Here is a 115,343-nt window from a genome sequence, read left to right on the forward strand (position 1 = left end):
GCGTGCTGACGCTCGGCAAGGCGGAGGGGCTGTCCTTCATCGCCGAACGCGATGCGGCCGGTAATGAGCTTCAGCGGCAGTGCGACTACAGGATCGAAGGCAGTTTCCCCACCGCCCGGTTCTGGACGCTCTACGCAGCCGATCAGTCGCTCGGCGTGGTCAACACCGGCAAGCCGCGGCTGGCGGCGCTGCAATCCTACCAGGTGCTGCGTCAGCCCGACAATTCGGTGATCATTGCCGTCGGCAATCGCCCGGCGCCCGGCAACTGGCTTCTGACCGAAGGCTTTGGCCGGATGTATTTCGTTCTCACCTTCTACGACACGCCGATCGCCTCGAGCACCGGCCTTTCAGACGTGACGCTGCCCCGCATCGTCAAGGCTGGCTGCAATGCGTAGGCTGATGCACGCCATCCTGCTCGGCCTGCTCGGCGCCGGCATCGTCCACATCGTAGTGCTTTTGCTGGTGCCGGAGTTTACCGAGCGCGACGCCTGGTCACGGCTGGCGCTGGCGTCCGACCTCTACAAGATGACCAGGCTCGACGCCGAGGCCGGCGGTGCGCCAGTGGTCAAGTCGGTCGATCCGCTGTTTTACGCTGCCGCCTGCCGCTTCGACCTTGCCGAGGGGATAGTGCGCATCAAGGCGCCGGGCAGCGTGCCGTTCTGGTCGGTCTCGGTCTATGACCGCAACGGCTACAATTTCTATTCCTTCAACGACCACACGGCGACCGGCAACAAGCTCGACACCGTGGTGCTGACACCGGCGCAGATGATCGACGTGCGCCGGGAGCTGCCGGAAGACCTGCAAGGGGCTATCTTCGTCGAAGCACCGATCGAGGAAGGCATCTTCGTCATCCGTGCCTTCGTGCCCGACGACAGCTGGAAGCCGATTGTCGAACAGTTTCTGGAGCAGAGCTCCTGTGAACTGCAGGACTACTGACCTCCAGCTCGATGAGGCCGTTCAGTGGTGCGGAACAGGCGTCCGCGGTGTGTCTGGCTTGTCCGAACCGGCTGTCCGCGCTCCGCCCGCCACTGGCGGATGCTCATAGCGGACGCCGGGAAAAATGATCACCGCCGCCGGCGTACCGGTGTCCTGAACTGCTCGATTGACTGGTGCCCGTCGCGGCACAAAAGACAGTACCATGCCCATGGTTCGCGTATTCCTCTCGGTTGCCCCGGAGCACAACGCAACGCCTCCAAATGTGATTAAGGCAGGCAGAGGGTTAACGGAGCGCTAACGGATCGCGGCTAATTTGATGTTTGTTCCCGGCCTCACGCGAAACCGACACAGTTGCGGTTGAGCATGGTCCGGGTTGTGTCGAGTGTCGGGCGTATCTTCCTTGTCAGCTTCGGATTTCAGGCAAATCGCTATACGGACGGAGTCGGGAAAAGCCGAAAGGCTGTTTCGCGCCGCCGTGTCGGCGTTCTGCTCGCTGACCCGCCCGTCGCGCCGCGAGATCGCCCAGCTCGAGGATCTGACGCTGCCGCTGTTCGACAGCGTGTCGGTCGAATCGCGCCGCTATGTCGCCGCCGCCCTTTCCGAATGCGAATATGCCCCGGCCGCCCTGGTGCGGCGGCTTTGCGACGAGCCGGTCGATGTCTGCGCTCCTTTGCTCGTCCGTTCGCGGGCACTCAGCGATATCGACCTGATCGCTTTGATCGGCCGCCACGGCCTGCCGCATGCGCGCGCCATCGCTCGCCGCAAGGATCTGCACCCGACCATCGCGCAGCTGATCAAGGCGCTGGAGAAACCGACGCTGGTGCGGGTGCGACAGCCCGAGCCGATTGCCAAGGCGCCGGGCGACAGTGCCGAACCCGCTGCCGCCGCTCCCAGCCCACCCAAACTACCCGGCAGCGCTGCCGAAAGCGCCAGGCACAGGCTGCGCGCGATGATGCTCGCCGAGGGCGAGGCGACATCGGTCAATCCCTTCGTCGGCTCAGCGACCTACGGCAAGCTGCGCGAGACGGCGCTGACCGGCAACGCCGCCTTCTTCCAGACCGCGCTTGCCGACGCGCTCGACATCGAGTTTTCGAGGGCGCGCGCGCTGACCGAGCAGTCGAGCTACGTCTCGCTGCTCGCCGCCCTGCGGGCGCTCGACCTCAGCGAGGACAGGGCATTCCTGATCGCGGTCGCGGTCTACCCCCGGGAGTTCCCGCACCCGCAGGCGATCCGCATCTTCCTCGACCGCTACCGTCTGCTGCACCACGATGCGGCCCTCGAAAAGCTCCGCGGCTGGAAGGCCGAGACACTGTCACGAGCGGTGAGTGGCAACGCCCCCGTCGCCGCGAATGCCGACCAGGCGCAAGACGGCAAGAAGGCCAGCCTCAAGGCATCTTGATCGAGAGAAGCTCCTCGACGGGAACCGAGCCGGCCTCGATCTCGACCACCCAGATATCGGGATCGAATTTCTTTTCCCGCTCCAGCCTGGCGTCAAACGGGCCGGCATCGTCGCCGGTGCCGAGCAGCGTGAAAAACCGGTCATCCGGTTTGGCCGAATCGTAGCTGGTCTGCGGCGCCGGGCCGAACAGGGAGACCTCGCCCAGCCGGCCGCGCGACAGCACAAAGACAGCGCCGGCCTCGGTGGCGCCGCGCTTGGCGACGGCCGCAAAGCCGCCGGCGCCGAAAACACGGCGCAGCAGGGCCGACACCCAAAGATCGGTGGTTACGCGCATGGCAGGGTTCCGGACGACATGCGCAGCGTCTTAGCCGGATTTTCAGTCGCCCGCGAGCGGTCGCCTGGTCTGTTCAGTTGGTCAGGCCGATTTCGCGCATCTTGACGTAGACGACCTCGTCGGGCTCGCCGGTCTCGGGCAGGCCGAACAGTGACTGGAATTCCTTGATCGCAGCCTTGGTGCGGGCGCCGACGACGCCATCGAGCTGCATGTCGTCATTGCCGAATGCCTTCAACCCGGCCTGGATCTTGACGATGCGGGGATCCGGCGCCTGGGCGGATGTCAGCGCGGAGACCGGAATTGGCGCGGGTGCAGCCGCGGGCGCGGCAGCAGGAGCAGTGGCCATATCCACCGGCCGTGGTGCCGGATGCGGAATACCCGCCGTTGTCTGCTTGGCGCCGAGCTGGTCGAGCAGGACGGCGTCGATCTCGCCGGATGCCGGCAGGCCGACCTTCTGCTGGTAGGCCTGGATCGCCTTGTGGGTATTTGGCCCGGAAATGCCGTCGACTGTGCCTGTGTAGAAATCGAGATCTTTCAGGATGCCTTGCACCTGCTCGACCGTCGGGTCGCTCTTGGCCGGCGCCGCGCCGGGCCGCAGGATGTTGATGGTGGTTTCGGGTTCGTCTGTGCCGGGGCGCGGGAAACCCTCGATACTGCGGGTGGCGAAGAAGGCGCCGGCATGCGGAAACGGCTGGTACCACAGCGCGTTGGCGGAAACGTAGAACAGCGTCACCAGGAAGGCGGTCGAGCCACCGACCAGGACCGGATTGCGCGAGATCGCGCCGCCGAGCGCAATCGCGCCGGCCTCGAAAGCGCCGCTGCGGCGCTTGACCGCCTTAGGCTGTTTTGCGGAGCGAGCCATTCCTGTCCCCTTTCGCGTCGCCCTTCGTCCTGGTCACGGGCATCGGCAGCACGCCGTTCCTGTCGGTCGCGCGCTTCTTCGGCCCGTTCACCGGCAGGCTGATCGTGACCGTGGTCCCCTCGCCCGGCATGCTCTCGATCGACATCGTGCCGTCATGCAGGGCCACCAGGCCCTTGACCAGCGACAGGCCGAGCCCGGTGCCCTCGAAGCGGCGGGTATAGTCGTTCTGAATCTGCATGAACGGCTTGCCGAGATTGGCGAAATCCTCCTCGGCGATACCGATGCCGGTGTCCCTGACCCAGAAATGCAGCCGCGAGCCGATTCGCTTGGCGCCGACGACGACATCGCCGCCATCCGGTGTGAACTTGATCGCGTTGGAGACAAGGTTGATCAGGATCTGCTGCACGGCGCGGCGGTCGGCATTGATCTCGCCGGCGTCGGGCGCAATTTGCGCTTGGAGGTCGATGTTCTTGGCGTTGGCCTGCAGCTGCATCATCGACTGGCACATCTCGACCGCTTCGATGAAGCGGAACGGTTCTGGCTCGGTCGCGTAGGCGCCCGCCTCGATCCTCGACACGTCCAGGATCGAGGTGACGACGGCAAGCAGATGCTGGCCCGAATCCCGGACCAGGCCGACATATTCCTTCTGGCGCGGGTCCTTGAAGCCGCCGAACATTTCATGCAGCAGCATGTCGGAAAAACCGATGATGGCGTTGAGCGGCGTGCGAAGCTCGTGGCTGACCACCGCCAGGAAGCGGCCCTTCGCCATCTCGGCCGAGGCTGCCGCCTCACTGGCAGCGGCAAGCTCGTCGCGCAGTTCGGCGATCTCGTCGTTCTCGCGCAGCAGCAGGGTGAAGGTCTCCTGCTGCTCCTCGGCCCGAACCAGTTCGAGCTGGAATGGCCGATAATTGTCGGCCATCGGAGCATTGCCGTCCTGCGGCAGCCTTACCCGAAGATCGAGCCGCCGCGCCAGGGCGCCATCGCGCATGTCGGCAAGGGCGCTCAGATAGGCAACGCGATCGGACAGATGGATGCGGTCGAACAACCCGGCGCCGAAAAGCAGTTCCGGCGGCAGCTTCAGCATGGTGCGCGCCTTGGCCGATGCATCCAGGACTTCGCCGTGCCGGGCGACATGCAAGACAACGGCGTCGATCATGTCTTCGAGGCGATCGCTTGGAAGGCACGCATTCTGCGCGCGTGCGGCATCGCCAAGAACTGCAAGGCGAGGAACCAGCGTCAGCCCCCAGGCCAGCGGCAGCAGCCAGTGCCACACCGCGACGTGCACCGCGCCGAGCGGGACGACAGAGCCGACAAAGGACTGCAGCAGCACTGCGGCAAGGGCGGAAATGCCGCCCCAAAGTGCCGCGCGCTTTGAACCACCGATCCACAAGGCTTCGAATGGTAGCGCCAGGACCAGCAGCGCAACCGGCGACGCCAGGCCGCCCGCTGCCGCGATGGCGCCGGCAAGGGCAAGACCGCCGGCGGCAAGCGCGACCTGGGCGGCCAGCGCCATCTTGCCCGACGCCGCCACCAGCAAGGCGGCGAACCAGCAAAGACCGAAGGCGGCGAAGATTGTTGCGACGGTGACGGCGGCACCCATGCCCGAGGTGACCAGTGTCACCGCAGCACCCGCGGCAAAGAACGGAGCGGCAAGCATGATGCCGATGAACCGGCGCTGGCGCAGGCGGTCGTCCCGGCCGACGATGGCTGGATGGACCATGCGTTCGCAACCGGCCGCCAGCGCGCCAGGCAGTTCAATATATCTGGCCTTTATCAAACTCAACTCAACGCACTCGCACCCGGTCGTGACTGCCCCTGCTTTGCAGGTCGTTTTTTGTTTGTTTGAAACTCGCATCCAGCGTTTAAGGAATGAATAAGGCTGACCGGAACAACGACGCCCCTGCGGCAAAAATTGCGGTGCCGACGCCAGAATGCACCGTCATTTGCGGCCATAGTAAACGGAGCGTTATGGGCAAAAGGCGTGCCTGAGGAGCTAAAGTCCTGAGCCGGCATGCCGGCACTTCTGGATATATCCATGCATAACAATCGCTTAGATGGTTAGTGCAGGGTTAAGGGAATCGCCGGCAGTTGAAGCCAATGCATTGCAAAATGCTTCGTTTCGAATTTGCCTAAAATTTGAGGAAAATTTTCGCTGGGCAAGCAAGTCGTCCTTTGCGCCTCATGTGTCATTGTCGCTGAGATAAAAGAGGTCATGTCGCATTGACGCGTGATCCGGTCATGGACGAGAGGGCAATTCGATGGGCTTTCTGATTAGAATGGCGTTCTGGTTTTCGCTGGTGCTCCTGGCGCTGCCGCTGAGCGTCGGCTCCGACGAGGAGGGCCACGAGAGCGTCGGGCCGATCCAGGCACTGTTCGCGGCGCGCGAGGCGGTCGGCGACATCGCCGGCATTTGCGAGCGCAAGCCCGATGTCTGCGAGACCGGCAAGTCGGCGATGCACACGATCACCGCCCGGGCCAAGGAAACCGCCAAGATCGCGGCCGCCATGCTGGACGACAAGGGCACCGAGCCCACGACATTGCCCGATACTTCACTGGCCACCGGCAGCGTTGCCGAGGACATCGTGCTGCCGGCGACCGTCAACATACCTGCCAACCTGGTGGTGAAGAACTAAACACCGTTTCCGCTGTCTCTACAGCGACACCGCAGGCCGGTAGGACCTCTCGGCGCCTGCGGTGTTTTTCTTCTTTTTCCGTGACGCCGCGGCCGAGGATGACTATATCCCAAGCAATGGCCACGACGATCCAGACGATCCGCGACGACTTTTCCCTGCTCGACGAGTGGGAAGACCGCTATCGCTATGTGATCGAGCTCGGCGAAGCGCTGCCGCCATTTCCCGACGCCGAACGCAATGCCGTGAACAAGGTGCCTGGCTGCGTCAGCCAGGTCTGGTTGACCACGGAACAAGCGCAAGGCGCCGATCCCGTCATCACCTTCACCGGCGATTCGGACGCCCATATCGTGCGCGGCCTGGTCGCCATCATGCTGGCGTTGTTTTCGGGGCGGACCGCCCGCAAGATCCTGGAAACCGACGCCGAAGCGACGCTGAGGTCGCTCGGCCTCGACGAGCACCTGTCGCCGCAGCGCGCCAATGGTCTGCGTTCGATGGTCAAACGCATCAAGCGCGACGCCGAAATGGCGCTCAAGCAGACCGCTTAGTTCCGGAAACAAAAACGGCGCCTCGAAGGCGCCGTTGATCTTGTCGAACTGGAGCCGGCGTTACCGGCCCTTGCGCTTGCGGCCGAGGCCCATCTTCTTGGCCAGCTGCGAACGGGCAGCAGCATAGTTGGGAGCAACCATCGGATAGCTCGCGTCGAGATTCCACTTCTCGCGGTATTCATCGGGCGTCAGACCGTAGTGGGTCATCAAATGACGCTTCAGCGACTTGAACTTCTTGCCGTCTTCAAGGCAGACGATGTAGTCGTCATGGACAGAACGCTTCGGGTTTACCGCAGGCTTCTGCTTGTCGGCAGGAGGCTGTTCGCTTGCTCCGCCCACGCGCCCGAGAGCAGCATGGACGTCGGCGATAAGATTCGGCAGTTCGCCGACTGGCACGGGATTGTTGCTGACGTAGGCAGCGACCACATCGGCGGTCAGCTCGATCAGCGCATCGCTATTTCTGGAAGGTGTTTCGACGATATCCATGGTCTTCAGGCCCCAACGAAAGATGTTTCTGTTTGCGCCCTTTTTGAGAGATCGGGCATGGCGCGAATTTCACGCTGGAAGAGCTTCATGGATTCGCGTCCGGGCATCTTAATGAGCCTGCGGACCAAGTAAGTCAATTCGCATCTTGCGCTATATTCAACGATATTCATCGAATAGTCGCTCTTCAGCTTCAATCTTTCGTGCACTCTGTAACTTCGCGATATTTTCTGGTCGGACCAGGACTGGCATGACGCAAGGTCAGGCATCGCTAAATCAGCAAGGACTCATAAAGTGGACTGCGATGCTTAGCCTATGCTTTGTAGGCTCGAATGGCTGAATTATTTGATTCGTACAAAATCAGAAGTTGAAAGGTGTTTTCGAGACCCGTCAAAGGAAGACCTGCTTTAGACCTGATTCAATAGGGAACGAGATATTTTCCGTAGACCCAGCCAGCGACAAAACCGCCATTCTGCGCCGGGTCGTGCCAAACTTGACACCATTGGTAGCGGATTGCCTGTTTCTGTTTCCAATGCGGCTGGCCGGCGATCTCCAGAAGATTTACCCCGCCGGTGCATTTGCCGGTCATCTGCAGGACCGTCCCGTTGGGATAGGCGGCCTGCTTCTGGGATGCGTTGGACGGATATTTGCGAACGTTGAGCGTGTCGCCGAACGGCACCTCAGCCACTTGCCAAGCGGCGAATGCGGTTGCATGAGACTGGCCGGTAACGGCCAGAACGGTCGAAGCGACGGCGAGAGCCGCGGCGGTACTGGTGTAGAAATTCATCATCCTCTCCTTTCGGCTCATTGTCGCGAGCCGCCGCACCAATGCCTGCCTGCCCTTGAACCCGCGCTGATCGGCGTGTTCATTTGCCATTCAAGTAACTTCTTCAGTGAGACGCAATGACCAAGACCCCAGCCTTTCCGACCGCCAGCCCGCCGAGCCCCGAGAAACATCCCGTCTTCGACACGCATCACGGCTTTACCCGCATCGACGACTATGCCTGGCTGAGGGCTGATAACTGGCAGGCGATGTTCAGGGACCCTTCCCTGCTCGACGGTCGCATCCGCACCCATCTCGAAGCCGAAAACGCCTATCAGGCAACACTGATGGCCGACACGCTAGAGCTGCAGAAGCAGCTGTTCGGCGAGATGAAAGGCCGCATCAAGGAAGACGATTCGACGGTGCCGATGAAGGATGGTCCCTATGCCTATGGCTCATCCTTCAAGCTTGGCGGCGAACAGCCGCGCTATTTCCGCATGCCGCGCGATGGCGGCGACGAGCAGATCCTGCTCGACGGCGACGCGGAAGCCGAGGGCAAGCCCTATTTCCGTCTCGGCGGCGTCGACCATTCGGCCGATCACCGCAAGCTTTTGTGGGCGTTCGACGACAAAGGCTCCGAATTCTTCACGCTGCGCGTGCGCGACCTCACCAGCGGCGAGGAATTGCCCGACCAGATAGGCGCCACCAGCGGTGGCGGCACCTGGAATGCCGCCGATGACGGTTTCTTCTACACCAGGCTCGACGACAATCATCGCCCGTCCAAGGTGCTGTTCCATGCGCTCGGCGAGAGAACCGAGAATGACCGGCTGATCTATGAGGAAACCGACCCCGGCTTCTTCATGGATGTCGGCGGCACGCGCTCCAATGAATGGATCATGATAGGCATCAACGATCACGAAACCTCGGAATACCGCCTGATGCGCGCCGACGAGCCGTCCGCCGAGCCAAAGCTTGTGGCGGTGCGCGAGACCGGCCTGCAATATGACCTGGAAGAAGGCGGCGACATCTTCTTCATCCTTACCAATGCCGACGGTGCCAAGGACTTCAAGATCATGACGGCGCCGGCTGATGACCCGGTGCGCGCCAACTGGCAAGAGCTGGTGGCGCACGAGCCGGGTCGGCTGATCCTGTCGGTGGTCGGTTTCAAGGACCATATGGTCAGACTCGAGCGCAAGGAGGGCCTGCCGCGCATCGTCGTGCGCGACCGCCGCAACGGCGAGGAGCATCTGATCTCGTTCGACGAAGAGGCCTTCTCGCTCGGCCTTTCGGGATCCTATGAATACGATACCGAGATCATGCGCTTCACCTATTCGTCGATGACGACGCCGGCGCAGGTCTTCGACTACAATATGCGCAGCCGCGAGCGCGTGCTCCTGAAGACCCAGGAAGTGCCGTCCGGCCATGACCCCGACCACTATGTCACGCGCCGGCTGATGGCGCCTGCCGCCGATGGTGAACTTGTGCCGATCTCGCTCCTGCATCACCGCGACACGCCGCTCGATGGTTCCGCACCTTGCCTGCTTTACGGCTACGGCTCCTACGGCATCGCCATTCCAGCTGCCTTCAACACCAACTGGTTCTCGCTGGTCGACCGGTGCTTTGTCTTTGCCATCGCCCATGTCCGCGGCGGCAAGGACAAGGGCTATGGCTGGTACGACGACGGCAAGCGCCAGCACAAGATGAACACCTTCACCGATTTCATCGCCGTCGCGCAGCACCTCGTCGCCGAGCGTTACACACAACACGACCGCATCGTCGCGCAAGGCGGCTCGGCCGGCGGTATGCTGATGGGCGCGATCGCCAATATGGCGCCGCAAAGTTTCGGCGCCATCGTTGCCGAGGTCCCCTTTGTCGACGTGATGACCACCATGCTTGACGCAAGCTTGCCGCTGACCCCGCCGGAATGGCCGGAATGGGGCAATCCGATCGCATCAGCGGAGGACTATCGGATCATCGCCGCCTACTCGCCCTATGACAATGTCGCCGATCACGACTATCCGCCGATCCTTGCGCTGGCCGGCCTGACCGATCCGCGCGTCACCTATTGGGAACCGGCCAAATGGGTGGCGCGGCTGCGCGAACGCAAAAGCGGCGACAATCCGGTGCTGTTCAAGATCAACATGGATTCCGGCCATGCCGGCGCTTCCGGCCGGTTTTCCCGACTGGAGGAGATCGCCTACACCTATTCCTTTGCGCTGAAGGTGACAGGCAAGGCTGAGACTTCAACGGAGGCGTAGAAATGATCGATCTCCCCACTTTGACGACTTACATCGCGGTTGTGCTTGGCTTTGTGTTTATTCCGGGCCCAGCCACGCTTCTAACGGTGGCGCGAGCGACAAGTTCCGGAACGAGAGTTGGCATCGCGACGGGAGCCGGCGTCGCGGCTGGCGATGTGTTCCATACCGTCATGGCGATGGTCGGCATTTCAGCGATCATCGCCACCTCGGCAGCACTGTTCAGCATCGTGAAATACATCGGCGCGGCGTATCTTATTTACCTCGGCGTTCGCGCGATCATCGAGAGAACACCGGCCGATCCTGCTGCCGGCGCGGTCGCGATCTCCGCGGGCAAGGCGTTTCGACAGGCCGTCCTGACTGAAGTACTCAATCCAAAGACCGCGCTTTTCTTCCTCGCCTTCCTGCCGCAGTTCGTGCGACCTGAAAACGGATCGGTGATGCTCCAGCTGATGATGCTGGGTGTAATCTTTGTTCTGCTCGGCCTTTTCAGCACAGTTGTTTTTGCCGTAAGCGCGGGCCGGCTCGGCACTTTCCTGCGCCGCAATCCATCCGTGGTGAAATGGCAAGGCAAGGTGGTTGGCGGCATCTACTGCGCCTTGGGCATTCGCCCGGCTTTGCAGCAGCGCTGATGTCGGTGGCGAAAGGCGCGCCCGTCGAAGCGTGCTGATCATCACTTTTTGAATTTCTCGCTGCTCATTTTTACTCGCATTTGCGATGGCTGCGCGCTACCCAATGCGCGGCACCTTCCAGGTCATGACATACGCAAAGGGTCCGCTATGCTGCTCGTCGACACCTATCTCGAGAAATCGCCGATCCAGGGCATCGGTGTTTTCGCCAAGACCCACATTGCCAAGGGCACGCTGGTCTGGAGGCTCGACCCACGCTTTGACCGGATCATCGACGTCGAGACTTATGAGGGCGAGAGCGGGCCGGTGAAGAGCTATCTCGATCGCTATTCCTATCCCGACCGGCGCGATCCGAGCTACATCGTCTTCGAAGCCGACGACGCGCGCTACATGAACCATGACGACGAACCGAATTGCGATGTTTCCTCGCCCGAGGAGACCTATGCCTTGCGCGACATCGCACCCGGCGAGGAATTGACTTGCAATTACAACCACTTCTTCGACAGCGGCTTCGATTTCCTTGGCGACCGTCACCCGTAACAGGGATCACTTGGCCGGCTTGCGCGCCGGGTAGCCATTGGGATGCGGCGGTACCGCCTTAAGGTAGGCGGCGATAGCGGCGCGATCTTCCGGCGGAAGTTCGGCCATGTTGCGCTGCACGTCGACCATGGCGCCGCCGACGGAATCGAAATCGGGCGTGAAGCCGGTTTCGAGGTAATTGGCAATGTCGGCTTCCGACCAATCGCCGATGCCGCCCTCGCCCGATGTGATGTTCGGCACGATGCCGCTGCCTTCGGCGGCAGCCGCACCCGCCAGCCATTGGCCTTTCTTCGTGCCGCCGGTGAAGTCGCGCGGCGTGTGGCATTCGCCGCAGTGGCCGGGTCCTTCAACCAGATAGCGGCCGGCCAGCACCTGGTCGGGCGTGCCGTCGGCAAAGGCAACCACCGGTTCCTTGCCGAGATAGAGCCGCTTCCACAGGCCAAGACCACGACGGATGTTGAAGGGGAAACTGAGCGAGTTGTCCGGCGCCTTGCCGGCAACCGCCGGCAGCGTCTTCAGGAACGCATGGAGATCGGCAATGTCAGCCGGCTTCATGCGGGCATAGGACGCGTAGGGAAAGGCCGGATAAAAATGCACGCCCGAAGGCGACACGCCCTTCAGCATGGCATTGGCGAGGTCCTCGACCGTCCAGGCGCCGATGCCGTCCTTGGGATCTTGCGAGATGTTGGGCGGCACGAAGGTGCCGAACGGGGTCTTGAGTTCGAGGCCGCCGACCAGTTGCAGGCGGGCTTCGCCCTTGGACCCCGGCTTGGCGTGACAGGAGGTGCAGCCGCCAGCATTGAAGATGCGCTTGCCCCTGACGGCATCGCCGGGGCCGAGTTGCGCCAAGGTTTCGGGGTCGAGTTTCACTGGCGCCGACAACAACCAGCCGGCGCCGGCGACGCCCAGAACAAGGGCGGCGCCGAGGAGTTTTTTCAACAGGGCCATCGCCCGGGATCAGCCCTTCTTTACCCGGTAGGTCTGGTGGCAGGTGCCACAATCGCTGCCGAGGGTGCCGATCTGCGCCTTGAGCGCATCGACATCGGCAGGTGCCGCGGCGACCGCAGCCTTCACGTCGGCGACATATTTCTCGTTCGTCGTCTTGAAGCCGGCCATGTCTTCCCAGATTTTCGGCGAAGCGGTGGTGTCACCGGTTTCGCTGCCGGCCGGGAACAGAGTTTCGGCATCGAATTTCTCGGCGTTCGCCTGCAACGCCTGCAAGGCCGTCAGCACGGCGGCGGCATCGAAGTCCTGTTCGCCCTTGGCGATTTTCGACAGGCCGCCGACGATCTTTCCACGCTCCTTCATCAGTCCTTGCCGGTCGAGGATCGGGTCGGCAAAAGCGGCCGATACGGCGAGGTTGAGCATAGAGATGGCGATGACAAGCTTTCTCATTCAATTGGCTCCAGGGGTAATGAGGGTTCGCGACCTGACGTTAACGGATGGCGAGACGGGATTATTCCCTCTCGCCGCCACGTATTCTGCCGATTTGCTGTGTGCTTCCCGTTTCGAGCTGAAAAAGAAAAGCCCCGGGTACCGGGGCTTCTCAGGATCAATCAGGCTTTCGCTTTTTCGTAGAGTTCGAGGACATGATCCCAGTTGATCAGGCTGTCGACGAAAGCCTCGAGATATTTCGGCCGGGCGTTGCGGTAGTCGATGTAGTAGGAATGTTCCCAGACATCGACGCCGAGGATCGGCGAGGCGCCATGGACCAGCGGGTTCTCGCCATTCGGCGTCTTGGAGATTGCCAGCTTGCCGTCCTTGACCGAGACCCAGGCCCAGCCCGAACCGAACTGGGTGGTGCCGGCGGCGATGAAATCGGCCTTGAACTTGTCATAGCCGCCGAGGTCGGCGTCGACCGCCTTCTGCAGGGCGCCGGGAAGCTTGTTGCCGCCGCCGCCCTTTTTCATCCACTTCCAGAAATGAATGTGATTGTAGTGCTGGGCGGCGTTGTTGAAGAGGCCGGCATTCTTGCCGAACGATTGCTTGACCACCTCTTCGACCGACAGGTCGCCAAGGCCGGCTTCCGCGGCCAGCTTGTTGCCGTTGTCGACATAGGCCTTGTGGTGCTTGTCGTGATGATACTCCAGCGTCTCCTTCGACATGTAGGGCTGCAACGCCTCGTAATCATAGGGCAAAGCGGGCAATTCAAAAGCCATCGGTCATACTCCTCATGGAAAAACCCGGTGTGAATACCGGATTAAGATAGGGCTGGATTGATCTGGAACAACTCCGGAATGAAGTGCCGGCTCCTTTTCTAAGCGGGTTCCGGAAAAGTGTCACACGGTTTTGCCGACAGGATGCTGCGTCAAAAAAGAACGCCTAGCAAACGAAGTGCCGGCGGCTCAGCCGGCAGGCTTCGAATGCGCCCATTCCCAATAGAGCTCGCGCGCCTTCTTGGCCACCGGCCCGGGCTGGAGATCGCGGTCCTCGATGCGGGTGATCGGCACAACCTTGGAATGGTTTCCGGTCGAAAAGATCTCGTCGGCTTCGAGGAAGTCGCGTACCGACAGCATCTTTTCGGTGGTCTTGAAACCGTAATCGCCAAGCAGCGTCATGGTGCGCGCGCGGGTGATGCCGGACAGGAAGGTGCCGTTCGGCGCCGGCGTCAGCACATGGCTGTCCTTGACCAGGAAAATGTTGGAGGTTCCGGTCTCGGCGACATTGCCCAGCATGTCCAGCACCAGCGCATTGTCGAAGCCGCGCATCTTGGCCTCGAGAATGGCGCGGCCATTGTTGGGGTAGAGGCAGCCGGCCTTGGCATTGGTCGGCATGGTCTCGATCGTCGGCCGCCGGAACGGCGACACGGTGATCGAAAAGCCGGTCGGTGAGATCATCGGCGATTCATAGAGGCAGAGGCAGAAGCGGGTCGAGGCCGGATCGGCCGGCACGCCCATATAGCCGCCATGCTCGGCCCAGTACATCGGCCGGATATAGACCGCGGTCTTGCCGTCAAACTTCTTCAGTCCGTCCCAGGTCAGTCCGACGATCTCGTCAGCGCTCATCGACGGTTTCAGGCCGAGCGCGATCGCGGACGCATTCACCCTGGCGGCATGCAGCTCGAGGTCGGGGGCGACGCCTTCGAACCAGCGGGCGCCATCGAAGACGCTGGTGGCAAGCCACATGGCATGGCTGCGCGGCCCCAGTATGGCGACGTTGCCTTCGTACCAGTCGCCGTCGACGAAGGTCCATGTCGTCGAGAGCGCCGCAGTCGCCAGTGTCATTGTTCGGTTCCGCTTCAAAGGCTGCCTGTTGTTGAGCATTGGAAGATGCTTTGAGCGGCGCCGTCAACCGGCATGGAGCGAATTTTGTTGAGGCCAGCGAGCCCCAAGAAAACGCCCAGGTCTGCAATCGATGCTTGCACCTTGCCCCGCCTGCCCTCAAAACTGTTGCCATGCATTACGCGGCTTACGTTTTCGACGCCTACGGCACGTTGTTCGACGTGCATGCCGCCGTGCGCCGTCACGACGGCGAGATCGGGCCGGACGGTCAGCTTCTGTCGGAAATCTGGCGCGCCAAGCAGCTGGAATATTCCTGGGTGCGCACGCTGATGGGCGGTTATGCCGATTTCTGGCAGCTCACCGAACAGGCCCTCGATTTCGCCCTGCGCAAGGTTCCCTCAGCAGACAAGGGACTGAAGGCAAAGCTGCTCGAAGCCTATTGGCGGCTCGACTGCTATCCGGAAGTGCCGGCCGTGCTCAAGGCGCTCAAAGCGTCCGGCGCCAAGCTGGCGATCCTGTCCAACGGCTCGCCCGAGATGCTGGAAGCTGCTGTCAAGTCGGCGGCCCTCGATCAGGTACTGGACGACATCTTTTCCGTCGATGCCGTCAAGCGCTTCAAGACCGACCCGTCGACCTACGACATGGTGGCGACAGGCTGGCGCCTCTATCCAGGCGCGGTCTCCTTTCAGTCGTCCAACCGCTGGGATATTGCCGGGGCGACCAAATTCGGTTTTCGCACCGTGTGGATCAACCGCGCCAACCAGCCTGAGGAATACAGGGACTTTCCGCCGGCGCTTATCCTGCCGTCGCTGGAAGGGTTGTTGACAGGCGGCTAAGGGCTCTGTTGCCTTGGAGCAACAGTGGCAGGACGGTCACAGCTTCGCCTTTGTTTGTCCACCCTCAGGCCAGAATCGGAACCGCCTATCGCGCCAGGCATTGGGGGGTAGGGCCGACAGTGCGCCGCCTGAAGGCATTCACGCTTTCTTGCGATCTGAGACTTTAAAAAAGGCAACCATGTTGAAGACCGAAATCGACCCCTATCGCCTGAGCCGTCGCGGCTTCCTGAACGCCGCAGCCCTTGGCGCCGCCTCGATTGCGGTCTCCGCCTGCACCACCACCGGCTCGCCGCCGCCGGCCGAACCGCCGCCGCCGACCTATGAAGAGCCACCGCTCGGCGACTACGCGACGATGTACGGCCCAATGTCGGACAGCGGCTTCGAGCTGCCGGCCATCCCGATCAAGAAGATGGACCCGCAGTTCCTGCGCCAGATCGTTCCCGACCCGACCGGCCAGCGGCCGGGCACCATCATCGTCGATACGACCAACCATTTCCTCTATCTGGTGCGCGAGGGTGGCCAGGCGATCCGTTACGGTGTCGGCCTCGGCCGCGCCGGCTTCGAATGGTCTGGAGACGCCGTCGTCCAGTGGAAGCAGAAGTGGCCGAAATGGACGCCGCCGGATGAGATGGTCGCCCGCCAGCCTGAACTGGAACAGTACAGCGCCAAGAATGGCGGCATGCCTGGCGGGCTGAAGAACCCGCTCGGCGCGCGTGCGCTCTATCTCTTCCATGACAATGTCGACACGCTCTATCGCCTGCACGGTTCGCCGGAGTGGAACTCGATCGGCAAATCCGTCTCGTCGGGCTGCGTGCGTCTGATGAACCAGGACATCATCGATCTCTACGACCGCGTACCGTCGAAGAGCCCGGTGGTCGTAACGTCCGACATCGGCCAGCCGATGGTGGCGAGCGCAAACCGCCAAGCCATCCCGATCGACGGCGGCGTGCCCGACGGTTCGGTCCTGCTTGGCCCGGTAAACTGACCGGCGAAACGGGATTTTTTCTGAGTGAGCGTCGCGAACCGAAGCTGGGCGTGTGCCTATTGTCAGTTCGGCAAATAGGCACCGCTCCAGGAAATACTGGCGGCACCCGACTTCAGCATTCTGTCGATTTCAGCGTCGGTGTAGCCAACCGAAGCGAGTACGGCGCGCGTCGATGCGCCGTACTTCTCGGCTGATGCGGGAGCGTAGACCTTTCCCCGAGCCGGCCGGACGGCGAAAGGATCAAGCTGCGTCACCATATGACCGCTTGGGTGGCCCGGAAAAACCGAGAAAGAATAGCTGCCATATTCAATGCCGGGCTTCCCATCCGCCGTCCTTGCGCTGCGGCTTCGGATCGTCTCGATGTTCTCGCACAGCGATGCACCAATGTCGGCGTGGACCAGGCGCTGCTGCCAGGTTTCGGCTGGTTCGGTTAAAAACGCGCTGGCCAGATGGCCCTCCCGTTCGGGCTTCGGTATCGAAGCCAGTCCTCGCAGGCCTTCGACGGTGTCGAGGCGTGGCAGGTCGGCGTCGTCGGCGCAGAGCAGGATTGAGCCGCCGGACGCCGTTTCATAGAGCCTGGACAACACATCGAAGCCTTTTGTCTCGCGGCCAGCGGGTTCGTCGAACGGTTGGCGACCATCATAGTCGTAGCAGAACGGGATCTGCGCCAGACCCGTCAGCGCCGACAGCGACGTGCGTGGCCGGCCGACAATACCGGTCGTCGATTTCTGGTAAAGCGCTGCGGCCACGCCGAGAGCGGCGCCAAACCCGCACATGACATCGATGGTGCCGACATGGGCATGCTCTTCCGGCGTCTGCATCGATCCACCAAACCGAAGCATGATGCCGGTCGCCGCCTGAACCAGATCGTCGTAGCCGAGATAGTTGGTTCGAGGTCCGGCACGGACGCCGCTGAAGCAATCGAGCTGGCAGAAGATTGCCTGAGGATTGAGTGCTTTTAGCCCTTCGGGATCGAGGCCCATGATTTCGACCTGACGGTCGGTGGCATTCCAGATAACGACATCTACGGACTTGACCAGCCTTTCGAAGGCCCCACGCCCGTCCGCGCTGGCGATATCAAGCAGCGCCGATTTCTTGCCGCGCATGTGGGACATGCCAAAGATCACGGTGTTCCAGCAATCATAAAATGGCTTTGCCGGATCGATCTTGATCACCTCCGCGCCGAAGCGAGCGAGGTAAGCGGCTGAGTGCGGACCGGCAATGACGTTGCAGAGATCGAGGACTCTGATGCCGTCGAGCCAGCCAGCCGAGGCATCTGCGATAGGGTCGGGCAAGGGTGGGCGGGGTGTTTGTGCCAGCCTTGCCAGCGCCTCGGCCACGGTGACCCAGTTCCGCGGCGCCGGGCTCAGCATGGCTTCGCCGCTTTCCTGCAGCCACACCATCGGCCCCGGCTGGACCATGTGGCCCAGAATCGGATCCTCAACCTCGATCATCAGGCCAGCCGCCTTGGCATGATCGTCGGCGATCCATTCCTGCAGCCAGCGCTGCGGCGCACCGGGAAACAATCCCTCGCCGAAGATGCGCTCCCATTCCGCCGCCGGGCGCGTCAGGAAAACCTCCTTCATCCGCGCCGCAATCTTGTCGGCCCAGAATTTCGGCAAGGGATAGACGCCTAGCGACACGTCCGACGACCATTCTGAGACTGGAAGATAGGTGTCGTCTTCCTCGCGCAGCCCCTCGCCCACAAGCTCATCGTAAAGGCCGAGCGTCTGCAGGCAGCGTTTGGCGTGATTTTTGTGGCTCGGGCACACGACGTAGAACATGCGACCGTCGCTGCACATGTAGCTGCGATAGAAAGGGTCGAGAAACTCCTGCAGATCGTCGTAGGACATGTCCATCCGCAGGCCTTGCCCACGGCGCCTCTCAATCTCTTGTTCGCGCTGCGTCTGGTAGCGAAGCGGATAGTTTTCGATCCTGATGGAGTTGTAGGACAGGCCCTCCATCACCGCGCAGGCGAGCGGCACCTCGATATGGTCGCCATGCCCGGTCCGTTGCCGGCTTTGCAGAGCCAGAACCGTGGCAGAGGACGCAAGCATGGTGCCATAGGCGGAGGCGAGCGGAAGTGGCGAGAAGGATGGATTGATCCCCATCAGCACCCGGTTCAGGCCCATGTCGGTGAAGACGCCGGACGAAGCGGCGATAACGGTCTCGAAGGCGCGCCAGTCGCGGCGCAGTTGATCGTTCGAGGCAAAGCCGGGGATCGACACCGTGATCAGTTCAGGGCGGGCCTTTCGCAGTGCCGTGAAGTCGATGCCGAGCCGGGCCAGCACGCCGGGCCGAAAATTCTCGATGACGATGTCTGCCTCGGCAACAAGTGTACTGGCCTGTTCCAGGCCGGCTGTGGTTTTCAGATCGATGGTGACGATCAGTTTGTTGCGGTTGAGGATCGCATTGGCGGGATTGTCCCAAAGCGAACCGGACGGCGGATCGACATGCACCACAGTTGCACCGAGGTCGCCAAGGATCATCGCCACCGCGGGGCCGGCGATATACTGGCCAAAATCGACGACCCTGATACCCGATAGCGGCAGAGCCGAACGAGAGATCGATGTCATATTGTGATCCTCCGGCGCTTTTCTTCAGTGGGCGCGCTGTCGCGCGTCGTCGATGATCCAGCGTGCTGCCTTTTCGGCGATCATCATTGTCGGGGCGCTGGTGTTGCCGCTGGTGATCGTCGGCATCACGCTGGCATCGACGACGCGCAGACCTTCGATGCCGCGCACAAGCAGCCGGCTGTCGAGGACAGCCATTGCGTCGTCCTTGCCGCCCATCCTGGCGGTGCCGACCGGATGGAAAATGGTGTTTGCGATGTCGCCGGCGAGTTTGGCCAGATCTTCGTCGCTCTGAAACTCGATGCCGGGTTTCCATTCGACGGGATTGTATCTCGCAAGGGCCGGCTGGGCGACGACCGACCTGATCTGCCGGATGCTATCGGCGGCGATCTTGCGGTCTTCCTCGGTACTCAAATAATTGGGTGCGATGGCAGGTGCTTCGCCACGCCGTCCGGAGCGGACCCGCACATTGCCGCGACTGGTCGGATTGAGGTTGCAGACACTGGCGGTAAAGGCCGGGACGGAATGCAGCGGTTCGCCGAAAGCATCGAGGCTGAGCGGCTGAACGTGATATTCGAGATTGGGGTGCGTCTGGCCGGGATCGGAGCGCGTGAACGCGCCGAGCTGCGACGGCGACATGCTCATCGGGCCGCTGCGCTTGACGGCATATTCCAGCCCGATCATCGCCTTGCCAAAGAGGCTGTTGGCGAGCGTGTTGAGCGTCCTGGCATTGGTGACCTTGAAGACGGTGCGGATTTGCAGATGGTCCTGCAGGTTTTCTCCGACGCCGGGAAGATCGAGTTCGACGTCGATGCCGGCACCCTTCAGATGGGCCGCCGGGCCGATGCCGGAGAGTTGCAATATCTGCGGCGAGCCGATGGCGCCGGCGCACAGGATGACCTCGCCACTGGCCTCGACCGATAGCGGTTGGTTGCGTCTGTGGAGAGACAGCCCCGTGCATCGTTTGCGCCCATCCGGCGCGGTTTCGATGCGCAGCCTGTTTACTTCGGCTTCGGTCCAGACCGCCAGATTGCGGCGATGGCGGACCGGGCGCAGAAAGGCTTTCGAGGTGTTCCAGCGCCAGCCGGATTTCTGGTTGACCTCGAAGTAGCCGATACCTTCGTCATTGCTGCTGCTGAAGTCGGGAGAGCGAGGGATCCCCGCCTGCACCGCGGCATCGGTGAATGATTCCAGAATATCCCATTTCAGGCGCTGCCTTTCGATGCGCCACTCGCCGCCATGGCCATGCATGTCCGAGAAACGGCTGTTGTCGCCGGTCACCGGGTCGGCGCCGCCGTCGAGGCGATGGTGATCCTCATGCGCCTTGAAGTCCGGCAGCGCGTTTTCCCATGACCACTCATTGTCGGCCGTCATGGCCGCCCAATGATCGTAGTCGCGCGACTGGCCGCGCATGTAGATCATGCCGTTGATCGACGAGCAGCCACCGAGCGTCTTGCCTCGGGGATAGCGCAGTGAGCGGCCGTTGAGGCCCGCCTCGGTCTCGGTTTTGTAAAGCCAGTCGGTACGCGGGTTGCCTATGCAGTAGAGGTAGCCCACCGGTATGTGGATCCAGGGGTAATTGTCCTTGCGGCCAGCCTCGATCAACAGGACCCGCTTGGCGGGATCATTGCTGAGGCGGTTGGCTAGCAGGCAGCCTGCGGAGCCGGCGCCGACGACAACATAGTCGAAAACCGCGGCAACCGGACGGTTCGTCTGCGGGTTCATGGCTTGCGTTTCCCACGAAGAGCAATGAGCGGAGAGAAGTGACGGGTGGCGCGACCAGCGCGGCCAAAACCCCGCCATCTCTTATAATTCTGGCCAGCAATTACAGACATGAAAATCCTCCGATGCCTACATAGCGGCTATTCCTGTGGCAAATCCAATGATAAACGCGAGAAAGCATTATAAGGAATTTTTATATGCCTGATCACCTCGATCTGAGGCTGCTGAGAGCCTTCGTCACCGTGGCGCAGGAAGGCAACGTGACCCGGGCGGCCGAATTGCTGCATCTGACCCAGCCCGCCATCAGCCTTCAACTCAAGCGCCTTTCTCTGGACCTTGGCGTGACATTGTTCCAGCGAACGGCGAGCGGACTTGAACTGACCCGCGACGGCGCGCTGCTCGCCGCCAAGGGCCAGCAGGTGTTGGCGCTGGCGGGCGAGTTCAGGCAGACCGCGAGGCATCTCAACGCACAACTGCGCGGCAAACTTAGGATCGGCACGATTATCGACCCTGAGTTCACTCGCCTTGGCGCGTTTCTGCAAGCTCTTGGCGAAAGCGGCCCAGGCATCGACACCGAACTTCGACAAGGCATGAGCGGCGAAGTTGCCAGCCGGCTGAAGCGCAACGAGTTGGACGTCGGCTTTTTTCTCGGCGACCTCGATGATTTCGGCACCAGCACCACCACCATCGATGCCGAAGCCCAGTTCTTCATAAAGCCATTGTCGCGCTTGACCTATCGCGTCGTGGCCCCGCCTGCCTTCGCCGGCATGGTCGCAGGACGGGACTGGAAGGAGCTTGCCGAACTACCATGGATCGGCACGCCGCCGGCATCGGTCCACAACCGGCTGCTGGCAAGGCAACTGGGCAGCATCAGGCAAAACATCGTCGCTCTCGTCGATCAGGAATCCTCAATGCTGGCGATGGTTCGCACCGGCCTTGGGCTCAGCCTTTGCCGCGAATCCATCGCGCTTAACGAACGACAGGCAAACGGCATGGTCATCGCTGACAAAGTCAGACTGGAGACAAGTCTGGGTTTTGCCTGCCTGTTCCCAAGGCGATCCGATCCGAATGTTTCTCTCGCTTTCGATGTGATCGACCGCATCTGGCGCGGAGAAAATCACGGCGATTCCAGGAAAGTGCGTAGCGATTTTCCGTCCGAAATTTCGTAAAAACAAAGAGTTATAGCGTTTGGGTGATTCTTATACTGATTGCTAAAACGCTCTAGCTGCGGGATGGCGGCCCGCGGCTTCTGCCCGGGGCCGCAAGACACAGGTGTCATCGACGCCATCCTGGCCTACCACGCCACCGATCAGACGGCGGCGAGCACCAGCCCGGAGCCGTCTCCTGCGATAATCGGCCCCTACTCAGCTGCCATTGCAGCTGGCACGTCCGGTTCCTCCATCGAAACCTCATGGATCTCATCCGCGGTCGGCTTGATCCGGAACCAAGCGACATAGAGCGCGGGCAGGAACAGCAGGATCAGCGCCGTGCCCGCCGCCGTGCCGCCGATCAGTGTATAGGCCATCGATCCCCAGAAGACGGAGTGGGTAAGAGGGATGAAAGCAAGCACGGCGGCAAGTGCGGTCAGGATCACCGGCCTTGTGCGGTGCACCGTGGCCTCGATCACGGCGTGATAGTCGTCAAGGCCGGCGGCACGGTTCTCCTTGATCTGTTCGGTCAGGATCAGCGTGTTGCGCATCAGGATGCCCGCCAGTCCGATCAGACCCAGAATGGCGTTGAATCCGAAGGGCTGATTGAAGGCCAGCAACATCGGTACGACGCCAACGAGGCCGAGCGGTGCCGTCAACATGACCATCGCCATCGTCGAGAAGGATCGCACCTGCAGTATGATGACGATCAGCATGGCGGCGATCATGACTGGGAAGACCTTACCCAGCGCGGTGTTGGCCTTGGCCGCCTCCTCGATAGATCCACCCAATTCGATGCGATAGCCGGCCGGAAGGGATGCTATCAGCGGCTGAAGGGCCGTCATGATCTGCTTGGAAACCTCCGGCGGCTGGGTCGCCTCATTGATATCCGAACGGATCGTGATGACCGGTGTGCGATCACGCCGCTTCAGGATCGGCTCCTCCAGACGGATTTCCGAGTGGCCGATCTGGTCTAGCGGGATCTGGCGGCCGTCCCGGCTCATCAGGGAGAAATCCACCAGACGCGATGGATCCAGTCGCTCTGCGCCGGCGCTGCGTGCTACGATCGGGACATTGCGGATGTCCTCGCGGACCTGCGTGACCGGGATGCCGGTGAGGAGGAACTGGAGCTGCTGGGCCACCTCCGCCGGCGACAGGCCGATGAGGTTCAGTCGATCCTGATCCGGGATGAAGCGCAGTACTGGCGTGCGATTGGCCCAGTCGCGATTGGCCTGACGCACGTCCGGGACGCTCCGCATGACCTCGAGGGCTTTTTCAGAGATGTCGTACAATTGCGCGGGATCGGGCCCCATGACCCGGAACTCGACCGGGAACGGGGTGTAAGGTCCGAACACGAGTTGCGTGACGCGGATGCTCGCTTCGGGGGCAAGCCCTGTCGCAACCGCTTCACGCAGCCGGTGCTTCAAGGCCTCGCGCGCCTCCGCGTCCGGGGTCAGCACGACGATTTTAGCGAAGGCTGGATCCGGCAGTTCCGGCGCCATCGCGAAGAAAAAGCGGGGAGCGCCCTGGCCCACGTAGCTGGTCACGATCTTGGCCTCGGGTTGGTCGCCAAGCCAGCGTTCCAGCTTCTCGACCGTAGCGGTCGTCGTCTCGATGCCGGTGCCTTCCGGCAGCCGAACCTCGACCAGCACTTCAGGGCGATCGGATGTCGGGAAGAACTGCTGCTTGAGGCTGCCCATGCCGACAACCGAAAGTGCGAAGACGATGCCGACGGCAGCGCAGGTCACGAACTTGTGGCGCACGGCAAAGGTGATGAGCCGGCGAAGGCGCCGATAGTTCGGTGTGTCGTATATGGCGTGGACGCCGCCTTCGACCGGTTTGATCGCGGGCAGCATCTTTACGCCCATATAAGGGGTGAAGACCACAGCGACGATCCAGGAGACGATGAGGGCGAACCCCACGACCCAGAAGATGTTGCCGGCGTATTCCCCGGCCGTCGAGCGCGCGAAGCCCACCGGGAGGAACCCGGCGATCGTCACGAGCGTGCCTGAGAGCATCGGCGCCGCGGTGTGGCTCCACGCATAGGCCGCCGCCTTGATGCGGTCCATACCCTCTTCCATCTTCACCACCATCACCTCGATGGCGATGATGGCGTCGTCGACGAGAAGTCCAAGTGCCAGAATAAGGGCGCCGAGCGTGATGCGGTCGAAGAACCGGCCAGTTTCCAGCATGATGAGGAACACGACGGCGAGCGTCAGAGGAACGGCGGCCGCCACGACGATGCCGACGCGCCAACCCATGCTGATCAGGGCGATCAGCAGCACCACGCCGAGCGCCATCGCGAATTTGATCATGAACTCGTTGACCGACGAGCCGATGTTCACCGCCTGGTCGCTGACCTTGGCCAGCGTCATCCCGAGAGGCAGCGTTTGTGCAATCGCCGCCGATCTCTCCTCCAGCGCCTTGCCGAGTTCAAGACCATTCCAGCCCTCCTGCATCACCGCCGCGAGCATGATGGTCGGCTCGCCCTGGTGACGGATGACGTAGGTGGCAGGATCCTCATAGCCGCGCCGGACCTCGGCGATGTCGGAGAGCTTCAGCGTCCGTCCCGCGGCGACGATCGGCGTGTCGGCGATCGTTTGGATACTGTCATAGGCGCCGTTGACCCGTATGAAGACCTGCGGCCCCTCTGTGTCGATCGAGCCCGCCGGTGTGACGGTGTTCTGCCGCTGCAAGGCGGCAATGATGTCCTGTGCCGACACGCCGAGGGTTGCGAGCTTGGCATAGGAAAACTCGACAAATATCTGCTCGGGACGTTCGCCGAGGATGTTGATCTTCTTGACGCCAGGCACATGCAGAAGGTCCTGGCGAATGGTCTCGGCTTGCCGTGCGAGCTCCCGCATCGGCATGCCTTTAGCCTTGAGGGCATAAAGGGCGAAGCTGACATCGGAGTATTCGTCGTTGACGAAGGGACCGAACACGCCGGGGGGCAGGTTGCGGGCTTCATCCCCAAGCTTCTTACGGGCCTGGTAGAACTCCTCCTGCACGCTGGATGGCGGTGTGCTGTCCTTCAGCGTGACCGTCAGATACGCATAGCCCGGCCGTGTTGTCGTCTCCACACGATCGTACCAGGTCAGCTCCTGAAGCCGCTTCTCCAACGGTTCGGCGACAAGGTCCTGCATCTCACGCGCCGTCGCGCCCGGCCATACTGTCGTAACCGTCAGGGTCTTGATGGTGAAGTTGGGATCCTCCGCCCGTCCAAGCTTGAGGAAGGCGTAGGCGCCGGCGGCAACCAGCAGAATGATGAAGAAAAGGGTGACGGCTCGCTCGCGAACGGCGATCGCGGAGAAATTGAGGCTCATCAGTTGCTCCTGCTTTCAGAGGCAGTCCTGACGCGAGCGCCCTCCTGCAGGAGATGAGCGCCGAGCGACACAATCGAATCACCCGAGCTAAGCCCGGAGATCACGGCGGCTTCGCTGGTCAAACGAACAAGCTTGACGGGCTGAAAGTGTACGGTCGAGGTTGCGCCATCCAAGATCCAAACGCCGGTTTTCTGGCCATCATCCAGCACGGCCCCCAGCGGCACCTGCACTTCCGGTTGGATCGCCGGGCTTGCAAGCCGGATGGTTACCGTCGCGCCAAGCGGGGCTGCCGCGGCCTCACCATCGAGCACATAACGGGCCTCATAGGTACGAGTCTGGGGATCGGCGGCGTCCGACAACTGCCGGAGATGCGCCGTAAAATGCCGCCCATCGGCCCCATACATGCTCGCCTCGGCAACCGAGCCGATCGCCGGTCGGATCGTCTCGGGAAGCGCGACCACCGCTTCGCGGGGGCCGGCGTTCGCGATCCGAACCACTGTCTGTCCCGCGGCGACAACCTGTCCCGGCTCGCCAAGCGTTTCGACAACCGTTCCATCGGCGTTCGCGTCCAGGACGGAATAGGCCGCCTCGTTTTCCGCGACCTTCGCATCCGCTTCCGCAGCTGCAAGCTGTGCCGTGGCGGTATCAAGTGCTGCCTTCGCCTGCTCGTAGCGCTGCGGGGTTGCAGCCAATTCCTTCTTGACCAGAACGGCATAGCGCTTTTCGTCCGCACTGGTCTGAACCAGGACAGCGCGTGCCGCGGCGACAGCGTTGCGCTTGGCGGTGAGTGCAAGGGCCAGATCGGTGTCGTCGATCCGCAGCAGCGGTTGGCCCGCCTTGACCTGTTCACCGACATTCACAAGGCGCTCGATGATCTTGCCGGGGACGCGAAAGCCAAGATTGCTCTGTACCCGCGCGGCGATTGTGCCTGTGAAACCGCGGTCGGATCCGGGCACCGGCACCGCCGTCACCAGCCTGACCATCGGAGGTTCCTGCCTCGGATCGGCCGCGGCAGCGGCCGTCTGCGTGCGAAGCGTAATGAATGCGGCCATCCCGACCCCCACGACCAGGATGCTCCCCAACACAATAATGAGTCTCTTTTTCATGCCCGTTGCCTCCTGTTGAAATAGATTGCATTCGCACTCTATATCTGCTATTGATTACGAACGCAATCTAAAAAAGGAGACCGACCATGCGCGTTAGTCGCAGTCAGGCTGAGCAGAACCGCCAAATCGTGATCGATGTGGCAAGCCGCCTATTTCGAGAGCACGGCTTTGACGGTATCGGGCTGAAGGATCTGATGAAGGGTGCCGGGCTGACCCAAGGCGCCTTTTACAAGCAGTTCGAGTCCAAGGAGGATCTGGCAGCGCAGGCATCGAGGCGAGCGATGGAACACGCGACCCGCAGATGGTCGGCTGCCGTCGCGGCGAAACCGGAGGATCCGCTTGGCGCGGTGATCGACCTCTATCTCAGTAAGGGGCATCGCGAAGATAGGATGGATGGCTGCCCGGTCGCGGCGCTCGGTTCGGATGCCGCCAGACAGGGCAACGAGGTGAAAGCGTCATTCGAAGCGGGAATCGGGGAATACCTCGGGATGCTGGGCCCCTGGATTGGCGAGGCGGACGGCGAAGCGCCCAGCGGCAAGGCCATGGCCGTTCTCTCGACAATGGTCGGTGCGGTCGTCCTCTCGCGCGCCGTCAATGATCCCGACCTCGCGAAGGCTTTTCTGGATGCAGCGACCGATCAAGTTCGCGAAGCCGTCGCGGCTTGAAAGCCGTGCGCAGCGCTGGCGACGCACCCAAGCGATAGGAGAATAGATGCGACGGATCGTTGTTACGGGTATGGGAGCGGTCACGCCCCTTGCCGCAGATGTTGAGACGTCCTGGTCGCGTCTGCTGGCCGGTCGCTCGGGCATCCGCAGGCTTCCCGACGATGTGGTCGGAGACCTGCCGGCGAAGATCGGCGGCACGGTTCCTTCCCTGGAAGAGGATCCCGAAGCGGGCTTCGATCCGAACACTGTCCTGGCGCCTAAGGATCAGCGCAAGGTCGATCGCTTCATTCTCTTCGCACTGGCGGCGGCGGAAGAGGCGATTGCCCAGGCGAACTGGAAGCCTGTCTCGGAAAATGACAGGACCCGCACCGCGACGATCATCGCTTCGGGGATTGGGGGGTTCCCCGCAATAACCGAAGCGGTGCGAACGGTCGATCAACGCGGTGTCCGGCGCCTTTCACCGTTCACGGTGCCATCCTTCCTGGTGAACCTCGCGGCAGGACAGATTTCGATCCGTCACGGCTTCAAGGGTCCGCTGGGCGCGCCGGTGACGGCGTGCGCGGCCGGCATTCAAGCGATCGGCGATGCGGCTCGTCTCATCCGCGCCGATGAAGCCGACATTGCGGTGTGCGGCGGGACGGAAGCCTGCATAAACACGGTCAGTCTTGGTGGGTTTGCCGCGGCACGCTCACTTTCGACCTCGTTCAATCACCGTCCCGACGAGGCCTCTCGCCCGTTCGACATGTCGCGTGACGGTTTCGTCATGGGCGAAGGCGCCGGCATCCTGGTCATCGAGGAATTGAGCCACGCGCTTGCGCGCGGCGCCGAACCGCTCGCCGAGCTCGTCGGCTACGGCACGACGGCGGATGCCCACCACGTCACGTCCGGTCCGGAGGACGGCGACGGTGCGCGCCGGGCCATGGAGATCGCGATTGCCCAGGCCGGCATTTCGGCGCGTGAGGTGGGCCACCTCAACGCGCACGCGACCTCAACGCCGGTCGGCGACCTCGGGGAAATCGCGGCGATAAGAAGCGTCTTCGGGACGGATTTCGGCATAGCCGTCAGCGGAACAAAGTCGGCGACCGGACACCTGCTTGGAGCCGCCGGCGGGCTTGGAGCCATCTTCACGATCCTGGCGCTCAGGGATCAGGTCGCACCGCCGACGCTCAATCTGGGCGCCCCCGACCCAGCCGCCGAGGGGATCGACTTCGTCGCAAACCGCGCCCGGCCAATGGAGATGGACTACGCGATCTCCAATGGCTTCGGCTTTGGCGGCGTCAACGCCAGCGTGTTGTTCCGACGCTGGACCGACAATGCTGACCGGCAGGATTTGGGCTACCCCGCCCGCGACTGAGGAGGAGCGCTCTCCTCATGAAAAGAACCAGTGAGCACCGGAATTATCAGCGCCGCAAACTTCGGCGCGAGCGTTGGTCAGCTGCAAAGACAAGGAAAAATAGAATGCCAGCCTCGTCTGAACTCCAACCGAGCCTTCTGCAAATATCGGATGCGCTGAGCCTGCGTTACGAAAAGACCGGTGATGGGCCACCGTTGGTCCTTATGCATACGATCCGCACCCAGCTCGAATATTTTCGCAGCTTGGCGCCCATTCTCGCCAAGTCTTATACGGTCTACGCGATCGATCTGCCCGGCCACGGTCATTCGCCGATCGATCCGCTCGCAGCCTTCGATGAGCCGTATTTCCGACAAGGCGTCATCGGCTTCATCGAGAAGCTCGACCTTACCCATGTCACGCTTGTTGGCGAATCGATCGGCGGCGCATTGGCACTCACGGTTGCGGCCGCAATTCCGGGACGGATCGAGCGCGTCTTCGCGGTGAACCCTTACGACTACGACACCCGCTATGGAGATGGCCTGCGACGTGGCAACTGGTTCGCGAACCTTATCATCGGAAGTTTGCAGATCCCTGGCCTAGGCGCGTTCAATGCCGCGATAGAAAACAAGATGGTGCTCGGCAAGATCATGGGCGGCGGATATCACGATCCGCGCAAACTTCCGTCCGACCTTCTTGCCGAGTTCGGTCGGGTGGCGAAGCGCCGCGGATACAAGCGCATCGCCCGCAAGGTACTGGCGGGTTGGCGCTCCTGGGGCAAAGCCCGGGACCAGTACCGGCTCGTCTCGGCGCCCGTGACGCTGATCTACGGCGATAGCGATTGGTCGCGTCCCAACGAACGGAAGCGGACCCAGGCACTGCTCCCCGACGCACACATGTTCACACTCAAAAATACCGGACACTTTTCAGCGGTCGAAAATCCGTCGGAACTGGCGGGCATCATACTGGGGGGCTAGCTGCGGAGCCTCGAAATGCGCAGCGCCGAGCCGGTCATCCAGCGGGCGGCGGGCGAGACCAGGGCAGCCATCAGTTCGGCGATTTCCTCCGGCTCGCCATAGCGGGCGATGCCGGCTTTTTTGGGAAGCGGGCCGTTGCCTCCTTCCACTTTCCCTTGCCGCCAGCGCCACCACTGCGGCTTCTGCCTCCGCAAGCCGGTTGAGATCCAGCCGATGAACGTCGCCGCTTGTCTCAGCGGCCAGTTCCGAGGCAATCCCTTGGTCCGTCCTCTGCATCGGCGGTCGAGCATCGGTACGCGCGCGCCGGCTCGCGTCGGCGTCACCGCCTAGGTCCGGCCGGCCTAAGGCCGCCGGTCAGAAGCACGGCTCGATCGACGAGGACCTTCATTGCCACCTCTTACAGAACGCCGTGGGCTTCATCGATCGAGGTGTTCCGCGACACGGCATGGTGGCAGGCAGCAGGCGTTGACGTCCGCTGCCTCAAATCAGCCTGGCCGGCTAATGCTGTTTTTACCGCCCTCGCGACAGGCTGCCCAGAATCCCGCGCACGATGGCGCGGCCGACCGATGAGCCGACCGAACGCACCACCGCCTTGATCGCGGCCTCGGCGACCGTCTGGCGGTTGGAGGGCCTCGGCGCCGGTGCACGGCGACCGCCCGATTGCGGCGGCGCCGGACCGTCATTGCCGAAGCCCGGAATGGTCCAGCGCGAGCGGCCGCTATCGGCCTGCTGCGCCTGCTCGTCCTGCGCATCCTTGGCTTTCTTCTGCAGCATCTCGAAAGCCGAATCGCGGTCGATGGTCTGGTCGTACTGGCCCGCGACCGGGCTCTGGTCGATCAGCTTGCGGCGCTCGTCCGCCGTGATCGGGCCAAGCCTGGACGATGGCGGCCGAATCAGCGTCCGCTGCACCATGGACGGCACCCCCTTGGCCTCCAGCGTCGAGACCAGCGCTTCGCCGGTGGCGAGTTGGGTGATCGCGGTGGCGCAATCGAAATCCGGGTTGGGCCGGAAGGTGTCGGCGGCCGTCCTCACCGCCTGCTGTTCGCGCGGCGTGTAGGCGCGCAACGCGTGCTGCACGCGATTCCCGAGCTGGGCGAGAACCTTCTCAGGGATATCCAAAGGGTTCTGCGTGACGAAATAGACGCCGACGCCCTTGGAGCGGATCAAGCGAACCACCTGCTCGACGCGGTCGATCAGCACCTTCGGCGCTTCGTCGAAAAGCAGATGCGCCTCGTCGAAGAAGAACACCAGCTTCGGCCTGTCGGGGTCGCCGACCTCGGGCAATTCCTCGAACAGCTCCGACATCAGCCAGAGCAGGAAGGTGGCGTACAGCCTGGGGTTCATCATCAGTCTGTCGGCAGCGAGCACGCTGATGGCGCCGCGGCCGTCGCGGGTGGTGCGCATGATGTCGGCGATGCGCAAAGCCGGCTCGCCGAAGAAATGCGCCGCACCCTGCTGTTCCAGCACCAGCAGCGTGCGCTGGATGGCGCCGACGGACGGCTTGGTGACATTGCCATAACGGGAACTGATCTCGTCGGCGCGCTCGGCGATGTTGGCCAGCAGCGCCTGCAGATCCTTCATGTCGAGCAGCAGCAGACCGTCCTCGTCGGCGATGCGGAAGGCGATGTTCATGATGCCTTCCTGCGCTTCGGAGAGGTTCATCAGCCGCGACAGAAGCAGTGGCCCCATTTCCGAGACGGTGGCGCGGATCGGGTGGCCTTGCTCGCCGAACAGATCCCAGAAGATGACCGGGAATTCCTGGAAGTCGTAAGGGTCGAGCTTGACCTGTTCGGCCCGCTTGACCAGGAAATCCTGCGCCTTGCCCATCATGGCGATACCGGACAGGTCGCCCTTGATATCGGCGCAGAACACCGGCACGCCGGCATTAGAGAAGCCCTCAGCCAGGATCTGCAGGCTGACCGTCTTGCCAGTGCCGGTGGCGCCGGTGATCAGGCCATGGCGGTTGCCATATTGCAGCAGCAACTGTTCGGCGCGCTGATAGCCATCGTCGGGCTTGCGGCTGGCGCCGAGGAAAATGCTGGTCTCGTCAGCCATATGTCCGTGTCTCCGCAAACTGATGTGTTAAAGCCAATGACCTTTGCCGCCGGTATAGTGAGGCCGTTGCACAGCGACAATGCTATTCATCCAGATTGGCCATTCATCCAGATTGGGCCAATTGTCCAAATTGGTTTTTGGAGCTTGCGGATTTTGCCGGTGTTTGGCAATCGTTCATGGTTCGTCCACGCAGGTACACATATGTCAGCCGACCGAATTGGGTCCGTGCAGGCGCATTGCATTGCGATATCGGGCGGGGAACCGTAGACTGGAGTGCTGAGGCTGGTGCGGCCGCATAAGAACGAGGAACATGGATGGGCGCCGGAGCCTTGACCAGGAGTGTCGAACCCGCTGATGCAGAGCGCCAGCGTTGGCTGGCCTTGGCCGAAAAGGCGCTTGCCGGCGCCTCCTTCGAGGACAAGCTGGTCTCGCACACCGACGACGCCATTCGCATAGAGCCGCTCTACGACCGCGCTGCTGGCGCCGAACCGCTTGTTCGCGCCAATCCCGGATCGCCCTGGATCGTAAGCCAGCGCATCGATGATCCCGATATCGGCCGTGCCAAGGCGCAGGCTCTCGACGATGTTGCGCAAGGCGCGACGGGATTGTCGCTGGTCTTCGAAGGCGCCCCGAATGCGTTCGGCTATGGCCTGCCGAGGACCGCGCAGGCGCTGGAGACGGTGCTGGATGGCATACCGCTCAACCGCACGCAGATCCGCATCGACGCCCATCCCTGGAGCCGCGCCGTGGCCGACTGGCTGGTGGCGTTCCTGAGCAAGCGCCGCTCCGACCCGACGAAGCTCAACCTCTCCTTCGGCATCGACCCGGCGGCGATCTTCGCCGGAACCGGCCGGCTGCGGATGTCGATCGAGGCGTTGCAGGCATCGATGCCGCAATCGCTGGCGCATTTCTTTTCGCTGGGCGTGCCAGGCGTACTGCTCGAGGCCGACGGGCGCGTCTTCCACAATGCCGGCGCCACCGAGGCGCAGGAACTCGGCACCATGCTTGCCTCCGCGGTCTCCTATCTCAGGATGTTCGAGGACGCGCGCCAGCCGCTTGTCTATGCCGCACCGCATATCGGCTTTGCGCTGAGCGTCGACCAAGACCAGTTCCTGTCGACGGCCAAGCTCAGAGCCTTGCGCAGGCTGTGGGCGCGGATCCAGGAGACGTGCTCGATCCCGGCCTCCACCGCCAACATCCATGCCGAGACGTCGTTCCGCATGATGACGGCAGCCGACCCCGAGACCAATATTCTACGCACTGCGATCGCCGGTTTTGCCGCGGCCGCCGGCGGCGCCGATTCGATCTCCATCCTGCCGCACACGATCGCTCATGGCCTGCCGGCACCTTTTGCCCGACGTGTCGCCCGCAACGCACAGCTGATCATGGCCAATGAAAGCCATATCGACCACGTCGCCGACCCCGCCTATGGCTCGGGCGCGGTCGAGGCGCTGACGCTGGGCCTGTGCGAAGCGGCGTGGGAAGAATTCCAGAGGATCGAGGCGGAAGGCGGCGTTCTGGTGAGCCTGCAGCAAGGCCATATCCAGAAGCGCGTCAAGGCAGCATCCGAGCGCCGCGCCGAGGCCTACCGGTCGGGTGAACGAGCAATCATCGGCACCACGCTTTACCCGGCGAAAAGCGAGGTCCCGGTCGAGACGCTGGCGGCCGAGCGGCGGCCTCCCTTCACCGAGGGCGTGACGGTTTGCGAAGCCCTGTTTCCGGTTCGCATCGACCAGTCAATCGGAGCCGCACCGTGATCCCGGATTTCTCAGAGATCGGCTGGTCGGCGCCACGGCGCGCGCCCGTCGAGGTCAAGGGCCAGCGGCTGACACCGGAAGGCATTGCCGTCAAGCATCTCTACACGCAGGGCGACCTCAAGGGGCTCACCCATCTCGATACCTATCCGGGCATGCCGCCCTTCGTGCGCGGGCCCTACCCCACAATGTATGTCCAGCAGCCCTGGACCATCCGGCAATATGCCGGCTTCTCGACGGCGGAGGAATCCAACGCCTTCTACCGCCGCAATCTCGCCGCCGGCCAGAAGGGCCTGTCGGTCGCCTTCGATCTGCCCACCCATCGCGGCTATGACAGCGACCACCCGCGCGTATCAGGCGATGTCGGCATGGCGGGCGTGGCCATCGATTCCATCCTCGACATGCGGCAATTGTTCGACGGCATCCCGCTCGGCGAAATGACGGTGTCGATGACCATGAACGGCGCCGTGCTGCCGATCATGGCGCTCTACATTGTGGCGGCGGAAGAACAGGGCGTTGCGCAGAAGGATCTCGCCGGCACCATCCAGAACGATATCCTGAAGGAGTTCATGGTCCGCAACACCTACATCTATCCGCCGAAACCTTCGATGCGGATCGTGTCGGACATCTTCTCCTACACCTCCCAGCACATGCCGAAGTTCAACTCGATCTCGATCTCCGGCTATCACATGCAGGAGGCCGGTGCGACGGCGGACCTGGAACTCGCCTACACCATCGCCGACGGCATCGAATATGCCCGTGCGGGCGTCGCCGCCGGTCTCGACATCGACCGGTTTGCACCGCGGCTTTCCTTCTTCTGGGCGATCGGCATGAACTTCTTCATGGAGGTCGCCAAGCTCCGCGCCGCGCGCCTGTTGTGGGCGACGCTGATGCAGAAGAATTTTGCGCCGAAGGACGAACGCTCGCTGTCGCTGCGCACCCATTGCCAGACCTCCGGCTGGTCGCTGACGGCGCAGGACCCTTACAACAACATCACCCGCACAATGATTGAGGCGATGGCGGCGACGCAGGGACATACGCAGTCGCTGCACACCAACTCCTTCGACGAGGCGATGGCGCTGCCGACCGACCATTCCGCCCGCATCGCCCGAAACACGCAGCTGATCCTGCAAAAGGAATCCGGCACCACCCGCATCATCGATCCATGGGGCGGCTCGGCCTATCTGGAGCGGCTGACGCATGATCTTGCGGCGCGCGCGCTTGCCCACATCGAAGAGGTCGAGGCCCTCGGCGGCATGGCGGCGGCGACCGAGCAGGGCATCCCGAAACTGCGCATCGAAGAGGCGGCGGCGCGTACGCAGGCGCGCATCGATTCCGGCGAGCAGATGCTGGTCGGCGTCAATGCGCATCGGCCGGAGAACGACATCGAGGTCGATGTCTTGAAGATCGACAATGCCGAGGTCAGGGCCCGGCAGTTGTCGAAGCTGCAGAACCTGAAAGGCACGCGCAATGTCGGCGCAGTCGAGAGCGCGCTCGATGCGCTGACCCGCGCCGCGCAGGGTAACGAAAACCTGCTGGAATTCGCCATCCGCGCCGCGCGCGCCAACGCCACCGTTGGCGAGATCTCGCTGGCGCTGGAAAAGGTCTTTGGCCGTCACGTCGCCTCGGTGCAGACGATCTCCGGCGTCTATCGCAACGCGCTTGGCGACAATCTGACGGTCGACAGGCTGCTGGAGAAGCTCGAAGCCTTCGAGAAGAAGTCCGGCGGCAAGCCGCGCATCCTGGTGGCCAAGATGGGACAGGACGGCCATGATCGCGGCCAGAAGGTCATCGCCACGGCCTTCGCCGATCTCGGCTTCGACGTCACCGTCGGCGCAATGTTCCAGACGCCGGAAGAGATCGCCAAGCTGGCGGTCGCGCAGGACGTCCATATCATCGGCGCCTCGTCGCTGGCGGCGGGACATCTTACGCTTATCCCCGAACTGCGCGATACGCTGAAGAAACTCGGCCACGCCGACATACTGATCGTCGCCGGCGGCGTCATCCCGCCGCAGGACTATGACGCGGTGCTGGCAGCGGGTGCTGCAGAGATATTCCCGCCGGGCACGGTTATCCCGGAAGCGGCGGATCGGCTGCTGGATCGGCTGCTGGCGGGCTGAACCAAAGACCGCTTTTCCGCCACGCAAAGTTGTGCCACAGTGGCGAATGCAATCAAAAGCCGTGAAAACTGCTATCCACAGGCTCCATGACGGATCAGGCGCGTTGATCTTGCCGCGAGAAATTCTCGACGGCCTGAAACTGCAATTGGGCGATCAACTCGAGATCATCGAAACCGGTAGCGGCATTGTTCTGACGCCGGTGGAAAGCACCGATGTGGAACGGCAGATGCGTACGCCCGCGCCACCATGGATGAATACGAGGCTGAACTGCAAAAGCTGGCTGTGTAGCTCCTGACGGCCGGCATCAGTTGTCCGACAGCTTGACGATTTCCCATTCCTTGCCGTTGACGTGTGCGACGTCGCCGACCTTCTTGCCGAACAGCGCCACCGCCATTGGCGAGACGTGGGAAATGCTGCCCTTTGACGGATCGGCTTCATCCTCGCCGACGATCTTCCAGTGCACCTTCTTGCCGTCATCGCTTTCCAGCGTGACGCCCATGCCGAAACGCACCTGGTCGCTCCCCGGTTCGGGTACGGAAAGCTCGGCGCTTTCGCGGCGCGCAGTCCAGTAGCGCAGGTCGCGCGAGACGACGGCAATACGCTCGCGATCGGCTTTTCGCTCGGCTTTGGCCAGTATGTCGCGCAGATCGGCAAGATTTTCCTCGATCTGCGCCAGACCGCGCTCCGTGACCAGATTGCGGTGCGGGCTGATCGGCCGCTCGCCAATGCCGGCAATGGCGTTTTCGCTGTCTTCTTCGCGCGTAAAAGCTCTGCTCATCGGGTAAACTTAGGCCCGCTTCGGCGACTGTACAAGCCACTTGCCGAGCCCGGTCATTCGCCGGACTATGGCCGGGCGAACACCTCTGCGGCTGGCATGATTCCTGCGATTAGCCGGGCGATCGCAAGGGATGTGCTGATGTTGAACAGACGAGCGCTGCTGAAGGGAACGGCTGGCTTTGCCGTGCTCGGTCTTTCGCTGGGCAAGGCCTCGGCAAAGACGGCAACGCGTGGCTCGATCGACGCCGCCGAGCTTGGCGTGCAGCCGGACGCAGCGGACGACCAGAGCAAGCCCTTTGCCAGGATGCTTGCCGAGGCCAGCGAACGCAACATGCCAGTGTTCCTGCCCCCCGGAAACTATTTGGTATCCAACCTGACCATGCCCGCCCGTGTCAGGCTCTCCGGCGTGCCTGGCGCCTCGCGCATTCTTTATGGCGGCAACGGCCATTTGCTGACGGCCGAACAGGCAGAGCATATCGAACTCACCGGGCTGGTCTTCGACGGTGCCAACAACTGGCTGGCCGATGGCGCGCAGGGTCTGCTCGATCTGCGTCGCGTCGCTCATCTCGTCATCGACAATTGCCAGATTACAGGCAGCGGCAAGCACGGCCTGGCGCTCGAGCATGCGGCGGGCCGCGTCGAGCGTTCCGAAATAACGGGGGCAGCTGACGCCGGCATTTATTCCGTCGAGGCGGCCGGCCTGGCGATCTCCGGCAATATCGTGTCCGACTGCGGCAATGGCGGCATTCTCGTGCATCGCTGGCAGCAGGCCGAAGACGGCACCATCGTCAGCGGCAACCGTGTCCAGCGGATCGGTGCGCGCAGCGGCGGCACGGGCCAGAACGGCAACGGCATCAACGCCTTCCGCGCCGGCAATGTCTCCATTACCGGCAACATCGTCTCCGACTGCGCCTTTTCGGCGATCCGCGCCAACAGTTCCAGCAATCTGCAGGTGACCGGCAACACCTGCTCGCGTTCGGGCGAAACCGCGCTCTATTCCGAATTCTCCTTCGAAGGCGCCATCATCGGCAACAACATCGTCGACGGTGCGGCCAACGGCATTTCGATCGTCAATTTCAACGAGGGCGGCCGCATGGGCGTGTGCTCGAACAACATCGTGCGTAATCTCTCGACCACGGGCCCCTACCCCGCCGATGCGCCGGGCTTCGGCGTCGGTATCAGCGTCGAGGCCGACACCGCCGTCTCGGGCAACGTCATCGAGAACGCGCCGCTCTACGGCATGCAGATCGGCTGGGGCGCCTATATGCGCAATGTGGTGGCGACGGGAAACATCATCCGCAACGCCGGGACCGGCATTGCCGTCACCGTGGTCGAGGGCGCGGGAAACGCCATCATTTCCGACAATGTCATCGAGGGCGCCAGGAACGGCGCCATCATCGGTCAGCGCTGGGCCGAACCGGCGACCGGCGACCTCGCGCGGTCAAGCGATACCGGCTATGCGCATCTGACGGTCGAGCGAAACCGCGTCAGCTAAGCGCCGCAGTCGGGCGTAGCGAGCCGACTTTGGCGCCGATGCGGCTTTCGATTGCTGGATTGGTCTGCTCCAGCAGATTTGCCGCCAGCGCCTCGTCGGCGCTGAGAAGTTTTGCCAGCACCGCTGCGATCATGACCTCGGCGGCTCGGCCGGCGCCGTCGTCGCATTTCAACGCAATGCCGAGGCCAAGCTCCGGAATGGCGGCGCAATAGACGCCCTCGGCGCCGGTCTTGACGAAGATGCGGCCGGGCGCGGCCTGCATCAGCGCGACGTCCGCCTTGCCGGTGCCGGCAACCAGGAAAGGTTCGGCCATGCAGGCTGCCAGCAAACGTTTGGCGGCCTTGGCGCGCTCAGGGCCAAAGCTCCTGCCCGTCGCCATACGGGCAAAGCCCAGCGCAAACCTTTTCAGCGGCACGGCGTAGGTCGGGATCGAGCAGCCATCGATGGCCCGGTCATCGGCATCGTGGGCAGCGCCGGTCACCGCCTGCATGGCGTCGCGCACCATCTCCTGCAGGCCGTGGCCGGCCTTGACGTAGCCCTGGTGGGCCATGCCTGAGTGCACGCAGGTGCAGAGAAAGCCGGAATGCTTGCCGGAACAATTGTTGTGCAGCGCATTTGGCGAGCCGCCTGCGCGGGCCAGCGCAATCTCCGCACCATGGCTGGAAGGCCAATGCGCGCCGCACTCCAGCGCCGATTTGTCGAGACCGGCCTTGGCCAGCATGGCCTGCGCCAGTTCGACATGCGCCGGCTCGCCCGAATGCGAGGCGCAGGCGAGCGCCAGTTCGCGGTCGCCGAAGCCGTACGCATCGGCAGCACCCGTTTCGACCAAAGGCAGTGCCTGGATCGCCTTGACCGCGGAGCGCGGAAACACCGGGCGCGCCGTATCGCCGATCTCCAGGACCGGCTTGCCGTCGCCATCGAAGACAGCCACAGCGCCGCGATGGGCGCTCTCGACGATCGCGCCGCGCAAAACTTCGACCAGAACCGGATTCGACATGTCACCTCCCGCAAATGCAGGGCGGTTTATCTGATCCGATCGAGAATGGAAACGTAGTTGGCGACGGCAGCGCCGCCCATGTTGAAGATGCCGCCGAGCTTGGCGCCAGGCACCTGGATGCCGCCGGCCTCGCCGGTCAATTGCATGGCGGACAGCACATGCATCGACACGCCGGTGGCGCCGATCGGGTGGCCCTTGGCCTTCAGCCCACCGGATGGATTGACCGGCAGCCGGCCGTCCTTGGCGGTCGTGCCGTCCAGCGCCAGTTTTGCGCCTTCGCCGGGCTTGGCCAGGCCCATCGCCTCATATTCGATCAGTTCGGCGATGGTGAAACAGTCATGCGTCTCGACGAAAGAGAGATCGTCGAGCGTCACGCCGGCCTTTTTCAGCGCCTGGTTCCAGGCCTGCTCGCAGCCTTCGAACGACAGGATGTCGCGCTTCGACATCGGCAGGAAATCCTGAACATGCTCGTTGGCCCTGAAAGCAACCGCGCGGCGCATCTTCAGCGCCGTCGACGTGTCGGCCAGCACGAGGGCAGCGGCACCATCGGAGACCAGCGAGCAGTCTGTGCGCTTGAGCGGACCGGCGACGAAGGGGTTCTTCTCGCTTTCATGGCGGCAGAACTCAAAGCCGAAATCCTTGCGCATCTGCGCATAGGGATTGTCGACGCCGTTCTTGTGGTTCTTGGCGGCAATCATGGCCAACGCATCCGACTGGTCGCCGTAGCGCTGGAAATAGGCCTGCGCGATCTTGCCGAAGACGCCAGCGAAACCGGCAGGGGTGTCGCCCTCCTCCGGCAGGTAGGACGCCTTGAGCAGGTTCTTGCCGATCTCGGGACCGGGCGTCGTAGTCATCTGCTCGGCACCGACCACCAGCACGATGCGCGCTGCATTGGCATCGATGGCGCGGATGCCTTGGCGGACCGCGGCAGAGCCGGTGGCGCAGGCATTCTCGACCCTGGTCGCCGGCTTGAAGCGCAGCCGGTCGTCGGCCTGCAGCACCAGGCTGGCGGTGAAATCCTGCGGGGAAAAGCCGGCGTTGAAGTGGCCGAGCACGATCTCGTCGACCTCATCCGGGCCGATGCCGGCATGGTCCAGCGCGTCGACCGCGACCTTGGTGATCAGCCCTTCCAGCGTCTCGCCTTCGAGCTTGCCGAAGCGCGAATGCGCCCAGCCAACGATGCATGCGGTCATGGCGGTCTCCATCCTTGGCGCCAGCCTAACATGGGGCTCATATGGCGCACTTCGCCTTTATTGTTCAAATATAAACAATCCCTCCCTCTTCGAAAAGGGCCGCAAGCCGACAATCGCTTGGTGCAGGCTGCAATCGAGTCGATTTTTTGTTGATTGACGGATCAATAAAAAATAATCTGCGGGCACAGAACCGGGAACAACAATGCCGAAAGTCGGAATGGAGCCGTTGCGCCGCAAGGCGCTCATCGACGCGACGATCTCGGCGATCGGCGAGCGCGGCTCGCTTGACGTGACCATGTCGGAAATCGCCGGACGCGCCGGAGTGTCGTCGGCATTGGCGCATCACTATTTCGGCGCCAAGGACGAACTGCTGCTGGCGACTATGCGGCACATACTGGCCGAACTGACGATCGACATGCGGCGGGCGCTGCAATCGGCCGGTTCGCCGCGCGAACGCGTTTCGGCCGTTGTGGCCGTCAATTTCTCCGACATCCAGTTCCGGCCGGAAACCATCGCTTCCTGGCTCGCCTTCTATGTCGAGGCGCAGAAGTCATCGGCCTTGCGCCGGCTGCTCAGGGTCTATGCGCGGCGGCTGCATTCCAACCTGATGAGCGGGCTGACCGGCATCCTAGCCAGGCACGAAGCCGATCGCGCGGCGGAAGCAACCGCAGCGTTGATCGACGGCCTCTACATCAGGCGCGCGCTGAAGGACGGCGTGCCGGACGCAGCCACCGCGATCGCGCTGGTCGAGGATTATCTGGAAACCAAACTCGGCGGGCGACAGTGACCGGCAAGCGACCCAACATACTGATCGTCATGGTCGATCAGCTCAACGGCACCATGTTTCCCGATGGGCCGGCGGACTTTTTGCACGCGCCGCATCTGAAGGCACTGGCAGCGCGTTCGGCACGCTTTGCCAACAACTACACCGCGTCACCGCTCTGCGCGCCGGGCCGCGCTTCGTTCATGAGCGGTCAGTTGCCGTCGCGCACCGGGGTCTATGACAATGCCGCCGAATTCATCTCCTCGATCCCGACCTTCGCCCACCATCTGCGCGCCGCCGGCTACTACACCTGCCTGTCGGGCAAGATGCATTTCGTCGGGCCGGACCAGATGCATGGTTTCGAGGAGCGGCTGACGACCGATATCTATCCTGCCGATTTCGGCTGGACGCCGGACTATCGCAAGCCCGGCGAGCGCATCGAATGGTGGTACCACAATCTGGGTTCGGTGACAGGAGCAGGCATCGCCGAGACGACCAACCAGATGGAATATGACGACGAGGTCGTGTTCCTGGCGACGCAGAAGCTGTACCAGCTTTCGCGCGATCAGGACGATGCGGCCCGCCGGCCCTGGTGCCTGACCGTTTCGCTGTCGCATCCGCACGATCCCTATGTGGCGCGCAAGCAGTACTGGGACCTCTACGAGCACTGCCAGGCGCTGGACCCGGAGACGGGGTTCATCGCGCAGGACGATCAGGACGCGCATTCGCAGCGGCTCTACCATGCCAGCGACTATCCGTCCTTCGAGATCACCCCGGAGCAGGTCCGTCGCTCGCGACGCGGCTATTTCGCCAACATCTCCTATGTCGACGACAAGCTCGGCGAGCTTCTGGACGTACTGAAGCGGACACGCATGTCCGACGACACAACCATCCTGTTCTGCTCGGATCACGGCGACATGCTGGGCGAGCGCGGCCTCTGGTTCAAGATGAGCTTCTTCGAGGGTTCAGCCCGCGTGCCGCTGATGATCGCCGGGAAGGGCGTTCCGGCCGGGGTGATCGAGGCGCCGGTCTCCAATCTCGACGTCACGCCGACGCTGTGCGATCTCGCCGGCATCGACATGAGCGCGATCGCGCCATGGACCGACGGCCAGTCGCTGCTGCCGCTCACCGAGGGCGGGCAGCGCACCGCACCTGTGCTGCTGGAGTATGCCGCGGAGGGCTCCTACGCGCCGCTGGTGGCGATCCGCGACGGCCGCTACAAATTCATCCATTGCGAGCTCGACCCGCCGCAACTGTTCGACCTCGAAGCCGATCCGCTCGAGCGCGTCAATCTTGCCGCCGATCCGGCGCATGCCGAGCTTGTGGCTGCTTTCACGAGAACGGTCCGGGCGCGCTGGGACATGGCGGGTTTCGACGCCGCCGTGCGTGAGAGCCAGGCGCGCCGCTGGGTCGTCTACCCGGCACTGCGCAACGGCGCTTACTACCCCTGGGATTTCCAGCCGCTGCAAAAGGCGTCGGAACGCTACATGCGCAACCACATGAACCTGGACAATCTCGAAGAGAGCAAGCGGTATCCGCGAGGCGAATGATGACCATTCTTGTACCATCCCTCGACCACCTCAAGCAGGCCTATGCGGTCACCTCGCAGGCAACGCAGATCACGCCTTTGCTGGAATCGGCGGCACTCGCCAAAGAGACGGGTGCGGCGCGCGTTTTCATCAAACCGGAATCGCTGCAATGGGCCGGCTCGTTCAAAGTGCGCGGGGCCTATTGGCGGCTGAAGCGTCTGTCACCGGATGAAGCGAAGAAAGGCGTCGTCGCCTATTCCTCCGGCAATTTCGCGCAAGGGCTGGCGGCCGCCGGCCAGGCGCTGGGCATTCCCGTCACCATCGTCATGCCGATCGACGCGCCGGCCGCCAAGCGCGACGCCACCGCCGGCTATGGCGCCAGGGTCGTGCTGACCGACCACGGCGAGCGCGCGCGTGAAGAAGTGGCAGCCACCAAGGCGCGCGAGATCGCCGAGACCGAAGGCCTTGCGCTGCTGCACCCGTTCGACGATCCGGAGATTGTTGCCGGCCAGGCCGGCGCTGGGCTGGAAGCGCTCGAGCAACTCGAGGCGAAGGGTGCCAGCGCCGACCTGTTGTTCTGCTCGGTCGGCGGCGGTGGGCTGATCGGTGGCGTGTCGCTCGCCTTCCACTATCTGTCGCCGGCAACCCAGATCATCGGTGTCGAACCGGAAGGGTTCAACGGCATGGGTTCATCGCTGGCGCATGGCGCCATCGAGACCATGCCGATCGCGCCGAAGTCGATCTGCGACGGGCTGATGTCGCGGCGGCCGGGCGATGCGCCCTTCGCGGCGGTCAAGGCCGCCGGCGTGCGCGGCATCACTGTCGACGACGCCTCGGTCCGGCGCGCCATGAAGATCGCTTTCGAACGGATGAAGCTGGTGCTGGAGCCGTCAGGCGCGGCGTCGCTGGCGGCACTGCTCGACGGCACGGTGGATGTGGCGGGTAAAACCGTCCTGGTTGTGGCTACCGGCGGCAACGTTTCGCTCGCCGATTTCATGGCGCATATGAACCATGCTTGAAGCAGATTTCGTTATCATCGGCTCCGGCTCCGCCGGCTCGGCCATGGCCTACCGGCTGTCAGAAGACGGCAAGCATTCGGTCATCGTCATCGAGTTCGGCGGCACCGATATCGGGCCGCTGATCCAGATGCCGTCGGCCCTTTCCATCCCGCTCAACATGAGCCTCTACGACTGGGGCTTTGCCAGCGAGCCGGAGCCGCATCTCGGCGGCCGCGTGCTGGCGACGCCGCGCGGCAAGGTGATCGGCGGCTCTTCATCGATCAACGGGATGGTCTATGTGCGCGGCCATGCGCGCGACTTCGACCACTGGGCCGAAGAGGGCGCGACCGGCTGGGGCTTCGCCGACGTGCTGCCCTACTTCAAGCGGATGGAAGACAATGATGGCGGCGAGGACGGCTGGCGCGGCCACGGTGGCCCGCTTCATGTCCAGCGCGGCCCGCGCAAGAATCCGCTCTATGGCGCCTTTGTTGAGGCCGGCCGCCAGGCCGGGTTCGAGCTGACCGACGACTATAATGGTTCGAAGCAGGAAGGCTTCGGGCCGATGGAGCAGACAATACGCGGCGGCCGCCGCTGGTCGGCGGCATCAGCCTATCTGAAGCCGGCTCTCAAACGGCAAAATGTCAGCGTGGTCAAAGGCTTCGCCCGCCGCGTGATCATCGAGAATCAACGCGCCGTCGGCGTCGAGATCGAAGCTCACAAACAGATTCAGGTCGTTAAGGCACGACGTGAGGTGATCGTTGCCGCGTCGTCGATCAATTCGCCCAAGATCCTGATGCTGTCCGGCATCGGCCCGGCCGCTCATCTCGCCGAAAACGGCATCGAGGTGATTGCCGACCGCCCCGGCGTCGGCCGCAATCTGCAGGATCATATGGAGCTCTACATCCAGCAGGAATCCACGCAGCCGATCACGCTGAACTCAGTGCTCAACCCGTTCTCCAAGGCGCTGATCGGGGCGCAGTGGCTGTTCTTCAAGACAGGTCTCGGCGCCACCAATCATTTCGAGGCCGCGGCCTTCGTGCGCTCTCAAGCCGGTGTCGACTACCCCGACATCCAGTATCACTTCATCCCGGCGGCGGTCCGCTATGACGGCAAGGCAGCGGCGAAGGCGCACGGCTTCCAGGCGCATGTCGGGCCGATGCGTTCGAAGTCGCGCGGCTCGGTGACACTGCGCTCGCCAGACCCGAAAGCGACGCCGGTCATACGCTTCAACTACATGTCGCATCCGGACGACTGGACGGAGTTCCGCCACTGCATCAGGCTGACCCGCGAGATCTTCGGCCAGAAGGCTTTTGACAGCTTCCGTGGCAAGGAAATCTCGCCGGGTTCGCATGTTCAATCGGACGAGGATCTCGACGCCTTCATCCGGGATCATGCCGAGAGTGCCTACCACCCGTGCGGCACCTGCAAGATGGGCCGCGCCGATGACATGATGAGCGTGGTCGATCCGGAGTGCCGGGTCATCGGCGTCGAGGGCCTGCGGGTCGCGGACTCCTCGATCTTCCCGCGCGTCACCAACGGCAACCTCAACGCCCCGTCGATCATGACCGGCGAGAAGGCATCCGACCACATTCTCGGCCGCACGCCGCTGGCGCCGTCCAACCAGGAACCCTGGATCAATCCGCGCTGGCAGGTCGCGGATCGATAGGGCATTGTCCAGCGAAGATCATTGGAGAATTCATATGCGCGCCCAGCCAACGGCATCGCACTATGTCAACGGCCGCTACATCGAGGACGTAGGCGGCGCACCGTTGCCGGTGATCTATCCGGCGACCGGCGAGGTCATCGCCACGCTGCATTCGGCGACGCCGAATGTGCTGGAGTTGGCGATCGAAGCCGCACGCGCGGCGCAGCCCGCCTGGGCGCGGATGAAGCCGGTGGAGCGCGGCCGCATTCTGCGCCGCGCCGCCGACATTCTGCGCGCCCGCAACGCCGACCTCGCCCGCATCGAGACACTCGATACCGGCAAGGCGATCCAGGAAACGCTGGTGGCGGATGCGCCTTCGGCCGCCGACTGCCTCGAATATTTCGGCGGCGCGGTCGCTGCCTTCAACGGCGAGGCCATCGATCTCGGCGGACCCTTTGCCTATACGCGGCGGGAGGCGCTCGGTGTGTGCGTCGGCATCGGCGCCTGGAACTATCCGATCCAGATCGCCGGCTGGAAATCCGCGCCCTCGCTCGCCATGGGCAACGCCATGGTGTTCAAGCCGTCGGAGAACACGCCGCTGTCGGCGCTGGCGCTGGCCGAAATCTACTCAGAGGCCGGACTGCCCGACGGGCTGTTCAACGTTGTGCAGGGCTATGGCGATGTCGGCGCCGGCCTGGTCGGCCATGATGTCGTTGCAAAAGTCTCGGTGACCGGCTCGGTGCCGACCGGCCGCAAGGTGCTGTCGCTTGCCGGTTCCAAGATGAAGCACGCCACGATGGAGCTGGGCGGCAAGTCACCGCTGATCGTTTTCGATGATGCGGATCTCGAAAACGCCATCGGCGGCGCCATGCTCGGCAATTTTTACTCCACCGGTCAGATCTGCTCCAACGGCACGCGCGTCTTCGTGCAGAGCGGCATCCATGACCGTTTCGTCGACCGGCTGGTCGAGCGGACGAAAAAGATCCGCATCGGCGATCCTCTCGACCCGGAGACGCAGATGGGACCGTTGGTGAACAAGGTGCAGCAGGAGAAGGTCGTTTCCTATGTCAAGGCCGGTCAGCAGGATGGCGCGACGCTCGCCTGCGGTGGCAACGTGCCGGCGCTGCAAGGTTTCGATGGTGGCTTCTTCGTCGAGCCGACGGTGTTCACCGGTGTCACCGACACCATGCGCATTGCGCGCGAGGAGATTTTCGGACCGGTGATGAGCGTGCTGAAATTCGACGGCGAGGACGAGGTGATCGACCGCGCCAACGACACCGAATTCGGCCTCGCCGCTGGTGTGTTTACCCGCGACATTCAGCGCGCGCATCGGGTGATTGCCGAGCTGCAGGCCGGCACGTGCTGGATCAACGCCTACAATCTGACGCCGGTGGAAATCCCGTTCGGCGGAGTGAAGCAATCCGGCATCGGCCGGGAGAATTCGCTGGCGGCGCTGGCGCTCTATTCGCAGTTGAAGGCGGTGTATGTGGAGACCGGGGATGTGGCGAGCCCGTATTAGGGCTTCACCCCTCCGCCGTCCCATCCAGATACTGCGTCAGCGCACAGACCAGGTGGTAGAAAATGCTGGCCGGCACGTCCGATGCCAGTGAGCGGCCGCGTTCGTCGATGCGGTCGATCCACAGGCCGAGCGGGGCCGGGTCGATGTGCCAGCGGAACAGCCGGCCAACGCGCGCCTCGATTTCGGGCTTGAGGTCGGGGCCGCCAGAACCATCCAGCGCAATCGCCGCCTTGATGGCTTCGGCCTGTGGCCAGCTGCGCGACACGAGGTCGAGCGGCATGCCTTGCCGGGAGACCGCGCCATAGGCAAGGCCGGTGGCGCGGTTGAGGCCGTTGGCGATGGCCGAGGCATAGAGTTTTCGGGCAAAATTGCTCAACTCGCTCTGGCCGCTGCGGGCGGCAAAATCCGTAAGCAGCGAGGCCCATTCGAAATGATGGCCGGGCTCGGTCCATGTGCCCCTCTCGCCGGCGGCCGGCTTCCATCCTGCGTCGAAAAATTCGCCCAGCGTCCAGCTCTCGGCATCGAAGAAATGGCTGCGGAAGAGGTCGATGATGCGGGCGGCGCGGCGCAGATAGGTGCGGTCGCCGGTCGCCTCGTACCAGGCCAGGAAGGCTTCGAGCAGATGCATATGCGGGTTGGAGTGCCGTTCGCCCTCGCCGTCGGGCGTTTCGAGAAACCCGGTCATGCGGCTGTCCTCGAGATGTGTATCGAGGAACGAGAAGGTTTCCTCACCCAGCCGAAGCGCATCCGGGTGGCCGCAGATATGCGCATGCGCCAGTGCCAGGAGCACGCAGGAATGGTCGTAGGCATCCTCGGTGGCGTCGGCGACGGAGCCGTCGACATTGAGCGTGCGCACCCAGCCGCCGCGATCGGTGCGGCCCTTGCCGGCCATGAAGGCAATGCCATGGCTAATCATGCGGTCGGCCGGACCATCCCAACCACGCGCCTTGGCTACGGCGAAGGCATAGACCTGTCTGGCGGTGGTGCGCATGCGCTTGGGCTTCAACAGCGGATTGCCGTCGAAACCCAACGCCTCATGAAAACCGCCATGGCGTTCGTCGACGCCAGCCGTAGACCACAACGGCAAGGTCTCCTCGAACAGCCAGTGATGCACACGCCGCCGCCAGGCGCCGCTTTCGATCACGCGGTCATGCGCAGGCGTGAACCTGGTTTCCAGCCGGCCCGATTTCTCCAGCTGCTCGACGATCTTCTTCACGTGCTGGCTGTGGCTCACCGGAGCGACAAAGGTGGCGTCCGCCGTCGAGACGATGGCAACGTCCTTCATGCCGATTGCCGACAACAGCCGTCCGTCGCTTCTGATGTAGGAGTTCTCGCAGTCGATAGCGACGACATCGCCGACGACGACATTGCCCTTGGCGTCGGCAGGGCCGACATCGAGCAGCGACTGCCACGAGCCGAGATCGTTCCAACGGAAGCCGGCCGGCACCATGGCGATGTCTTTTGCCCGCTCCATGATGGCGTAGTCGATCGAGTTCGACGGAATAGCGGCGTAAAGGTCCAGCGGCATATAGAGGCCGGACAGATCCGATGTCGCCGCCTTGTAGGCCGCTTCGGTGGCCTGCCAGATATCGGGCTGGAAGGCCGCAAAGGCGTCGCGCATGGCGCCGGCGCGAAACAGGAAGATACCGGTGTTCCAGTAGAAGGTGCCCGCCTTGAGGTAGCTTTCGGCGGAAGCCAAGTCGGGCTTTTCGACGAAGCGCGAGACGTCGAAGACGCCGCCGCTTTCGGCTGCAACCTCGATATAGCCATATCCGGTTTCGGGCTGTGTCGGCTTGATGCCGAACACGACGAGACGACCGGCAAGCGCTGCCTGAGAGCCCGCCTCGATGCTTTGCCAGAACTGTTTCGGCGTGGCGATCTCATGGTCTGACGGCACCACCAGAACCAGGCTGTCGCCGAACTCCGACAATGTACGCAGCGCAGCCAAGGCAACAGCGGCGGCGGTGTTGCGGCCGGTCGGCTCGAACAACGGACCGCCGCCAGAGAGGTCAAGACCGGCAAGGTCGGCATGGACGCGCTCGGCATGGCGCTCGGCGGCGATCAGGAAGATCGGCGTCTCACCTTCCGGCCGCGCCGTCAGCCGACGCAAGGTCTTGGCCAGCATCGAGCCGTCGCCGGAAAGATCGTGGAACTGCTTTGGATTGTCCTCGCGCGACAGTGGCCAGAGCCGCGAGCCGACACCGCCACTCATGACAAAACTGACAATGCGCTCGGACATGAAAGGCCCAATCAAAAGGTCTGGTTATAGGCGCCGACTTCAGGATTGCGGCGCAGCACGGCGTCGACAGCCTCGAACATCTGGCGGCGGCGGGCCGACGATACCGGGCTTTCGACAACCACGACAAGCTCCGGCTTGTTCGACGACGCCCGCACCAGGCCCCAAGTACCGTCCTCAGCCACGACACGCACGCCGTTGACGGTGATCAAGTCTGATATCTTCTGGCCGGCAAAGCTGGCGCCTTCCCGCTGCATGGACTGGAAGTCCGCCACCACGCGTTCGACCACGCTGTATTTCACCTCGTCGGCGCAATGTGGCGACATGGTTGGCGTGCCATAGGTCAGCGGCAGTGCGCGATGGAGATCGGCCATCGAACGCTTTGGGTTGCGGTTGAGCATCTCGCAAATGGCGATCGCGGTGATAAGGCCATCATCATAGCCGCGGCCGATCGGCGGGTTGAAGAAGAAATGGCCAGATTTCTCGAAGCCGGCGACAGCACCGAGCTCGGCCACGCGGCGCTTGATGTAGGAATGGCCGGTCTTCCAGTAATCGGTGACGGCACCATTGGTGCGCAGCACTGCATCGGTGTTGAACAGGCCCGTCGACTTGACGTCGACGACGAAGGTCGAGCCGGGATACTGGCTGGAAATGTCGCGCGCCAGCATGACGCCGACCTTGTCCGCAAAAATCTCGTTGCCTTCGTTGTCGACCACGCCGCAACGGTCGCCGTCACCGTCGAAGCCCAGCCCGACATCGGCGCCGGAATCCAGAACCTTGTCCCTGATGGCATGCAGCATCTGCATGTCCTCCGGGTTCGGATTGTAGCGCGGAAAAGTGTGGTCGAGATCGACGTCGAGCGGGATCACCTCGCAGCCGATGCGCTCCAGCGCCTGCGGCGCAAAGGCACCGGCGGTGCCATTGCCGCATGCGGCCACAACCCTGAGCTTGCGCGCGATGTGCTTGCCGCCGACGAGATCGTCGAGATAAGTCTCGCGAAAACCGGAGACGAAATCGTAGGACCCGCCGCCGGCAAGATCGAAATCGCCCGACAGCACGATCTGTTTCAGCGCGCTCATCTCCGCCGGCCCGAAGGTCAGCGGCCGCGCCGCGCCCATTTTGACCCCGGTCCAGCCATTTTCATTGTGAGACGCCGTGACCATGGCGACGGACGGTGTGTCGAGGGCGAACTGGGCGAAATAAGCCATCGGCGACAGCGCCAGGCCGATGTCTTTCACCCTGGCGCCCGCAGCCATCAGGCCGGAGACCAGCGCCAGCTTGATGCCGAGCGAATAGGCGCGGAAATCGTGGCCGGTAACGATGTCTGGTCCCGCACCAAGACGGCGAATCAACGTGCCCAGCCCCATGCCGAGCGCCTGGACGCCGATCAGGTTCAGTTCCGGCGGCTGCGCCGAGCCCGGGTGGCCGAACCACCAGCGCGCATCATACTCGCGAAAACCGGACGCCTTGATCAGCGCTTGCGTTTCGAATTCGAGGCTGTTGGGCCGGGCGTCGCCTACGATTTTCAGGGGCAAGGCAGCAGAGCTCCAGATTGCGAAAACACGATTTATCGAGCCTGCCACTTAGCACACAAGGCTTTAAGCCGGGTTTATCCCGGCGGGAAATCCGAGCTTTGCGGCAACGCCCGACGAAAGCGAGGGAAATGCGACAGAAGCGCTGCCATTGCCGCTTGCAGGAACGGGATGCGGCAGCTATAAGCCCGCGGTCTGGTCACGGAGTGTAGCGCAGCCTGGTAGCGCACCTCGTTCGGGACGAGGGGGTCGCAGGTTCAAATCCTGCCACTCCGACCAGAAAAAACAGACACTTAGGTGTCCGTTCCTCCCGACATTCCACAAGATACCTTAAAGCCAAACCGGCCGCATCGGCGTCCGGTGTCGGCATGCTATTTTGACGAGACATCCATCTGCGCTACCTCGATAATAGGACAACCACCAAGACAGCGGCGCCGAACGAGGTTTGCGGAAGATGAATTTGTCGATTTCGAACGCAAGCCGGCTGTCAGCGCTGCTTGCTCTGTCGCTGGCGACAGGCTGCTCGTCGCTGGGCGGCACGGTCAACCCGGCGAAATACGACAGCATGTCCTGCGCCGAGCTCAACAATGCCGTGGGCGATACCGCGCGCGACATCTCGCAGACCGCCATCACCCGCGGCAAGGTCGCCAACACCAGCGTGCCGAACTGGCTGCTCGGCGGCGCACGTGTGAAGACCGCTGTCGCCAACCGAGAGACGGCCAGGATCGAAAGGCTGAAGCAGCAAGAAGATGCGCTCGTCGTGGCAAGAGCCAACAAATGCCCCGGGTCAGCGGGCTAAGCGAACTGGCCCTACCCTGACGATCTGCTCCGCGTCACGTCTCAAGCACTCAACCGGAACCGCGTGACATCGATCGCAGCGTTCATCAGCGTCTGCGTATAGGCGGCCTGCGGGTTGCTGAAGATCTCTTCGGTCGGCCCTTCCTCGACGATCTTGCCTTGCTTCATGACGATGATGTAGTCGGCCATGGCACGCACGACCGCAAGGTCGTGGCTGATGAAGAGGTAGGACAGTTCGTGGTCGGCCTGCAGCTTGCGCAGCAATTCGACGATCTGTTTCTGCACCGACCGATCGAGGGCGGAAGTCGGCTCGTCCAGCACCACCAGTTTGGGCTTCAGAATCATGGCCCGCGCGATGGCGACGCGCTGGCGCTGGCCGCCGGAGAATTCGTGCGGGTAGCGGTTGCGTGCGTTGGGATCGAGGCCAACCTCGAGCAAGGCCTCGACCGCGCGTTGATCGCGTTGCTTGCCAGACAGATTCGGCTCATGCACCAGAAGCCCTTCGGTGATGACCTGGCCGACGGTCATGCGCGGCGACAGCGAGCCGAACGGATCCTGGAAGACGAGTTGCATCTCGCGCCGCAGTGGCCGCATGGCCTGGCGGTCGGCGGTGGAAATGTCGCGATCCCCGAAGCGGATGACGCCATCGCTCGGCAGCAGCCGGAGCAGTGCGCGACCGAGCGTCGATTTTCCCGAACCGGATTCACCGACAATGCCGATGGTCTGGTTGCGCTTCAGCCGGATCGAAATGTGGTCGACGGCGCGTAGCAGTAGCGGCTCGCCGGCGAGGAAGCCGCCGCCGATCTTGAAAGTCACTTCGACATTCCTGCCTTCGAGCAGCACCGGCGCATTGGCTGGCGGCGGCGCCTTGGTGCCGGTCGGCTCGGCGGCCAGAAGCATTTTCGTATAGGCATGCTGCGGATTGGCGAACAGGGCCTCGGCCTGGCCCTCCTCGACCACTTCGCCATAGCGCATGACATAGACTCGGTCGGCGAAGCGCCGGACGATGCCGAGATCGTGGGTGATGAAGACGATGGCCATGCCGAGCTTGCGCTGCAATTCGGCGAGCAGCATCAGGATCTGTGCCTGGATGGTGACGTCGAGCGCCGTCGTCGGCTCGTCGGCGATCAGAATGTCGGGGTCGTTGGCCAGCGCCATGGCGATCATGACGCGCTGGCGCTGGCCGCCCGACATTTCGTGCGGATAGGATTTCATCCGCCGCTCGGGATCGGGAATATGCACCAGCCGCAAGAGCTTGAGCGCCTCTTCCCGCGCCTCGGCCGCGTTCAGCCCGCGATGCTTCCGGATCGGTTCCATCAGCTGGTTGCCGATCGAATAGAGCGGATCTAGCGAGGTCATGGGCTCCTGGAAGATCATGCTGATCTTGGCACCGCGCACCTTGTTGAGGTCGGACTTGCTCAGCGTCAACAGGTTGCGGCCGCGATAATCGACGTGACCTGTCGCCTCGCCGTTGGACGCCAGCAGGCTCATCGCCGCCATCATCGTCTGGCTCTTGCCGGAACCGGATTCCCCGACCACGGCAACGGTTTCGCCCGCCTTGACGTGAATGTTGATGCCCTTGACGGCTTCGACCGCGCCGTCGAGCGTGCGGAAGCGGACGCGGAGGTCCTTGACGCTGAGGATCGTTTCGGGAGTTCCCATCTCAACGGTTCCCATCTTTATCGATCCCCATTTTTATCGATCCCTTGGGTCGAGCGCGTCGCGCAGGCCGTCGCCAACGAAGTTCAGCGCAAATAGCGTCGAGACGAGGAAGAAGGCGGGGAACAGGAGCAGCCAGTTGGCGGTGCCGATGTTCTTGGCGCCGACCGATATCAGCACGCCCCAGCTGGTCATCGGCTCCTGCACGCCAAGGCCGAGGAAGGACAGGAAGCTTTCCAGGATGATGACCTGCGGCACCAGCAGCGTCATGTAGATCACCACCGGTCCGAGCAGATTGGGGATGACATGGCGGATCAGGATGCCGCGCTGGCCGACGCCCATGGCTTCGGCCGCCTGGACGTATTCCTGGCGGCGTATCGACAGCGCCTGGCCGCGCACGATGCGCGCCATGTCGAGCCACAGCACCGCCCCGACCGCTAAGAACATCAGCACGAAGTTGCGGCCGAAGAACACCACCAGCATGATGACGAAGAAGATGAAGGGCAGCGAATAAAGCACGTCGACGATGCGCATCATCACCTCGTCGATCTTGCCGCCGGAAAAGCCGGCCGCCGCCCCGTAGAGGACGCCGATGACCACGGCGACAATGCCGGCAAGCAGGCCGATGGCCAGTGAAATGCGGCCTGCCATCAGCGTGCGGGACAACAGATCGCGGCCGGTGTTGTCGGTGCCGAACAGGAAATATTGCTGCTTGACCGACGCGCTCATCGTCACTTCGAGACCGTCGGGCGACTTGCTCTCTATCTTGGTGTCGTCGAAGGCATCGGAGCGGTCGAGGTAGCGGATGTTGCGCTCGTCGATCGGCTTGGTCGAGGTAACGGTGACGGTGACGCGACTGCCGTCCTGTTTCCACTCCTTGATGTCGACGCGCATGCGCTTGATCGCATCCGTCAGCGCTGTCTCGATCATGTCGGCCTTTGGATAGGCTGAGAAGCTTGGCGGCGTGCGCACATAGTCGGCATAGATGGTGGTGTATTGATGCGGCACAAACCAGGGCCCGAATATGCTGATGACGCCGATGAAAGCCAGATAATAGAGGCTGAACATGGCGGCGCGGTTGGCTTTGAGCCGCGCCCATGCATCGCCCCAGAGCGAGCGGCCGACGACGGCCGGCGGAGCAGCGGCGGCTGTGATGTCAGTCATACCGCACCCTTAGTCATAGCGAACTCAGTCATAGCGAACTCTGGGGTCGACGACCGCGTACATGACGTCGACGATCAGGTTGAAGACGATGGTGAAGAGCGCGATCACCACCACGGTCCCCATCACCAGCGTGTAGTCGCGGTTGAGCGCTGCATCGACGAAATAGCGGCCGACGCCGGGAATAGAGAAGATCGTCTCGACGATGACAGAACCGGTAAGCAGCGCCGCGGCCGCCGGACCGGTGAAGGAAACGATCGGCAGAATGGCGCCGCGCAATGCGTGCTTGACCACCACCGACCAGTCGGACAGGCCGAGCGCACGTGCGGTTCGGATATGATGCGAGCGCAAGCTCTCGATCATCGAACCGCGCATCAAGCGGGCGACGATGGCGATCTGCGGCAAAGCGAGCGTCAGCACCGGGCCGACCTTGTTGATCAGTGCGCCATCACCCCAGCCGCCGATCGGCAAAAGCTTCCAGGTCAATCCGAAGGCAAGCTGGATGATCGGGGCGATGACGAAGGTGGGGATGGTGCTGCCGGCGGTCGCCAGCGCGATCACCGTATAGTCGCCAAGCTTGTTCTGGTTGAGGGCGGCAATGGTGCCGAGCACCGAACCCAGCAGAAGCGCCAGGATCAGCGCGGAGGTGCCGAGCTGGACTGAAATCGGCAAGCCCTTGGCGAAGAGTTCGGTGACGGTGAAGTCAGGCAAATTGTAGCTCGGCCCGAAATTGCCCCGCAGCAGGTTGCCGAGATAGTGGGCATATTGCAGCCAAAGCGGATCATCGAGGCCGAACTGTGCTTCCAGATTGGCCCTGATCTCGGGACTGAGGCCCCGCTCCTGATTAAACGGGCCGCCCGGTGCGACGCGTATCAGGAAAAACGCCAAGGTCACGATGACGAATAGCGTCGGTATGGCGGTCAGAAGCCGCCGTAAGATATATCGCAGCATCGGCGCCCCGTTTCGGCCAGAGCGACACACGTCCATGCGGACGCATAACCACGCTCCGGCGCCAAATCTTCGCACCGGGCTTGCCGAAAATCGACCACGACTTTCGGACCGGTGCGATGACCGACCAGCCCGCCGCGCCCGGATAAGGCGCGGCGGTCCAGTCAAGGATGACTATCAGTCCTTGGAGACGAAGCGGGACGGATGGATGTCCATCACATTGTCGTCGAAGCCGTGCAGCTTCGAGGAAACGATATCGTGGAAGCTGTAGTAGAGAAGCGGAATGTTGCCGACATCATCAACGAGGATGCGCTCGGCCTCAGTGAGGTCCTTCATGCGCTCTTCCGGCTTGCCGCCTGCGGCGGCGGCCTTGTCCATGGCCGCCTCGTATGCCGGGCTGCTGTAGTTCGAATAGTTGTTGCCGCTCGCCTTGCGTGTGATGCCGAGGAAGGTTTCCGGATCCTTGTAGTCGGCGATCCAGGCGGCACGCGCCACGTCATAGTTGCCCTTCTGCTCGAGGAAGGAATAGTGGGTCTTGGTATCGGTGTTGAGCAGCGTGATCTCGACGCCAAGCGGCTTCAGCTGTTCCTGGATGGCGACCGCGGTGTTCTTGTGATTTTCCGAGGTGTTGTAGCGAATCTCCATCTTCAGCGGATGCTCGGGCGTATAGCCGAGTTTCTCGAGGATCTTCTTGGCGGCGTCCTCGCGGTCGATCTGAGACATGTCGGCGTATTTGGCCATTGCCGGCGTGTAGCCCGCGATGCCCGGAGGCACCATCGAATAGCCAGGCAGCATCGAGTTCTGCCAGACCTTCTCCGCGAGGAAGTCGCGGTCGATCGCCATCGAGATGGCGTTGCGCAGCTCGACATTGTCCCACGGCGCCTTGTCGGTCTTGATCGCGTAATAGTAGGTGCCGAGATATGGTCCGACGCGGACCTGATCGCCGAACTTGGTCTTGAGGTCAGCAAGCTGTTCGGTCGGCAGGTCGCCGTAGCTGTCGAGTTCGCCGGCCTCGAAACGCTTCATCGCCGATGAGCGGTCTTCGGTCGGGATGTAGTTGACGACGTCCATCTTGACGGTCGCGGCGTCCCAGAATTTCGGATTCTTGACCAGCTTCATGTGGTCGTTGGGAATCCACTCGGCCAGTGTATAGGCGCCGTTCGAAACGAGATTGCCCGCCTTGATCCAGTCGGCGCCGAGCTTGTCGATCGAGGCCTTGTTGACCGGATAGGTGGCCTGGTGAGTCAGCATCTCCAGGAAGTATGGCGTCGGCGCCTTCAGCGTCACTTCCAGGGTGTTGGCGTCGATCGCCTTGACGCCCAGATCCTCGGGCTTGCCCTTCTTGGTGTTGACTTCCTCGGCGTTCTTCACCGGATAGAGCATGGAAGCGTATTCGGCGGCGGTCGCCGGATCCTCCAGCCGGCGGAAGGAGTAGACGAAGTCGTCCGCCGTCACCGGGCTGCCATCCGACCACAAGCCGTCCTTGCGCAGCTTGAAGGTGTAGACGGTGCCGTCATCCGATACCGTCCAGCTTTCGGCGGCGCCCGGAATAAGGTTCGTCTTCTGATCGTGCATGACCAGCCCCTGGAACAGGTCGCGTATGATATCGGCTTCGTAGACGGTCGAGGTCTTGTGCGGATCGACCGTCTCCGCTTCGGCAGCGCTGCCCCTGTTATAGACAGTCTCGGCAAGGGCCGGCGTCAGGAACGTGCCTGCGGCAAAGGTCATGGTTGTGGCGACCAGCGTCGCCTTCAGCATATTTTTCAGCATGAAGTCTCTCCCTGTGGCGCTGCCCAGCGGCTCGCGCCTTTCGAGTGTTGACGCCCCGGAACCGATTTCTGGCCCTTTTTGAGCGCGCCACCGGTTCCCGTCCGGCAGCTTGGTGGCAGGAGACTAGACAGACGGAAATATTATTTCAACCGTTGCTTGCTTGACGTTGAGTGAGCTGCTTCAACGCTAAAACAGCGTTCCCTAAAATATAAGCCCGCCTGAATTTGAGGACATGGGATCTGCCAAAGGCGATTTTGACGCCAGCCTGTCCCTGAACGGATCAGGCTATCTTGCCGACAAAGCAGCCCAGTGCCGGCAGCGACAAACCATCCTCCTGGAGGGCAGCGCCATCCAGACCGATCGCCACGACAGGCCCGAAATCCAGCGGCAGTGGCCAGTCGGCCGGCTCGTCCGCGAAGTTGAAGACGCAGAGCAATGTCTCGCCCTCACCCTGCCTGACGAAGGCAAGGACTTCGCCTTCGGTATCGAGAAAGCGGATCGACCCCTTGACCAGCGCCGGATGCGCCTTACGCAGGGACAGCATCGTCCGATAGCCGGCGAGCACGGAATTTTCGTCGCCATTCTGGATGTCCACCGCGTGGGCGCGGTGACTTGCCGGCACCGGCAGCCAGGGCTTGGCCGTCGAGAAGCCGGCATTGTCGGCGCCCGCCTCCCAGACCATCGGCGTGCGGCAACCGTCCCTGCCCTTGAGCCCCGGCCAGAAACGGATGCCGAAGGGATCACGCAGGTCCTCGAAGGTCAGTTCCGCCTCTTCCAGCCCAAGCTCTTCGCCCTGATAGAGGCAGATCGAGCCGCGCAGGCATGAGAGCAGCGCGATTGCGAATGTGGCCACCGCATTTGGATCGCCGCCCGGCCGCGTCCAGCGGCTGACATGGCGCACGACATCGTGGTTGGAGAACGCCCAGCAGACCCAGCCGTCGACAACCGCTGCCTCGAAGGCCTCGACGCAGCCGCGCACATGGGCGGGCGAGAATTGTGACCCGAGCAGATCGAAAGTGTAGCACATGTTGAGCTTGTCGCCGCCGGAGGTGTAGGCGGCCAACGTCTGCAGCGAGCGGCCTTCGTCGCCGACCTCGCCGACGCTGGCGCGGTCGGGATACTCATCGAGCAGAGCGCGAAAGCGCCGGAGGAAATCGAGGTTCTCTGGCCGCGACTTGTCGAACAGATGTTCCTGGAAGAGGTAGGTGTTGGTTTCGCCGTTGGTGCCGGCGACGCTCGACGCCAGCGGCGGATTGCTGCGCAGCCAGCGGTCATGGACATAGTAGTTGACTGTGTCGAGACGAAATCCGTCGACGCCGCGTTCGAGCCAGAACCGCACCGTCTCCAGCAACGCGTCCTGGACTTCCGGATTGTGGAAGTTGAGGTCCGGCTGCGAGGCCAGGAAATTGTGCATGTAGTATTGCCGGCGGGTCGCGTCCCACTCCCAGGCCGGACCGCCAAATACCGACAGCCAGTTATTGGGAGCGTTGCCGTCGGGTTTGGTCTCAGCCCAGACGTACCAGTCGGCCTTGGGGTTGTCGCGGCTGGCACGGCTTTCGACGAACCATTCGTGCTTGTCGGAGGAGTGAGACAGAACCTGGTCGATGATCACCTTCAGGCCGAGCCGGTGCGCCTCGGCCACCAGCGAATCGAAATCCTCCAAGGAGCCGAACATCGGATCGACCGCCTGATAGTCCGATACGTCGTAGCCCATATCGGCCATCGGCGATTTGAAGAAGGGCGACAGCCAGACGGCGTCGACGCCGAGCGAGGCGACGTGCGCCAGCCGCGAGGTGATGCCCGAGAGGTCGCCGCTACCGTCGCCGGTCGTGTCCTGGAATGAGCGCGGATAGATCTGGTAGATGACGCAGCCGCGCCACCATTCGGCGCTCTGTTCAGGTCCCGACTGGGCATTGTCGTCGGCCATCACGAACCCTTCCTGGCGCGGCCCTTTGCGGTCCGGCGCTCGATCATGAAACTGACGCTGCGGCCGGGCAGCGGGCGCGCGAGGTCGATCGCCTGCGTTTCAATCGCCGGCTGCCATTGGAACCCTTCCCGCGCAGGCAGCGTGAAGACGCATTGGCGGCGGTCGCCATTGACGATGACGGCGAGGCGCTCGTCCCCGCCATCGGCGAGCAGCATGACGAGGCGATGGCGCGCGGCATCGTTCCAGTCGGCCACGCTCAGTGGCGCGCCGGTCTCGGTCAGCCAGGCGACGTCGGGCACGTCCGAACCGCCTTGCCGTTCTCCAGTCAGGAAGCGCGGGCCGGCAAGCGCCGGCATTGCGCGGCGGAGTGCCGCGAGCGCCGACACATGGGCTTCCAGCGCAAGGTCGCGCCCGGCCCAGTCGAGCCAGGTGATGGCGTTATCTTGCGCATAGGCGTTGTTGTTACCTTTTTGCGTACGCCCGAATTCGTCGCCCGCGGTCAGCATGATCGTGCCGCGCGAGGCAAACAAGGTGGCAAGCAGCGCGGAGCGATCATGGAGCCGGGCCTCGGCAATCGCCTTGTCGGAGGTCTCGCCCTCGACGCCATTGTTCCAGGACAGGTTCTCGTTGTGGCCGTCGCGGTTCTTCTCGCCATTGGCCTGGTTGTGCTTGGCCTGATAGGCGACGATATCGGCCAAAGTCATGCCGTCATGCGCGGCGATGAAATTGACCGTGCGGCTGAAGCTGCGGCCTTCTTTGGCGAAGACATCGGACGAGCCGGCAAGCCTTGTCGCCAGCGCGCCGACCACACCGGCATCGCCTCGCCAGAAACGCCTGACATCGTCGCGGTAGCGGTCGTTCCATTCGAGGTAAGGCGGGCGGAAATTGCCGAGCTGATAACCGTTCGGGCCGATGTCCCAGGGCTCGGCGATCAGCACACGGTCGGCCAGAACGGGATCATCGATGATGGCTTGCAGCAAGGGTGCGTTTGGATCGAAAACGCCGTCGACGCGGCCGAGAACCGGCGCCAGATCGAAGCGGAAGCCGTCGACGCCGGCATGGCGCACGAAATGGCGAAGCGTATCGAGCACCATGTCGCGGACGACCGGGTGGTCGCAGGCGACGGTGTTGCCGGTGCCGGTGTCGTTGGCCAGCCTGCCGCCCGCCTCGTGCCGGTAATAGGCGCTGGCATCGAGGCCACGCAGCGACAGCGTCGGCCCGAGCCGGTCGCTTTCGCCGGTGTGGTTGAAGACGAGATCGAGGATGGTCCCTATGCCGGCCTTGCGCAGGGCCGCAACCGTATCGCGCAATTCGGCGAGACCGCCCGGCGCCAGGCGCGGATCGAGCGCCATGAAGGTGACTGGGTTGTAGCCCCAGGCGTTGCTGAGGCCGAGCGGCGGCAGATGCCGCTCGTCGATCGACGCGGTGGTCGGCATCAGTTCGACAGCGGAGACGCCGAGCTTCTTGAGGTGTTCTATGATGGTCGGATGGGCAAGCGCCGCAACGGTGCCGCGCTGGCCTTCGGGGATGTCGGGATGCAGCTTGGTGAAGGAACGGACATTGAGCTCGTAGATCAGGCCGCCGGGCTGGAACAGCGGCGGCGCGGCCGGGACGGCTTTGGGCAAAGCCACAGCCACCGCCTTGGGCATCAGCGAGGCCGTGTCCATACCCATGCTGCGGGGCCGGGTCAGGCGCCAGTCATAGGCGTAGGGCCTGTCGATCTCGACGGCATAGGGATCGGTCAGCAACTTGTCGGGGTCAAACCACAGACCGCGCTCTGGCGCATAATCGCCATCGGCGCGCAAGCCGTAGCGCGTGCCGGCAGCGAGGCCGGCGACGAAAAGCGCATGAACACCCTCGCCTTCCGGCTGGAGTTCGACCCGGTCGACCTCGTGGTAGCCCGCATCATCGAAGATCGACACCCAGAGACGCCGCGCGGATGACGACCAGACGGCGAAGCGTATGCCTTGGTGGCTGATGGTGGCGCCGAGCTGGTTCATGGGCGCACTTCCCCTTCTCCCCTTGTGGGAGAAGGTGGATCGGCGCGCAGCGCCGAGACGGATGAGGGGTGTTGGAAGCAATGCGGCGTCCATGATCTGGACGTCGGGTTGCGCCAAGCTGGAGCACCCCTCATCCGTCCGAGCTTCGCTCGGCCACCGCCCGGGCGCGAGCCACGGGTCTCGCCCCGTCCTTCGGACCCCACAAGGGGAGAAGGGGGAGCCATCTTCACCACCCTCAAGTAATCACGCTCGGCTTGTTGCGGCCGGTGTGGCTCTTGATCCCTGCAATGTCATCCGCCGCGGCAATCAGATCGGCGAGCGCCTCTTGCGTGTCGAGATCATGCCTCGCCCTGTCCGGCTCGTAGCGCTCGATATAGACGCGCAGCGTCGCGCCCGAGGTGCCGGTGCCGGAGAGGCGGAAGACGACACGCGAGCCGCCTTCGAACAGGATACGGATGCCCTGGTTCTTGCTCACCGAACCGTCGACCGGATCGTGATAGGCAAAATCGTCGGCATTGGCGATCTTCAGGCCGCGCACGCTGGTGCCAGGCAGCGAGGTCAGCTTGGCGCGAAGTTCGTCGACCAGCGCGTTGGCGCGTTCAGTCTCGACCTCCTCATAGTCATGACGCGAATAGTAGTTGCGGCCATAGGTCGCCCAGTGCTCGGTGACCACCTGCTTGGCGCTTTCGCCGCGCACGGCCAGGATGTTGAGCCACAACAGTACCGCCCACAGCCCGTCCTTTTCGCGGACATGGTTGGACCCGGTGCCGGCACTTTCCTCGCCGCAGATCGTCGCCATGCCGGCATCGAGCAGATTGCCGAAGAACTTCCATCCGGTTGGCGTCTCATAGATGCCGATGCCGAGCTTTTCGGCAACGCGGTCGGCGGCCCCGCTGGTCGGCATAGAGCGGGCGATGCCTTTCAGGCCGTCCTTGTAGCCCGGCGCCAGTTGCGCATTGGCGGCAAGCATGGCCACCGAGTCCGACGGGGTGACGAAGATGCCCTTGCCGATGATCAGGTTGCGGTCGCCATCGCCGTCCGAAGCGGCACCGAAATCCGGCGCGTCCGGTCCCATCATCTCGTCATAGAGATGCTTGGCGTGGACCAGGTTGGGATCGGGATGATGGCCACCGAAATCCGGCAGCGGCTTGTAGTTGCGGCAGGTGCCGTTTTCCGCGCCAAGCCGGCGCTCGAGGATTTCCTTGGCATAGGGCCCGGTGACCGCATGCATGGCGTCGAAGCGCATGCGGAAGCCGTATTTGAAATTGGCGCGGATGGCGTCGAAGTCGAACAGGCTCTCCATCAACTCGGCATAGTCGGCGACCGGGTCGATGATCTCGACCTTCATGCCGCCGGCCTCGATCGTGCCGATCTTGTCGATGTCGATCTCAGCGATATCGGCGGTCTTGAAGCTCGAAATCGTCTTGGTCTTTTCGAAGATCGCGTCGGTCAGTTTTTCCGGCGCCGGGCCGCCATTGCCGGCATTGTACTTGATGCCGAAATCTTCATGCGGGCCGCCCGGATTGTGGCTGGCCGACAGGATGATGCCGCCGAAGGTCTTGTATTTGCGGATGACGTGCGAGGCGGCCGGCGTCGACAATATGCCCCCCTGCCCGACCATCACCTTGCCGAAACCGTTGGCGGCGGCCATGGCAATGGCCTTCTGGATGACCTCGCGGTTGTAGAAGCGGCCGTCGCCGCCGATCACCAGCGTCTTGCCCTTGAAGCCGTCGAGCGCATCGAAGATCGACTGAATGAAGTTCTCGGCATAGTGCTCCTGCTGGAAGACAGGCACCTTCTTGCGCAGGCCGGACGTGCCGGGTTTCTGGTCAAGATAGGGTTTGGTGGGGACGGTCCGGATCATGCTTCAGGCAACCCTTTTCGAAAGCAACAGGCGGTAGAGTTCAACGTATTTGTCGGCGCTCTTGTCCCAGGAGACATCGGCCTTCATGCCTTGGCGCTGGATCTGTTCCCAGACTGCCGGGCTCGAATGCGCGTCGACCAGCCGGCGGATGGCGTGCAGCATCGCGCCGCCATTGTTGGGCGCGAACTGGAAGCCGGTAGCCACACCTGCCGAGATCGCTGCCTCGTTGGCATCGATGATGGTGTCGGCAAGGCCGCCGGTGCGGGCCACGACCGGCACGCAGCCATAGCGCAGGCCGTAGAGCTGGGTCAGCCCGCAAGGCTCGAAGCGCGACGGGATGACGATGGCGTCGCAGCCGCCTTGCATTGTGTGGGAAAGCCCCTCGTCATAGCCGACCACGACGCCGATGCGGCCGCGATGGCGGGCGGCGGCGGCAAGCAGCGCGCCTTCGAGGCCGGCGTCACCCGAACCAAGGATCGCCAGCCGCGCGCCGGTGGCAACGACGCCGTCGACGACCGCCGCCAGTATGTCCATACCCTTTTGCCAGGTCAGCCGGCTGATGACGCAGACGATCGGGCTGTCGTCCTGCTCCAGATTGAAACGGTCCTCGACAACAGCCCGGTTGGGCAGGCGAGCCTTCAGCGCCTGCGCGGAATAGGCCGACACCAGATGCTTGTCGGTCTCGGGGTTCCAGATGTCGACATCGATGCCGTTGACGATGCCGTAGAGATCCGAGGATCGCATGTTGATCAGGCCGTCGAGACCCATGCCGAATTCGGGCGAGCGGATCTCCTGGGCATAGGTGGGGCTGACCGTGGTGATCGCCCAGGCAGCCTGCAGCCCGGCCTTGAGGAAGCCGACGCCGCCATAATATTCGACGCCGTCGAGCGCCATCGCCACCGCCGGCAGGCCGAGCTCGCCGAAGATGCCGGCGCCGAACTGGCCCTGGAAGGCAAGGTTGTGCACAGTGATCAGCGACGGCACGCCGACCGCCTTGCCGTATCGCATATAGGCGAGCGTCATCGCCGACTGCCAGTCATGGGCGTGGACGAGATCCGGCTGGTAGCCGGAAATGGCGCCGCCGGCGATGTCGCCGCCGACCTGGCTCAACGCGGCGAAGCGCCGCCAATTGTCGGGCCAGTCGGCGCCGGCCGCGTTGCCGTAGGGGCCGCCGGGACGGTCGTAGAGATGCGGCGCGTCGAGCACGAACAGGTCGAGTCCGGCAATCTTCACGGCATGGACTGAAGCCTTGCCGCCCTGCAGCAGCGGGTACTGATAGACGGCCTTCTTTTTCTTGAAGGCGTCCATCACCTGGGGAAAGCCGGGAATGAGCGTGCGCATCGTCACGCCCTTGGCGGCAAGTGCGATCGGCAGTGCGCCGGTCACGTCGGCCAGTCCGCCGGTCTTGATCAGCGGGAAGATCTCGGGCGTGACCGACAGAACCTGCATGCGTTTCTGATCCTGTCTAACTCTTTGTTTTTGCGCAATTCCGGACGGAAAACCGTTTCACACTTTTCCTGGAATAGCTCCTAAAGCTTCAACTTGTCGATCATGTCCTGCGTGACCAGGCAGATGCCCTTCTCTGAAACGCGGAAACGCTTGGCGTCGAGCGCTGGGTCTTCACCAACCACCAGCCCTTCCGGTATCCTTACACCGTGGTCGATGACGACGCGCTTCAACTTTGCGTTCCGCCCGACATGAACGTCGGGCAGCATGACGACTTCTTCCAGCGTCGAATAGGAGTTGATGCGCGCGCCGGTGAAGATCAGGCTGCGCTTCAGCGAAGCGCCTGAGACGATGCAATCGCCCGACACCAGCGAGGAGACGGCCGAACCGCGCCGGCCATCCTCGTCATGCACGAACTTTGCCGGCGGCTTCAATTCGGCATAGGTCCAGATCGGCCAGTCGCGGTCGTAGAGGTCGAGTTCGGGGGTAATGTCGGTCAGGTCGATATTGGCTTCCCAATAGGCGTCGACGGTGCCGACATCGCGCCAATAGGCCTCGTTCTCGGCCGTCGAGCGCACGCAGGATTTGGCGAAGCGATGCGCAATCGCCTTACCGTTCTGGACGATGTAGGGGATGATGTCCTTGCCGAAGTCGCGGCTGGAACCCGGCTCGGCGGCATCGCGGCGCAGCTGTTCCATCAGGAACTTGGTCTTGAAGACATAGATGCCCATCGAGGCCAGCGCGAATTCCGGCTTGTCGGGAATACCGGGCGGATCGGCAGGCTTTTCGACGAAGGCGATGATGTTGTCCTTGTCATCGACATGCATGACGCCGAAGCCGGTCGCTTCCATGCGCGGCACTTCGAGGCAACCGACGGTGACGTCGGCATTGGCGTCGACGTGCTGACGCAGCATCAGCTCGTAGTCCATCTTGTAGATGTGGTCGCCGGCGAGGATGACCATGTATTCGGGGCCATAGGCCTCGATGATATCGATGTTCTGGTAGACGGCGTCGGCGGTGCCTTCATACCACTGGGTTTCCGAGACACGCTGGCTGGCCGGCAGGATGTCGAAGCTTTCGTTTCGCTCGGGGCGCAGGAAGTTCCAGCCGCGCTGGAGGTGGCGGATCAGCGAATGCGCCTTGTATTGGGTGGCGACACCGAGGCGGCGAATGCCGGAGTTGAGCGCATTGGACAGCGCGAAATCGATGATGCGCGTCTTGCCGCCGAAATAGACCGCGGGCTTGGCGCGGCGGTCGGTCAATTCCTTGAGCCGGCTGCCGCGGCCGCCGGCCAGCACATAGGCCATGGCATCGCGGGCCAGCGGCTGGGTTCTTTTCAAGTCTGCCATTTTTACCCTCCCAAATTACCAGTCTGGTGCATCGCTCAGTCGCCAACAAGCTGACGGACTTCGTCCGCAGCGCATTGACGGACCTAGTCCGCAATGAATTCAAGCATGATCGTCGACAGCGGCGGCAAAAGCATCGTCGCCGAAATGCCTCCTCCCTCCGCCCTGGCTTCGACCACGCCGCCATTGCCCTTGCCCGAACCACCATAGTCCGAAGCGTCGGTGTTGATGATTTCGCGCCATTTGCCGACCTGGGGCAACGGCACGCGATAATTGTCGCGCGGCACCGGCGTGAAGTTGGAAATGACGGCGATCGGGTTGCCGTCGGGCGCGCTGCGCAGCCAGGCGAAGACCGAGTTCTCCTTGTCGTCGACAATCAGCCAGGAGAAACCTTCCGGCTCGCAGTCGCGCGCATGCAGCGCCGGGCGCGAGCGGTAGAGGTAGTTGAGGTCGCGCACTGTCTGCCAGACGCCGCGATGCGGGCCGAAGTCAAGCAGGTTCCAGTCGAGCGCGCGCGCTTCGCTCCACTCGCGGCGCTGGGCGAATTCCTGGCCCATGAACAACAGCTTCTTGCCGGGATAGCCCCACATGAAGGCGTAAAAGGCGCGCAAGGTCGCGAATTTCTGCCAGTCGTCGCCGGCCATCTTGCCGAGCAGCGTGCCTTTGCCGTGCACGACCTCGTCATGGGAGAGCGGCAGCACGAAATTCTCTGAAAAGGCGTAGGTCAGGCCGAAGGTCAGGTCGTTGTGGTGGTGCTTGCGGAAGATCGGCTCCTTGGCAAAATACTCCAGCGTGTCGTGCATGAAGCCCATGTTCCACTTGAAGCCGAAGCCCAGTCCGCCTTCATGCACCGGAGCGGAGACCTTCGGCCATGAAGTCGATTCCTCGGCGATGGTCATCACGCCGAGATGGTGGCCGTAGACCTCCTTGTTCATCTTCTGCAGGAAGGATACCGCTTCGAGGTTTTCGCGACCACCCTTCTCGTTGGGGATCCATTCGCCCGCCTTGCGCGAATAGTCGAGGTAGAGCATCGAGGCCACGGCATCGACGCGCAAACCGTCGACATGGTATTTCTCGGCCCAGAACAGCGCATTGTTGACGAGGAACGACACCACCTCGCGGCGGCCGAAATTGTAGATTGCGGTGTTCCAGTCGGGATGAAAACCCTTGCGTGGATCGGCATGCTCATAAAGTGCGGTGCCGTCGAAATTGGCCAGGCCATGCGCGTCGACCGGGAAATGCGCCGGCACCCAGTCGAGGATGACGCCGACGCCGGCGCGGTGCGCACCGTCGACGAAACGGGCAAAACCTTCAGGGTCGCCGAAGCGCGCCGACGGGGCATAAAGTCCGGTTGTCTGATAACCCCATGACGGGTCATAGGGATGTTCGGAGATCGGCAGGAATTCGATGTGGGTGAAGCCGGTTTCGACGGCATAGGGGATCAGCTGGTCGGCGAGTTCGTCCCATGACAGGAAGCTGCCGTCATCGTGTTGCTGCCACGAGCCGGCATGGACCTCGTAGATCGATATGGCTTCTCGCCGCAGATCGGCCTTGCGCCAGTAGCTGCGGTGCGCATCGTCACCCCATTCATGCGCCGGCGGCACCGCCGTCACCGAAGCGGTGGCCGGGCGAAGCTCGGATTTGAAGGCGAACGGATCGGCCTTGAGCGGCAGGCGCACGCCATCAGGGGCAATGATCTCGTATTTGTAGGGCCGGCCAGCGCCGATATCGGGAATGAACAGTTCCCAGATGCCGGTGTCGCGGCGGTCGCGCATCGTATGGCGGCGGCCGTCCCATTCGTTGAAGTCGCCGACCACCGAGACACGCCGCGCATTGGGCGCCCAGACGGCAAAATGCACGCCCGACGCGCCCTCATGGTCGATGAGATGGGCGCCGAGCTTGTCGAACAGCCTGAGATGCGACCCTTGGGCGATGTAATAGTCGTCCATCGGGCCGAGCACCGGGCCGAAGGAATAGGGATCGGTCAGCCACCAGTCGCCGCCGGCATTTTTGGCGTGAAAGCGCAGCGGCTGGCGTTTGCGGATCGAAACCTTGCCCTCGAAGAAACCGGCATCGTCGCGACGTGAGAGTTCGCCGACTTCCTTGCCGGTCAGCGTATAAGCGGTGACAAACTCGGCATTGGGCACGAAGCAGCGGGCAACGAAGCCCTTGCCGGCTTCATGCACACCCAGAACCGCGAAGGGATCGCCGTGCGTGCCGGCAACAATCGCCGCGACATCGCCGGCTGGCGCCAGCCCGTCCGGCCCGCTTGTCGCAGCGGTCACGCGCGGTTTCCTCATCAGGTAGCGTCCCTCCCAGGGTGCTATTTTGTTTTGTGCATGTCGTTGGCCCAAAACCGCTATGCACTTTTGGGCGACATGCACGAGGCCACATTGTTCGTGGGCCTCATGCAATCATATCAGGCGGGCACGTTCCAGATTTCTTTCGCATATTGGCGGATTGTGCGATCGGACGAGAACCAACCGACGCGGGCGACGTTGCTGATTGCACGTGCGTACCAGTCGGGACTGTTGCGCCAGACGGCGTCGACATCGCGCTGGGCAGCGGCGTAGGCGTCGAAATCCGCCGCCACCATGAACCAATCGGTGTTGTAGAGACCGTCGACCAGTTCGCGGTAGCGATCCGGCTGGTCGGGCGAGAACACGCCCGACGAGACGGCAGCGACAGCCTGCGCCAGTTCCGGCGATCCTTCGATGACGGCGCGCGGGTTGTAGCCATTGGCGCGCCGCTCGGCGACTTCGGCCGTGGTCAACCCGAAGATGAAGATGTTGTCGTCGCCGACACACTCCTTGATCTCGACATTGGCGCCGTCGAGTGTGCCGATGGTCAAGGCGCCATTCAGCGCGAACTTCATGTTGCCGGTGCCCGAAGCTTCCATGCCGGCAGTCGATATCTGCTCCGACAGGTCCGCGGCCGGCATCATCACCTCGGCAAGGCTGACATTGTAGTTCGGTACGAACACCACCTTCAGCAGGCCGCGCACCGACGGGTCGCTGTTGATGACCTTGGCGACGTCGTTGGCGAGTTTGATGATCAGCTTGGCGTTGTGGTAGCTGGGCGCCGCCTTGCCGCCGAAGAATTTCACGCGCGGCATCCAGTCCAGCTCGGGATGCGAGCGGATCTGGTCGTAAAGGGCGATGGCTTCCAGGATGTTGAGCAGCTGGCGCTTGTATTCGTGGATGCGCTTGACCTGGATGTCGAACAGCGCAGACGGATCGACCTTGATGCCAAGCCGGTCGGCGACGAGATTGGCAAGCTTGACCTTGTTGGAGCGCTTGACCGCAGCAAACTTGTCGCGGAAGGCGGCGTCGCCGGCAAAGGCATCGAGCCCCTTGATGGCGTCGATATCGTCGAGGAAGCGGTCACCGATCGCTTCACGGGTGAGCGCGGTGAGACCCGGATTGCACTGGATCAGCCAGCGCCGCGGCGTAATGCCGTTGGTCTTGTTGTTGATGCGATCGGGATAGAGCTTGTGGAGATCGGCAAACACCGTCTCCTTCATCAGCTCTGTATGCAGCGCCGACACGCCGTTGATCGAGTGCGAGCCGACAAAGGCCAGGTTGCCCATGCGCACGCGGCGGTCGCCGGCTTCCTGGATCAGCGAGATGCGGCTGATCTGCTCGTTGGAGAACTGGTTGGTGGCACGGGCCTCCAGCAGCACCTGGGCATTGATGGCGTAGACGATCTGCATGTGGCGCGGCAAAAGCCGCTCGAACAGCGGAACCGGCCAGCTTTCCAGCGCCTCGGGCAGCAGCGTGTGGTTGGTGTAACCGAAGGTGCGCTTGGTGATGTCCCAGGCCTGGTCGAAATCCATGCCGTGGACATCCATCAGCAAGCGCATCAGCTCCGGCACGGCAATCGCCGGATGGGTGTCATTCAGATGGATCGCGGCCTTGTCGGGCAGCGAGAAGAGATCGCCATACTGGCTCAGATGGCGCTGGACGATGTCCTGCAGCGAGGCGGTGGAGAAGAAGTATTCCTGGCGCAGCCGCAGTTCCTGCCCGGCCTTGTGGGAATCGGCAGGGTAAAGCACGCGCGACAGCGCATCGGCCTTGTTGCTTTCGGCAAGCGCGCCGATGTGGTCGCCGGCGTTGAACTTGTCGAGCAGGATCGGATCGATCGGCATGCCGGACCACAGCCGCAGCGTGTTGACGCGGTTGGCCCGCCAGCCGACCACCGGCGTGTCGTAGGCGACGGCCTGGACATGCTCTGTCGGCTTCCAGACGTGGCGTTCGAGCCGGCCGTCCTTGGAGGTGATCGATTCCACCGAACCGCCGAAGCCGACCTCGAAGGCACGCTCGCGGCGTTCGAACTCCCAGGGGTTGCCGTGGTCGAGCCAGGTCTCGGGCAGTTCGACCTGCCAGCCGTCATGGATCTCCTGGCGGAACATGCCATTGGCGTAGCGGATGCCGTAGCCATGGGCGGGAATGTCGACGGTTGCCATGCTTTCCATGAAGCAGGCGGCAAGCCGGCCGAGACCGCCATTGCCGAGCGCTGCATCCGGCTCGAGCCCGGCGATGAGGTCGAGGTCGACGCCCAGCGACTTCAGCGCCTCGCGCATATTGTCCATCAGGCCGAGATTGGAGAAGGCATCGCGCATCAGCCGGCCGATGAGGAATTCCAGCGACAGGTAATAGACGCGCTTTTCCTGCTGGGCGTAGGCCTCCTGCGTCGCCTGCATCCAGTGATCGACGATGCGGTCGCGCACGACCTTGATCGAGGCCGTCAGCCAATCATATTGCGTGGCGACGTTGGTGCCCTTGCCGACCCTGTATTTGAGGGCCGACAGCACTTCGTCGGCGAGCGTCTTGGGATCGGGGATTTCGAGATCAGGGGCTTCGGATGTCATCGTGCGCGTCATACTGCCTCTCGTGATAATGCCGCGATCATACCGGCTTTCAGCGCAAGTCCCAGCCTATCCTAGTGCATTGCAGCATATATTCAATCGATTTAGGCTGAGATGCCGCATGCTTCCCCCTGCGGCAATTTACCCGTAGGGCCGGTCAGGCCGCCAGCGCATCCTCCGGCGGCTTCTTGGCCCCGGTCATCAGCGCCACCGCATCCGACATCGAAATCTGCTTCGGATCGACGACGCAGAGGCGCCGGCCGAGCCGATGGATGTGGATGCGGTCCGCGACCTCGAAGACATGCGGCATGTTGTGTGAGATCAGCACGATCGGCAGGCCGCGCTTCTTGACGTCGAGGATCAGTTCCAGCACGCGGCGGCTTTCCTTGACGCCAAGCGCGGCCGTCGGCTCGTCCATGATCACCACGCGACTGCCGAAGGCAGCGGCGCGCGCCACAGCCACGCCCTGGCGCTGGCCGCCCGAGAGCGTTTCCACCGCCTGGCTGATGTTCTGGATGGTCATCAGGCCGAGTTCGGTCAGTTTGTCGCGGGCGCGCTTTTCCATCGCCGGACGGTCGAGCATGCGCAGCCATTGGCCGAGAAAGCCAGGTTTGCGGATTTCGCGGCCGAGGAACATGTTGTCGGCGATCGACAGCGCCGGCGACAGCGCCAGATTCTGGTAGACGGTTTCGATGCCGGCTTCCCGGGCCTCCATCGGCGACTTGAAGGCAACGGGTTTGCCTTCAAGCCGGATTTCCCCTTCGTCGGGCACTGCCGCGCCGGAAATCGCCTTGATCAGCGATGATTTGCCGGCGCCGTTGTCACCGATGACGGCCAGGATTTCGCCCGGGTAGAGGTCGAAATCGGCATTGTCGAGGGCGGTCACGCGGCCATAGCGCTTGATCAGGCCGCGCGCGGTGAGGATGGGTTCCTGGGTCATGATTATGCCGAAACCTTTCTGATCCATTGGTCGATCGCCACCGCGCCGATGATCAGCACACCGGTCAGCAGCACCTTCCATTGCGGATCGGCGCCCAGCATGTTGAGGCCCATCGAAACGACACCGACGATCATCGCGCCGAACAGCGTGCCCAGAATTGAGCCGCGTCCGCCGAACAGTGAAATACCGCCAATCACCGTCGCGGTGATCGCCTGCAGATTGTAGTCGGTAACGGCGGCTGACGGCGAGATGGAGCCGTTGCGACCGATGGAGACCCACGCAGCGAAAGCGGCGATTAACCCGGCAAGGGTGTAGACCGTCACCAACACCTTCTTGGTCTGGATGCCAGAGAGCTTCGCCGCCTCCTGATCATCGCCAACAGCGTAGACATGGCGGCCCCATGCGGTGTGGTTGAGCACGTACCAAAGGACCATAACAAGCACGACCGTGGCGATGACGCCGAGTGTCAACACCGCCGTGCCGACCTTGAAGCTCAGGGCAAAGAGATGCAGCAGCGGCGCCTGGGTGTCGACGTCGGTGTCGCGGATCGTCTCGTTGGCCGAATAAATGAAGTTCGTCGCCATGACGATGTTCCAGGTGCCGAGCGTGACGATGAACGGCGGCAGCTTCATGTAGGCGACCAGCAAGCCGTTGAGCAGGCCGCAGGCCGCGCCGGCGGCAAGTCCGATGGGCACTGCGAGCACGGCCGGCATACCGTAGCTGACCGCGCAATTGCCCATGATCACGGCCGAAATCACCATGATCACGCCAATCGACAGGTCGATACCAGCGGTCAGGATGACCAGCGTCTGCGCGGCACCGAGGATGCCGACGATGGCGATCTGCTGCAGGATCAACGTGAGAGTATAGGATGAAAAGAAACGCCCGCCGATGGCGATGCCGAAAATGACGATCGACAGGACCAGCACAATCAGCGGCACCGCCGCCGGTGTCGAGTGCAGGAAATGCTGGATGCGCTTGACGGCCGATTTGTGCTCGTCAAAAGCCGCAACGCTTGTGTCGCTGCTCGAGAGAACTTTTTCGAATTCCTGAGCCTGAACCATGTTTCCTCCCCTGGGCCTCGGCTCCATGCCGACACCCGCTCGCGCCTGTCCGGTCTGCTGCCGGGATTATTCGCGTTTACAGTGGCGCATCGTCCACCCGAAGCGGCCGGGGATCAAGCCCCCGGCCGTCAGCTTGTTGCTGGCTGTCAGCCAGCCATCAGCCCCAGCACTTGGCGAGGCCTTCCTTGGTGTCGATCGACTTCACGCCATTGGCCGGCTTGTCGGTAACCAGGTTGACGCCGGTGTCGAAGAAATTCTTGCCTTCGGTCGGCTTGGGCTTGGTGCCGTCCTTGGCGAAGGCGGCGATCGCCTCGATGCCGAGTGCCGCCATCTGCAGCGGATATTGCTGCGAGGTGGCGCCGATGACGCCTTCGGTCACCGACTTGACACCTGGGCAGCCGCCATCGACCGAGACGATCAGCACCTGGCTTTCGAGACCGACAGCCTTGAGCGCCTGGTAGGCCCCGACGGCGGCAGGCTCGTTGATGGTGTGGATGACGGTGATGGTGTTGTCCTTCTGCAGAAGGTTTTCCATCGCCTTGCGGCCACCCTCTTCGTTGCCGTTCGTCACGTCGTGGCCGACGATGCGCGCATCGTCCTCATCGCCGATCTTGTTGGGGTCCTTCACGTCGATGCCGAAGCCCATCATGAAACCCTGGTCGCGCAGCACGTCCACGGTCGGCTGCGACGGCGTCAGGTCGAGGAAGCCGATCTTGGCATCCTTGGCCTTGTCGCCGAGTGTTGCGGCGGCCCAGGCGCCGATCAGCTTGCCGGCTTCCAGATTGTCCGTCGCGAAGGTCGCGTCGGCGGCGTCGATCGGGTCAAGCGGGGTATCGAGCGCAATCACCAGCAGGCCGGCGTCACGCGCCTTCTTCACCGTCGGCACAATGCCCTTGGTGTCGGACGCGGTGATCAGGATGCCCTTGGCGCCGTCGGCGATGCAGCTTTCGATCGCCGCCACCTGGCTTTCGCTGTCGCCGTCGATCTTGCCGGCATAGGTCTTGAGGTCGACGCCAAGCTCCTTGGACTTGGCGGTCGCGCCCTCCTTCATCTTGACGAAGAAAGGGTTGGTGTCGGTCTTGGTGATCAGGCAGGCGCCGACGCCGGCGGCCGATGCTGTCGAAGCAAACGCCATCAGGCCGAGGCCCGCCGCGGCGAACACGGTGGACTTCAATAATGCTTTGGTCACGATCTTCCTCCCATGGAACCATGCGGATGCCGCCAACCGGCATCTCGAGCGCATCCACTGAAGTTCTCCCAGTGTGGACGCGCCCTCAAATGACACCAGCGGGAGGCGCCTGTCAATAATTAAATCACTCTTATTTATTATTGACAGCATTGCACGGTTCACTCATTCTGCCGCAAAAGCAGTAAGAATAAACCAAGGGAAGGAACAAGGGTGGAGACCGGCATTGCGAGGCACGGTTCGCCCGAGGCGGCCGCCAGCCGTCTCCACCGTGGCACCAACCAGAGCGGCATGCGCGACCACAATGAGAGGCTGGTGCTGTCGCTGGTGCGCCAGCATGGCAGCTTGGCCAAATCGGACATTGCGCGCATGACCGGGCTTTCCGCCCAGACCGTCTCGGTCATCATGCGCGAACTCGAGGAAGACAGCCTGCTGGTGCGCCAGGCGCCGTTGCGCGGCAAGATCGGCCAGCCTTCCATTCCGATGGCGCTGAACCCTGAAGGCGCATTCTTCATCGGCCTGAAAATCGGCCGCCGCAGCGCGGAACTGGTGCTGATCGATTTCCTTGGGCATGTGCATTCCATGCTGCAGCACTCCTACCGCTATCCGGCGCCGCGCGACACGGTGGAGTTCGTCACATCGGGCATGAAGACGATGCGCGCCGAACTGACACCGGCCCAGGACAGGCGCATTGCCGGGCTCGGCATAGCCATGCCGTTCGAACTGTGGAACTGGGTCGACACCGCCGGTGCGCCGCGCGACATCATGGACGAGTGGCGCCATCGCGACATCCGCACCGACATCCAGTCGCAATGCGAATTCCCGGTCTATCTGCAGAACGACGCGACGTCGGCCTGCGGCGCCGAACTGGTGTTCGGCCAGACCGGCGGCGCGCGCGACTTCGTCTATTTCTACATCGGCGCCTTTGCCGGCGGCGGCATCGTGCTCAACGGCCGGCTTTTTGGTGGGCCAACAGGCAATGCCGGGGCGCTGGGCTCGATGCCGGTGCCCGGGCCGGACGGCAAGCCGACACAGCTCATCGACGTTGCCTCGATCGCCATGCTGGAAAAGGCGCTCAGCGACCGCGGTATAGACGGCTCCTACCTCTGGACGTCACCGCAGGAATGGGGCGATATCGGCGCCGAGCTGGACGACTGGATTGCCAGCGCCTCACGGGCGCTGGCCTATGCAATCGTATCGGCGTCCTCGGTGATCGATTTCGAGGCGGCGGTGATCGATGGCTGGATGCCGCTCGCTGTCCGGCGGCGCCTGGTCGATGCGATCAAAGCGGCCATCGGCACGATCGACGGCGAAGGCCTGAAGCTGCCGGTTGTGCGCGAAGGCACCGTCGGCATCCACGCCCGCGCGCTGGGCGGCGCCAGCCTGCCGCTGTCCGAACGCTTCCTCATCGGTTCGACCACGATCTCCAGGAGCACCTGAATGCTGATCGGTATTCCGTCGCTGCTCGGTCCGGAGCTTCTGGCGACCTTGCGGGCCATGGGCCATGGCGACGAGATCGCGCTTGTGGACGGCAACTACCCGGCGGAAGAACAGGCAAACCGGCTGGTGCGAGCCGACGGTCATCATCTGATACCGGTGCTCGACGCCATATTGAGCGTGCTGCCGGTGGACGACTTCGTGCCGGAAGCGCTGTTTCGCGCGTCGGTCCGAGGCGATCCCTCACTTGCCGATCCGGTCCACCACGAGATCGAGGCACTCTGCGCCCGGCGCGCACCAGGACGCAAAGTGGTTGCGCTGGCCGGCGCCGACTTCTATGCACGCGTCCGGTCGGCGCACGCCATCGTCGCGACCAGTGAACCCAGGCTCTATGCCAACATCATCATCCGCAAAGGCGTGATCCATCCGCCGGAGAACAAGAAACCATGATCCTCTGCTGCGGCGAAGCCCTGATCGACATGCTGCCGCGCACCACGACGCAGGGCGAGCCGGCCTTTGCGCCCTATGTCGGCGGCGCGGTCTTCAACACGGCGATCGCGCTTGGCCGCCTCGGCGCGCCGGCGGGCTTCTTTTCCGGCCTGTCGTCCGATCTGTTCGGCGGCCAATTCCGCGAGGCGCTGGGGGCAAGCAAAGTCAGCTCCACCTATGCGCACACCTCCCCTCGCCCTACCACACTCGCCTTCGTGCGGCTCACCAACGGCCAGGCGACCTACACCTTCTATGACGAGAACACCGCCGGGCGGATGCTGACCATCGAGGACCTGCCGGAACTCGGCGCAGAGATCGAAGCCATGCTGTTTGGCGCCATCAGCCTGATCTCGGACCCGGCGGGTGCTGCCTATGAGGAATTCATGAAGCGCGAGCACCAGCGCCGCGTTATGATGCTCGACCCCAACATCCGGCCGAACTTCATCCCCGACAAGGCCAAGCATCTGCGTCGCATCCGCTCGATGATGGCGATGGCCGACATTGTGAAGCTGTCGGACGAGGATTTGCTCTGGTTCGGCGAGGCCGGCTCGCATGAGGACGTCATTCGCAACTGGCTGGACCGCGGCCCGAAGCTGATCGTCGTCACCCATGGCAGCGAAGGTGCTGTCGGCTACAGCCGCGAGCATAAGGTCACGGTGATGCCACAGAGGGTCGAGGTCGTCGACACGGTCGGCGCCGGCGACACTTTCAATGCCGGCATTCTGGCCTCGCTGCACGAGCAAGGCCTGCTCACCAAGGCTGACATCGGCGGCCTTTCCGAGGACGCCATCCGCGAGGCGCTGGCACTCGGCGCCAAGGCGGCGGCCGTGACCGTATCGCGGGCCGGCGCCAATCCGCCCTGGCGGCATGAAATCGCCTGATCGACGCGCCGTCCGGCCAGTAGCCTCCACGAGAGCCGATCACTTTATGTTTCCGCGAGCCGGAAAGACGCGATAAATTAGCCGCGTCACGTCCTGGAAAGCCCGGATTTCCGGCATCTTGCTGCATTGCGGCAAAAACCTGAGGTAACAGGCTGCGACACCTCGGCCACCCGCCGCCCGGCCGGTCCGGCTTTCTCGACCGGCCCAACTCTGGTACCAGCGGGCCGGTTAAGTTGTTGTTTCTGCGCGTGTCGTTGTCCCCCCGGGGAACCGCGCGCATTACCGTTTGAGGCCGGCATGCAGTTCATCGATCTTGGCGCGCAGCGCGAACGTATCCGCGACCGGCTGAAGGCCGCGATCGACAATGTCGTCGAAGAAGGCCGCTACATCCTCGGGCCGCAGGTCACCGAATTCGAAAACAAGCTCGCCGCCTATATCGGCACCAAGCATGTCGTCGCCTGCGCCAACGGCACCGACGCGCTGCTTTTGCCGCTGTTTGCAGCCGGCATCGGCCCCGGCGACGCCGTGTTCGTGCCGAGCTTCACCTTCGCGGCAACGGCGGAAGTGGTGGCGTTGGCCAAGGCCGAACCGGTCTTCGTCGATGTCGACGCCGAGACCTACAATATCGACATCGCCAGCCTCGAGGCGGCGATCGCGATGATCAAGAAGGAAGGAAGGCTGAAGCCCAAGGCGATCATCCCGGTCGACCTGTTCGGACTTGCCGCCGACTACGAGGCGATCATGGCAATCGCCAAGCGCGAAGGCCTGCTGGTGATCGAGGATGCGGCCCAGTCGATCGGCGGCTCGGCCGACGGCAAGATGTGCGGCGCCTTCGGCCATGTCGGCTCGACCAGCTTCTATCCGGCAAAGCCGCTCGGCTGCTACGGCGACGGCGGGGCCATGTTCACCAATGACGACGCGCTGGCCGACCAGCTCAGATCGTTTGCCTTCCACGGCAAGGGCGAAACGCAATATGACAATGTTCGCGTTGGTATCAATTCACGCCTCGACACGATCCAGGCGGCGATCCTGATCGAGAAGCTCGCCATCCTCGAAGACGAGATGGTCGCCCGCCAGGTGGTGGCCAAGCGCTATGCCGAAGGTCTCGGCGACATCGTCAAGGCGTCACGCAATCTGGGTGGCGGCCGCTCGGCCTGGGCGCAATACGCCATCGAAACGCCGAAGCGCGACGGCTTGAGGGCGCATCTGACCGAAAAGGGCATCCCTTCGGTGATCTATTATGTGAAGCCGCTGCACGAGCAGGTCGCCTATCGCGACTATCCGCGCACGCCGACGGGTCTTACCGTTTCGGAGGAACTGCCGAAGCGGATTCTCTGCCTGCCGATGCACCCCTATCTCAGCGAAGCCGACCAGGACCGCATCATCGAGACGATCAGGAATTATATCGGCTCGAACTCCGCGCATGTGGCGGCGGCGTAGGTCGATACGCGCGTCGCTTCACTCCTTGCACCGCCCTAGAATGACGAAGCGATCGTAGCGAACGTCAAGCGGCCTCAGCCGCCTTCCCGCTCGCAATAAAATGCGGGTTGGCGAAATCCTCGTCGTCGCTCTGCCTGCGCTTGCCATAGGCCAGCGGCTCGCCGTCGAGCGTGCGCGTCATGCCGCCGGCGGCGCGCAGCACCGCATCGCCTGCAGCCGTGTCCCATTCCATGGTGCGGCCGAAGCGCGGATAGATGTCGGCTTCGGCTGCGGCGAGCAGGCAGAATTTCAGCGATGAGCCGACCGAGACGATCTCGGCGGCGCCGAGGTCCCTGATGAAGGCTTCGGTCTCCGGCGTGTTGTGCGAACGACTGGCCACGACGGCGAGCGGCGGTACCGCCGTCCTGACCGATATCCGTCGCCGGCCGACGATCCGGTAGTCGCCATCGACCTCGATGGATTCCGCGCTGCCCGGCCGCCCCGAAAAGAATCGCCCGCTGCAGGGCGCGAAGACGACGCCGATCTCCGGCACGCCATGCCGGACAAGCGCGATGTTGACGGTGAAATCGGTCCGGCGGTTGACGAATTCCTTGGTGCCGTCGAGCGGATCGATCAGGAAGAAGGCGCCATCCAGATCGGGCGGCACGATGCCGGCGGCCACCTCTTCCTCGGCAACGCAAGGAATGTCGGGATAAGCCGCGCGCAGGCCGGCAAGGATGATCGTCTCGCTCTCGCGGTCGGCTTCCGTCACCGGCGAGGAGTCGGACTTGCTGTCGACCGCGCAGCCGGCCTTGAAGACCCGCATCACCTCGCGCCCGGCTTCGAGCGCCAGGCGCTCAAACACGGCGAGCATCACCTCGTCGTCAGATGCCGCCGCCGGCTTCGTATTGGTCTTCAGCAATGTCGCGCTCGTTCAGCCAGTGTTCCAGAGCCTCTACCATCTCCTCTGCCGTCTTGCCGAGTGTCTTAAGATGGATTTCCGGTTTTTCCGGGGCTTCATACGGGGAATCGACGCCGGTGAAGTTCTTGATCTCGCCATTCAGCGCCCGCGCGTAAAGGCCTTTCGGATCGCGCCTTGCGCATTCCTCGAACGGCGTATCGACGAACACCTCGACGAATTCGCCGTCGGCCATCAGCTCGCGCGCCATGCGGCGCTCGGCGCTGAACGGCGAGATGAAGGAGACGATGACGATCAGCCCGGCGTCGGCCATCAGCTTGGCCACTTCGGCGACGCGGCGGATGTTTTCGACGCGGTCGGCATCGGTGAAGCCGAGATCGCGGTTGAGACCGTGGCGGACATTGTCTCCGTCGAGAATGTAGGTGTGGCGCCCCGAGGCGAACAGCTTCTTCTCGAGCAGGTTGGCGATGGTCGACTTGCCCGAACCGGAAAGCCCGGTGAACCAGAACACGGCGGGGCGCTGGCCCTTCAGGTCGGAGCGACCGCGCTTGCCGACATCGAGCGACTGCCAATGGATGTTTTCGGCGCGGCGCAGCGTATGCAGGATCATGCCGGCGCCGACCGTGGCGTTGGTGATGCGGTCGATCAGGATGAAAGCGCCGGTGGTGCGGTTGTCGGCGAAGGTGTCGAAGGCGATCGGCGCGCGGGTCGAGATGTTGCAGATGCCGACTTCATTCATGTCGAGCGACTTTGCCGCCTCACGGGCGAAGTCGTTGACGTTGACGCGGTATTTCAGATCGGTGACGGTTGCGCTGGTCTGGTCGGTCTCGGTGCGCAGTATGTAGGAGCGGCCGGGCAGCAGCGCTGCCTCGTCGAACCAGACGATGTTGGCGGCGAACTGATCGGCAACCTGCGGCCGCGCCGCTGGCGACACCAGCATATTGCCGCGCGAGACTTCCACCTCGTCGTCGAGCACAAGGGTGATGGCCTGGCCGGCGACCGCCTGGGCGAGATCGCCACCATGGGCGACGATGCGCTTGACCCGCGAGGCCTTGCCGGATTTGGCGACGACCACCTCGTCGCCCTGGGCGACCTGGCCGGACGCGATGGTGCCGGCAAAGCCGCGGAAATCGAGATTGGGCCGGTTGACATACTGCACCGGAAACCGGAACGGCAATTCGACCGCCGCCTCGTCGACCGACACGGTCTCAAGATGCTCGATCAGCGAGGGGCCGGAATACCACGCCGTCTTGTCGGAGCGGCTGGTGACATTGTCGCCGTAGCGGGCCGACATCGGGATCGGCACGATCGTCTGAAAGCCGAGCTCATGCGAGAACTGGCGGTAATCCTCGACGATGCGGTCGAACACCGCCTGGTCGAAATCGACGAGATCGATCTTGTTGACGGCAAGCACGATGTGGCGGATGCCGAGCAGCGAGGCGATGATCGAGTGGCGCCGGGTCTGGCGCAGCACGCCCTGGCGCGCATCGATGAGCACGATGGCCAGATCGGCGGTCGAGGCGCCGGTCGCCATGTTACGGGTGTACTGTTCATGGCCAGGCGTGTCGGCGACGATAAACTTGCGCTTGGGCGTGGCGAAGAAGCGATAAGCGACGTCGATGGTGATGCCCTGCTCGCGCTCGGCCTCGAGGCCGTCGACCAGCAACGCAAAATCGATGTCGTCGCCGGTGGTGCCGTGCTTGCGGGAATCGCGCTCGAGTGCTGCGAGCTGGTCCTCGAAGATCTGCTTGGTGTCGGACAGAAGGCGGCCGATCAGCGTCGATTTGCCGTCGTCGACCGAGCCGCAGGTGAGGAAGCGCAGCAGCGACTTCTTCTCCTGCGCCGCCATGTATTCGCGGATGCCGTCGGTAGGGGCGAGGCTCTTGGCCAGGATGTGGCGCATGCTCAGAAATACCCCTCGCGCTTCTTCTTTTCCATCGAGCCGGCTTCATCGCGGTCGATGAGGCGGCCCTGGCGCTCGGAGGTGCGCGCCGTCAGCATCTCGCCGACAATGGCTTCCAGCGTGTCGGCGTCGGATTCAATAGCGCCGGTCAGCGGATAACAGCCGAGGGTGCGGAAGCGCACCAGGCGGTTCTCCACCGTCTCGCCGGGACGCAATTGCATGCGATCGTCATCCTTCATGATCAGTATGCCGTCGCGTTCGACCACCGCGCGCTCCTTGGCGAAATAGAGCGGCACGATCGGAATGTTCTCCTGCAGAATGTACTGCCAGATGTCGAGCTCGGTCCAGTTCGACAGCGGAAAGACGCGGATCGATTCACCCGGCGCGATGCGGGTGTTGAAGATCTTCCACATTTCCGGCCGCTGGTTCTTCGGGTCCCAGACATGCTGGGCGTTGCGGAAGGAAAAGATGCGCTCCTTGGCGCGCGACTTCTCCTCGTCGCGCCGCGCTCCGCCGAAGGCGGCGTCGAAACCGTATTTGTCGAGCGCCTGGCGCAGCGCCACGGTCTTCATCACATGGGTGTGGGTGTTCGAGCCGTGGTCGAAGGGATTGATGCCGTCGCGCACGCCGTCTTCATTGACATGGACCAGCAGGTCAAAGCCGAGCTTCTGCGCCATCTGATCGCGAAAGGCGATCATCTCGCGGAACTTCCAGGTGGTGTCGACATGCAGGAACGGAAAAGGCGGCTTGGCCGGATAAAAGGCCTTCATCGCCAGATGCATCAGCACGGAGGAATCCTTGCCGACGGAATAGAGCATCACCGGCTTGGAAAAGGAGGCGGCAACCTCACGGAAGATGTGGATGGATTCGGCCTCGAGCCGCTGCAAATGCGTAAGCGCGATGTTCATGGACTGTGAGCGTTCTCTCGTGCCATCCAGACCTTGCATCAGATGGATCGGGCGTCTTTTTCAGCCGCCCGGTTCAAGCTTCACCGCTGGACACTATCGGTTCGTGCCGGCGTTCTAGCAGATCGCTACCTGATATAACAACGCTGGAAAGGCCGGCGGCCAAGCCGTTTGGGAACGAATTTTCCAGGAAACGCCCGGAATCCGGAAATTCCTGCCCGGCAAATTGATTGCCTTCAAAGGTCGGGAAAAATATTGCCGGAACCCTGGGAAAACGGTCGGACCGGTGGATGCTTCCGCTATGCGATGCGGCCACGCCACCGATTTCGATCGCTGCAAGATCCTCGTCGCACTATCGAAAACCGGACCCAGCCGCTATACCGGCTCCTGAACCCGCGCGGGGCGGGATGCCGCAAAAGCCGCCGCCAAGCCACCGTCCGTCGCCAAGCGACCCCAGCGCATTGTGAACCAGAGCATTGACCCCGATTTCCACTATCAAGCAGCACCTCTCGCCGTCTCGGATCAACATCACCTTCTCCATTCTCTGCTTCCTTTGCCCGCCTGTGCTGGGGTCGGCGGTCAGCTTTGTGTTCAATGGCGGCGGCCTGTGGTCGGTGTTTCTGCTTGGGCTGAAAAGACGGCGTTTCAACATCGACCGGCCGATGGTCGCGATGACGGTGGCGATCTATGCCTATTGCGCAGCCTGCCTGCTCGCTTCCATCGTCAACAATTCGATCGCCAGGGATGCGCCGCATCTGGCGGGGCTGATCACCTTCCTGTTTTTCCCCGTCTCATACGCGACCTGGAGCATTACCGAGAAAACCACGCTGGCGCGCATCGTCGTGCTGGCGAGTGCTGCAGCCTGTTTTAGCGCCCTGCTGCTGGGAACCGTGCAATATTACTGGCTGGGCATGCGGGCCGAAGGCGGCGCCGGCAATGCGATCGTGTTCGCGACCGTCGGCTGTCTCAGCACGATGATGTGCCTGGCGGGCGTCCTGTCGGGCATGGAAAAGCACAGGGTCCTGCTGGCCTGCGCGACACTGGCCGGTGCGATCGCCATCCTCTTTTCGGGGTCGCGGATCATCTGGCTGGCGATGCTGGTGGCCGGCATCGCCGTCCTGCTGATCAACCGTCGCAAGCTCAACAACAGAAACGCCATTCGCCTCTTGCTGATTGCGGGCACGACCGGCATCGTCATCGCTGTCGTCGGTTTCCCCATCATTTCCGAGCGCGCGGCTTTCCTGTTCAGCGACTGGGATGCGCTGGCCACGAAAGGCGACCACACCACGGCGCTCGGCTTGCGCGCAGCACTTTGGCAGATCGGCCTTAGCGCCTTCCACGACATGCCGATTTTCGGTCACGGCATTGCTGCGAGCCGTGACCTGATAAAGCAAGGCTTCCACGACCAGTTCAACATGCCGTCTACGGGCTTCAGCCATTTCCACAATGGCTTCCTGACCGCATTGGTGGAGGCCGGGTTGCTTGGCGCCATTACGCTGGCGGCTGTGTTCGTCGTTGCCGCGAGAAACGCCGCCATTGTGCTGCGCAACAGCACCGACGCGATTGAGCGGTTCGGCGCCACGATGATTGTCGTTACCGTGATCACCTATCTCATCGGGGGCTTGACCGGCATCCTGGTCGGCCATGATATCCTCGATTCGACATTGATGGTGTTCCTGGTGTCCGGGACCTACCTTGCTTCGGGCCGGCAACAGGCGCTGCCGGAACAGCGGACGCCAAAGGCAAGCCAGCCATGAAAGTGCTGGTCACAGGCGCGACGGGTTTCATCGGCAGGCAGGTCGTCAACCAGCTTGGCGAAGCCGGGTTCGAGGTGCGCATGGCCTCGCGTCACCCGGAACGGCTTGATCCCGCGAGCGATGAGGTCCTGTTGCCGAACGTCGGCGCGCCGGCCCAGGCATTCCAGGCGCTGATGCTAGACATCACCCATGTCGTCCACTGTGCGGCGCTCAACAATGACCGCAAGGCAAGCGAGGCCGATTTTATGGCCGTCAACGCGACACTGACCGCCCAGCTGGCGCACGCCGCGGCCCGGCGGGCAAGCGGGCGTTTCATCTATCTCTCATCGATCCGGGCGGTGGCCGGTCCTGCTTTCAGCGGCACCATCGACGAGGCGACACCCCCTGCCCCGCAATGCGCCTACGGGCGCTCCAAGCGCGAAGGCGAGATCAGGATGCTGGAAGCCTATGCATCGAGGCCCGCCGATGCGACGGCGCTGCGGCTGCCGCCGGTCTATGGCGAAGGCATGAAGGGAAACCTGCGTGGGATGATGCGGCTCGCAGGCACTACACTGCCAGTGCCCGCTGGCCTTCTAACGGCAGTTCGTTCGCTGATGTCCCGTGACGCATTAGCCGGCGCCGTGGTGCATCTTTTGACCCGTCCCAAGCAGCCGCGACCGACCTATGTCCTGGGCGATGCTTCTCCGGTCGCGATGTCCGAAGTCATCACCGCATTCCGCCACGGGTTCGACATTCCGGCCCGCCCTCGCCTCATGTCGCCTCGACCGTTCCGGTTGTTGGCCACGCTGCTTGGCAGACGAGCGTCGTACGAAGCGTTAATGGCGACACAGATCTGCGACCCGTCACCGCTGGTCTCGGAAGGCTGGATGCCGGAAACCGACACGCTCGGCCGACTTGAGGAACTCGCGCGAAAGGCCCATCAGGCCCGGTAGATTGTGCCGAACAGGATTTTGACGTCGAGGCCCACCGACGCCATCCTGAGATATTCGGCATCGGTTTCGGCGCAGAGTTCTGGGTCGGACATATCGATACCTTTCATCTGCGCAAGCCCGGTAATGCCCGGAACCGCCGCAAGCACGCCCAATTGCCTGCGGCGTTCGATCAATTCCGTTTGCGTGGGCAGGCATGGACGCGGCCCGACCAGGCTCATCTCGCCCTTCAGCACATTCCACAGCTGCGGCAGCTCGTCGATCTTGAATTTTCGCAGCACTTTGCCTGCGGCAGTGATGGAGTTTGCCGGCGCCTGATGCGAAGGCAGAGACGGTGTTCCCACAACCATCGTTCGCAGCTTGCGGCAGCGAAACAGCACGCCATTCTGTCCGATCCGGGTTTGCGAAAATAATGCGGGTCCAGGTGACGACAGCCTGATCGCCAGCATGGCAAGCAGGATGACGGGCGAGGTCAGCGGCAAGAGAACCGCCGCCACGACGAGGTCGAAAACTCGCTTGGGTCCCCTCATGGCCGTCCCTGCATGCTCTAGATCCGCCGCCAGATGAAGGCCAAATAGAGCCCAAGCGTACCAGCCAGCGTCTGCCGGTAGACGCCGCTTTTTCTGAGAAGACGCAGGCGTCGCAAGACACCGCCCTTGCGCGCCCTGATGAACAGGCCGAGACAGGCGGCAGCATCCCTGCTGAGGATGTCGCGATTGACCGCCAGACCGCTCAGATTGTGATCGGTCCAGACGGCGAACTCACCCTTGAACAGGCGCCCCAGCCGCGACAGCCGCGCCCTCCACGACACGTTGGCGCCGACCAGGTTTGCCTCATGCTGGCGGTAGCGCACCAGCGGCCGAGGGTCATAGCTAACTATGCCGCCGGCGGCGGTGACGATCAGATAGGTCCACCAGTCATGGCTGACGAACTCGGTCCTTGCCGATGCCTTTGCCAGCAACATTCGCGCAGTGCGGTTGATCATCATGGTGTTGCCGCCGGCAATGCTTTGCACGAGCGCGTTGCGAAACGAGGGCGGCTTCAGGAACAGCGGCGAATGCCCTTGCGCTGCTCCGGTTTCGGATATGGTCGCGGTCCTCGAGCAAAACAGCAGCGGCGTTCCGGCATCGTGGCCCTGCATCCAGGCGATAGCGCTCTCCAGCCTGTCCGGCTCCCAGATGTCGTCCTGGTCGCAGAAGGCGTAGTAGTCGGCATCGATGCGTGGATCGATGATCATAGAGCGGAAGTTGGCGGCAAAGCCCTGGCGAGGACCGTTCACAAGGGTTAGCTGCCCCTTGGACCAGCGGCTCTGCCAGGCGCCGATGATGGCAGCGGTGCCGTCCGTCGAACCGTCGTCGGAGATCCAGAGGTCAATATGGGGATGCGATTGCGCAAGCAGCGATGCGAGCTGCTCGTCAAGGAAGGCCGCGCCATCTTTCGTGCCCAGCAGCACGGCCACACGCTGATCTTGTCTGCTCACTGGTTCAGAATCATCTGCAAACGCCTGGGACCGGCCATCGGATTGGTTTCAATAGCCAATCCCGGTCGATCAGGACAGCTTGTTTGTTGTACGCAATTCCGGACGGAAAAACCGCTTCACACTTTTCCTGGAATTGCTTTAACCCGCTTGTCCGACCGTTTTCGCAATGGTTTCCCGGTGCGTGTCGGCTGGAGGCTGTTCGGCCTGATGAAGCCCGGCCATGACGGCGAGCGCTGCGGCCTTGTCCTGGTCGCGCATTGCCGCCTGCAGCGATGTCAGCGCAACCTGGACCTTGGACCATCCCACGACATCGGTTCGCAGGCCGAAGATCTTGGGGATGTCGAGTGCGACGATCTCTTCATCGCCGCCATGCAGCACCTCGTGAAGCTTCTCGCCCGGCCTGATCCCGGTGAAGCGGATCGGAATGTCGGTGTAGGGGCTTTTGCCGGCCATGCGGATCATGGTTTCGGCGACTTCGAGGATCGGCACCGGCTTGCCCATGTCGAGCATGTAGATGGCGTAATCGTCCTTGCTCTGGCGCCGCTCGGCGTCGGCCGCCGACATGATGACGAGATCGACGGCTTCGGCCACCGTCATGAAATAACGGGTCATGCGGCGATCGGTGATGGTGACCGGACCGCCCGCCTCGATCTGCGCCTGGAAGATGGTGGCGACCGAGCCGTTGGAGCCGAAGACATTGCCGAACCGCACGGCGATGAACTTGGTGCCGGAACGACGGCCATTGGGTTCGATGGCGTGCGTCTCGTGCAGTGAAGAGACGATCTGCTCGGCGGCGCGTTTTGTCATGCCGAGCACCGAGGTCGGATCGACCGCCTTGTCGCTGGAAATCAGCAGGAACTGCGGCACGCCGCATTTGGCGGCAACCTCGGCGCAGACAAGGGTACCCAAAATGTTGGTCTGGATCGCCGATTCCCAGTTTTCCTCGAGCAGCGGCACATGTTTGAGCGCGGCAGCGTGGAAGATGATGTCGGGCTTGAAATCGCTGACCACGCGGGTGATCTGGCGCCGGTCGGTGACATCGACGATGCGGCTCTTGAGCCGAGCATGATCCTTTTCCTCGACCTGCTGGTCCAGCTGGAAAATCCCGAACTCCGAGATATCGGCGACCAGAACCGCCTCGGCGCCAAGTTCCAGCGACCGCTTGACCAGGATGCGACCGATCGAGCCGGCGCCGCCGGTGACCAGGACGCGCTTGCCGCCGACAAAGCCGCCGATCCGCTCAATATCGGAAGGAACCGTGGAACGGCGCAGGATGGTTTCCATTTCGACAGCGTCGAGAACCAGCTTCCCGCCCTGCCCGAGTTCCGAGACGCCGGAGAACTGGACGACGGCGATGCCGCTGTGACGGGCGACACGGACCAACTCCGAATACTCCTCGATCTCGCGTTCGGTGCCATTGCCGAAAATCAGCATGTCGAGGCTTTTGGTGCCTCTTGCATATTCTTCCAGGACCTCGACCAGGCGGGGCCGCACGGCCACCACCGGGACGCCCTGGATCTGCCTGCCCAGCGGCGCGCCGTTCTCGATGGCCATGATGCCGGCGATGGAATATTCGGCCGGCTCTGCCGCGCGCGTGAACCGGATTATGACGTCTGCTTCGCCGAGCCTGCCCACGAACAGCGCCTGCTTGATCGCCACATTGCTCGCATTGCGGCTCAGGATTCGCCAGCTCGCGCCGTCACGCAGGAACCGGTAGTAAAGCCGCGGCGCCGATATGATGGTGAAGGAGACGAGGAAAAAGACGATGAACTGGCGCTCGTTGAGGCCGGTCACCGGCTGAAACGATCGAACCGCCAGCGAGACGACATAGAGCGTGACGGTCAGGATCGCGCAGCTCTTCAGAATGTTGAAGAAGTCCGGCGTGGAGGCGAAACGCCAAACGGTGTTGTAGAGGCCGCAATAGCGAAACAAGATATGGCTGAGAAGAACAATGCTCACCCAGCACGCCAGGCCCGGCCAGGAGAGCGCATCGAATGAAAGTCTCGACTGCGAAAGCCCGAGACTCAGCGCCACCGCAACCAGGACCATGACCAGGTCCTGGATCATTATAATGGCGCGCCGCATCTTCGGCCGAAGTCCGGATACGACTTGTACATAGGATGTCATTGGGTAGTACTGAACTCCAGGCGCGGGTATATCAATACCAGACAGGCGCCGGATGGAACATCATCCGTCACCACTCCAGATTGCAAATCCCAAGTCCCTTGCCCAGCTATCGCAATAGCGCGGAGTCGGGGGTATCGCCAGATGTTTTTGACGAATATGTGATCAAAGGTGAATGCGGCTGTTCCGGACCAATCGCAATTGGCTGAACTGCGGCCTTTCAGGACAATTGTACAGGTCCAAAAGACATTGCTAATGGTTGGTCTCAAGATATTGCTGGGCTTCACTAAGCCGCAATCAGTTGCCATACGCTCGTCGCAATGGCTATGAAATGTCCCTCGCCTCATGTGGCCATCGGACATACGAAGCGACCAGGAACGGATTGCGATACCAACAATGATTTTGGCATTGAACGGCGCCCTCGACGATATCAGCAAGGCTATGAGGCTGCATCGGGTCTGGATCAACCTTGCCCATGAGGACATCGGCGACCAGCACAGGCGCACGACGCTCGGGCCGCTTTGGCTTCTGGTCAACTACGTCGCTTTCGTGGGCACGTTCGTTTTCGTATTCCAGCCAGCCGGCAAGGATGCCGCAGGGTATTCGGCCTATGTCGCTATCAGCCTTATGGTCTGGTCTTACCTCATGGAAGTAATCCCCTTGAGCGTATCGCTTTTCAAGCGCGAGGAGAGCTTCATCGAAGGTACGACGCTGCCGTTGTTTGTGTATGTGATGCGGATGACGGTGCAGTCCGCGATTCGCGCGGGCTATGCGATTGCAGGTTGTGTCGTCATTCTACTCCTGAGCGGCTCGTGGCCCATGCCATCGTGGTTGTGGTCACTCGCTGGTCTGCTCCTAGTGCTGTTGGCCACTCCTGCCATTATTACGGTCTTCGCTTTTACCGGCGCGTTCTTTCCTGACAGCGAGTTCATTGTCGGCAACATGATGCGGGTCGGCATGTTCTTCACACCTGTTTTCTGGGTATACAATGGACAGGCCGGCATCCAGAAATATGCATATCACTGGAACCCGTTCACGTATTTCCTGGAAGTGGTTCGTGTCCCGATCCTCAGCGGCGAACTGCCGATCCGCGCTTTTGCCGTTACCGGCATCATATCATTGGCGGTGTGGGCAATTGCATTGCTGCTCCTTGGCCGATACCGCAGGCAAGTTGTATTTCTGATCTGAGTTTTCGATGGTTTCTATCAAGCTGGATAATGTCAGTCTGGTCTACAGGCTACGCGAAAAGCTGACGCTTTCCGCGCCGGATAACCGTTTGAGCGCAACAGGCGGTAGGATTGAGAGCTCTGGCAGGAAGCAGTTTGTGCAAGCGCTTGACGGCATCAGTCTCGAACTGAAGGCGGGTGATCGGCTGGGTCTCGTCGGCCCGAATGGTGCCGGCAAGACAACTCTCCTGAAGGTGCTCTACGGGATATACGAACCTTCCGGAGGAAGCATTGCCATCGACGGCAAAGTTGACGCCTTGTTCAACATCAACATTGGCTTTCGCCGCGAGGCCACAGGTCGCAGGAACATTGTCCTGCGTGGACTGATCAACGGATGGACGGAAGCCGAGATCGAGGAAAAGATGGAGGGTATCATTGCCTTTAGCGAGCTCGGCGACTTCATCGACGTGCCGTTCAAGGCATACAGCCAGGGCATGGCCGCGCGGCTTGCCTTTTCGATGGCCACTGCGCTCGATCCAGAGATTCTCCTTATGGATGAATGGATCGGAGCGGGCGATGCCTCTTTCCAGAACAAGGCCAAAAGACGCATGGACGAACTTGCGGAAAAGGCGGGCATCATTGTTTTGGCCAGCCACAATGAGAGCCTGATAGAAAGCGTATGTACAAAAAAACTGACACTCAAAGGCGGTCGAACGGAATCTCTTACCACGAAGCCGGATGCTCGAACTGACAAGACGGTTCTGTCACCACCATCGTGATTTGGATATCTTGCCCATGAAACTCAGCAACAAGCCGCCGTTTTCTGGTCCTGGCTGCGGCGTCCGTCGGAACAGGTCAATGTCCTGCCCTGATCCGCGCAACCTCGTAAAGCGCGCAATCATAGCCGATCCAGTCGCCTAAGGTTTTCCGCCACGTTTCGCGATCGAACTTTCGATCGTATTCCTGCACATTGGCATAAGGAAGCCGCAGATCCGCATCGGTCATAAGCACCTTCTTTAAGCCCGCCACGACCCCAACCGTGTCTTCGTGAACTCCGACGAAATCGAACTGAGCCATTGATCTAATCGCGGTCACAAGGTCTTCGTGATCGAACCTGCGGTCCGTATATCCCGGGAGAAAATACCTTGATTGACCATTGTCTAGCAGACGGACGCGATCGACCGACGTGTCGTCCTGTTTCATCAGAAAATTGTAGACATGGTTGGGATCGTTGAGATCGACATCAACCAGTGCGTCGCTGATCTTTAGAATATGTGGAGGAGTATCCTTCCTAAGGTCAAGATTTGTCCCTAAAAGACGTAGCCAGTGAAGATGTGACCGAGTTTGCGATATCGGCTCCCGCAATACTGTAATGTATCTAAATGGCTTATCGTTCGCAGCTTGCTTGAACAACTGGAAATGTAGATGTCCAGATAAGCATTCGTAGTCTTCACTTATCCGCCTTTTCCAATCTATATCCACCTCTATGTGGTCAACAAAACGGCTTCCAAAATGCTCTCTAAGCATATGATTGACCGCCGAGCCGGCGGTCTTACCTATATGCATGTAAAAAAATCTAAGGTGCTTTCGATTTACACTCAATAACCTCTTAGCGAACGAGGTCAGACTCGCAACTTCCATCCCCTGTATCCACCCTACAAAACCGGAACACCATTTTTCTCCGTCTCTGTATCGTGAATTTCCCGGCCCTTCAACGCAACACTGGTTGCACGGTAACCTACGCTCCGCACCATCGCGCAAAACACCCGCTCAATGGCATGCGCCAAGGTACCGTCCTGCTTTCCGGATTCCGGTTCAAACCTCAACATCTCCTCATCAATCGCCTGCAGCGGGCGGAGAGCATCAGGACGAAACCAAAACATCGAGCCAGCGAAAAAACCAAGTTCCGGCTCGTCCTCCGCTTCAAGTAAACCCATCCCCAAAAGCAAGTGACGTACAAGGTTGCGGTCTGCGCCCCAATATTTAAGGTCTGTGAGGTAGTAAGCGTGAGGTCCAACAATTCCGACCTCGCCCGACTTCAGGAGCTCAATTGCCCTAAGGACAGTCAGAGAATCACCCGCCAAGCTACGGAAGAGAATACCGCGCCATAGGTTGCCCTGGTCGCTGTATGTGCTCTTCTTCGAATGCACCTTGAGGACGGCTGCATATCCGTCCAGTTCCCCAGAGCGATAGAGCGCAACAAACGGCCCGATGTCACGCCCTCTGTTTTCTGTAACATATACCGAGACGCTAGCGCCCAGCTTGGAAAATTCATTCACAATCGGAACGACATCGGCTTCAAATGGTGTCGTAACAAATATATCGGTCGGCAATATTATATTTTCAATATACTTCTTTATTTCTTCTATCGTTTCTATGTAATATAAATGGATGACCACCGCTGTTGAGACGCCCTTTCGGCGCGGCAATTTCCATCGAACTTTTTTCATCACCGGAAGCGGCGAAACGTCTTTGCCCCTCAAAGTGACCAGATTGTCGGGTCCGATCTGGTAGTGCCCCCTCGCTCGCTCTACCATCTGCTCAACCTGCTTCATCCTCTCTTCGCTTACGACTTCGCGTATCGCTTGAAGATCGATCCCGTGCGGGTTGTCCCGCAAGACTTCCATCTTCACGAACCCAAGCTGTCGCGCGATCGCGCCCGCAGCAACGTGCGTCCAATTTTTGTCGGCCCGGGAGGCAGGGTTGAAAAGCGTCGCGACGCGAGCATGATTTCTTACCAATTCAACCGATAGCCCGATTTCATACTTGAAGATCATATCCATCTTGCTATTCAGAGGATTAATATCTTCAATAAAACTTTGAAACCATTTTGATTTTAATACACTTTTCCCAAATATCATCAAATAAGACTGCATGTGCCAGCCGAACTGCAGCGAGCTTGTCGCCCCAACAGCGTCATATGAGCCGCACATAGATAGCATCTCATGGAGGGCCGAACCAAACGCATCCTCATTCAAGAGGATGATGCTGGAATTTACCAGAGCTATTCGATCAATTCGTTCGCAACTAAGAAGTTTATTCAATCCAACCTTATAGCTATAAAAGTCATAACCAATATTTGGTCTTCTTACAACTTCAACTCCAGGTATTTCTTTCACTACTCCAATTTCGCTTGTAGTTACAACTATTACTCTACAAAACTCCGTCCTGAGGCAGGCAATAAGTTCGACAAAATTATCTTCAAATCTGCCATTGGGATCAAAGTGCGCTACAATTGCCGCGTTAATGGACATTTCTACGCCCTAGTCTCATGGAGACAATATAGGCAAACTTCGCAACCTTATGTATTTTTGGCCATTTTCGAAGTTCAAAAGCAGTTTTCTGGGCGAACGCACTAGGAGCATGATATGATGCTAGTTCGGCTTCCGGATCTAAACCGAAAGGCGATTCTCCGCCTGCGGATGCTTGCTTCAGTGCTTTAAAAAGCAATGATCGGGCGCCATCGATCTCGCTCTCACCTTCCGCGCCCTTGATACGGAATGAGGTCTTCAGGGTTTCTTCCAGATATGAGAGCCCATGTTTTTGATCAGGCTCCAGGTAGCACCCCTCTCCCCACTCGTTCCATGCGTTGATGAAAATAAGCCTTCCTGCCTCATCAGGCGATTCCGTACGGACGTATGCCCGCAAATACCTAAGCCAGGCGCCGTACAGATATGGGCTGGAATTCACAACGATCGTCGGCGTATTCTGTCGTCGCGGCGTGTTATCCCAAGACGGCATGATGCCGCGAAAGAGCTTGAAGCTCGGTACCTCGCGAAGCGCACTCTGCGAGACGACCTTTTGGTAGTCGACAATTCCCCCGGCAAAATCAGAGTTCGTTATCCGAGGAAGCACATCAGGTCGACTCTGAGGTCCGTTAAACTTGTGCGGAGGGAATTCCACCAAAGCGTCGGCGCCGACCTCGTTTGGGTTTGAAATGTCGTAGAAGTCCACAACGGCAATATATAGACCGGGGAAACCCTGTTGCTCCGCTCGCTTCCTCCAGATCTCAAACCACTCGCTGGGATTCGGTATCGCTTTGGCGCGATAGACCAGCAGCAATGGCTTGCCTGAAATTCTGATGTAGCGCTCATCGGACAAAGCATCGGCAATCGAGTCAAAAAATGCTTGCGCATCCCCTTCAGCATATTCCTGGGCCAGCAAGACGCTTTTGGTATCTCCGTCCCAAGTCCTCGTCCAATTTTCGTTGGCCCAACATAGACAGAATTTTATATCAACGTCCGATTCCAATAAATTTTGAACCGGATTCTCCAATATTCTCCGGCCGCTGAACCAGTAGTGATAAAAACAAAACCCGCCTATACCATATAATTTCGCAAGCTCGGCCTGCTCTCGTATCACATTTATATTTTCTAAATCGTAATACCCCAGCTCGCGCGGGATATTAGGCTGTACATGCCCGTCAAAGTTTGGTTTCGCTCTAGATACATTGGTCCACTCAGTGAATCCTGGCCCCCACCATTCTGAATTTTCAGGGATGCGATGAAACTGCGGCAGATAAAATGCTATTAACTTGGAATTGTCCGCTTCAATCTCGGCCAATCTTGAGGTGCCTTCGTCGAGGTTGGCCGACAACGCTTCAAAAGACGGGGCACTCATCCCTACCCAATTGGTTCCGTCAGATATTCCTCGTGCCATGGCCGGACTTTCAGTCGCATCGCTTGACTTTCTCTTTTTGAGAATGCTGCTGGCAGACGCAAGCGCAGCTGCACCGCGCCTCAAGCCTCTCAACGGCCGAGTCAGGCGCCAAGAACTACTGGCATAGACGGCGTCGAGAACATCACGTAGGCGCTTCTCTTCAGAGCGGGCATGATCGCGGTCGGAGAGCAACAAGCTGTAGCTTGCATGTGCAGCCGAGTGCTGCGTCTCAAGAGCTTGAAGTTCCTCGGCCACGCCTGCGGCGTCGGCTTTCGCGCGGGCCGCTTCGGCCTCGCTATCCCTAATGTTTTCTTGCGCATGGGCGATTTGATCGGCAAGCTCCCGCAGTTGTGCCGAATGTTGGCTGACTGCTTTCCGATTTTCCGCAATCTCCCGCTCGATTGTCACCAACTGAAGGGACCATGGATTTCTGGCCTCGTTGGCGACGGGGGCGGATACGCCATCCACGGTCAGGATGTCTGGCACAACGACAGCGCTCCGACCGGCCACAAAACGGGGGCCGAGCACGTTTTCCAAGGGCGGCCGTTTGGTTATGACGCAGAGCGAGTTCAGGAATTCGATGGAATGGATGGACGCCAGCGTAGTCTCATCGAATGCAATTCCGTAGCGGCTGGCGAAGGCCATAAGGGCATCGGTTCGACTATGCTCCAGTCCCCAATGCTCGTGGTTGACCAGGTCAAGCAGTCGCTTGAAGAACGACATCGAGGACAGCGGATCGTAGAGGCCGCCTTCGAAGTCCTGCCAGTAGCTCGTATGCAGATCTTCAACGACAAATACCCCACCGTCGGCAAGATGAGGAAAATATCGCGAGAAGGTTTGCACGACATCCGAAGATTTGTGTGAGCCATCGTCGATGACGATCTCGAATGCCCCGGATTTTTCAAGGATATGGCGTTGCGTTTCATCGGCGTTGGCATCGCCGACCACAACGCTGATCCGCTTGTCATCGAAATTCAGTAGACCGCAGGCCTCATTGATATCACAGCCGATGATAACCTCTGCGCGGGGAAAATATTTGCCCCATATCTCAAGTGAGCCGCCATTCTGGATGCCAATTTCGAGGATCCGGACCGGTTGATTTCGATATTTCGAAAACATCCGATCATACTCGTCGAGATAAATCGACCACTTGTCCGAGACTTTGCCGTCATGGGCACCGTAGAGCTGGCGAAGCAATTGTTCACCGGCATCCGTCGTTTCCACGGTCTTTTGCGGACCGCTGCTCTTGGGCGAGCGTGTTGGCTTTTTCATTGTTGCAGACTGTCCTTGACCGACGTCAGACCACTAGGAGCGGGCTCTGGAAACAAATCCGTGGCGCCATCTCGTAGTCGAAGTCCCAAACTCCCTTCCGCCAGGCAGCAGATCACAATTTGGGCAGAAACGTGCCACTCCGGCACGGCCCACCCGAACATGGCTGAGAACCTCGCCGTCGACAGGCGCGAATTGGCCGGACGTCTTGCCTTGGCCGGATAGTCGCTGGTGGCGATGTCGCGCACCCGCGCGGTAGGCCCGCCGTGCCGCGCGCTGGTGTCGAGAATATGACGGGCAAAGCCGCTCCAGTTGGTCTCGCCGGTGCCGGCCAGATGATAAATGCCGTAGCCGCCAAAGTCACCGCGCAACATCGCCGCCGCATGCAGGATCGCATCGGCAATATCAAGCGCCGAAGTCGGATTTCCCCACTGATCGGCAACCACGGCGATCTCGTCACGATCGCCGGCCAGGCGCAGCATGGTCTTGACGAAATTCTTGCCGAACGGGCTGTAGACCCAGGCGGTGCGCAGGATCAGATGGCGTGGATTGGCGGCTGCCACCGCCAGCTCGCCCGCGAGCTTGGAGGCGCCGTAGACGCCGAGCGGCGCGGTGGCGTCGGTCTCGAAATAGGCGCCGTCCTTCGAACCGTCGAAGACGTAATCGGTCGACAGATGGATGACAGGGATGCCGAGCCGAGCCGCCGCCTCGGCGACCTTGCCGGCGCCGACGGCGTTCACCGCGAAAGCGAGATCGGGCTCGTCCTCGGCCTGGTCGACGGCAGTGTAGGCAGCGGCCGACACCACGATATCCGGCCGCGCTGCCGCGAGCGCGTCGAACACGGTGTCGGGCCGCGCCAGATCGAGCGTCGGCCGGCCGACGGCGATGACCTCGATGCCGTCGCGCGCCTTCCCGGCCTCCAGCAGGCTGGCGGCGACCTGACCGTCGCGTCCGGTGACAACCAGCCTCACGCCGCGCCCTTCCTGCCTTCAACCTGGGCCCGGGACTGGACTTGGCCAAGCCGCTCGCCGGCATAGCGCTGCTCGCGGATCGGCCCCCACCACCATTTGTTGTCGAGGAACCAGTCGACCGTCCTTGCAAGACCGCTGTCGAAACTCTCAGCCGGCGCCCAGCCAAGGTCCCGGCCGATTTTGGAGGCATCGATGGCATAGCGGCGGTCGTGACCGGGGCGATCGGTGACGAAGCTTATCAAATCACGGTAGCTCCTGCCGCCCCTGCGCGGACGCCTGAGGTCGAGCAGGTCGCAGATCGTCTCGACGACGCCCAAGTTAGTGCGTTCGGAATTGCCGCCGACATTGTAGCTCTCACCCGGCTGACCCTTGGTGGCGACCAGTTCCAGGGCGCGGGCATGATCCTCGACGAACAGCCAGTCGCGCACATTGGCGCCGGCGCCGTAGACCGGCAGCGGCTTTTCATCGAGTGCGTTGAGGATCACCAGCGGGATCAGCTTTTCGGGAAAGTGATAGGGCCCATAATTGTTCGAGCAGTTGGAGAGCACGACCGGCAGGCCGTACGTCTCGTGCCAGGCCCGCACCAAATGGTCGGAAGCCGCCTTCGAGGCGGAATAGGGCGAGGACGGCGCGTAAGGCGTTTCCTCGACGAACATGCCGCCGTCGAAGGGCAGATCTCCGAACACCTCGTCGGTCGAGACATGGTGGAAGCGGAAGCGGGCTTTCCTGTCCTCACCCAGGCCGCGCCAATATTCGAGCGTCGAATTCAGCACCTTGTAGGTGCCGACGATGTTGGTCTCGATGAAGGCGCCGGGTCCGTCGATCGAGCGGTCGACATGGCTTTCGGCGGCGAGATTCATGACGACGTCGATCTCGTCGCGGTGGAGGATGTCGAGGACCGCCCGCTCGTCACAGATGTCGGCCTGCGCAAATTTGTAGTTGTGCGCATTCTCGATCGTGCGCAGCGAGGCGAGGTTGCCGGCATAAGTGAGCTTGTCGAGATTGGTCACATGATAAGCCGGATTGGCGCACAAATGCCGGCACACCGCCGAGCCGATGAAGCCGGCACCGCCTGTCACCAGAAAATTCATGGCGCTCTCCTCACATCGTCGCGCGTCATGCGAACACCTCGGCCGTGGCAAGCGTCGGCGCCTCGAGGTCCTTGGCCGAGAGCTCGAAGGCGCCGGCTGGCGACGGCCAATCGATGCCGATGTCGGGATCGTCGAAACGGATCGATCGGTCGTGCGCCGGCGAATAGGTGTCGGTGACCTTATACAGAACCTCGGTGTCCGGCACGAGCGTGACGAAGCCGTGCGCGAAACCCTTCGGCACCAGAATCTGGTTGCCTTTCTCGGCCGATATTTCGAGCGCGACCCATTTTCCGAAGGTTTTCGAGCTGCGGCGAATGTCGACCGCGACGTCCAGGATCTTGCCTATGATCACACGCAGCAACTTGTCCTGCGCGCGTGGGGGCAGCTGATAGTGAAGCCCCCGCACGACGCCCGCGGCGGCCGAATAGGAGTGATTGTCCTGGACGAACGCCAAGTCTATGCCGGCCTCGGCAAAGCGCTCGGCATTCCAGGTTTCGATGAAATAGCCGCGCGCATCGCCGTGCCGCGTCGGCACGATCTCCAGCACGCCGTCGAGTCCGAGCTGCCTGACGTCCACTCTAATTCTCCGTCAGCTCGGTGACACGCCGGCGCAGATAGGCGGCGTATTCGTTCTTGCCCAGGCGCGTGGCGCGCTCAAGCACCTTGTCGGCGGACAGCCACCCCTGCTCGAAGGCGATTTCTTCAGGACAGGCGACCTTGATGCCCTGGCGGTGCTCGATGGTGCGCACGAAGGATGAGGCTTCATGCAGGCTGTCATGCGTGCCGGTGTCGAGCCAGGCATAGCCACGGCCGAGCTGATGCACATGCAGCTGCCCGCGCTCGAGGTAGACGTTGTTGACCGCCGTGATCTCGAGCTCGCCGCGCGCCGAGGGCTTGATCGTCGAAGCAATGTCGACGACCTCATTGTCGTAGAAATAGAGGCCAGTGACCGCCCAGTTGGACTTCGGCTTCTCAGGCTTTTCCTCGATCGTCAAAGCGGTGCCGCTGAGCCTATCGAACGACACCACGCCATAGCGCTCCGGATCCTCGACATGGTAGGCGAACACCGACGCGCCGCTTTCCCGCTGCGCGGCAGCGCGGCAGAGCTGCGACAGGCCCTCGCCGAAATAGATGTTGTCGCCGAGGATCATCGACACATTGTCCTTGCCGATGAAGTCGCGGCCGATGATGAAGGCCTCGGCAAGTCCGTTGGGCTGCGGCTGTTCGGCATAGGACAATTCGAGCCCGAACTCCGAACCGTCACCCAGCAACTCCCGAAAGATCGGCAAGTCGCGTGGTGTCGAAATGACCAGAATCTCTCTGATCCCCGCGAGCATCAAGACGCTCAACGGATAAAAAATCATCGGCTTGTCGTATATCGGCAGAATTTGCTTAGAGATCGCTAATGTCAGGGGATAAAGGCGCGTCCCGCTGCCTCCTGCAAGGATGATACCTTTCAACAAGCTCTCCTTGAATTGCCAGGCCCCCGCCCGAAATCAAGTTGACCGTGCTTAGGTTTCGTGCGGAGGCTTGTCAATTCAAACTCGGCCGTGGATTAGCACCGAGTTGACCTGCATCTGCCGCCTCGCGGCAATTTTGACCGACTGGCCACAAGCTATTGACTGACCGGCCACAGGCTGACGATGCAATGGGCGCGGCGATTTGGCAAACCGGCTTCACGCCATCCTGGTGGACGCGTGACAACAAAAAGCCGGCGAGTCATGGACCCGCCGGCTCGTTCTGTTGTCCAGTTTCAGGGCTGCTTCGGCAGCAGCGACCAGAGCGCCGGCACCAGGCTGGCGGCGAGCGCCACCTTGATCAGGTCGCCGAGGATGAACGGCAGGACACCGAACTGCCACGACTTTTCCACGCCGATGATTGTGGCCAGCCAGGCAAAGCCCATGGCCATCATGACGATCTCGGCGACCAGCATGGCGTTGAACAGCTTGATCGGGTGGCGGTCCCAGCCGCGATCGGCGGCCCAGCCGACAATGGCCGCCATGACGACGAAGCCGGCGAGATAACCACCGGTTGCGCCGAGCATGTAGGCGATGCCGATGCCCTTTTCAGGCGTGCTCTGGAAGACCGGGAAGCCCATGGCGCCTTCGGCCATGTAGAGAAGCAGGGTAGCAACGCCAAGCCGCAGGCCAAATGCGGTCGCGATCAGCAGAACGGCCAGCGTCTGCATCGAGATGTCGACCGGCCCGAGCACGACTTTCGTCTTGGCCGACAGGGTCAAAAGCAGCGTTCCGGCGATCGCCAGCAAAAGCTGCGTTGCCAGGCGCAGCGCACCCTCCTGAGGTAAAGCGAGAGAAACAAGCGGACGCATCGTCGTTGCAAGTGCCATGGTCTTCCCCAATCCGGATTGCCGCAGATGGCGGCCTCGCTTTTTCCTATATTGGCTTCCGTGCTATGCGGCAATCGCTTTTGCCGTCCCTTGACCGGAGCTCAACGACACCGCCATGGCGCTCAAATTCGACACCAGCTTCGATCCGGCCTACGGCCAGGGGGTCATCGTTGCGCCGGACGTGCAGCGCGTCACCGCCAAAAATCCCAGCCCGTTCACCTTTCACGGCACCAACAGCTACGTCATCGGCCGCGGTACGCTGGCGGTCATCGACCCGGGCCCTGAGGACGATGCGCATTTCCAGACGCTGCTCTCGGTGATCGCAAACCGGCCGGTCAGCCACATTTTCGTCAGCCACACGCATCGCGACCATTCTCCGCTGGCCGCCCGGCTGAAGGAGCACACCGGTGCTGCAGTGCTGGCCGAAGGCCCGCATCGCCCGGCGCGGGCGCTCCGGATCGGCGAGATCAATCCGCTCGACGCCAGCGCCGACACGGCTTTCGCGCCTGATATCGCGCTGCCCGACGACGGGCTGATCGAGGGCGACGGCTGGGCGATCCGAACCGTGCTGACGCCGGGCCACACCGCCAATCACGCGGCATTTGCGCTGGAAGGCACTAGTATCCTGTTTTCGGCCGACCATGTGATGGCGTGGGCGACCTCGATCGTGGCGCCGCCGGATGGCGCGATGGCCGACTACATGGCCTCGCTCGACAAACTGATCGCGCGCGGCGACCGCCTGCTGCTGCCTGGCCATGGCGGGCCGGTAAGCGCGCCGCGCGCTTTCATGCGCGGGCTCAAAACCCACCGCAAGATGCGCGAACGGGCGATCCTCGAGCGGATCCGCGGCGGCGACCGGACGATCCCGGACATGGTCAGGGCGATCTACAGGGACACCGACCCGCGCCTGCATGGCGCCGCCGCCCTGTCGGTGCTTGCCCATCTCGAAGATCTGGTGGCGCGCGGCCTGGTCAGCACCGAAGGTGATGCCGCCATCGACGGCGTTTATGTGCTGGTTGGCTAAAACCGGCTGGAACGTTCTTCCGGTTGAGCCGACTTCAAACCGTGGCAAGAGCATTCGGGATTAGCCGGAAGTCGTGCCGCGGTCTCCAGCGCAACCCGCGAGGCTGTCATTGAGAGGCTTGGCAACACGTCGTCCTGCAGCAATTTCTGGCGATTGCGGTCCATATAGTCGTTGAAACCTGCCGTCACGAACGCAAGAGGCACGAAGCACGCGCCGATCTCGCGCGACAAGGTAGCCTCGGGGGCGATCGAATGGTTGAGCACATCCGCCCCTAGGTTTCGAAACGCCAAGGCTTCCGCCGGGGTGGTCAGCCGCGGCCCGTAACAGTGGCCAGCGACCAACTGCTGCTCGATGCCATGAACGCGGCATTCGGCTGGCCAATGACGGCGGGCGGTTTCGACCAGAGCCGCCGCACATCTTGGACACACGATCTGCTTGCCCGAGCAGTCGAAGCTCTGGCGGCCGGGAAGCAGTGAAAACGGGGTCTGCGTCAGTTCGATGATATCGGCGTTCACCACCATGTCGCCGGGCTTGATCGCCTTGTTGACGGCGCCAATGGTCGAGCAGGAAAGGACTTGCCGTACTCCCGCTTTCATCAAGACCCAGAACGCCCGGCGATGGCAGGAATGGTCGATATGGTCGCGGGGATTGCCGTGCGAATACATGCACAAGGCACGTTTCGGTTTACCTTCGACGGTAATCGACGCATCGAACTCGAGCAGCTTCCAGTTGTCGCTGCAACCGAAAGGCGTTTCAAAACTCATGTCGCGCCGCAAGGTCCGAACGCCATCGACTGCGACGTCTTCCGGAAAGGCGAGACCCCAATTCGCCGATCCGGTGATGATCGCCAACCCCACTTGGGGTATGTCCGTTGAATGATCCGCCAGATCGTCGGCTGCGTGATGATTGTTGGGCATGTTTCCAGTCTCTGTCAGGATTTTTGGCGAAGGCTCACGATCAGGACGGCGACCAGGACGATGACGGTCCACAAGGTCGAAATCGCCGCAATGGTCGGGTCGATCTGATCGCGCAGCGACAGGAACATAAGCTTCGGCAGCGTGCTGTTTTGACCGCTGGCGATGAAGATCGAAATGACAGACTCGTCAAGCGAGGTCAGGAAGGCCATCAGCGTGGCCGACAACAGACTGATCTGAAGTTGCGGGACAATTATTCCGCCAATGGCTCTCGCCCAGTTTGCGCCGAGGCTGCGCGCCGCCTGGACCTGGTTCCAGTCAAAGCGGACCAGAGCGGGCAACAAAACAATGCAGGCGACCGGGATGGCCAGCACCACATGTCCGACCAGGACGCCGAACAGCGTTCCGACCAGACGTTGCGCCGCCAGAACAAAGAAGAGACCGATCGCGAGCAGGATGCCCGGCACAATGGACGGGGTGAGCAGAATGCCTTGAATGGCTACGGCGGCCTTTCCGCCAAGCCTGTTCATCGAGATGCAGGCCAGCAGCCCCAGGGGCACTGCGATCATCGCCGTCAATGTCCCAAGGATCAGGCTCGTCCTGAGCGCGGCCATCCATGTAGCCGAACCAAAGAAAGTCTCGTACCAGCGCAATGAGTATGCGCTCGGTGGGAACTCGAGAAGATTGGACGCCGAAAAGGAGAGCGGGACGACGACCAGCGTCGGCAGCATCAGGAACACCATTACGAGCGCGCAAAAGCTCCACAGGAGGATGCGGGCCAGCCTGTTGTCTGGATAGGCTTCAAGCATGGGCTGTACCGACTTTGCGCCGGGCAATCAGCCGCCGTGCAGCCAGGAACATCACCCCCATCAACGCCATCAAAATGAGGAGCAGAATACCCAGGACGCTCGCCGACCCCCAATCCTGAAATGTCGACAGCGTGCGCTCGATCCTGATGGAGAGAGGATTTACCTTGCCCCCGCCAAGCACCGCCGGCGTGATGAAGAACCCTATCGTGTAGATGAAGACGATGATCGAACCCGAGAAGATGCCGCCGGCCGAAAGCGGCAGAATGACGGTGCGGATCGTTTGCCCGAGAGTGGCGCCCATGCTCGCCGACGCGCGGACGAGGTTTGCGTCGATATCGCGCATCGCCGCATAAACGGGCAGCAGAAAGAGCGGCAGCATGTAGTGAACCATGCCGACGAGCGTTCCCGTGAAGTTGTAGACCAGCGGCAATGGCTCGGCTGTCAGGCCTGAACCGGTCAAAGCCGCGTTGATCAGGCCATCGCGCCGCAAGAGCACGAGCCAGCCATAGGTGCGCACCAGTATGGAGGTCCACAACGGCAGCATGACGAAGGCCATCAGCAAATTGGCCACCCTTGGTCTGGCGCTGGCCAAGGCGAGCGCCAGGGGGGTACCGAGAAGAATGCAGATCGCCAGCGTGCCGAGGGACAGCTCAAGGGTCGTGACGAGCGCCGACCATGTCAGTCCGCTCGACAGCACCTTCTCGTAGTTGCCGACGGTGTATTCGCCCCCTGTGGTCAGGAAGGATTGCCGGATGATCCAAACGATGGGCAGTATCGCCGCCAGCCCAACGATGAAAAGCGCAGGCAGTGAAAGCGAGAGGAAGAACCGCCGCTCGCGTCGAGCGTCTGCCGCGAGCGCAGGATCGGCGATGACGGTCACGCTACCGCTCCTGGTATGGCGTGAACTTTCGCTGCTGGTGCATAGGCGGTCACCCGCTGACCGGTGGCAAGTTCGGCGCAGCCAGTGGCCAGCGCCGCCGGAATGCAGACAAGGATCTCTTGCCCGCCGTCAAGCGCCAGCGTCAATAGCCAGTTCTCGCCACGAAACGCCTTGGCGCGCAGCCTTCCCTCAAGCGCCACCCCGTCTCGCCCGACGAGCTTCGCATCAAGATGGAAGCTTTCCGCGCGGATCATCAGAGCTTCGCGTGACGCATCGGCGCCGTCTATTCTGCGCACCGCGCCTGGGGCCACAATGTTGGCCTCACCCATGAACTCCGCGACGAAGCGGGTCGATGGACGATCATAGATCTGCTGTGGCGTGTCGATCTGCTGAATGCGGCCGGAGTTCATCACCGCAACCCGGTCTGACATGATCAGTGCTTCGCGCTGGTCATGCGTCACATAGATCGTGGTGATCCCCAGATCGTCGTGCAGACGACGGATCTCGTACTGCATGGTTTCGCGCAGATTCTTGTCGAGCGCCGACAACGGCTCGTCCATCAGCATCACGCGCGGCTCGAAGACGATCGCCCGCGCCAACGCCACCCGCTGGCGCTGGCCGCCGGACAGTGCGGCAATGTTGCGCTCCGACAGACCTTCCAGCTTCACGCGGGCCAATGTGTCGAGCGCCCGCTGGCGCGCCTCCGCTTTCGGCGTCTTGCGCAGCACCAGCGGATACTCGACATTTGCCAGAACGTTCATGTGGGGAAACAGGGCGTAGTTCTGGAACACTATCCCGATGTCGCGCTTGTTGGGGGCCAGGCGGGTGATGTCCCGATCACCCAACAAGAGCCTACCGGAATCGGGCCGGACAAAACCGGCCAGAGCCATGAGCAACGTGGTCTTGCCCGATCCGGACGGCCCCAGCAGTGTAAGGAATTCGCCAGCCTGAATGTCGAGCGAAACATCGTCCAGCGCGACGTAGGATCCATAGGTCTTGCGCACGCTGTCGATGGTGATCGGGAGCGACTTCATCATGTGCTGCAACCCTGGAGCTGACGAGTTCGAAGCTCAGCGGTTCATCATTTCATCGAAGGCTTTTTGGGCGGCCTCGCCGTTCTTGACCCACCAATCCGCATTCGAAAACACCGAAGTGCCGGCATTGTCAGGCGCGGTCGCCAAGGTCTTCAGACGGTCCTCAGGAATAAGGCCACCTTCATAACCGGCAGGATTGACCGGGCCATAGGCGATGAAGTCGGTCAGCTTCGCCACGCGCGCGGGCTGTGTCATCGCCGCGATGAGCTTCATGGCTGCTTCCTTGTTCGGCGCCCCCTTCGGCACCGCAAGACAGTCGGTGCCGATGACCGAACCCTTGAACGTGTAGTCAACCGTGCCGCCATCGGCTTTCACGGTCTGTGCCCGACCGTTCCAGGTCACGACCAGATCCGCCTCACCATCTTTCAGCAACTGGGCGGACTGCGCTCCCGAGGTCCACCAGACCGAGACATTCGGTTTGATCGCCTCGAGCCGCTTGATTGCGCGCTCCAGACCCTCCGGCGTGCTGAGCACGGGATAGACGTCGGTCGGCGCCACCCCATCGGAGAGCAGCGCGATCTCGATCAAGTCCTGCGCATTGGCGCGCAGCGCGCGGCGGCCAGGGAATTTGGCGACATCCCAGAACTCGGCCCAGGTCTTCGGCGACTTCTCGCCATAGGTCTTGGTGTTCCACGACATGACAGTGCCATAGGAGTCGAACGGATAGCAGTAGTCGGACTTCGCGCCGGCGGGCACGGAGTTGGGATCGATGATCTTGTAGTCGAGCGGCTCCAGCAGCGACTGTGCCGCCGCCTGCGCGCCTTCTGGCGAGCCGAGATGGATGATGTCGGTGGTCACCGCACCCGAAGTGACCTGCATCTTCAGGGCGGCAAGGCCGTCGCTTTGCGTCTCCTCACGGATATCAAAGCCGAGCTCCTTTGCAGCGGGGGCCCACATGGCCTCCTTAATGGCGTTGCCATAGTCGCCGCCCGCGGTGGTGATGGTGACGGTTTGGGCATAGACGGGCAAGGCAACTGAGACCGCGATCGCTGCCAGGGAAATGCGTAGTAAACGGGACATAGTTTCTCCTCCTCCGGATTCATCGAAACGCCGATAAAATCGGCTTTTTTGTTAATCGTAACGTTACGATTGCTGAAAATAACCCCGGAGTCAAGCTGGTGCCAGGCAGGTCCGTTCAGGTTCGCCGAGCCTGGATTTGACCCTCAGGTCGAATCCGGTAACGTTACGATGCCCAGCAAAATCAGCCGGCGCTTTCGCAAATCAAGTCGGGCGACATGGCCAATCTAAAACAGATCGCGGCGGAACTTTCCCTTTCGGTGACTACGGTGTCCCGCGCTCTGAAGGATGGGCCGGAAGTGCAGCCCTCGACCATAGCCCGCGTCAAGGAGGCGGCGAAGAGGGTCGGCTATGTCCCAAATCATCATGGGCGCGCGCTGAAAACCGGACGAACCCTGACGCTGACGGCAGTGCTGCCGATGGAGACGCGCGACTACCTGTCCGATCTGGCAAAGCTTCCCTTGATCGAAGGCATGACGCTGGCTGCGCGTCAAGCGGGTTATAGCCTATCCATCTATTCGACCACGCCCGATGACGATCCCGTCGAAAGCGTGCAGCGCCTGCTCCACGCGCGCAGCGCGGACGGCCTGATCATCACGCGCATGGTCTCGGGTGATCCGCGCGTCAAGCTGCTGCTGGATCAACGCGTTCCGTTCGTCGCGTTTGGAAGAACCGACCTGAACATCGCCTATCCCTATGTCGATATCGACAATGAGCAAATTGCCTATGATGCGACCCAACGGCTCATGGACAAGGGCTGTCGACGCATTGCATTGCAACTTCTCGTGCCGAAGGATCAGGCGAGCGCCATGCGTCTTGCAGGCTATGGAAGGGCGATGGCCGAGGCCAGTATTCCGATTGACCAATCGCTGATCGGTCATGGCACGTTCACGGTGGAATCGAGCGCAGCCTGGTTCGATAGCCTGCTGGCGTCGTCAGATCCGCCGACGGGCTTGGCATGCGCCAACGAATTGGGCCTTCTGGGAGCGTTGCACGCTCTCGGCAGGCGCGGTCTCGAGCCGGGCCGCGACGTCCACGTCGTTACACGCGACAACACGCGTCTGGCGCGCTTCCTGCCGGCGAAGATCGGCGTTCATTCCGTAGACATGGCAGACGTCGGGCACAAACTCATCGAGGTTCTGGAGAGCCGGATCGTCAATCCGCTTGGGCCGATCGCGACAGTCTTATTGCAAGGCAGATACGACCCCGCCGAGTAGTCTGCCCGCGGACTCAATCCGCATTTTTGCGGCGCCGAGCGATTCCGATTGGCCGTCCGATGCTCTGGATGTCACTCAGCCGGCGCAGCACCCACCTGGCCCGCAACTTCCTGATCGAGCTCAGCGAGGAAGCCAACGATTCGCGCGGCATTGTCGCCGAGGTCGTAGCGGCCGTAGCGGGAGGCCGAGCGCATGTCGACGACGACCGAGTCGCCGTCATTGCTCACCCGGATGGCGATGTCGGCGGGCAGGCCGACCACGAAGCTCCGGGCCACTGCCGATATCGTCACCTCGTCCTGACCGTCTGTCGCCGGGTATGGCGCGGTAAGCTGCCAGTCGCGGCGGTCGAGCACGGTTTCGACGGCGTCGACGACGGTTTCGAACGGCAGATTGTAGCTGTGGCCGGTGACCAGCGGATAGGCATCGGTTTGCAGGCGCGCCTCGCCCGGGGTTAGCGGCGATAGCACGTTCATATCCTTGGTGCGGTCGCTGGTGTCGAGCACAGGCGGATTGTCGAGATCCGTCGAGATGTCCCTGAGCGGCGGTGTGGTCGCCGCCCAATAGGCGGCGATGCCGTAGGGCGTCAGCACCAGTAGCGCCAGCAAGGCACCGACCGAGAGGTCGCGGCCGCCGCGGTCGCCGAAATGCCACAACCTGGACAGAGCGAGGCCTGCAAACAGCAAGGCGAAGGCGGCAAGCAGGGCGACAATCGCCAGCACCCACAGGAAGGCCGGCGTTTCGACCAGTTCGAAATGATGGCCGGCCAGCGCGGTCAGCAGCAGCACCAGGGCAAAAGCGCCCGTGCGCCGCGACCAGCCGGCCGCCGTCGATGTCTGCCGCTCGTCAACGTCCATTGTCTTCAGCACCGCCCCACCCCGCACAGAGGCTTAGAGCAAAGGCCGCTCAAATTGAACATCCCCTGCCTAACGTTTTCGACAGCCCAAAAAGCGCACGACCTCAATCAATCCGTCGGCAGCCGATAGTCGCGGAACTGCTGACGCAGGGTGATCTTCTGGATCTTGCCGGTGGCGGTGTGCGGGATTTGGCCGACAAACGCTATATCGTCTGGCATCCACCACTTCGCCACCTTGCCGTCCATGAAGGCCAGTATGTCGGCCTTGCTCGGCTCCTTGCCCGGCTTGGCGACCACGACCAGCAAGGGCCGCTCGCCCCATTTCGAATGATGGACGCCGATTGCCGCGGCTTCGGCGACATCGGGATGGCCGACGGCGAGGTTTTCCAGGTCGATGGTCGAGATCCATTCGCCGCCCGACTTGATGACATCCTTGGCGCGATCGGTGATCTGCATATAACCGCCCGGATCGATATGGGCGACGTCACCGGTGTCGAACCAGCCGTCCTTGTCGAACTGCTCGGAGCCGACGCCACCATAGTAGGCCCTGGCGATGGCCGGACCGCGCACCTTCAGCCGGCCGAAGGTCTTGCCGTCCCAAGGCAGTTCCTTGTCCTCGTCGTCCGTCACCTTCATTTCGACGCCGAAGGGCGGATAGCCCTGCTTGCCCTGGACATCGAGCCGGGCTTCGCCCTCGAGCTCTTGATATTGCGGCTTCATGGTGCACAGCGTGCCGAGCGGTGACATCTCGGTCATGCCCCAGGCATGGATGACCTCGACGCCGTAATTGTCCTGGAATTTCCTGGTGATGGCGCGCGGGCAGGACGAGCCGCCGATGACGACTTTGCTCAGATGGGGAAGCTTCTTGCCAGTCTCCTCCAGATGCTGCAGCAGCATCATCCACACGGTCGGCACGGCGGCGCTGAAGGTCACCTTCTCGGTGTCGAGCAGTTCATAGATCGAGGCGCCGTCCATCTTGCAGCCGGGCATGACCAGCTTGGCGCCGATCATCGGCGCGCTTTGGCCAAGGCCCCAGGCATTGGCATGGAACATCGGCACGACGGGCAAGATGGTGTCCCGCGCCGAGATGCCCATGGCGTCAGGCATGGCGGCGATCATGGCGTGCAGCACATTCGAACGGTGGCTGTAGAGCACGCCTTTGGGATCGCCTGTCGTGCCCGAGGTGTAGCACATGCCGGCGGCGGTGTTTTCCGGGAACGTCTTCCAGGCGAAGTCGCCATCGGCCTCGTTCAGCCAGTCCTCATAGGCGACCACATTCGGCAGCGTCGTCTCGGGCAGATGCGCTTTGTCGGTCAGCACGATCACCTTGCGCAGCGATTTGACCGCGCCGGCGATCTTTTCCAGCAGCGGCATGAATGTCAGGTCGACGAAGATCGCCCTGTCCTGCGCATTGTTCATGATCCAGACGATCTGCTCGGGAAACAGCCGCGGGTTTAGCGTGTGGTAGATGGCGCCGATGCCCATGATGCCGTACCAGGCCTCGATGTGGCGTGCGGTGTTCCAGGCCAGGGTCGCGATGCGGTCGCCGAGAACAAAGCCATCGCGTTCGAGCCGTTGGGCAACCTTCAGCGCGCGGCGATGGATCTCGGCATAGGTGGTGCGCACGACCGGACCTTCGATCGAGCGCGACACGATCTCGCGTGTCCCGTGCTGCCGCTCGGCATTGTCGATCAGCTTGTGGCAGAGTAGTGGCCATTCCTGCATCAGTCCGAGCATCTGGTTCCTCCCATTGGTTCCTCGTTCTACCGCTTTTTGTTCCATTGTGAGACGAACGGGCCGATTGTCCAGCCATCAAGTCTCCAACCGTTAACGGCTGAAGCAAGCAGTGATCGAACGCTAGAGAAAACCGCCACAATCCGGCCATCGTCGGTGTTAACGTTCGTTAACGGGGCAAGGGGTGCGATTGGCGACTGAAAGAGGTTCGCATGGACGCGCAGCTCGACGACAGGCCGTTGGACGAGAGCCAGGCCGAAGACGTGCAGTTGGACGATATTCAACTCGACGACAAAGAGCTTGAAGATACGCTGGCCGCAAGCCTGGCCGATCTGGTGCCGGAGGCCAAAAAGGTTTCCGAAGACGAATTTGTCGAGGTTGTCGGCGGCGCCCTCGAGGCGGTCGGCGGCACGCTGTTGTTCAAAATGTGCGTCCAGAACGAGGGCGAAGGCCAGCATGTCGCGGCCGCGTCCATCGGTGACGGCGGCAATCGCCAGTTCCTGCTGCTCACCTTGCCGACCGGCGGCGGCGCGCTGAAGGTCGAGACCACGTCAGGAAGCACCAACCCGGTGGCCGGCATTGCCGCTGCCTATGCCGGCCTCATGGACGTCTTCAAGACCGCAGCCTGAGCGTTCGCTACGCGATCGTTTCAACGACTGACCAGGCACGCCTGGCCTGCTACGACGGCCTTGCGCAACAGGTTCTCCGAACACACCTTAAGGGCGAGAGCAAATCCCCCGTCGCGCTCCCAACTGGACAAGGAGAACCCCCGCATGGACCAGATCGCCAACCCGGCCCCCGGCTTTCAGAGCAATCCGGCCAAGGTCATCACCGTCGAGCCTTATCGCGGCACGGTCGTCGTGCGCGCCGGCGATACGGTGATCGCCACGTCAACGCGGGCGAAGCTTTTATCCGAACCGCCCTACCCCCAGGTGCTCTACATCCCTTTCGCGGACATCGATTTCAGCCAACTCGCCAAAACCGCCCATTCGACGCATTGCCCCTACAAGGGCGACGCCAGCTACTGGAGCGTGCTGCCGGCCGGCGAAACCGGCAAGAACGCGATGTGGGGCTATGAGCAGCCTTTCGACGAAATGGCAGAAATTCGCGATTACGGGGCGTTTTATCCCAACAGGGTCACGATCGACGCCACGCCGGCCTGAGGGGGTGCGACATCGATAGCGTTGGTTGCGCCACATGCCTTGGAGATTGGCCGGAACGCACGTCGCGTCGCCATCCACGGGCGAAGCTGTAAGGCCCTAGCTAGCTTCAGATGCCAGAGGTAGCGCTGTCGAACGGCGGATACGACTACCGCCGCCGCAAGCTAATCAGTCGTGCCGTCATTGCCGACCCCATCGGCGTCATCGAGGCGGACGAAGGTGAGGCCCTTGGCCTTGAGCGCCAGCAGGCCTTGCACGACGCCCTCGCCGGCCGCGTGAGTCGGCTGGTTGATGTGGGCGATGATGACATCGCCATCCTTGGCGGCGGCGATGCGACGGGCGGTTTGTTTCGCGCCGAGCAATGAGCCGCCGTCGCCGTTTATCGAAAAGCCGGCGATCTTGAAGCCGAGCTTGCGGATCATGGCGATGGCCGACGGGCTGTATTCGGCGGTCGCGCCGCGGAACCATTTCGGGGCCGGCTCGCCGGTGCCGGCCAGAGCGGCCGCGCCCGACTCGACTTCGGCCTGGACCGCTTCAGGGCTGCCGGCGCTGCGGATGCCGTAGATTTTCTGCGGCGTGTCGACGGCCGGGACGTGACGGCCGCCATGGTTTTCCAGTTCGAACAGATCGGGATGCGCGCGCATGATCTCGACGGCGGCGGCATTGCGCTTCAGCCAGATGCCGGTGACGAAGATCGTCGCCGGAATCCGGTTCTCCACCAGCGCCGAGAGGATCCGGGTGTCGGTCTGCCCGCCGCAGGCGTCGAGCGTGAGCGCGACGCGGCCCACACTGCCGGCCGCGTCCGCCTTAAGGCGCAGCGTCGGCTCGACAAGTGGCGCTGCATGGGCCGAAGACACGGCCAAGATAAATAGCGCCAAGGCGCAAAGCAGCTTCTGCAAGGGATGCCTGTCTTGTTTCGGAATCGGCGTTGTCATTGCCGCATCCCAAGACGGGCATCAAGGCGGAAATCGGGATATCAGCCATGAGAAAGGCTGATATCCCGAGAATGTGACCGCCGCGCACCGTCAGACGGCGTGCTCCAGCTCCACTTGCGTTCGCGACAGGATCTCGCGCACCGCTGCGACGACCGGTTCGACCTCGAGGCGCCAGACGCAGCAGGCCTTGCTGGGATCGAGCGGGTTGCACAGGCTGCCCGCTACACAATTGCACGGCATGGACGGCTGCAAAGCGACGCTGGGCACGCCGACCGGCCCCCATATGGCCGGGCTGGTGAGGCCGTAGAGGCCGACCACCGGCGTTCCCGCGGCTGCGGCCATGTGCATTGGGCCGCTCTCATTGCCGACAAACATGCGCGCCTGCTGCAACATCGCCAGCAGTGTTTCCAGCGACATCGCACCGACGAGATTGACGATCGGCGACGTGGCCCTGGTCAGGATTTGCTCGGCCGGCTTGCGCTCGTCCGGTCCGCCGACGAGCACAAAATCCAGTCCGGTCTCGCGCGCAATCGCGTCGATCACGGCGGCAAAGCGTTCCGGCTGCCAGCGTCGGCCGTGAAAACTCGCGCCGGCATGCACGGCGATGAAACCGTTTGGCCGCAGGCGGTGTTTGTCCAGCAATGCATGGGCTCGCGCGGTCTCCAGCGGCAAGGGCCGGATCGACGGCGCGCGCACGCGCAGGCCGACGCCAAGCGGCTCGAGCGGCGAAAGATAGCGGTAGAGGTAATGCTGCTCGCCAAAGCCGAACGGCCTGGCAAACAGATTCGCCGGCTGACGCTCATGCCAGCGCAGCGGCCTTTCCGGAGGGTTATAGCCGATGCGTGTCCTGGCATTGAGGAGCCTGACGATGATGCGCGAGGTCTTTGAATCTGTCAGGTCGATGGTCAGGTCGAAGCGGAACCGGCGCAGCTTGCTGATCATTGAATAGAGTTCGCGCCCACGCTCCAGCGGGGTGCCGCGCATGGCCGCGCGGTTGAAGCTCACAACCTCCGACGCGATGCCATGCGCGGTCACGAAACTGGCGAGGCGAGCCTCGCAGAGAAAGACGATCCTGACGCCGGGATATTCGAGCTGCAGGTTCCTGGCGAGCGTGGAGGATAAAACAATATCGCCGATGAACTTGGTCTGGATGATCAGGATCGAGCGATAAGGCGTGGGCGAAATCTGCAACATGTTTTTCTCGGCACCGGGCGGGTTGGAGCCGTGAAATTGGGCAGAAACGATGTCGGGATTGCGTGCGCGGATGCGCACATCAGCGTGAATTTGCTTACAAAATCGTAAGCTTAGTGGCAAACGGCCGCCCTTGGGACGGCCGTTTGGTCGACGCGGAAAGAACTATGTCGAAATCAGGATGCCGCGGCGCTCTTTTTGAGGCGCGGCACTGCTGTCTTGGCAATCTGCACCGCGGCTTGCGCGGCGGCCAATCTTGCGATCGGAACGCGGTAGGGCGAGCACGAGACATAGTCGAGGCCGACCTCTTCGCAAAAGCGGATCGAGGCCGGATCGCCGCCATGCTCGCCGCAGATGCCAAGCTTGATACCCGGCCGCGTTGCCCTGCCCTTTTCAGCCGCCATACGCACCAGTTCGCCGACACCCTCGATGTCGAGCGAGACGAACGGATCCTGCTCGATGATACCCTTCTGCCGGTAGGTCTCAAGGAAGGACGCCGCATCGTCGCGCGAAATGCCGAAGGTGGTCTGGGTGAGGTCGTTGGTGCCGAAGGAAAAGAACTCGGCTGACTCGGCGATGACGTGGGCGCGGATCGCCGCGCGAGGGAGCTCGATCATCGTGCCGGTGAGATAGTCGATCTTGACGCCGGTCTCTTCCATCACGCTTTTTGCCACGGCATCAATGCGTGCCTTGACGTAATCGAGTTCCTTCACCAGGCCGACCAGCGGCACCATGATCTCGGGGACCACCAGCGCGCCGGCCTTCTTGCCGGCCTCGACCGCGGCCTCGAAAATGGCGCGCGCCTGCATCTCGGCGATCTCGGGATAGGAGACGGCGAGGCGGCAGCCGCGATGGCCGAGCATCGGATTGAACTCGTGCAAGGCCTCGGTGCGCTGCCTGAGCTTGTCGGGCGAGACATTCATAGCAGCGGCGACTTCCGCCACTTCCGCCTCGGTCTTTGGCAGGAATTCATGCAGTGGCGGATCGAGCAGCCGGATCGTCACCGGCAGGCCGGCCATGATCTCGAACAGTTCGAGGAAATCCGAACGTTGCATGGGAAGAAGTTTGGCCAAAGCGGTGCGGCGGTCCTTCTCGGTGTCGGCCAGGATCATCTCGCGCATGGCGACGATGCGCTCGCCGTCGAAGAACATGTGCTCGGTGCGGCAGAGACCAATGCCTTCGGCGCCGAAGGAACGCGCCATGCGCGCATCGAGCGGCGTCTCGGCATTGGTGCGTACCTTCATGCGGCGCACGGCGTCGGCCCATTCCATGATGGCGGCGAAATCGCCGGACAGTTCGGGCTGCAGCATCGACACGGCGCCCTTCAGCACCTGGCCGTTGCTGCCGTCGATAGTGATGATGTCGCCCTTGCGAAAGGTCTGGCCCATCGACATCAGGGTGCCGGCCTTGTAGTCGACGCGCAGCGAGCCGGCGCCCGACACGCAGGGCTTGCCCATGCCACGCGCCACCACGGCGGCGTGGCTGGTCATGCCGCCGCGGGTGGTCAGGATGCCCTCCGAAGCATGCATGCCATGGATGTCTTCGGGGCTGGTCTCGATGCGCACCAGGATCGCCTTGCGACCTTGCGTCTTCAGCTCCTCGGCATCGGCGGACGAGAAGACGATCTCGCCGGTGGCGGCCCCAGGCGAAGCCGGCAGGCCCATGCCGATGACGTCGCGCGCGGCCTTGGGGTCGATGGTCGGGTGCAAGAGCTGATCGAGGGAGGCCGGGTCGATGCGGGCGACCGCCTCCTCCTTGGTGATCAGCCCGTCCCTGGCCATCTCGACGGCGATCTTGAGCGCCGCCTTGGCGGTGCGCTTGCCGGATCGCGTCTGCAGCATCCACAATTTGCCGCGCTCGATGGTGAATTCGAGATCCTGCATGTCGCGGTAGTGCTGTTCCAGGCGGTCGGAGATGTCGACGAAGGAACGGAACGCGTCCGGCATCAGCTTCTGCAGCGACGGCTTGTCGGAACCGGCGGCGATGCGCGCCGCCTCGGTGATGTTCTGCGGCGTACGGATGCCGGCCACGACATCCTCACCCTGCGCGTTCACCAGGAACTCGCCATAGAGCATCTTTTCGCCGGTCGAGGGATTGCGGGTGAAGGCAACGCCGGTGGCCGAGGTTTCGCCCATATTGCCGAACACCATGGCCTGGACGTTGACCGCCGTGCCCCAGCTTTCTGGGATGTCATGCAGGCGCCGGTAGGTGATGGCGCGGTTGTTCATCCAGCTCGAAAACACGGCGCCGATCGCGCCCCAGAGCTGCTCGTGCGGATCCTGCGGAAACGGCTTGTCGAGTTCCTCCTCGACCTTGGCCTTGTAGAGCGCAATGACGTCCTGCCATTCCTCAGCCGTCAGTTCGGTGTCGAGCTCGTGGCCGAGGCTCGCCTTCTGGTCCTCGAGGATCTCCTCGAACACTTCGTGGTCGAGCCCCATGACGACATCGGAATACATCTGGATGAAGCGGCGATAGCTGTCATAGGCAAAGCGGGCATCGCCGGAATCGGTGGCCAGCGCTTCGACTGTCTCGTCGTTGAGGCCAAGATTGAGCACGGTGTCCATCATGCCCGGCATCGAGGCGCGGGCCCCGGAGCGTACCGAGACCAGCAGCAGTTTCGACGGATCGCCGAAACGACGCCCGGTCAGCGCGCCGATATGGTCCAGCGCCTTGACGACGTCGGCCTTCAACGTGGCCGGATACGATTTGCCGTTGGCGTAATAGGCGTTGCAGACGTCGGTGGTGAGGGTGAAGCCCGGCGGCACCGGCAGGCCAAGACTGCACATCTCGGCCAGGTTGGCACCCTTGCCGCCGAGATGATTGCGGTCGCCGGCACGGCCTTCCGCGGCACCATCGCCGAAGGTGTAGACCCATTTGGTCATGCTCGCCCTCCAAGTCCTCGGAAGATAGACAACACTTCCCCGGAAGATAGACAACACCGCGGCCAAGGCCCGGTTCCCCCGCATTCCGACCCGAGCGTTATTATGCTGCAGTGCGAAAGGCAAGGCATGGTCAGGCGAGCCTCGGCCACTACAATCGATTAAGCAAAAGCTGCGTCAAAAAGACTTGCCGACCAGTCGTCCGCGATATAGAACATAACATGAACATAGTTGGGAGTAGCGTGATGAGACTCAACGGAAAACTCGACTATCTCGAATTGCCTGCGACCGGCGGGACGCTGGACAGCGTCAAGGCTTTCTACAGCGCGGCCTTCTCGTGGTCGTTCACCGATTACGGGCCGACCTATTCGGCCTTTGGCGAAGGGCTTGACGGCGGCTTCCAGGCCGATGGCACGGAGGCGCCGGCCAAACCGTTGCCGGTGCTTTATTCGCAGGATCTGGAAGCAACCTTCGACGCTGTCGAAAATGCCGGCGGCACGATCGTCAGGCCGATCTTCTCGTTTCCGGGCGGCAGGCGGTTCCACTTCACCGATCCTGCCGGCAATGAACTGGCGGTCTGGGGCGAATAGAGATCACCGTGCCAAGCGGTGGATCAGTTTTGCACAGGGGGCCAACTCGGCATTGAGCTTTCCACCGGCTCGTCCTATAAGGCCGCCCGCAGCGGGTCGCCTGCTGGGGCGTCGCCAAGTGGTAAGGCATCGGTTTTTGGTACCGACATTCCCAGGTTCGAATCCTGGCGCCCCAGCCAATTCACATGCCTCTCGGAATCAATGATTTACAGACGCCGTGAGTGGCTGCCGTCGGCGGTATCTGACTCCCCACGCGGCCCGACTCCATCCACAGAGCCGGGCCGTGCGAAAAGGATCAGTAGTCGTTGTCGTCCTGGATGATAACGTGATGATGCCGATGATGGCGACGCTCGACCGAGCCAGTCACGATGACAGTATCCGGGCGATGATGTCTGCGGCCGTGGTCGTAGAACGCAACCGTGCCGTGTTTACGGTGATGGAGGCGT

96 protein-coding genes and 2 tRNA genes (2 of these 98 only partly in view) are annotated in these 115,343 nt (G+C 62.2%); 39 read left to right on the top strand and 59 right to left on the bottom strand.

What is annotated here, in order from left to right:
• From ACWGTI_RS07640 to ACWGTI_RS07650, 3 genes are all read left to right on the top strand, one after another.
• On the top strand, positions 1–395 hold the 3' portion of the coding sequence (locus tag ACWGTI_RS07640; protein WP_454586540.1) for a DUF1214 domain-containing protein. Its footprint begins 190 nt before the window's first position; the window shows 395 of its 585 coding nt (coding positions 191–585); the start codon falls outside the window, past its left edge; the stop codon is at positions 393–395.
• Positions 388–936, top strand: coding sequence for a DUF1254 domain-containing protein (locus ACWGTI_RS07645; RefSeq protein ID WP_454586541.1), 549 nt, complete (start codon positions 388–390; stop codon positions 934–936). Before ACWGTI_RS07640 ends, ACWGTI_RS07645 begins: the two co-directional genes overlap by 8 nt.
• A 400-nt stretch (positions 937–1,336) precedes the next feature.
• On the top strand, positions 1,337–2,335 hold the full coding sequence (locus ACWGTI_RS07650; RefSeq protein WP_454586542.1) for a hypothetical protein: 999 nt from the start codon (positions 1,337–1,339) through the stop codon (positions 2,333–2,335).
• On the opposite strand, the gene ACWGTI_RS07655 is transcribed toward ACWGTI_RS07650, so the two are convergent.
• The 3 genes from ACWGTI_RS07655 to ACWGTI_RS07665 form a co-directional block, all read right to left on the bottom strand.
• Complete coding sequence (locus ACWGTI_RS07655; protein ID WP_454586543.1) at positions 2,322–2,669, bottom strand: DUF1491 family protein; 348 nt, start codon at positions 2,667–2,669, stop codon at positions 2,322–2,324. The two genes, ACWGTI_RS07650 and ACWGTI_RS07655, sit on opposite strands and share 14 nt — an antisense overlap.
• A gap of 73 nt (positions 2,670–2,742) precedes the next feature.
• A complete protein-coding gene (locus ACWGTI_RS07660; protein ID WP_454586544.1) occupies positions 2,743–3,531 on the bottom strand; it encodes a peptidoglycan-binding domain-containing protein in 789 nt (262 codons plus the stop codon).
• Positions 3,506–5,251, bottom strand: coding sequence for a PAS domain-containing sensor histidine kinase (locus ACWGTI_RS07665; protein WP_454586545.1), 1,746 nt, complete (start codon positions 5,249–5,251; stop codon positions 3,506–3,508). The genes ACWGTI_RS07660 and ACWGTI_RS07665 overlap by 26 nt, the downstream gene beginning before the upstream one ends.
• 538 nt (positions 5,252–5,789) lie before the next feature.
• Here ACWGTI_RS07665 and ACWGTI_RS07670 point away from each other — a divergent pair.
• Both ACWGTI_RS07670 and ACWGTI_RS07675 read left to right on the top strand, forming a co-directional pair.
• Positions 5,790–6,164, top strand: a complete 375-nt coding sequence (locus ACWGTI_RS07670) for a DUF5330 domain-containing protein (protein WP_454586546.1) — start codon at positions 5,790–5,792, stop codon at positions 6,162–6,164.
• A 116-nt stretch (positions 6,165–6,280) separates the two neighbouring features.
• Entirely contained in the window at positions 6,281–6,709 is a 429-nt protein-coding gene (locus tag ACWGTI_RS07675) for a SufE family protein (protein WP_454586547.1), read from the top strand.
• Positions 6,710–6,769: 60 nt separating this feature from the next.
• On the opposite strand, the gene ACWGTI_RS07680 is transcribed toward ACWGTI_RS07675, so the two are convergent.
• Entirely contained in the window at positions 6,770–7,195 is a 426-nt protein-coding gene (locus ACWGTI_RS07680) for a MucR family transcriptional regulator (RefSeq protein ID WP_023673680.1), read from the bottom strand.
• Positions 7,196–7,610: 415 nt separating this feature from the next.
• Positions 7,611–7,982, bottom strand: coding sequence for an SH3 domain-containing protein (locus ACWGTI_RS07685; protein WP_454586904.1), 372 nt, complete (start codon positions 7,980–7,982; stop codon positions 7,611–7,613).
• Between the two features lie 113 nt (positions 7,983–8,095).
• Here ACWGTI_RS07685 and ACWGTI_RS07690 point away from each other — a divergent pair, with 113 nt between their 5' ends.
• The 3 genes from ACWGTI_RS07690 to ACWGTI_RS07700 all read left to right on the top strand — a co-directional run bounded on the left by ACWGTI_RS07690 (position 8,096) and on the right by ACWGTI_RS07700 (position 11,379).
• Positions 8,096–10,213, top strand: a complete 2,118-nt coding sequence (locus ACWGTI_RS07690) for a S9 family peptidase (RefSeq protein WP_454586548.1) — start codon at positions 8,096–8,098, stop codon at positions 10,211–10,213.
• 2 nt (positions 10,214–10,215) lie between these two features.
• Complete coding sequence (locus tag ACWGTI_RS07695; RefSeq protein ID WP_454586549.1) at positions 10,216–10,842, top strand: LysE family translocator; 627 nt, start codon at positions 10,216–10,218, stop codon at positions 10,840–10,842.
• Between the two features lie 147 nt (positions 10,843–10,989).
• Entirely contained in the window at positions 10,990–11,379 is a 390-nt protein-coding gene (locus ACWGTI_RS07700; RefSeq protein WP_454586550.1) for an SET domain-containing protein, read from the top strand.
• A 6-nt stretch (positions 11,380–11,385) separates the two neighbouring features.
• Here ACWGTI_RS07700 and ACWGTI_RS07705 read toward each other — a convergent pair whose 3' ends face one another.
• From ACWGTI_RS07705 to ACWGTI_RS07720, 4 genes are all read right to left on the bottom strand, one after another.
• Positions 11,386–12,327 carry a c-type cytochrome gene (locus tag ACWGTI_RS07705; RefSeq protein ID WP_454586551.1) on the bottom strand — a complete coding sequence of 314 codons (942 nt, stop codon included), beginning with the start codon at positions 12,325–12,327 and terminating at the stop codon, positions 11,386–11,388.
• Positions 12,328–12,336: 9 nt separating this feature from the next.
• Complete coding sequence (locus ACWGTI_RS07710) at positions 12,337–12,774, bottom strand: c-type cytochrome (protein ID WP_454586552.1); 438 nt, start codon at positions 12,772–12,774, stop codon at positions 12,337–12,339.
• Between the two features lie 161 nt (positions 12,775–12,935).
• Positions 12,936–13,538 (bottom strand): superoxide dismutase, encoded by a 603-nt coding sequence (locus ACWGTI_RS07715; protein WP_112395582.1) that lies wholly within the window; start codon positions 13,536–13,538, stop codon positions 12,936–12,938.
• Positions 13,539–13,724: 186 nt separating this feature from the next.
• Positions 13,725–14,603, bottom strand: coding sequence for a branched-chain amino acid aminotransferase (locus ACWGTI_RS07720; RefSeq protein ID WP_454586553.1), 879 nt, complete (start codon positions 14,601–14,603; stop codon positions 13,725–13,727).
• Positions 14,604–14,773: 170 nt separating this feature from the next.
• Here ACWGTI_RS07720 and ACWGTI_RS07725 point away from each other — a divergent pair, with 170 nt between their 5' ends.
• A complete protein-coding gene (locus ACWGTI_RS07725) occupies positions 14,774–15,436 on the top strand; it encodes a haloacid dehalogenase type II (protein ID WP_142866649.1) in 663 nt (220 codons plus the stop codon).
• A 178-nt stretch (positions 15,437–15,614) separates the two neighbouring features.
• Positions 15,615–16,421 (top strand): L,D-transpeptidase, encoded by an 807-nt coding sequence (locus ACWGTI_RS07730; RefSeq protein ID WP_454586554.1) that lies wholly within the window; start codon positions 15,615–15,617, stop codon positions 16,419–16,421.
• Positions 16,422–16,483: 62 nt separating this feature from the next.
• Here the strand turns inward: ACWGTI_RS07730 and ACWGTI_RS07735 are convergent, their stop codons facing one another.
• Together ACWGTI_RS07735 and ACWGTI_RS07740 are read right to left on the bottom strand one after the other, a co-directional pair.
• Complete coding sequence (locus ACWGTI_RS07735; protein ID WP_454586555.1) at positions 16,484–18,997, bottom strand: CoA transferase; 2,514 nt, start codon at positions 18,995–18,997, stop codon at positions 16,484–16,486.
• Between the two features lie 24 nt (positions 18,998–19,021).
• Entirely contained in the window at positions 19,022–20,719 is a 1,698-nt protein-coding gene (locus tag ACWGTI_RS07740) for a GMC family oxidoreductase (RefSeq protein WP_454586556.1), read from the bottom strand.
• 194 nt (positions 20,720–20,913) lie between these two features.
• Here ACWGTI_RS07740 and ACWGTI_RS07745 point away from each other — a divergent pair, with 194 nt between their 5' ends.
• A complete protein-coding gene (locus ACWGTI_RS07745; protein WP_454586557.1) occupies positions 20,914–21,885 on the top strand; it encodes a LysR family transcriptional regulator in 972 nt (323 codons plus the stop codon).
• Positions 21,886–22,076: 191 nt separating this feature from the next.
• On the opposite strand, the gene ACWGTI_RS07750 is transcribed toward ACWGTI_RS07745, so the two are convergent.
• Positions 22,077–25,187 (bottom strand): efflux RND transporter permease subunit, encoded by a 3,111-nt coding sequence (locus tag ACWGTI_RS07750; protein WP_454586558.1) that lies wholly within the window; start codon positions 25,185–25,187, stop codon positions 22,077–22,079.
• The gene (locus tag ACWGTI_RS07755) at positions 25,187–26,293 is read right to left on the bottom strand and encodes an efflux RND transporter periplasmic adaptor subunit (RefSeq protein WP_454586559.1); all 1,107 of its coding nucleotides are present in this window, start codon (positions 26,291–26,293) and stop codon (positions 25,187–25,189) included. The genes ACWGTI_RS07750 and ACWGTI_RS07755 overlap by 1 nt, the downstream gene beginning before the upstream one ends.
• A gap of 86 nt (positions 26,294–26,379) precedes the next feature.
• Here ACWGTI_RS07755 and ACWGTI_RS07760 point away from each other — a divergent pair, with 86 nt between their 5' ends.
• Genes ACWGTI_RS07760 through ACWGTI_RS07770 form a run of 3 tightly spaced genes read left to right on the top strand, consistent with a single transcriptional unit; the run spans position 26,380 to position 29,265 of the window.
• Entirely contained in the window at positions 26,380–26,958 is a 579-nt protein-coding gene (locus tag ACWGTI_RS07760) for a TetR/AcrR family transcriptional regulator (RefSeq protein ID WP_454586560.1), read from the top strand.
• A gap of 46 nt (positions 26,959–27,004) precedes the next feature.
• Positions 27,005–28,312, top strand: a complete 1,308-nt coding sequence (fabF, locus tag ACWGTI_RS07765) for a beta-ketoacyl-ACP synthase II (RefSeq protein ID WP_454586561.1) — start codon at positions 27,005–27,007, stop codon at positions 28,310–28,312.
• Between the two features lie 17 nt (positions 28,313–28,329).
• Positions 28,330–29,265, top strand: coding sequence for an alpha/beta fold hydrolase (locus tag ACWGTI_RS07770; protein ID WP_454586562.1), 936 nt, complete (start codon positions 28,330–28,332; stop codon positions 29,263–29,265).
• On the opposite strand, the gene ACWGTI_RS07775 is transcribed toward ACWGTI_RS07770, so the two are convergent.
• Both ACWGTI_RS07775 and ACWGTI_RS07780 read right to left on the bottom strand, forming a co-directional pair.
• Positions 29,262–29,414, bottom strand: a complete 153-nt coding sequence (locus ACWGTI_RS07775; RefSeq protein ID WP_454586563.1) for a hypothetical protein — start codon at positions 29,412–29,414, stop codon at positions 29,262–29,264. The genes ACWGTI_RS07770 and ACWGTI_RS07775 overlap by 4 nt on opposite strands.
• A 361-nt stretch (positions 29,415–29,775) precedes the next feature.
• The gene (locus ACWGTI_RS07780) at positions 29,776–31,320 is read right to left on the bottom strand and encodes a helicase HerA-like C-terminal domain-containing protein (protein WP_454586564.1); all 1,545 of its coding nucleotides are present in this window, start codon (positions 31,318–31,320) and stop codon (positions 29,776–29,778) included.
• Positions 31,321–31,634: 314 nt separating this feature from the next.
• Between ACWGTI_RS07780 and ACWGTI_RS07785 the strand changes: the two genes are divergently transcribed.
• From ACWGTI_RS07785 to ACWGTI_RS07795, 3 genes are read left to right on the top strand one after another with little or no spacing between them, the layout of a single operon-like run.
• Complete coding sequence (locus ACWGTI_RS07785) at positions 31,635–33,077, top strand: methylmalonyl-CoA mutase subunit beta (protein ID WP_454586565.1); 1,443 nt, start codon at positions 31,635–31,637, stop codon at positions 33,075–33,077.
• On the top strand, positions 33,074–35,194 hold the full coding sequence (gene scpA / locus ACWGTI_RS07790; RefSeq protein ID WP_454586566.1) for a methylmalonyl-CoA mutase: 2,121 nt from the start codon (positions 33,074–33,076) through the stop codon (positions 35,192–35,194). Before ACWGTI_RS07785 ends, scpA begins: the two co-directional genes overlap by 4 nt.
• A gap of 46 nt (positions 35,195–35,240) precedes the next feature.
• Positions 35,241–35,489 (top strand): AbrB/MazE/SpoVT family DNA-binding domain-containing protein, encoded by a 249-nt coding sequence (locus tag ACWGTI_RS07795; protein WP_454586567.1) that lies wholly within the window; start codon positions 35,241–35,243, stop codon positions 35,487–35,489.
• 9 nt (positions 35,490–35,498) lie between these two features.
• Here the strand turns inward: ACWGTI_RS07795 and greA are convergent, their stop codons facing one another.
• Positions 35,499–35,972 (bottom strand): transcription elongation factor GreA, encoded by a 474-nt coding sequence (gene greA / locus ACWGTI_RS07800; protein ID WP_454586568.1) that lies wholly within the window; start codon positions 35,970–35,972, stop codon positions 35,499–35,501.
• Positions 35,973–36,110: 138 nt separating this feature from the next.
• Between greA and ACWGTI_RS07805 the strand changes: the two genes are divergently transcribed.
• Complete coding sequence (locus tag ACWGTI_RS07805) at positions 36,111–37,466, top strand: TIGR03808 family TAT-translocated repetitive protein (protein ID WP_454586569.1); 1,356 nt, start codon at positions 36,111–36,113, stop codon at positions 37,464–37,466.
• On the opposite strand, the gene ACWGTI_RS07810 is transcribed toward ACWGTI_RS07805, so the two are convergent.
• Positions 37,459–38,463 (bottom strand): asparaginase, encoded by a 1,005-nt coding sequence (locus ACWGTI_RS07810; RefSeq protein WP_454586570.1) that lies wholly within the window; start codon positions 38,461–38,463, stop codon positions 37,459–37,461. The two genes, ACWGTI_RS07805 and ACWGTI_RS07810, sit on opposite strands and share 8 nt — an antisense overlap.
• A gap of 26 nt (positions 38,464–38,489) precedes the next feature.
• Positions 38,490–39,656, bottom strand: coding sequence for an acetyl-CoA acetyltransferase (locus ACWGTI_RS07815; RefSeq protein WP_454586571.1), 1,167 nt, complete (start codon positions 39,654–39,656; stop codon positions 38,490–38,492).
• 202 nt (positions 39,657–39,858) lie between these two features.
• Between ACWGTI_RS07815 and betI the strand changes: the two genes are divergently transcribed.
• The 5 genes from betI to betB are packed head-to-tail and all read left to right on the top strand — an operon-like array spanning position 39,859 to position 46,110.
• A complete protein-coding gene (betI, locus tag ACWGTI_RS07820) occupies positions 39,859–40,443 on the top strand; it encodes a choline-binding transcriptional repressor BetI (RefSeq protein ID WP_454586572.1) in 585 nt (194 codons plus the stop codon).
• Positions 40,440–41,969, top strand: a complete 1,530-nt coding sequence (betC, locus tag ACWGTI_RS07825) for a choline-sulfatase (RefSeq protein WP_454586573.1) — start codon at positions 40,440–40,442, stop codon at positions 41,967–41,969. Before betI ends, betC begins: the two co-directional genes overlap by 4 nt.
• Entirely contained in the window at positions 41,966–42,967 is a 1,002-nt protein-coding gene (locus ACWGTI_RS07830) for a threonine/serine dehydratase (RefSeq protein ID WP_454586574.1), read from the top strand. The genes betC and ACWGTI_RS07830 overlap by 4 nt, the downstream gene beginning before the upstream one ends.
• Positions 42,960–44,612, top strand: a complete 1,653-nt coding sequence (betA, locus tag ACWGTI_RS07835; RefSeq protein ID WP_454586575.1) for a choline dehydrogenase — start codon at positions 42,960–42,962, stop codon at positions 44,610–44,612. The genes ACWGTI_RS07830 and betA overlap by 8 nt, the downstream gene beginning before the upstream one ends.
• A gap of 34 nt (positions 44,613–44,646) precedes the next feature.
• On the top strand, positions 44,647–46,110 hold the full coding sequence (gene betB, locus ACWGTI_RS07840) for a betaine-aldehyde dehydrogenase (RefSeq protein WP_454586576.1): 1,464 nt from the start codon (positions 44,647–44,649) through the stop codon (positions 46,108–46,110).
• A 4-nt stretch (positions 46,111–46,114) separates the two neighbouring features.
• On the opposite strand, the gene ACWGTI_RS07845 is transcribed toward betB, so the two are convergent.
• Together ACWGTI_RS07845 and ACWGTI_RS07850 are read right to left on the bottom strand one after the other, a co-directional pair.
• Positions 46,115–48,349: a mannose-1-phosphate guanylyltransferase/mannose-6-phosphate isomerase gene (locus ACWGTI_RS07845; protein WP_454586577.1), complete on the bottom strand. Its 2,235-nt coding sequence runs from the start codon at positions 48,347–48,349 to the stop codon at positions 46,115–46,117.
• Positions 48,350–48,360: 11 nt separating this feature from the next.
• Positions 48,361–49,881 (bottom strand): phosphomannomutase/phosphoglucomutase, encoded by a 1,521-nt coding sequence (locus ACWGTI_RS07850; protein WP_454586578.1) that lies wholly within the window; start codon positions 49,879–49,881, stop codon positions 48,361–48,363.
• A gap of 199 nt (positions 49,882–50,080) precedes the next feature.
• On the opposite strand from ACWGTI_RS07850, the gene ACWGTI_RS07855 reads away from it, so the two are divergent.
• Positions 50,081–50,157: transfer RNA gene (locus ACWGTI_RS07855), tRNA-Pro, on the top strand.
• A gap of 175 nt (positions 50,158–50,332) precedes the next feature.
• Positions 50,333–50,677, top strand: coding sequence for a hypothetical protein (locus tag ACWGTI_RS07860; RefSeq protein ID WP_454586579.1), 345 nt, complete (start codon positions 50,333–50,335; stop codon positions 50,675–50,677).
• A gap of 41 nt (positions 50,678–50,718) precedes the next feature.
• Here the strand turns inward: ACWGTI_RS07860 and ACWGTI_RS07865 are convergent, their stop codons facing one another.
• From ACWGTI_RS07865 to ACWGTI_RS07930, 14 genes are all read right to left on the bottom strand, one after another.
• Positions 50,719–52,338 (bottom strand): ABC transporter ATP-binding protein, encoded by a 1,620-nt coding sequence (locus ACWGTI_RS07865; RefSeq protein WP_454586580.1) that lies wholly within the window; start codon positions 52,336–52,338, stop codon positions 50,719–50,721.
• A 33-nt stretch (positions 52,339–52,371) separates the two neighbouring features.
• A complete protein-coding gene (locus tag ACWGTI_RS07870; protein WP_454586581.1) occupies positions 52,372–53,499 on the bottom strand; it encodes an ABC transporter permease in 1,128 nt (375 codons plus the stop codon).
• A 24-nt stretch (positions 53,500–53,523) separates the two neighbouring features.
• Positions 53,524–54,447, bottom strand: coding sequence for an ABC transporter permease subunit (locus tag ACWGTI_RS07875; protein ID WP_454573872.1), 924 nt, complete (start codon positions 54,445–54,447; stop codon positions 53,524–53,526).
• Between the two features lie 174 nt (positions 54,448–54,621).
• Entirely contained in the window at positions 54,622–56,214 is a 1,593-nt protein-coding gene (locus tag ACWGTI_RS07880; protein WP_454586582.1) for a peptide ABC transporter substrate-binding protein, read from the bottom strand.
• Between the two features lie 280 nt (positions 56,215–56,494).
• Positions 56,495–58,141 carry a beta-galactosidase BglA gene (gene bglA, locus ACWGTI_RS07885; RefSeq protein WP_454586583.1) on the bottom strand — a complete coding sequence of 549 codons (1,647 nt, stop codon included), beginning with the start codon at positions 58,139–58,141 and terminating at the stop codon, positions 56,495–56,497.
• A complete protein-coding gene (gene glgX, locus ACWGTI_RS07890; RefSeq protein ID WP_454586584.1) occupies positions 58,141–60,141 on the bottom strand; it encodes a glycogen debranching protein GlgX in 2,001 nt (666 codons plus the stop codon). The genes bglA and glgX overlap by 1 nt, the downstream gene beginning before the upstream one ends.
• Positions 60,142–60,376: 235 nt before the next feature.
• Positions 60,377–62,005: an alpha-D-glucose phosphate-specific phosphoglucomutase gene (locus ACWGTI_RS07895; protein WP_454586585.1), complete on the bottom strand. Its 1,629-nt coding sequence runs from the start codon at positions 62,003–62,005 to the stop codon at positions 60,377–60,379.
• Positions 62,006–62,008: 3 nt separating this feature from the next.
• On the bottom strand, positions 62,009–63,454 hold the full coding sequence (gene glgA / locus ACWGTI_RS07900) for a glycogen synthase GlgA (protein ID WP_454586586.1): 1,446 nt from the start codon (positions 63,452–63,454) through the stop codon (positions 62,009–62,011).
• A gap of 80 nt (positions 63,455–63,534) precedes the next feature.
• Positions 63,535–64,800, bottom strand: a complete 1,266-nt coding sequence (glgC, locus tag ACWGTI_RS07905; RefSeq protein WP_454586587.1) for a glucose-1-phosphate adenylyltransferase — start codon at positions 64,798–64,800, stop codon at positions 63,535–63,537.
• Positions 64,801–64,883: 83 nt separating this feature from the next.
• Positions 64,884–67,097 (bottom strand): 1,4-alpha-glucan branching protein GlgB, encoded by a 2,214-nt coding sequence (glgB, locus tag ACWGTI_RS07910; protein ID WP_454586588.1) that lies wholly within the window; start codon positions 67,095–67,097, stop codon positions 64,884–64,886.
• A gap of 119 nt (positions 67,098–67,216) precedes the next feature.
• Entirely contained in the window at positions 67,217–69,679 is a 2,463-nt protein-coding gene (locus tag ACWGTI_RS07915; protein ID WP_454586589.1) for a glycogen/starch/alpha-glucan phosphorylase, read from the bottom strand.
• A gap of 142 nt (positions 69,680–69,821) precedes the next feature.
• Positions 69,822–70,604, bottom strand: coding sequence for an ATP-binding cassette domain-containing protein (locus tag ACWGTI_RS07920; RefSeq protein WP_454586590.1), 783 nt, complete (start codon positions 70,602–70,604; stop codon positions 69,822–69,824).
• 2 nt (positions 70,605–70,606) lie between these two features.
• Positions 70,607–71,668, bottom strand: a complete 1,062-nt coding sequence (locus ACWGTI_RS07925; protein WP_454586591.1) for an ABC transporter permease — start codon at positions 71,666–71,668, stop codon at positions 70,607–70,609.
• A gap of 157 nt (positions 71,669–71,825) precedes the next feature.
• Positions 71,826–72,803 carry a substrate-binding domain-containing protein gene (locus tag ACWGTI_RS07930; RefSeq protein WP_454586905.1) on the bottom strand — a complete coding sequence of 326 codons (978 nt, stop codon included), beginning with the start codon at positions 72,801–72,803 and terminating at the stop codon, positions 71,826–71,828.
• 264 nt (positions 72,804–73,067) lie between these two features.
• Here ACWGTI_RS07930 and ACWGTI_RS07935 point away from each other — a divergent pair, with 264 nt between their 5' ends.
• The 4 genes from ACWGTI_RS07935 to ACWGTI_RS07950 all read left to right on the top strand — a co-directional run bounded on the left by ACWGTI_RS07935 (position 73,068) and on the right by ACWGTI_RS07950 (position 77,101).
• Positions 73,068–74,294: an ROK family transcriptional regulator gene (locus ACWGTI_RS07935; RefSeq protein ID WP_454586592.1), complete on the top strand. Its 1,227-nt coding sequence runs from the start codon at positions 73,068–73,070 to the stop codon at positions 74,292–74,294.
• Positions 74,295–74,741 (top strand): RbsD/FucU family protein, encoded by a 447-nt coding sequence (locus ACWGTI_RS07940; RefSeq protein ID WP_454586593.1) that lies wholly within the window; start codon positions 74,295–74,297, stop codon positions 74,739–74,741.
• Positions 74,738–75,661 (top strand): carbohydrate kinase family protein, encoded by a 924-nt coding sequence (locus ACWGTI_RS07945; RefSeq protein WP_454586594.1) that lies wholly within the window; start codon positions 74,738–74,740, stop codon positions 75,659–75,661. The genes ACWGTI_RS07940 and ACWGTI_RS07945 overlap by 4 nt, the downstream gene beginning before the upstream one ends.
• 297 nt (positions 75,662–75,958) lie before the next feature.
• Positions 75,959–77,101, top strand: a complete 1,143-nt coding sequence (locus ACWGTI_RS07950) for a DegT/DnrJ/EryC1/StrS family aminotransferase (protein ID WP_454586595.1) — start codon at positions 75,959–75,961, stop codon at positions 77,099–77,101.
• A 64-nt stretch (positions 77,102–77,165) separates the two neighbouring features.
• Here the strand turns inward: ACWGTI_RS07950 and cysQ are convergent, their stop codons facing one another.
• Genes cysQ through cysD form a run of 3 tightly spaced genes read right to left on the bottom strand, consistent with a single transcriptional unit; the run spans position 77,166 to position 80,810 of the window.
• Positions 77,166–77,954, bottom strand: coding sequence for a 3'(2'),5'-bisphosphate nucleotidase CysQ (gene cysQ / locus ACWGTI_RS07955; RefSeq protein WP_454586906.1), 789 nt, complete (start codon positions 77,952–77,954; stop codon positions 77,166–77,168).
• Between the two features lie 10 nt (positions 77,955–77,964).
• The gene (gene cysN / locus ACWGTI_RS07960; RefSeq protein ID WP_454586596.1) at positions 77,965–79,902 is read right to left on the bottom strand and encodes a sulfate adenylyltransferase subunit CysN; all 1,938 of its coding nucleotides are present in this window, start codon (positions 79,900–79,902) and stop codon (positions 77,965–77,967) included.
• A gap of 2 nt (positions 79,903–79,904) precedes the next feature.
• The gene (gene cysD, locus ACWGTI_RS07965; RefSeq protein WP_454586597.1) at positions 79,905–80,810 is read right to left on the bottom strand and encodes a sulfate adenylyltransferase subunit CysD; all 906 of its coding nucleotides are present in this window, start codon (positions 80,808–80,810) and stop codon (positions 79,905–79,907) included.
• A gap of 473 nt (positions 80,811–81,283) precedes the next feature.
• Here cysD and ACWGTI_RS07970 point away from each other — a divergent pair, with 473 nt between their 5' ends.
• On the top strand, positions 81,284–82,564 hold the full coding sequence (locus ACWGTI_RS07970; RefSeq protein ID WP_454586598.1) for an O-antigen ligase family protein: 1,281 nt from the start codon (positions 81,284–81,286) through the stop codon (positions 82,562–82,564).
• On the top strand, positions 82,561–83,496 hold the full coding sequence (locus ACWGTI_RS07975; protein ID WP_454586599.1) for an NAD-dependent epimerase/dehydratase family protein: 936 nt from the start codon (positions 82,561–82,563) through the stop codon (positions 83,494–83,496). The genes ACWGTI_RS07970 and ACWGTI_RS07975 overlap by 4 nt, the downstream gene beginning before the upstream one ends.
• On the opposite strand, the gene ACWGTI_RS07980 is transcribed toward ACWGTI_RS07975, so the two are convergent.
• The 3 genes from ACWGTI_RS07980 to ACWGTI_RS07990 form a co-directional block, all read right to left on the bottom strand.
• Positions 83,484–84,023 (bottom strand): sugar transferase, encoded by a 540-nt coding sequence (locus tag ACWGTI_RS07980; protein WP_454586600.1) that lies wholly within the window; start codon positions 84,021–84,023, stop codon positions 83,484–83,486. The genes ACWGTI_RS07975 and ACWGTI_RS07980 overlap by 13 nt on opposite strands.
• 17 nt (positions 84,024–84,040) lie before the next feature.
• Positions 84,041–84,973, bottom strand: a complete 933-nt coding sequence (locus tag ACWGTI_RS07985; RefSeq protein ID WP_454586601.1) for a glycosyltransferase family 2 protein — start codon at positions 84,971–84,973, stop codon at positions 84,041–84,043.
• Positions 84,974–85,111: 138 nt separating this feature from the next.
• The gene (locus tag ACWGTI_RS07990; RefSeq protein ID WP_454586602.1) at positions 85,112–87,100 is read right to left on the bottom strand and encodes an SDR family NAD(P)-dependent oxidoreductase; all 1,989 of its coding nucleotides are present in this window, start codon (positions 87,098–87,100) and stop codon (positions 85,112–85,114) included.
• A gap of 393 nt (positions 87,101–87,493) precedes the next feature.
• Here ACWGTI_RS07990 and ACWGTI_RS07995 point away from each other — a divergent pair, with 393 nt between their 5' ends.
• Positions 87,494–88,285 (top strand): ABC transporter permease, encoded by a 792-nt coding sequence (locus ACWGTI_RS07995; protein ID WP_454586603.1) that lies wholly within the window; start codon positions 87,494–87,496, stop codon positions 88,283–88,285.
• A gap of 7 nt (positions 88,286–88,292) precedes the next feature.
• Positions 88,293–89,042, top strand: a complete 750-nt coding sequence (locus ACWGTI_RS08000) for an ABC transporter ATP-binding protein (protein WP_454586604.1) — start codon at positions 88,293–88,295, stop codon at positions 89,040–89,042.
• 76 nt (positions 89,043–89,118) lie between these two features.
• On the opposite strand, the gene ACWGTI_RS08005 is transcribed toward ACWGTI_RS08000, so the two are convergent.
• The 8 genes from ACWGTI_RS08005 to ACWGTI_RS08040 form a co-directional block, all read right to left on the bottom strand.
• The gene (locus ACWGTI_RS08005) at positions 89,119–89,904 is read right to left on the bottom strand and encodes a hypothetical protein (protein WP_454586605.1); all 786 of its coding nucleotides are present in this window, start codon (positions 89,902–89,904) and stop codon (positions 89,119–89,121) included.
• A gap of 14 nt (positions 89,905–89,918) precedes the next feature.
• Complete coding sequence (locus tag ACWGTI_RS08010; protein ID WP_454586606.1) at positions 89,919–91,517, bottom strand: rhamnan synthesis F family protein; 1,599 nt, start codon at positions 91,515–91,517, stop codon at positions 89,919–89,921.
• Positions 91,507–94,194, bottom strand: a complete 2,688-nt coding sequence (locus tag ACWGTI_RS08015) for a glycoside hydrolase family 99-like domain-containing protein (protein WP_454586607.1) — start codon at positions 94,192–94,194, stop codon at positions 91,507–91,509. Before ACWGTI_RS08015 ends, ACWGTI_RS08010 begins: the two co-directional genes overlap by 11 nt.
• Positions 94,191–95,162: a dTDP-4-dehydrorhamnose reductase gene (rfbD, locus tag ACWGTI_RS08020; protein ID WP_454586608.1), complete on the bottom strand. Its 972-nt coding sequence runs from the start codon at positions 95,160–95,162 to the stop codon at positions 94,191–94,193. Before rfbD ends, ACWGTI_RS08015 begins: the two co-directional genes overlap by 4 nt.
• On the bottom strand, positions 95,159–96,253 hold the full coding sequence (gene rfbB, locus ACWGTI_RS08025) for a dTDP-glucose 4,6-dehydratase (protein WP_454586609.1): 1,095 nt from the start codon (positions 96,251–96,253) through the stop codon (positions 95,159–95,161). Before rfbB ends, rfbD begins: the two co-directional genes overlap by 4 nt.
• A gap of 25 nt (positions 96,254–96,278) precedes the next feature.
• Complete coding sequence (gene rfbC / locus ACWGTI_RS08030; protein ID WP_454586610.1) at positions 96,279–96,830, bottom strand: dTDP-4-dehydrorhamnose 3,5-epimerase; 552 nt, start codon at positions 96,828–96,830, stop codon at positions 96,279–96,281.
• A gap of 1 nt (position 96,831) precedes the next feature.
• A complete protein-coding gene (gene rfbA, locus ACWGTI_RS08035; RefSeq protein ID WP_454586611.1) occupies positions 96,832–97,713 on the bottom strand; it encodes a glucose-1-phosphate thymidylyltransferase RfbA in 882 nt (293 codons plus the stop codon).
• A gap of 293 nt (positions 97,714–98,006) precedes the next feature.
• Positions 98,007–98,600 (bottom strand): biotin transporter BioY, encoded by a 594-nt coding sequence (locus ACWGTI_RS08040; protein WP_454586612.1) that lies wholly within the window; start codon positions 98,598–98,600, stop codon positions 98,007–98,009.
• Between the two features lie 115 nt (positions 98,601–98,715).
• Here ACWGTI_RS08040 and ACWGTI_RS08045 point away from each other — a divergent pair, with 115 nt between their 5' ends.
• Positions 98,716–99,624, top strand: coding sequence for an MBL fold metallo-hydrolase (locus tag ACWGTI_RS08045; protein WP_454586613.1), 909 nt, complete (start codon positions 98,716–98,718; stop codon positions 99,622–99,624).
• On the opposite strand, the gene ACWGTI_RS08050 is transcribed toward ACWGTI_RS08045, so the two are convergent.
• The 5 genes from ACWGTI_RS08050 to ACWGTI_RS08070 are packed head-to-tail and all read right to left on the bottom strand — an operon-like array spanning position 99,621 to position 104,341.
• Positions 99,621–100,541, bottom strand: coding sequence for a phosphorylase family protein (locus ACWGTI_RS08050; RefSeq protein ID WP_454586614.1), 921 nt, complete (start codon positions 100,539–100,541; stop codon positions 99,621–99,623). The genes ACWGTI_RS08045 and ACWGTI_RS08050 overlap by 4 nt on opposite strands.
• A 14-nt stretch (positions 100,542–100,555) precedes the next feature.
• Entirely contained in the window at positions 100,556–101,347 is a 792-nt protein-coding gene (locus tag ACWGTI_RS08055; protein WP_454586615.1) for an ABC transporter permease, read from the bottom strand.
• On the bottom strand, positions 101,340–102,227 hold the full coding sequence (locus ACWGTI_RS08060; RefSeq protein WP_454586616.1) for an ABC transporter permease: 888 nt from the start codon (positions 102,225–102,227) through the stop codon (positions 101,340–101,342). Before ACWGTI_RS08060 ends, ACWGTI_RS08055 begins: the two co-directional genes overlap by 8 nt.
• Positions 102,224–103,261 (bottom strand): ABC transporter ATP-binding protein, encoded by a 1,038-nt coding sequence (locus ACWGTI_RS08065; protein WP_454586907.1) that lies wholly within the window; start codon positions 103,259–103,261, stop codon positions 102,224–102,226. Before ACWGTI_RS08065 ends, ACWGTI_RS08060 begins: the two co-directional genes overlap by 4 nt.
• Positions 103,262–103,297: 36 nt before the next feature.
• Complete coding sequence (locus tag ACWGTI_RS08070) at positions 103,298–104,341, bottom strand: ABC transporter substrate-binding protein (RefSeq protein WP_454586617.1); 1,044 nt, start codon at positions 104,339–104,341, stop codon at positions 103,298–103,300.
• Between the two features lie 215 nt (positions 104,342–104,556).
• Here ACWGTI_RS08070 and ACWGTI_RS08075 point away from each other — a divergent pair, with 215 nt between their 5' ends.
• The gene (locus ACWGTI_RS08075) at positions 104,557–105,555 is read left to right on the top strand and encodes a LacI family DNA-binding transcriptional regulator (protein ID WP_454586618.1); all 999 of its coding nucleotides are present in this window, start codon (positions 104,557–104,559) and stop codon (positions 105,553–105,555) included.
• Positions 105,556–105,626: 71 nt separating this feature from the next.
• Here the strand turns inward: ACWGTI_RS08075 and ACWGTI_RS08080 are convergent, their stop codons facing one another.
• Together ACWGTI_RS08080 and ACWGTI_RS08085 are read right to left on the bottom strand one after the other, a co-directional pair.
• A complete protein-coding gene (locus ACWGTI_RS08080; RefSeq protein WP_454586619.1) occupies positions 105,627–106,409 on the bottom strand; it encodes a DUF1499 domain-containing protein in 783 nt (260 codons plus the stop codon).
• Between the two features lie 107 nt (positions 106,410–106,516).
• A complete protein-coding gene (locus ACWGTI_RS08085) occupies positions 106,517–108,145 on the bottom strand; it encodes a fatty-acid--CoA ligase (RefSeq protein WP_454586620.1) in 1,629 nt (542 codons plus the stop codon).
• Between the two features lie 209 nt (positions 108,146–108,354).
• On the opposite strand from ACWGTI_RS08085, the gene ACWGTI_RS08090 reads away from it, so the two are divergent.
• Positions 108,355–108,771: a hypothetical protein gene (locus tag ACWGTI_RS08090; RefSeq protein ID WP_454586621.1), complete on the top strand. Its 417-nt coding sequence runs from the start codon at positions 108,355–108,357 to the stop codon at positions 108,769–108,771.
• Between the two features lie 144 nt (positions 108,772–108,915).
• Positions 108,916–109,305 carry a DUF427 domain-containing protein gene (locus tag ACWGTI_RS08095; protein WP_454586622.1) on the top strand — a complete coding sequence of 130 codons (390 nt, stop codon included), beginning with the start codon at positions 108,916–108,918 and terminating at the stop codon, positions 109,303–109,305.
• Positions 109,306–109,466: 161 nt separating this feature from the next.
• On the opposite strand, the gene ACWGTI_RS08100 is transcribed toward ACWGTI_RS08095, so the two are convergent.
• The 3 genes from ACWGTI_RS08100 to ppdK all read right to left on the bottom strand — a co-directional run bounded on the left by ACWGTI_RS08100 (position 109,467) and on the right by ppdK (position 114,310).
• The gene (locus tag ACWGTI_RS08100) at positions 109,467–110,237 is read right to left on the bottom strand and encodes a polysaccharide deacetylase family protein (protein WP_454586623.1); all 771 of its coding nucleotides are present in this window, start codon (positions 110,235–110,237) and stop codon (positions 109,467–109,469) included.
• 90 nt (positions 110,238–110,327) lie between these two features.
• Positions 110,328–111,431: a glycosyltransferase family 9 protein gene (locus ACWGTI_RS08105; protein ID WP_454586624.1), complete on the bottom strand. Its 1,104-nt coding sequence runs from the start codon at positions 111,429–111,431 to the stop codon at positions 110,328–110,330.
• A 173-nt stretch (positions 111,432–111,604) separates the two neighbouring features.
• Entirely contained in the window at positions 111,605–114,310 is a 2,706-nt protein-coding gene (gene ppdK / locus ACWGTI_RS08110) for a pyruvate, phosphate dikinase (protein WP_454586625.1), read from the bottom strand.
• Between the two features lie 242 nt (positions 114,311–114,552).
• Here ppdK and ACWGTI_RS08115 point away from each other — a divergent pair, with 242 nt between their 5' ends.
• Together ACWGTI_RS08115 and ACWGTI_RS08120 are read left to right on the top strand one after the other, a co-directional pair.
• Positions 114,553–114,897, top strand: coding sequence for a VOC family protein (locus tag ACWGTI_RS08115; RefSeq protein WP_454586626.1), 345 nt, complete (start codon positions 114,553–114,555; stop codon positions 114,895–114,897).
• A gap of 104 nt (positions 114,898–115,001) precedes the next feature.
• Positions 115,002–115,076 (top strand) — tRNA-Gln (locus ACWGTI_RS08120).
• A 116-nt stretch (positions 115,077–115,192) separates the two neighbouring features.
• Here the strand turns inward: ACWGTI_RS08120 and ACWGTI_RS08125 are convergent.
• Positions 115,193–115,343: the end of a hypothetical protein gene (locus ACWGTI_RS08125; protein WP_454586627.1), read on the bottom strand. 281 nt of this gene lie beyond the right edge of the window; the window shows 151 of its 432 coding nt (coding positions 282–432); the start codon falls outside the window, past its right edge — the gene reads right to left on this strand; it ends in the stop codon at positions 115,193–115,195.

Source organism: Mesorhizobium sp. ArgA1, from assembly GCF_053714375.1.

Coding starts and splice junctions, on each gene's coding strand:
- ACWGTI_RS07645 (WP_454586541.1), top strand. CDS start 388: ATGCGTAGGCTGATGCACGCCATCCTGCTCGGCCTGCTCGGCGCCGGC.
- ACWGTI_RS07655 (WP_454586543.1), bottom strand. CDS start 2,669: ATGCGCGTAACCACCGATCTTTGGGTGTCGGCCCTGCTGCGCCGTGTT.
- ACWGTI_RS07660 (WP_454586544.1), bottom strand. CDS start 3,531: ATGGCTCGCTCCGCAAAACAGCCTAAGGCGGTCAAGCGCCGCAGCGGC.
- ACWGTI_RS07665 (WP_454586545.1), bottom strand. CDS start 5,251: ATGGTCCATCCAGCCATCGTCGGCCGGGACGACCGCCTGCGCCAGCGC.
- ACWGTI_RS07670 (WP_454586546.1), top strand. CDS start 5,790: ATGGGCTTTCTGATTAGAATGGCGTTCTGGTTTTCGCTGGTGCTCCTG.
- ACWGTI_RS07675 (WP_454586547.1), top strand. CDS start 6,281: ATGGCCACGACGATCCAGACGATCCGCGACGACTTTTCCCTGCTCGAC.
- ACWGTI_RS07680 (WP_023673680.1), bottom strand. CDS start 7,195: ATGGATATCGTCGAAACACCTTCCAGAAATAGCGATGCGCTGATCGAG.
- ACWGTI_RS07685 (WP_454586904.1), bottom strand. CDS start 7,982: ATGATGAATTTCTACACCAGTACCGCCGCGGCTCTCGCCGTCGCTTCG.
- ACWGTI_RS07690 (WP_454586548.1), top strand. CDS start 8,096: ATGACCAAGACCCCAGCCTTTCCGACCGCCAGCCCGCCGAGCCCCGAG.
- ACWGTI_RS07695 (WP_454586549.1), top strand. CDS start 10,216: ATGATCGATCTCCCCACTTTGACGACTTACATCGCGGTTGTGCTTGGC.
- ACWGTI_RS07700 (WP_454586550.1), top strand. CDS start 10,990: ATGCTGCTCGTCGACACCTATCTCGAGAAATCGCCGATCCAGGGCATC.
- ACWGTI_RS07705 (WP_454586551.1), bottom strand. CDS start 12,327: ATGGCCCTGTTGAAAAAACTCCTCGGCGCCGCCCTTGTTCTGGGCGTC.
- ACWGTI_RS07710 (WP_454586552.1), bottom strand. CDS start 12,774: ATGAGAAAGCTTGTCATCGCCATCTCTATGCTCAACCTCGCCGTATCG.
- ACWGTI_RS07715 (WP_112395582.1), bottom strand. CDS start 13,538: ATGGCTTTTGAATTGCCCGCTTTGCCCTATGATTACGAGGCGTTGCAG.
- ACWGTI_RS07720 (WP_454586553.1), bottom strand. CDS start 14,603: ATGACACTGGCGACTGCGGCGCTCTCGACGACATGGACCTTCGTCGAC.
- ACWGTI_RS07725 (WP_142866649.1), top strand. CDS start 14,774: ATGCATTACGCGGCTTACGTTTTCGACGCCTACGGCACGTTGTTCGAC.
- ACWGTI_RS07730 (WP_454586554.1), top strand. CDS start 15,615: ATGTTGAAGACCGAAATCGACCCCTATCGCCTGAGCCGTCGCGGCTTC.
- ACWGTI_RS07735 (WP_454586555.1), bottom strand. CDS start 18,997: ATGACATCGATCTCTCGTTCGGCTCTGCCGCTATCGGGTATCAGGGTC.
- ACWGTI_RS07740 (WP_454586556.1), bottom strand. CDS start 20,719: ATGAACCCGCAGACGAACCGTCCGGTTGCCGCGGTTTTCGACTATGTT.
- ACWGTI_RS07745 (WP_454586557.1), top strand. CDS start 20,914: ATGCCTGATCACCTCGATCTGAGGCTGCTGAGAGCCTTCGTCACCGTG.
- ACWGTI_RS07750 (WP_454586558.1), bottom strand. CDS start 25,187: ATGAGCCTCAATTTCTCCGCGATCGCCGTTCGCGAGCGAGCCGTCACC.
- ACWGTI_RS07755 (WP_454586559.1), bottom strand. CDS start 26,293: ATGAAAAAGAGACTCATTATTGTGTTGGGGAGCATCCTGGTCGTGGGG.
- ACWGTI_RS07760 (WP_454586560.1), top strand. CDS start 26,380: ATGCGCGTTAGTCGCAGTCAGGCTGAGCAGAACCGCCAAATCGTGATC.
- fabF (WP_454586561.1), top strand. CDS start 27,005: ATGCGACGGATCGTTGTTACGGGTATGGGAGCGGTCACGCCCCTTGCC.
- ACWGTI_RS07770 (WP_454586562.1), top strand. CDS start 28,330: ATGAAAAGAACCAGTGAGCACCGGAATTATCAGCGCCGCAAACTTCGG.
- ACWGTI_RS07780 (WP_454586564.1), bottom strand. CDS start 31,320: ATGGCTGACGAGACCAGCATTTTCCTCGGCGCCAGCCGCAAGCCCGAC.
- ACWGTI_RS07785 (WP_454586565.1), top strand. CDS start 31,635: ATGGGCGCCGGAGCCTTGACCAGGAGTGTCGAACCCGCTGATGCAGAG.
- ACWGTI_RS07795 (WP_454586567.1), top strand. CDS start 35,241: ATGCAATCAAAAGCCGTGAAAACTGCTATCCACAGGCTCCATGACGGA.
- greA (WP_454586568.1), bottom strand. CDS start 35,972: ATGAGCAGAGCTTTTACGCGCGAAGAAGACAGCGAAAACGCCATTGCC.
- ACWGTI_RS07805 (WP_454586569.1), top strand. CDS start 36,111: ATGTTGAACAGACGAGCGCTGCTGAAGGGAACGGCTGGCTTTGCCGTG.
- ACWGTI_RS07810 (WP_454586570.1), bottom strand. CDS start 38,463: ATGTCGAATCCGGTTCTGGTCGAAGTTTTGCGCGGCGCGATCGTCGAG.
- ACWGTI_RS07815 (WP_454586571.1), bottom strand. CDS start 39,656: ATGACCGCATGCATCGTTGGCTGGGCGCATTCGCGCTTCGGCAAGCTC.
- betI (WP_454586572.1), top strand. CDS start 39,859: ATGCCGAAAGTCGGAATGGAGCCGTTGCGCCGCAAGGCGCTCATCGAC.
- ACWGTI_RS07830 (WP_454586574.1), top strand. CDS start 41,966: ATGATGACCATTCTTGTACCATCCCTCGACCACCTCAAGCAGGCCTAT.
- betA (WP_454586575.1), top strand. CDS start 42,960: ATGCTTGAAGCAGATTTCGTTATCATCGGCTCCGGCTCCGCCGGCTCG.
- betB (WP_454586576.1), top strand. CDS start 44,647: ATGCGCGCCCAGCCAACGGCATCGCACTATGTCAACGGCCGCTACATC.
- ACWGTI_RS07845 (WP_454586577.1), bottom strand. CDS start 48,349: ATGTCCGAGCGCATTGTCAGTTTTGTCATGAGTGGCGGTGTCGGCTCG.
- ACWGTI_RS07860 (WP_454586579.1), top strand. CDS start 50,333: ATGAATTTGTCGATTTCGAACGCAAGCCGGCTGTCAGCGCTGCTTGCT.
- ACWGTI_RS07865 (WP_454586580.1), bottom strand. CDS start 52,338: ATGGGAACTCCCGAAACGATCCTCAGCGTCAAGGACCTCCGCGTCCGC.
- ACWGTI_RS07870 (WP_454586581.1), bottom strand. CDS start 53,499: ATGACTGACATCACAGCCGCCGCTGCTCCGCCGGCCGTCGTCGGCCGC.
- ACWGTI_RS07875 (WP_454573872.1), bottom strand. CDS start 54,447: ATGCTGCGATATATCTTACGGCGGCTTCTGACCGCCATACCGACGCTA.
- ACWGTI_RS07880 (WP_454586582.1), bottom strand. CDS start 56,214: ATGCTGAAAAATATGCTGAAGGCGACGCTGGTCGCCACAACCATGACC.
- bglA (WP_454586583.1), bottom strand. CDS start 58,141: ATGGCCGACGACAATGCCCAGTCGGGACCTGAACAGAGCGCCGAATGG.
- glgX (WP_454586584.1), bottom strand. CDS start 60,141: ATGAACCAGCTCGGCGCCACCATCAGCCACCAAGGCATACGCTTCGCC.
- ACWGTI_RS07895 (WP_454586585.1), bottom strand. CDS start 62,005: ATGATCCGGACCGTCCCCACCAAACCCTATCTTGACCAGAAACCCGGC.
- glgA (WP_454586586.1), bottom strand. CDS start 63,454: ATGCAGGTTCTGTCGGTCACGCCCGAGATCTTCCCGCTGATCAAGACC.
- glgC (WP_454586587.1), bottom strand. CDS start 64,800: ATGGCAGACTTGAAAAGAACCCAGCCGCTGGCCCGCGATGCCATGGCC.
- glgB (WP_454586588.1), bottom strand. CDS start 67,097: ATGAGGAAACCGCGCGTGACCGCTGCGACAAGCGGGCCGGACGGGCTG.
- ACWGTI_RS07915 (WP_454586589.1), bottom strand. CDS start 69,679: ATGACGCGCACGATGACATCCGAAGCCCCTGATCTCGAAATCCCCGAT.
- ACWGTI_RS07920 (WP_454586590.1), bottom strand. CDS start 70,604: ATGACCCAGGAACCCATCCTCACCGCGCGCGGCCTGATCAAGCGCTAT.
- ACWGTI_RS07925 (WP_454586591.1), bottom strand. CDS start 71,668: ATGGTTCAGGCTCAGGAATTCGAAAAAGTTCTCTCGAGCAGCGACACA.
- ACWGTI_RS07930 (WP_454586905.1), bottom strand. CDS start 72,803: ATGGCGTTTGCTTCGACAGCATCGGCCGCCGGCGTCGGCGCCTGCCTG.
- ACWGTI_RS07940 (WP_454586593.1), top strand. CDS start 74,295: ATGCTGATCGGTATTCCGTCGCTGCTCGGTCCGGAGCTTCTGGCGACC.
- ACWGTI_RS07945 (WP_454586594.1), top strand. CDS start 74,738: ATGATCCTCTGCTGCGGCGAAGCCCTGATCGACATGCTGCCGCGCACC.
- ACWGTI_RS07950 (WP_454586595.1), top strand. CDS start 75,959: ATGCAGTTCATCGATCTTGGCGCGCAGCGCGAACGTATCCGCGACCGG.
- cysQ (WP_454586906.1), bottom strand. CDS start 77,954: ATGCTCGCCGTGTTTGAGCGCCTGGCGCTCGAAGCCGGGCGCGAGGTG.
- cysN (WP_454586596.1), bottom strand. CDS start 79,902: ATGCGCCACATCCTGGCCAAGAGCCTCGCCCCTACCGACGGCATCCGC.
- cysD (WP_454586597.1), bottom strand. CDS start 80,810: ATGAACATCGCGCTTACGCATTTGCAGCGGCTCGAGGCCGAATCCATC.
- ACWGTI_RS07975 (WP_454586599.1), top strand. CDS start 82,561: ATGAAAGTGCTGGTCACAGGCGCGACGGGTTTCATCGGCAGGCAGGTC.
- ACWGTI_RS07980 (WP_454586600.1), bottom strand. CDS start 84,023: ATGAGGGGACCCAAGCGAGTTTTCGACCTCGTCGTGGCGGCGGTTCTC.
- ACWGTI_RS07990 (WP_454586602.1), bottom strand. CDS start 87,100: ATGACATCCTATGTACAAGTCGTATCCGGACTTCGGCCGAAGATGCGG.
- ACWGTI_RS07995 (WP_454586603.1), top strand. CDS start 87,494: ATGATTTTGGCATTGAACGGCGCCCTCGACGATATCAGCAAGGCTATG.
- ACWGTI_RS08000 (WP_454586604.1), top strand. CDS start 88,293: ATGGTTTCTATCAAGCTGGATAATGTCAGTCTGGTCTACAGGCTACGC.
- ACWGTI_RS08005 (WP_454586605.1), bottom strand. CDS start 89,904: ATGGAAGTTGCGAGTCTGACCTCGTTCGCTAAGAGGTTATTGAGTGTA.
- ACWGTI_RS08010 (WP_454586606.1), bottom strand. CDS start 91,517: ATGTCCATTAACGCGGCAATTGTAGCGCACTTTGATCCCAATGGCAGA.
- ACWGTI_RS08015 (WP_454586607.1), bottom strand. CDS start 94,194: ATGAAAAAGCCAACACGCTCGCCCAAGAGCAGCGGTCCGCAAAAGACC.
- rfbB (WP_454586609.1), bottom strand. CDS start 96,253: ATGAATTTTCTGGTGACAGGCGGTGCCGGCTTCATCGGCTCGGCGGTG.
- ACWGTI_RS08040 (WP_454586612.1), bottom strand. CDS start 98,600: ATGGCACTTGCAACGACGATGCGTCCGCTTGTTTCTCTCGCTTTACCT.
- ACWGTI_RS08045 (WP_454586613.1), top strand. CDS start 98,716: ATGGCGCTCAAATTCGACACCAGCTTCGATCCGGCCTACGGCCAGGGG.
- ACWGTI_RS08050 (WP_454586614.1), bottom strand. CDS start 100,541: ATGCCCAACAATCATCACGCAGCCGACGATCTGGCGGATCATTCAACG.
- ACWGTI_RS08055 (WP_454586615.1), bottom strand. CDS start 101,347: ATGCTTGAAGCCTATCCAGACAACAGGCTGGCCCGCATCCTCCTGTGG.
- ACWGTI_RS08065 (WP_454586907.1), bottom strand. CDS start 103,261: ATGAAGTCGCTCCCGATCACCATCGACAGCGTGCGCAAGACCTATGGA.
- ACWGTI_RS08070 (WP_454586617.1), bottom strand. CDS start 104,341: ATGTCCCGTTTACTACGCATTTCCCTGGCAGCGATCGCGGTCTCAGTT.
- ACWGTI_RS08075 (WP_454586618.1), top strand. CDS start 104,557: ATGGCCAATCTAAAACAGATCGCGGCGGAACTTTCCCTTTCGGTGACT.
- ACWGTI_RS08080 (WP_454586619.1), bottom strand. CDS start 106,409: ATGGACGTTGACGAGCGGCAGACATCGACGGCGGCCGGCTGGTCGCGG.
- ACWGTI_RS08085 (WP_454586620.1), bottom strand. CDS start 108,145: ATGCTCGGACTGATGCAGGAATGGCCACTACTCTGCCACAAGCTGATC.
- ACWGTI_RS08090 (WP_454586621.1), top strand. CDS start 108,355: ATGGACGCGCAGCTCGACGACAGGCCGTTGGACGAGAGCCAGGCCGAA.
- ACWGTI_RS08095 (WP_454586622.1), top strand. CDS start 108,916: ATGGACCAGATCGCCAACCCGGCCCCCGGCTTTCAGAGCAATCCGGCC.
- ACWGTI_RS08100 (WP_454586623.1), bottom strand. CDS start 110,237: ATGACAACGCCGATTCCGAAACAAGACAGGCATCCCTTGCAGAAGCTG.
- ACWGTI_RS08105 (WP_454586624.1), bottom strand. CDS start 111,431: ATGTTGCAGATTTCGCCCACGCCTTATCGCTCGATCCTGATCATCCAG.
- ppdK (WP_454586625.1), bottom strand. CDS start 114,310: ATGACCAAATGGGTCTACACCTTCGGCGATGGTGCCGCGGAAGGCCGT.
- ACWGTI_RS08115 (WP_454586626.1), top strand. CDS start 114,553: ATGAGACTCAACGGAAAACTCGACTATCTCGAATTGCCTGCGACCGGC.